Source organism: Streptomyces longhuiensis (assembly GCF_020616555.1).
In the GTDB taxonomy this organism is placed as follows: Bacteria; Actinomycetota; Actinomycetes; order Streptomycetales; family Streptomycetaceae; genus Streptomyces; species Streptomyces longhuiensis.
In genome coordinates this window covers 9,364,349-9,479,691 of the sequence record NZ_CP085173.1, presented here as the reverse complement: position 1 = coordinate 9,479,691, position 115,343 = coordinate 9,364,349, and the positions used below count along the sequence as shown (strand labels likewise).

The following is a 115,343-nucleotide window of genomic DNA, read 5'->3' as shown; positions in this document are numbered from 1 at the left end:
CCGCCTCGCCTCTCAGTGCGATGTCCGCGTCCCGCTCATCGCGACCCGGCAGCGGGGAGGTGAGCCAACGGCGAGCATCACCGGCCAGATCGCTGACGGCCGGGTGTACGTCGTGCGCCAGCCGTCCCTCACTCCCACGGACGCCGGTTGCCGGGTCCGCGCCGACCTCCTCATCCTCGACGCGGGCACCGGGCACCGGGCACCGGGCACCTGCTTCACACCCTGCGGCTGCCGGCCATGACCGCGCGCAAAGACGACGACGGCGAAATGACGCTGGACGTCCGCGACATCGCCGACGGGGCGGTGAGCACAGCTGGCGAGCCCAGGAGGGCGGAATGCTGATCGCCACGGACTGAACCCTCCCACGCAGCGGACACCCCGCCCACCGCGCTGTTCCTGCTTACCGAAATGCGCGGCCGAGTGGAAACGGAGCCGTGCATCTTCCGGCTCGCTCAGTCATGGGCGGGCCGGGTCCGGTCGTCACCAGCCCGTGTCGTCCCACTGATCCAGCAGAGCGTCGTCCGTGACGCCGTTCACGGGCAGTGCTTCGGCAACCAGCGACTGTTCGGTCCACACGATTTTGCCTCGGTCCAGGTAGCGCGTGCCCCAGCGTTGAGCGAAGCGGGAGACGAGGTAGAGCCCGCGGCCTCCTTCGTCAGTTGTCGCCGCCCGACGCAGGTGCGGGGCCGTGGTGCTGCCGTCCGCTACCTCGCAGATCAGGCTGCGGGTGCGCATCAGCCGGACCTGGATGGGGCCGGTGCTGTAGCGGATGGCGTTGGTGACCAGTTCACTGAGGATCAGTTCGGTGGCGTAGCCGAGTTCTTCCAGACCCCACGCGGCGAGCCGGCCGACCGCCTCGGTACGAATGTGCGCGACGGCGGCCGGGTCGCGGTCCACTGTCCACTCGGCGATGTGCTCCACATCCAGTCGGCGGGTCCGGGCGACGAGCAGGGCGATGTCGTCGCTCGGGTGCGGCGGCAGTACTGCGTCGAGGATGCCCTGGCAGCTCTCCTCCGGCGTGGCGTCCGGCAGCCCGGTCAGCGCCTGGCGCAGTTGCTCGATGCCGGTGTCGAAGTCCCGGTGCCGGTCGGCGACCAGACCGTTGGTGAACAGGACCAGCCGGCTCCCTTCGGGAAGGTCCAGTTCGGCTTTCTCGAACGGCTCGCCGCCGAGGCCGAGTGGCGGTGAGACGGGGATGTCGGGAAAGGACACCGTGCCGTCGGGCTGCACGAGCGCGGGCCCGGGGTGGCCGTTCGTCGCGATTGTGCAGTGTCCTGACGCCGGGTCGTAGATGACGTACAGACAGGTCGCGCCGGAGATCCGGTCAGCGTCCGGACCGACGTTGTCGTCGATCTTGGTGACCAGTTCGTCCAGGCAGCCGAGCAGTTCGTCGGGGGGCAGGTCCAGCGCGGAGAAGCTCTGTACCGCGGTTTGCAGGCGGCCCATCGTGGCGGCCGCGTGCAGGCTGTGGCCGACGACGTCTCCGACGACCAGCGCCACCCGCGCCCCGGGCAGGGGGATGACGTCGAACCAGTCGCCGCCCACCCCGGCCTGTTCGGCCTGGGCCGGCAGGTAGCGGTACGCCGCCTCCACCGCCTCCTGGTGCGGCAGCGCCCCGGGCAGCAGGCTGCGCTGCAGGGTCACCGCAGTGGTGTGCTCCCGCGTGAAGCGGCGGGCGTTGTCGATGCTGATGCCGGCCCGGCCGACGAGCTCCTCCGCCAAGGAGAGATCATCCTCGTCGAACGGACCGGACGCCTGGTGCCGCCAGAAGTTGGCCACGCCCAGCACCACGCCCCGGGCCATGACCGGCACGGTGATGAGCGAACCGAGCCCCGGCTCCCGGATCCGTCCGTCGTACCCGGACTCCTCCAGGCGTGCCTCGAGGCCGGCCAAGTCGGCTTCGAGCACCGCCTGATGAGTCGCCATCGCCTGCGCCTGCGGGGCCGGAAGGGAGTAGGAGACCGACTCATCCACGGGGAAAGGATGCACTGACGGGGCCGGGCCCTGGGGCACACGTCCGGTACGGTGCGCGCCGGGCGCCACCGCGGCCGAGTCCTCGCCGGCCGACCTGCCGGCGGCACTGGTCCCGCCTCCAGGTGACGGGCCCGCGCTGACCGCCATGCGACGCAGCAGGTCGCTCGGGAGCGACGGTTCGTCACCGCGCATGACTCGGTCCGCCAACTCGACGGTGACGAGATCGGCGAACCGAGGTACGGCCACATCTGCCATTTCCTGAACTGTGCGGCGCACGTCGAGTGTGGTCCCGACCCTGGCCCCTGCGTCGTGCAGCAGTCGCAGTCGCTCCCGGGCGGCTTCGGCACGGCCCGACAGCGCGCGGAGCTCCGTGGTGTCGCGCAGGGTCGCCACGCTGCCCGCCGGGCCGCCGGACGCGTCGGTGGGCCGGATGTTGATCGCCAGGAGCCGGTCGCCGGCCGGGCCGACGGCGTCCGAGACGACGTGGTCGGCGGTGAGCAGATCGACGGTCCGGCGGTCCATTCCCAGGTCCGTGATCCGCTCGCCCTCCCTGCCGGGTCCCAGGCCCAGCAGGCGCCGCGCCTCGTCGTTCGCCATCAGCAGACGGTGGTCGGCGTCCATGATGAGTACGCCTTCGCGGACCGCGTGCAGCACCGCGTCGTGATGCTCGTACATCCGGGTCAGCTCGACCGGGCCCAGACCGTGGGTCTGCCGGCGCAGCCGGCGGCCGACCAGCAGCGTTGCGCCCGCCGAGAGGAGGAAGGCGCCCGCGGCGCCGCCCAGCAGGACAGGCAGCTGGGCCGCCTCCGTGCTGTGCAGCCGCTTCACTGTGATGCCCACCGAGACGAATCCGGCCACCGAACCGTCGTTACGGGTGACCGACACGATGGAGACCACCGTGACGCCGGTGCTCACCTTGGCCGTGCGGGTGAACGCCCCGCGGGTGAGGGACGGCTTGTAGGGACCGACCACGTGTTTGCCGATCAGCTTCGGATCGGGGTGGGTGTAGCGGATTCCCTTCGGGCTGAAGACCACCACGGCGTCGACACCGGCCTTGCGGCGAACCCGCTCGGCCCAGGGCTGCAGGACCGCGCTGGGATCGGAGCTGTCCAGCGCCGGCACGATTCCCGGCGCCTGCGCGAAGGTTTCGGCCACCGCCCGTGAACGGTGCTCCGCCTCCCGCAAGATGGCCGTGCGCGACTGCAGCACCAGCGCCAGGACCGTGACGCCGACGAGGACCACCACGAGCCCCAGCTGTACCCACATCAGCTGGCCGGCGAGGCTGCTCAGGCCCAGCAGCCTGTGGCGGTGCCCTCGCCGCGGCGCAGAGTGTGCGGCCTGCTGCGCGTTCGTGTGCATTCGGCCTCCGTCGCCTGTCGCACTCCGCTCGTCTTACGGAACGGGCCGTATGCAGGACCCGCCGGCGATACCCGGCCTGGTCCCGCAGCCGTATGAACCTGGATCACTCTGCCCCTGAGACTGAATGAACCTGGAGTACTCAGAAATGTATCCGTTGCCCATTTCCGTGTGGTATCAGCTGCTCAGGACACCTCTACCGTATTTCATCCCACTCTCGAGAATTTCAACGAAATGTTGATGCTGATGGTCCCCCATCGCGTCGACCAGGACCTACCGTCTTCGGCTGCCCGGGTCCAGTGCATGGCCGATGAGTCCGCAAGATCCGGCCCGTGGCGAACGTGCGGACGGGCCAGTGAGAGCACCGGTGGACCTGACGCCAGTGGCTGAGTACCGGCGCGTGCACGGGTTCGCCTGGCAAAGACACGGGGATAGGGCTCAGGTGAGGAGCCGGATGGCGGGAGCGTCTTTGCTGGTGGCGAGCAGTTGGTCGCAGTGGTCGCACGAGTCTCGTACCGGACGAATCATGTTGGTCTGGATGCTGAACGTCCCGGACTGCCGGGCCTGCGGGCAGTAGTACCCGAGATACAGGCGGACCCACGGTGTGAGCGACAGCGCGGCGGCCGCCTGATTGCGCTTCGCGTCGTGGAAAGGCGCCCACCAGTAGTCGACGGCGACTTGCAGCGCCGTGCGCTCCTGCTCGTCGGTGACGTCGAAGGCGGCGATCCTGGCAGCCGTGGGGTGCTCGGGGTGCTCCGAATCGGCCGAGCACAGGGCGTACTCCTGGCCGTACTGGAAGGAGGTCGTACGCCCCGAGCGTTGGCAGACGAAGCAGTCCAGACTCAGCTCCAGCTTCTTCTGCCAGTGAAGGTTGTGGAAGCTCTCGCCTCGCAAGGAGTTGGCCAGTTCGGCAGTGATCTCAACGCTACGCAACACAGCGCGATCATCCCAGATCGGGGTGGAGACCTCACCCCCAAGGTCTTGAACGAGGGGCTGATCGGCCGCTGCTCGGTCGGCGGACCATGACGCCGGCCATCACACCCGGCGGTTCATGGCCGTCCCAGCAGCGGCGGGGCTGGTCTCGGAGTCGTGGGTCAGGCGGCGATGGGCCGCCGACCAAACGTAAGTCGGCTCTACCGCCCACCACTTGGGCTGGACTGAGAACCCGCATTACCCCGGCTTCTGGCGGGACGATCTCCAGCTTACGGCCGAGGGCTTGGGCGCCTTCCCACTTGAGCAGGCGGCTGGCAAAGCCCTGAGCGGCCCAGGTCTTCCGCACTGACGAGTAACCAAGACGCACCCTCAACAACGGGCGGTCAACTGGCTCAAGCAGTTGCGACCGGTGTCCGAGCGGCACGACAAGCGCAGTTGCGTCTTCCTTGGAACCGTCACCGCAGCGGCGGTTGCCAACTGGCTTCGGTCCGTCAAACACTCGGCAGTCCAGAACTCGTTGGGCAGGGTCGCGAGTGCCCCTCTATGGTTCCGGGATGAGCAACTCGCATGCGTCTGCCATCCTCACCACCGCCGACCTCCCCGAAGCGATACGTGCCGTGCGAACCTTGCTGGACATGGCAGACATCCGTCAGGGCGAGGTCGATTTCGAAGCCCTGATCAGGTCTCCGGATGTCCTGGAGCACGTTTGTCGCGTACTGCCCGACCTCGAATGGTCGGCGTCGGCCGGCAAAGAGCATGGTTCGTCGGAGGCCGGTGACAATCCCGCAGACTGCCTGCCGATCCGAGTGTTCGACTGGGGGCGTCCGCTAGATCGCGCCGAGCCCTTCATCGCCGCCCTGGGGCCAGATCCCGCTTCTGTTCGGTGGGATCTGGACGCATGGCTGGCGGTTCCCGAAGCGGGACTGGAGGAGATCTCACAGAAGTACGCCTACCTCACGCTGAGCGTGAATTCCCGGGACCTCTACCAGAGCGAACCCTCACAGGACCACACCGTCCACGTGCACGCGCGGAACCGCAACGGAGACCAGATCGCCCGCGTCCATTGGCTCGCGGATCAAGTGGGGGGCCGTTTTACGGGCAGGGTGGAGTCGGCTCCTCTGTGACCCCCTCAGTGAGCAGGCAAGACCACGGTTCCCAGCTACCTCTGTCACATGATCGAACGGACAAGTCCTAGCTAAGGGTTGGCCCGCAATGTGTCTCGTGAAGCTGTCCTGTAGGACGGTGCGTGGGAGAGGATCACGAGCAACCTGGTTCATCGAGTGTTCACGAGGCAACTGCTGTGGTCGACGAAGTGCAGGCGTTCGAACTCTTCCGTTTCGCAGATTCGGTTCAGAGTGTCACGGTTGAGGTGAGATGCGGTGAGCCTTTGCTGATGGAGGAAGAGCGGTACTACGCGGCCGAGATTGTTGTGGAGAGCGGCTTCATCACTGGACGGGTTGGGTTGCGGGTGTCGCTGGAGGACCTGGATGAGTGGGAACGGTGTCTCGATGCTCTTCAGGCCGATGAGGGGGCCGAGTGGCCAGCGGGTGGCCGTAGCGCCTGGTTGGAGGTGGCTCCGGATGATCCGCTGGAGGTCACGGTGCATGACTCGCCGTCGACGCAGATTGCAGTACGTGTGCCGATCGATGTCGGCTCGGAGTGGCTGCAGGAGAATCGGCTGCGGTTGGCCGACGCCCGCAAAGCCGTCACACGCTCCTCATAGGGCGCACCAGGTGTGATCGTCTTCGTGTGACTGGTGTGATCACGGCGTCACCGTCGTCGTGGATAGTTCCTGTTCACCGGGCTGAGCCCGCGGAGCTTCCGCAAACTCGTCACCGCGCTGCGGTGCGGTGGAGCGGCACCGGCCGGAGAAGGCCCTTGGGCTTGGCACTGGAGGAGCGCGTTCTGCCGGTCGCAGCGTACTGGCGAATGAACTTGACGATGCGGCAGCTCGGCCCGTAGTTCGGGACCTCGACGTCCGCCACGGACCGAGTCATCGACCACCTCGGACCCCCGAAAAGGCCGGTTCAGCACCTGTTGCCCGAACCGGACTTCCCACAGCCGTCCCGCCTGCGCCCGGCGGACATGGCATGCCCGTCATCAGCGCGAGCGCCTCTCCCTCAAGTGACAGGCAGACTGTCCGGGTGTGGGCGCGGCTCAGGTAGTGCTGTCTTCTGGCGGTTCGGGTTGGGTGTGGAGGATGTCGCGGGCCTGTTCCGCCGCGCGCGCGATGCTTTCGGAGACGAAGTCGAGGAAGCGGGCGATGTTCTCCAGACGGGTCGCGGCCGGAGTGCCCGACCCGAGGACGCCGACGCCCTGGCGCGCGATGTCGACCATGTGGGCCGTGGAGCGGGCGGACGCCATCATCGACTGGTACATGATGTCGTTGTCCACGACATAACGCTCACGGCGGCGTTCATCGCGTTCCCGGCGGACCATGCCCTGACTCTCCAAGAACGCGACCGCCTTCGAGACGGAAGCAGGACTGACCTGCAGGCGCTGGACGAGTTCGGCCGCGGTCAGACTGCCCGTGTCGGTGAGAGTGAGGCAGGACATGACCCGCGCCATCATCTTCGGCGTGCCCGACTGTATGAGGACGGTCGTGAACGTCTCTTCGTACGCGCGCACCGCTTCCGCGTCACGCCCATAAGCCTGCGTGGGCGCGCCCGGATCCCGGGGCGCCGACGGCTGCTTGCGGCGGGCCCGCTGTTCCGTAGCCCGGTGCGCGAGGTCCGCACGGTAGGCGGTCGGGCCACCGTTACGCATCACTTCACGCGTGATCGTCGACGTCGGGCGCTCCAGGTTCCTGGCGATCTCGGCATAGGCCAGGCCATCGGCCAACCCCAGCGCGATCTGCTGACGCTCCGGCTGAGTAAGTCTGCCTCCCGGCACTACGCACTCCCTTCTCTTCACACCCCTGCACCAACCCCGGCACCCAGCGGCGGCGAACGGCGTCACGTGCCGGTTTCCGTGTCTGGAGCCGGCGGGTCGACTATAGCGTTCACTCTCATTTCATTGCAACAACCAGGAGGCAGGCTGTTGCGTTAGAGTTCAAACCATTGCAATGAAATCCCTACAACTACCTGCAGTTATAGGGTTCTTGCGCAACAAGACTGTTGCTCGATCCTTGAATGCAACGTAGCGTTTCGCCCATCAGAAACAACGGATTCAAGGAGCACACCATGCAGAAGTTCGACACCCCCTCCCCCGTCACCGCCGTCCTGGACATCCCCGCAGGACGCATCCAGTTCATCGCCGCCGACCGCACCGACACATGCGTCGAGATCCTGCCCACCGACAAGTCCAAGACCCGCGACATCAAGGCCGCCGAACAGACCACCGTCGCCTACGCGGACGGAGTCCTGCGCATCGAGGCAGCCGCCGCGAAGAACCGCATCCTCGGCAACTCCGGATCCGTCGAAGTCACCGTCCAACTGCCCGCCGGCTCCCCCATCGAGGCGAAGACCGCCGCCACCGAACTGCGGGGTGTGGGGCGCCTCGGCGACGTCACCTTCGACGGCGCGCAGGGCACGGTCAAGCTCGACGAGACCGCGAGCGCCCACCTCACCCTCCAGGCCGGCGACATCCTCATCGGCCGCCTGACCGGCCCCGCGCAGATCAGCACCCAGAAGGGCGACCTGAACATCGCCGAGGCCACGAGCGGGACGGTCGAACTGCGCACCGAGTCCGGTGACATCACCATCGGCGCCGCCCGCGGCACCTCCGCCACCCTCGACGCCGGCACCACCTACGGCCGCATCCACAACACCCTGAAGAACACCGACGGCGCCAACGCCGCACTCACCATCCAGGCCACCACCTCCTACGGAGACATCACCGCTCGCAGCCTGTAAGAGGGGCAGGACCCCTCAAACGAGGCGAACCCGTCCGTGAGTTGAGTTTTCGTGACAGCTCTAGAGGAGCACACCCCAGAATGGTGCCGGCAGCTGCGTCCTCGCTGCCGCCTGCGCAATGACTTCTCGAGCGGCACAGGATCGGCACGGCGGGCTCCACGCCCGCCGGGCCGTCCTTCTCCTCTCACCAGCTCGGTCGGTCACATTCCGGCCGGGTCGTACTGCTCGGAGGGCCAGCACAAGGCCCGGCCCGGGCCAGGCGCCAGGTACCTTCCTCAACCGATGATGACGACGCGCGCCCAGGACGGCGGTGTGTCCGGGACATAGTCGGGGTCGTCCTCGTCCGTGGCGCGGGCGGGTCGCGGGAACAGACCGACGACAGTGCGGCAGGGCGGCTGCCCGGAGGGCCATGGCGTCTGCCCGTCGGTCAGGGCGACGATCACGTCGGGGCGGGGTCGGGAACGGAGCGCCCGGGCGAAACCGGAGCGCAGATCGGTTCCGCCGCCGCCGAGCAGTTCGAGGCTCTCGGCTCGGCACAGAGGGACGGCAACGCCGGCCGCAGCGTCACAGGAGATCACCGAGACCAGGTCGCGCCGTCCTCCGACGGCCCGCGAGATCGCCGCGACCTCGAGGAGCGCGCTGCCCAGCTCGGCGTCGCTCACCGACCCGGAGGTATCGATGACGACGCAGACACGGGGCGGGGTACGGCGGAGGCTCGGCAGCACCACTCCAGGGACGCTCGACGATCGGCGGGACGGACGCCGGTAGGTGTGGTTCTCCCCCACTCCGGGCGCACCCGCTGCCGAGCGGACCGCCGCGCCCAGCAACTGCCGCCACGGCTGCGGCGGTTGGAAGGCCTCGTCGGCCCACCGCCGCCATCCCTCCGGCGCGTGGCCAGGTCTGCCCTTGATGCCCTCCGCGACCCGGAAGCGGACGGCGTCCTGCTGCTGCCGGGTGAGTCCGTTCGCCCCGTCGGGCCCCAGCTCCCACGCCCGGTCGTGCCCGTCGGCACCACTGCCGCAGTCCAGCCAGGCCAGTTCCGCGGCGAGCCCGGACATCGACGCCGTCCGTAGGTATTCCTCCATCAGCAGGCCGTCGGGCAGTCGCAGCAGTGACGGCACGACCGCTCCGAAGGGCCGGGGCAGTCCGTCACCGTAGATGTCGTCGTTGATCTCGAAGTCGGCGGCGATGTTCCGTCGCAGCCGCTCGCCCGGTCCAGACTCCTCGTGCTCCCGTGCGTACCGCTCGCTTCGTCCGTGGTGGTCACGGAGCAGATGGGAGACCTCGTGCACCCAGATGCCCGCCAGTTCCTCCACCGGTGTGCGGGCCACGAACGCCGGCGACACGTAGCAGCGCCAGTGCGCGTCGACCGCCATCGTCGGCACCGCACGGTCCTCCACCACATGCAGCGCGAAGAGCGCGTCGGCCAGATAGGGGCGGACCTTCACCGCGTGCAGCCGTGCGGCCAGCAACTTCTCCCAGTCCAGCGGGAGTTTGATCCGGTCGTCGGCCCCTCCGTGGCGGTCCGGTCGCTGCGGCGGTGTCGCCCGCACCGGGCGCGGGGGCGCCGGCGGGGACATGGGGCGCGGCAGGGGGCGTGGTTCCGGGCGCTTCGCGGCAGCCGTCGCCGATCGTGGGAGAGGGGTTGGTCCGACGTGGTGCGCGGCCGTCATCGGCGCGCCCCCGTCGCGCGGCGGGCGTCGGCGGCTGCCGCGACCCGTTCCACCGACCGATCCGCGGTGCGGACGAGCCCGACAACGCCGGCCAGCCGTTCCACCACCTCTGGTACCTCCCAGTCGTCTCGTCGGAGCCCGGCCAGCGCCGTCGCCGGGGCGACCAGAAGGTCTGGGGCTCCGGTCTCCATGGCCCTGACCAGCACGGCCCAGCCCGCCTCCCACCGGTGCCGCTCCGGCCGTGCACCGACGGCAGCCACCACCGCCTCCAGCGCCGCCTGGCGCAGATCGCCCCGCTCCGGCAGCTCGGCGGCGGCCGGGTCGGCGAGCAGCGACTCCGGGTCCGGCAGGTCCATCCGGTCGTGGTGGGCGAGGAGTTCGAGCCCCGGCCCGTCCCCCACCGCGCCCCGCACCAGCAGCGCGAGGACGTCGCGGGAGACGGACGCCGCCGTGCCGAAGGCGAGCAGGGTCAGGGCGGCCTCCCAGCTCCGGGGCGACGGCCACGCACCGCCGCGCCGTGTCTCGGACCCCGGCAGTCGGTGGATGAGCGTCGGCCGGGCCTTCAGGAATCCGCAGACCGCATGCCGGGCGAATGCCACGGACTCCGACAGCCGCTCCGGTGCGAGCCTGGGCAGCTCCGCCCGGGGCCAGACCCCGCCGAGGCCGCGTACCACCACGTCCCGGTCGTGCACCCAGTTCAGGTGCACGAAGCGGTTGGCGAGCGGCGGGCTCAGCTCCCACCCGTCCGCTGCCGAGGCGCGCGGGTTCGCGGCGGCCACGATCCGTACGCCTGGCGGCAGTTGGAGCGTGCCGACCCGTCGTTCCAGGACTACGCGGAGCAGTGCGGCCTGGACGGCTGGGGTGGCGGTGGAGAGTTCGTCCAGGAAGAGCAGCCCCCGGCCGGCGCGTACGAGTTCGACGGCCCACTGCGGCGGCGCCATCGGCACACCCTGCACGGCCGGGTCGTCGCCCACGATGGGTAGCCCGGAGAAGTCGGACGGCTCGTGGACGCTGGCGATCACCGTCGTGAGCGGCAGGTCGAGCGAGGTGGCGAGCTGCGTCAGGGCAGCGGTCTTGCCGATGCCCGGCTCTCCCCAGAGCAGCACGGGGAGGTCGGCGGCGACGGCCAGGGTGAGCGCTTCGAGCTGCTCGTCGGGGCGCGGCTCGGTGGCCGTCGTCCGCAGGAGGGAGAGGAGTTGGCCAGCGAGGGCCAGGTTCGTATCAGTTTCGGAGGTTGAGGTGGCGGGAGCAAAGGCGGGCAGGAGCGTGCTGGAAGTCATGGGCATCACCTGAGTGTGAGAGGGGAACGGGCGTGCCGTTCCGGATGTCGCGCGCGCGTGCGGTGCGCAACGCGCCGTGCGGGAAGGGGATGTCGGCGAGTCGGCTGACGTGTGAGGGCGGTCAGATCAGACCGGTGCGAGGCCGGCCCCTGCTGCCGCGCTTGCGGCGCGACTCGAGGGGCGTAGCACGGCCGAGTCGGGGTCGGTGGCCCGCTTCCGTGTGCCGCGCGCCCGAGGCGTGCCCGCCCCGTGGTTCGCCTGGGCCGGCGGGTACGTCGGCCAGCCCCGCGCGGAAGAGCCCGTGGTCGATCCGGCGGACCGCGGCCGACTCCAGTTCGTCCCTGAGCGGCCCGTCGCGAAGCACCGCACCGGGACCGAGCAGCCTCTCGACCACCGCGAGCGCACCGGTGACGTCACCGTGGCGGAGCCGTTCGCGTACCGCGGGAAGCGCCTCAGGGCTGCGGTGCACCGCGTCGATCGCCCGCAGGCAGGGCAGCGCCGGACCACCGAGCGCCACCAGCAGCTCCTCGCGCCGGAGTTGGGCCGAGTCGTGATCGACCGCGGTCAGCACCCCGTCCCGCAGCGCGATGCGGTGGACCTCGCCCCGGCACTCCACCCGGTGCGGGTCGCCAGGCTCGGGGTCGCGGCCCGCCACGGACACCGGGGCAGATCCCCTTACCGCCGGGGCCACGAGCGGATGCAGCTGCCCGACCGCGACGAGCCCGGCCCGCAGCAGCTCCAGATCCGGAAGAACCCGGGCCGCCACCTCAGGCAACACGGGCAGCACCGCGACTTCCTGCGGGGGCAGTGTCTCCCGCAGCGGCCGGAGCGTGGTCGCGTGGCTGTCGTCGGGGGCGACGATTTCGAGCAGGGCACGGCTGCGCGCCCCGAGCCGTACGGTGAAGGCCCCGCGAGAGCGCCCCTCGGCCCGCAACAGCAACTCTGCTTCGGCGGCCCAACTGGCCACTGCCCACGGGGAGTCGTGCAGGACGGGCCGACCGGGTGGCGCCACGGACGGCGCACCTCCCCGCCGCGCCAGTTCGCCGCTTCGCGCCGAATCCCAGAGATGCCGGTGCAGATCGAGCCGGAAACGCCGGTCGGGATGCGGATGCGGATGGAGGTACGGACGGTTCGCGGGACGGTCGTTCGCCGAGCCCTCCCACACGTCCAGTGACATCCGCTGTCCGGCGTCCGCCTGGGCGGGCGGTGTCCGCACCACGAGATGCAGCGGCGTGCCGCCGCACCTTCCGTAACGGGCCAAGGAGATGGTGAGACCGGGCCGGAGCCGTCCGTCGGGGGCGACCCTGGGCATGTGCCAGCGCAGCAGATCGGGCGCGAGCCTGCGCAGGTCCGCACGGATGAGAGTGGCGATATCGGTGCCGTGGCGGTGGCGCACGGCGCGCAGATCGAGGTCGACGTCGACCCGGGCGGCGGCGCAGGCCCCCGCCCAGTCACCGGCTGTACGGCGCGCGGTCGCGGTCTCGATCATGGACGGTGGCACGGCGTACCTGCGTACGCGCTGCCACATCAGAAGGTGGGCCGGAATCTCCTGCGTGAAGTGATGTGCCATCAGCACTCACCTTGCGCGGACGATTCCTCCGATCCCAACGAGGAGAAGGTGTTCATCGCGGGCATCGTAACCACACCCAAGACCATCTGCCAGGTCTTTTTCGAACCGTCGTCCGCGGTGCGGCCACCCGACCGGCAATTGAGCAGCCAGCAAGCTCGTAACCTCCTCATGGCGTTGGACGACCGCGTTGACCAGATGAGGTTCCTGATCCGGGACAGAGATGCGGAGTTCACCGACGCCTTCGACGCCGTCTTCGCATGAGAGGCCGTCCTCTCTTGCGAGGGTTTCCCCGGCTTCGGCCGGGGCGGGAAACGCATCTCGGGGCCGCTCTGACGGGTCAAGTGCGCATGGATCTTCCGTCTGCGGCGGGGATGTCAACGGCCTCGGCCATGTCGCCCACAAGAGCCGAAGGGGGTGGACCGGGTGATGCGTGCGTACAAGCGCCTCATGCGGCCCACCGTTGGCCGGACGGCCGCGCTCGGCGAGATGCTGCGGGACCACTGCTCCCCCTGCAACGGAGCGTTGCAGGAACGCCGCGACGCCTACCGGCACGCCTCGAAAACGAGCATCAAGTACAAGCAGCAGTCCGCGCAGCTTCGCCGGCTCCGGGGCGCGCTCGTCGTCGATGGCTCGCGTAGGTGGGCGGCGGTGCCGGGGCTGGCTGTTGCCCCGGCACCGGTGCGTCACTCCTCGTCGCGCAGCCGGGCCGCCAGGGAGATCAGCGGCTCGGTCTCCTCGGTGTGGCCAAGGGCGGTCAGGTGGGAGATCGCCGCGTCGAGGCGGGTGAGGGCGGGGGCGGGGCGTTCCAGATAGAGGCCTTCCACGGCGCCGGCGAGCCGGACACACTCGGCCCACTCGCCGGCGCGGTCGTCGTTCCTTTCCGGTTCGCCGAGCAGGGCGAGGGCCTTCTCCAGGGCGGCCAGGGCGTCCTCGTACTCGCCGGCGTAGGCGTTGACCCGCCCGTGTTCGTAGGCCAGGGCGGTGTCCAGCGAACGGCCGTGGGCCTCGTATTCGGCGGCTCGCGCCTCGTCGGCGACCCGGCCGGCGTCGGAAAGGAAGGCGTGGGCGCCGGCGAGGCCGTCGGGGCCCTGCTGGTGAGCCTGGAGGCGGGCGAGTTCGCGCAGGGAGTTGCTGAGCTGGTCGAAGCGCGGGGCCCGGGCGTGGGCGGCGAGTGCCTGGTCGGCGGCTTCTCGGGCCCGGCCGAACTCACCGGACTCGCCGAGGAGTACGGCGGTCTCCGCGGCGATCATGGCGTGGCTCCCCGGGTCGTCGTCCCAGCGGGCCGACTCGGCCGCGAGGGTGACGAACTCGGCCGTGGCGGCCTTGAGGTCCTCGCCCGTGTGCAGTGCTCGCGCGCGGGTCAGGCGCAGTTGGGCGATGAGCCGGTCGTCCAGCTCTCCGGTGGTGACGTCGGGTTCGGCCAGCAGGGAGTCGAGCAGGGCGATGCAGTCCTCGACGCGGCCCAGGTCGAGGCTGAGCTGGGCCGCGTTGCTGTAGGTGCAGAACGCGTCTGTCCGGTTGCCGCGGCGAAGCTCCAGCCCCGCAGAGCGCGTCAGGTGCCGTAGTGCCTCGTCGGGGTGGCCCAGGTGCATGCAGGCTTCGGCCAGATCACTGTGGAGGCGGGCGGCGTCGATCGCGTCGGCCGGCCAGTCGGCGGCCAGTCGCAGGGCCTCGGTCAGGTCCGCGTGCGCGGCCTGCGCGTCCCGGAGGCCGAGCTGGAGCCGGCCGCGCAGTCCTAGCGTGCGGGGCAGGTGCCAGGCGGGGCCGTGCGCCTTCAGCCGGTCGAGGAGGGCGTCGATCTCCGTGACCGCGGCGGGCAGGTCGCCGGAGATGGCGTGCGTGCTGGCCCGTAGCAGCAGGGCGCCGGAGATCTGCCCGATGAGGTCGTGCCGGGTGGCGAAGGCGTGCAGCGCGTCTGTCTCGGCGAGGACCGGCGCGACGTGCTCGTCGCTACGTGAGGTCTGCAGACGCATACCCAGCGCGGACGCCTTCAGCCGCATCAGGCGGGCCTCCTGGAACGGGGCGAGGCCGGGCGTCTCCTCGTGCAGGCGGACCATGGACGCGTGGGCGCTGGTCAGCGCGGCCGTCTTCGCCTCGGCTCCGTCGGTGCCCTGCACAGGAATCTCGGCGGTGGCGAGCAGGGCGCAGGCTCGGGAGAGCGCCGCGTGACCCGGTTGTCCGGCGTCGTCGTACAGGGCCGCGGCCTCTTCGTGGAGGGCGGCGGCGTCGGCGAACTCGTCCTTCTCGCCCGCCCGGTTCGCTTCTTCTGCCAGCAGGTCCGCGCGCAGCTGTACGAGTGGGCCCAGGGCCGGATCGTCGGGGTGGGCGTAGTCCCGGGCGGCCGTGAGCGTGCGCAGCCGCGCCCAGCAGGCAGGTCCGTCCGGGTGCCCCTGCTGGTCCAAGGTCCTTGCCTGAAGGATGAGTTCGGGCAAGGAATCGGGGAGGGCGGTCGTACGGACGGTGGGCTCGGCTACCGGGGCAGCCGGGCCGGCGTCGTCGAGGGCGCGGGTGCGCAGGGTCAGTTCCAGCGTATCCAGGAGTGGGGTGCGGTCGAGACGAGCATTGCGGCGGTCGGTGTGGGCCGTGGTTCCGTTGCGGGCGTCGAAGCGGGCGGCGAGGTCGTCGGCGCGGCCGCGCACCTCGGCACGCAGGCCGGCCACGGTCCAGGTGCGGCCGGCGTATCCGGCGGCGGGAAGGCTGTCGTGCCCGAGGAGTTCGACCCGCCGCAGGAGGACCTCCAGCCCGGTGAGGAAGTCGAGCAGGTCGAGCGGGGACTCCACCTCCGCGAACAGGTTCCGGTTCTCGGCGAGCAGTTCCAGGCCACGTGCCTCGTTGCCGGTCAGCGCGCAGAACTCCAGGTGGCGGCCGACCTCCCCGGCCATCGAGGGGTTGCGGCGGCAGGCGCGGTAGCCGGCGAGGTGCAGTTCGCGGGCCCGGTCGGTGCGGCCCGTGCGCAGCAGGGGAAGCAGCGCGTACGAAACGGAACGCGCCGGCTCCTCCTGGCAGGAGTCCTTCCCGGCCAGGACCGGCTCCCACGTGCGCAGCGCCCGCTCGTCGTCGCCCGTCCCCAGGTGGTGCAGGGCGCGCTCGCAGACCTCGCAGGCCTCGCAGTCGCTGAGCCGGGTGCGGGTGCGGCCCGCCCACAACTCGTAGGCGAGGGAGGTGTCCTCGCCCAGGTGTGCGGCGAGCTGGTACGCCTGCCCGTAGTACGGCTGAAGGTCGAGGTCGGCCTTGACGTACCGGTCGCGCATCTCGGTCAGCCACTGGCGCAGGCCGGTCAGCGGCACCTCCGGCAGTGCGCGCAGGGCATTGGCGACCCACTTGAACCGCCAGAACAGCATGTGGCGCATGCGCTCGTCGAACACGTCGGGCTGCTCGTCGAAGAGGTTCAGCAGGCGCGCGAAGACGACAGGCGACTTACGGGGTTCGGAGCCGTAGGTGTAGGCCTCCTGGAGTTCGAAGAGGGCGTACGCGAGTGGGCCCGGGTCCGCGAACTGCTCGGCGGCGTCGACGAGTTCCTCGGCGGTGACGGTGCGAGTGCGGCCGTAGGGCAGCTGGTCGTTCTCCTGGAGCGCCTGGAAGAGCTCGTCGGTGTTCTGGGGATGGGGTGCGGTCGGCATCGTCAGCTGTCCTTGCGGAGGGCGTGGGCGAGGAGGTCGAGGAAGGAGCGGTTGATGAGGCTCGATTCGGCCGGCCTGAGCGGGCGGCGGGACAGCAGCGCGGCCTGTCCGTACAGCGCTTCTGCGCTGGTGCGTGCCAGCTCGGGCTCGTCGATGGCCACGGCGGTGCGCACCAGCGGGTTGAGCTGGTTCAGGATGAGCTGGGCGCGCGGGGCCTCCTGGCGCAGGGCTCCGAGGATGTCGCCCCACAGGCCGCCCTCCTGTTCACGGGCCAGCTGGGAGCGGGTGCGCTCGTGCCGGGCCTCGCGGCTGTCCATCAGGAGGGCGGGTGCGGAGGCGGGCTGGAAGGTGCGCAGCGCGACGTCGCAGTCGAAGACGGCGAGTGCGTCGCGGGCCAGGGCGAGGTAGGCCGCGGCGGCGAGTTCCGTCTCCCGGTCAACCGGGTCGAGGTGGGCGGTGAGGGTCGCCGGGTCGAGGTCGGCGACGCTGACGGCGGGCCTGATCTCGGGCAGCCGGTGAACCAGCTCACGGTCATAGGTGTAGCCGCCGTTGACGACGCCGAGCCCGGCGGCCGAGGCGATCGCCGCGACCTGCCGGAACTCCTCCACGCTGGACGTGACGAGCACGGTGCGGTGGGTGCGGGCGAACTCGTCGAGGGTGCAGTGCCCGTCCGTGGTCTCGAACGGCAGCCAGGGCAGCAGCATCCGCAGGATCTCGTCGTCGTGCACCGCGAGCGACTTCACGGCCAGGTGGTGGGCCTGCAGAAAGCGGGCGAGCAGGTCCGGGTCGCTGGCGGCGGCGCGGGCGATCCACGCACGCAACCGCTCGGCGAGAGCGTCACGCACGGCGGCAAGCGTGTCGTCCTCGTAGAGGGACTCGCGGGACGCCGTCGGGCGCAGGCTCTCGGCGTCGACGACGCAGCGGACGAAGAAGGCCCACTCGGGGAGGATCTCCTCGGCCTGCTCGGACAGCAGCATGCCCTTGACGTTCACACGGTGGCCGTGACGGCGTCCGGCCGGCACCGCCTCGGGCAGCACACACGCGATGCCCTTCAGGCCCACGGCCGGCAGGTCCAGCTCGATGGTGTCCAGCGGCGTGAACCCGAAGACCTCCTCTGCGTACGCGGACAGCGCCCGGGAGCGGGATCCCGGCGTGGGGTACGTACGCGTCCACGGCGCGGGCTCGGGATTGACGGGCGCACCCGGGCCGCCTGTGCCGTCGTCGAAGGTGACCGGGTGGCGCAGCAAAGAGCCGAAGTGGCGGGACAGCGCGTGCACCTGTGCCGGGCGGGTCCACTCACCCGCGTCGGTGCGCGGCGTGAGTGTGACGGTGGTGCCGGGACGTGAGCGGGCGGAAGCAGGCAGAGTACGGACGGTGTAGCTGCCGTCGCCACGTCCCCGCCATTCCACGGCGGGAGCGTCGGGAGTGCGGGCGGAGCGGCTCAGGACGTGGATCTCGTCCGCGACGAGGAAGCAGGAGAGCAGGCCGATGCCGAACTGGCCGATGAAGTCTGCGCGTTGTTCGGCGATCTTCTCGGCGCGCTTGCTGCTGCGGCCGATCGTGGCGAGAAAGGTGTGCACGTCGGCCTCGGTGAGACCGACGCCGTCATCCTCGACGCGTACCACCGAGCCGTCGGCGTACAGGCGGATACCGAAGGCGTCGGCGGGGGCGCTCGGTTCGAGGCCGTGCCGTGCGGTCAGCGCGTCGACCGCGTTCTGGAGGAGTTCGCGCAGGTAGACACGGGGGCTTGAGTAGAGGTGGTGGGAGAGGAGATCGACGAGGCCGCGCAGATCCACTTGGAAGGTGCGGTCGGTGCCGGCCGGGCTCAACGGGGCGTCGGGCAGAGTCATCAGGCAGTCCGGGGTGGGGTGTTCGAGGGGTGACAGGCTTGGTGGCGGGTTCAGGCGACGTGGCGGGTTCAGGCGTTGCGCCGGGCGCGGGCGTACATCTTTTCCGGCTGCGCCATGTACTTCCACGGCCATGAGGTATAGGCGCCTTGAAGCTCCTGGAAGACCCGCGGCAACGCGATGCTTTCGGAGGCCAGCGACAACGCCATGGCGAAGATGTTGAAGTCCTCCTGCCAGCCCGGGCGACGCACGTAGGCGGGGTGCAGGATGCTGCGCTCGGCCGCGTCCAACAACTCATCCTGGATCTCGGGGGTGACGAGGCAGTCCTCGCTGTCCGACTCCACCCAGTCCTCGATGTGAGCCATGGCGATCACACAGCCGAGGCGGTGGCCCTCGGGCGCGCCGGCGAACGCCTTGCGGGCGAACGCGAGAGCCTGGCCGGGCTCGCCGCCCCACCGGGGCTGCAACTGCGACACCCACTCGATGTGGGTCTCCAGATCCAGCGGCTCGCGGCGCAGGGCGGCATCGAGCCGCGTCTCGTTGACGGCCGGGCCCAGTGACATCCCTCGGCCGGAGGTGAGGAGGCGGCGCCACGGCGTGACCCATTCCGGCTGCAACTCGGCGGCCTCCAGCAGCTGTTCCTCGGCGATGCGAAGCCGCTCGTGGAAAACGCGCCACTGCTCCTGCGTGACGTTCACGGCACGGTCGGAGGTACGGGCCTCCCAGCCCCAGCTGATGTGGCGCGCCCCGGATATCAGCAGAGCCGTCGCCCGGTGCTCCTTGTCGTCCTCGACGGCCCGGGCGATCCAGTCCTGCACACCGTCCAGTTCGGCCAGTTCGGCCAAGACCTGGTGGTCGCGGCCGAGATCGAAGGGGGTCAGCGCAGACTTGACAGCCTCCCAGTCACCCGAGTCGGCCGCCTCCACCAGTGCGAGCACCCGCGTGTCCCCGAGCGCGCGCAGCTTGTACACCCCATTCTTCTGCCTGCGCGGGACAGGAAGGGCGTGCGGATCGACCACCGGTCTCTCTCCACTCCCACCGAACAGCTTGTTGAACATGCCGCGCCCTCCCCTGGTCCCGCGTGATCGTCTGGGGCAGCATAAACGGCACCACCGACACCACTTCCACAGGGTTTTCACCGGCCTTTCACGGGCCTGATCCGAAGCCTCCTGCGCTTCGCCCTCTCACCCTCCCGGGTCCACCGACACCTCTACGACTCCGGCTCATGACCGAGCTGTTGTGGCCCCTGGCTGCATTCTTCGCGCGAGCGACCAGGGCAAGGATGCAGAGATCCTGCTCTTGCGTCACCAGACCTGATGCCCGAGCGGCAACCGAGCGGGCAGCAGGCGCGATTCCATCCGGGCGACGGCGCCCTCCTCGCCACACTGCGCCAGGGCCTTTCGCACGCTCACCCCGCCACTCTCTGCCCGCGCCGATCGAAGACACCGACCGGATCTCCAATTTGGACATACGACGGCAAGCGCGACTTGGCGATAGCCTCCACGCCTACCAACGGTCGACCTGACCAGCATGGATGAGGTATGCGGCAAGCACACCGATGTGAGCCGGCCAGCATGGCTCACCAATCGTGGACGATTCCGTCCTGCAGGCGGTTGACGGGCAGACAGGCCGCCTCGTAGGGGTGAGCAGCGGCCAGTTCCTCGTCCAGTTCCACGCCGATGCCGGGGGCCTCGCCCGGGTGCAGGTGTCCGTCGGTGAAGGTGTAGGCGTGCCGGAACACCTCGTTGGTGAGTGCGGTGTGGCCCGAGTACTCCTGGATACCGAAGTTGTGGACCGCCAGGTCGAGGTGGACGGCCGCTGCCATGCCGACCGGTGAGATGCCCTCCGGGCCGTGGATGGCCTGCGCAAGCTCTTCGACTTCGTACTGGGTGCATCCGGACAACGCCCGTCGCGCAGGCCGCAACCCGCCGAAGGCCGAGACCATCACCACCCAGCTGCCATGCCACGGCTATGTCTGGCAGGGCGACGGCGCCGGCCGATGTATCAGGTATCACGCCCAGGTGGGCGACTCACGTGGTCGACAGCGGGAACAGCATGCAGGTGCTGGTCGCATGGGCGAGCACTCTGTCCGTCGCGTCCACCAACTGGGCTTGCGCGAGGGCAGTTTGGCGGCCACTGCTGACCACCGTACCGATGGCGCGGACGGTGCCGGTGTCCACCGTGATGCGCCGCAGGAACTTCACGGTCAGGTCGAGCGAGGTGTACGCCATGCCCGGCGGCAACGTCGACTGGACAGCGCAGCCGGCTGCCGAGTCGAGCAGAGTGGCGAAGACCCCGCCGTGCACACTGCCGATCGGGTTGTAGTGCTCCTCCCCCGGCACGAGCGAGAACACCACGCGCCCCTTCTCCACCTCGTCGAGCTCGAAGCCCACGGTTGCCCCCACGGGCGCCCCGGGCAGCCTGCCGGCCTGGAGCTCGCGCAGAAAGTCGAGGCCGGAGGACTGCCCCACTGCCGCTGCCGTGACGGCGGGGTCCTCCCACTCGTACGTGCGTGTTCGTCCCACAGCCCCGCTCCTCCCGATCTGACTTCGCCTGGCGAAGCTAGCCCGGTCTTCATCTGGCTGTCAATTACGCAGTCAGGGTCCTACGATGGCGGGATGGAGTGGCTTGAGACGAGCACGGAGAACTGCCCGGTCCAGCTGACGCTCGACCTTGTCGGCGAGAAGTGGACGTTGCTCATCCTGCGCGACGCGAGCAACGGAGTCCGCCGCTTCGACGAGTTCCGCCGCCACATCGGCATGTCGGAAGCCGTCCTCAGCGATCGGCTCCGGAAGCTGACCGAGGCCGGCATCCTGAGGACGGTGCCGTATCAGGAGCCCGGCAGCCGCTCCCGCAACGAGTACCGGCTGACCCGCAAGGGCTGGGACCTGTGGCCCGTCCTGGTGGCGCTGAAGCAGTGGGGCGAGACGTACACCGGGGACAACGCGGAAGGGCCGGTCCTCGACCTGCGGCACGGCACATGCGGAGCCCCTGTGCGGGTGACGGTCGAGTGCGAACAGGGGCACACCGCCTTGTCCCCCTCCGACGTCACCGCCAGTCCCGGCCCGGGAGCGCGGCCACGGTCATGACGCGTCCGCGCCGACCGCCGCATTCTTCACACTTGCCACGCTTGCCACGAAGAGAGGGCGCACAGTGCCCTCCCCGGTCGCCCTCCGGCCCGTCACAGCCAGTGCGCGAAGGCGAGGACCTCCCCGGACAGCGGAGGACCTTCGGCGGCTCGGCCCCGTACGAGTGCCCCGACCAGCGCGGGCTCTGGATTCCCTACGTTTCGCTCGGCGCCCCTTGGTGCTGCAGCGGCGTGCCCGCTCGGACCAGGGCCCGGGCCAGGTCGGCGCTGCCCGAAAGGGTGTCGAGCGGGAGCGGCTGCGTGGCGAGAGCACCCTCATGCAGGACGAGGAGCTGGGCTGCGATGGTGGCGGGGCTCGAGCAGCCTGCCGCGGTGGCGAGCTCCTTGAACAGGTTCAGCAACCAGAGCTTCTGGTTCTCGGCGACGCGGTGCGCGGGATGCGATGGGTCGGGCAGTTCCGCCAGCGCATTGATGAAGGCGCATCCGCGGGTGTTGGCCTCGCTCCACGTCTGTAGTGCGTCGAAGGGTGCCGTGACTGCCTCGACAGGACCGTCGCAGGCGGCAACGGTCGCACGGACCAGTGACCGCCAGCGCTGGTCACGTTCCGCGAGGTAGGTCGCCACCAGGTGGTCTTTCGACCCGAACTGGTTGTACAGCGTCCGCTTGGTTACGCCTGAGTGCTCGGCGATCAGATCCACGCCGACCGATGTGATACCGCGGTTGTAGAACAGCTCCTCGGCAGCCGCCACGATGCGGCGACCCGCCGGCGTCATGGGCTGCGCTTCCCGCATCGGGCACCCCTTCACTGATCGGTGTAGCGTGGTGGCTAGAGTTCACAGATCAGTGTACCCGCGAGGAGGTTCAGGCGATGGGTGTGCCCGAGACCATGCGTGCGGTGCGGATCGCAGAGCACGGAGGGCCGGAGGTTCTTGAGCTGACGGAGGTGGCCGTGCCCACCCCGCAGGCGGGAGAGGTACTGGTCCGGGTCCGCGCGGTAGCGCTGAACAACACCGACCTGTGGACCCGGGAGGGCGCCTACGGCCGCCCGGGAGACCCAGGTGCGCTGTCGGGCTGGCGGGGCCCGATCGACTTTCCGCGCATCCAGGGCGCCGACGTGGCCGGCCGAGTCGTGGCAGTTGGCGCCGCCGTGGACGAGAGTCTTGTCGGTCGCCGAGTGGTCGTCGACCCGGCGATCTACGACAGTGACGGGCCGGATGCGAATCCGGTGGGCCTCATGGGAAGCGAGCGCGACGGCGGTTACGCCGAGTACGTGACAGCGTCGGCCGAGCGCACACATGACGTGACGGAATCTCCGCTCACGGACGATCAACTCGCGGCGTTGCCGACCGCCTACGGCACTGCGCTGGGCATGATCGAGCGAGCCCGCCTACAACCGGGGGAGACCGCGCTGGTCTCGGGAGCGTCCGGCGGTGTCGGCCTTGCGCTGCTCCAGATCGCCCGTGCGCGCGGTGCGAGGGTAATCGCCATCAGCAGCGGATCCAAGGTCGATTCGGTGCGCGAGGCAGGTGCGCACGAAGTGATCGACCGCGCACGTGACGTCGCCGACGAGATCCGCGCGACCGCCCCGGAGGGCATCGACGTCGCACTCGACGTCGTAGCCGGAGACCTGGTGAGCGAGGGACTGCCGCTGCTGCGCGAAGGTGGACGGTGGGTCATCGCCGGTGCACTTGGCGGGTACGAGGTCACCTTTGATGTGCGCCGCCTCTACCTGCACAACGCGCAGGTGATCGGCTCCACGATGCATACACCCACGCACTTCGACCTCCTCATGGACCTGGCCCGCAAGGCCCAGATCCAACCCGTTGTCGCCGCGACGTTCCCACTGGACCAGGCCGCTGAGGCGCAGGAACTCCTCGCTCGAAGGCGCCACGTGGGAAAGATCGTCATGCACCCCTAGGTGTGCACCTGACGCATGCCATCGTGAAGTACGAGAGGTAAGTCGCTACGCGGTGCGCTGCCGCAGGTTCGGCCGGCGATCGGCCGAATTGGCGAGCGTCCAGCGCACGGCGCCGGCTGTCGACGCTCACCACACATGGGACGCATCTTCGTCGGCGTCGAGCGCGGCGGCGATCTCACGGTACGAAAGCTTGCTCTCGTTGCGCGGAGGCCGGCCAGGACGCGGCCGCCGACCCCGCATGCCGCTCGGTGCACACCGGCCATGAACTGTGCGTGTGGCGCCGTGCCTCACGTACCGGAGCAGTTGGTTCAGCGCCTCGGCCCGCATACCGCCCATGACGGCGACTCGTCTGTGATGCGTGGGTGAAGCTCCCCCCCACGCCGACACGCCAAGTGACGATCTGCACCATTTGCGGTAGCGGGCCAGACGCCTCGATTACGGCGCACCCACACAGAGGGAGGCCGCATCAAACGCGTCCCACATCCATGCTGCTTCCCGATCTCCCAGCTCTCGGCGGGGAATTCAGGCTGCGACGAGCAGTCGGCCAGCCACGACGCCCCGACACCACGCCGTTCAGCTCTGGCACCGACGCACCAGGCCAGAACAACGTCGCCAGGTAGACGTGCCCGGCGCCACGCTCCGCCCCTGGATGGGCAAGATGCCTGACGCCGGCAAGCCCTTCGGCCGCGTCAGTGGCCGAGGGCCTTTCGCAGTTGATGCTTGTTCATCGATGAACGGCCCTCGATGTTCTTCTTCTTGGCCTCGTCGTACAGCTGGTCCTTGGTCGGCCCCTGTGAGCCGGAGTGAGAACGTTCGCCGCCACGCTGTGACGCGGATTTCGGGTCCCGAGTGGACGTCCTGCTGGACGACTTGGCTTCGCCGGCGCGGGCGCGCTCTTTGTTGACTGTCCGGGAAGCGATTTCTTTTGCACGCTTCTCCGAGACGCCGCGCTCCTGCGCGCCTTCCTTGATGTGCTCGTACTGCCGCTCACGCTTTGCATTCGATCCTGCAGGCATGCCTGCCTCCTCTTCAAAGGGCCGCTCTTGTCTTGCCGGTCAAGCGAGACATTTGCGCGAGTCCCGCGTCGCGCACTCCATCCACGCATGAGGCGCGTGCGCTCGCTACCTCAATCTCCCCGGGCGCGGACCGGCTTTGCCCGGTCGCATTCAGCAAGGCCTTGAGTGGGGGCGGACGCAGCACCTGCATGTCCCCTGGCCCTTTCCTCCGCCGGCTTCCGCCGCACAAGGACGCCCGATTTAGCATGAAGCACGCAAGCCACTGCCGACCTGTACTCGGGACGGCGGGGGCGGCGCCGCCCCCGGTCACACCCGCACCCCACTGGACGGGGGGCGGGGTCACCGTGGGCCTTCTCTCCTCAGTCCTGGCGCTCACCCTCGCCTGGACGGCGGTGCACCGTCCCGCGACGGACGAACCGCCGCGCTGGGCCGCGCCCCTCCACCGTCTCCAGTCGGGCCACCTCGGCGACTACGTCACGTTCACCCCGGCGGGCATGACTCTCGTGACCGTGCTCCTCTGTTGATTCCGTTCTCCCTTAGTACGTCGTTTCCTTCAATACGTCGCTTCCTTGGTGTCGGAGAAGTGGTCATACGGCCGCAAGGGGATGTGGGCGTCGGCTGCTCGCGGCCCGCGAGTGCCTGGCTGCCATAATGTTCGTCGCCATCTCCGGCTGCCCCTGGCAGAAGTTGCCGCCGGTGCGCGGGCAGACCTGGCCTACTGTCGCTTCACCACGTCAGCATCGCCACCTGGGCGCAGGGGGTCGATCACGACACCGGGGTTGAGGATTCCGGTCGGGTCGAGCGTAGCCTTGCCGGCTTGAAGGGCCGAGGCGAACAGGGCGGGGCGCTGCTGGTCGTACCACGGCCGATGGTCGCGGCCCACGGCGTGGTGGTGTGTGATCGTGGATCCGGTGTCGATCAGTGCCTGGGAGACCGCTGCCTTGATCTCGTCCCACTGCTCCCCCGTCTTGCCCCACGCTCCGCTGGCGTAGATCCCGAAGTACGGTGCCGGGCCGTCCGGGTAGACGTGGGTGAACCGGCAGGTCACCACACCCGTCGCCCCGACCTGCCGCATGGCCTCCTGGGCAGCCTCGTTGACCGTCGCACGAAGAGCATCGAACCGGTCCCACGTGCACGCGGTCTCGAACGTCTCCACAATCATGCCCCTGGCCGCGAGCGCGTCCCGCTGATAGGGCATCCGGATGAACGATGAGCGCCAGGTGTCCGCGACTCCGCTACGTGCGCTCTGGTCGGCGGTATCGGTGTACCGGGGCGGCTCGGCCAGGGTGCCACCGTGGTCACGGCACAGCTCCAAGGCACGTTCCATCCAAGCGGTGACGGGGTGATCTGCGGATTCGAAGCCGAGCACCAGGACTGCTGTCGGGGAGCCTGCGTTGATGAACGCCTCCACGGGATCCAGCAGACGGCAGTTGGACGGGTGCAGCCCGGACTGGGACAGGGCCCGCACGGCGTGCACACCCGCGTCGTAGTCCGCGAACCCGACCGACGCCCCGGCCCGCCACCGGGGTTGGTCCTGGAGCCGCACCCAGGCTTCGGTGATGACGCCGAGCGCCCCCTCGGAGCCGAGGAAGAGCCGGTCGGGAGAGGGCCCTGCCCCAGAACCAGGCAGCCGGCGGGACTCGACGACACCGGCAGGGGTAACTACCCGCAGTGACTCGGTGAGATCGTCGATGTGGGTGAGCAGCGTCGCGAAGTGACCGCCCGCTCGGGTAGCCAGCCAGCCGCCGAGGGTGGAGAACTCAAAGGACTGCGGGAAGAACCGGAGGGTGTATCCCTCCGGCTTCAACTGCTCCTCCAGACGCGGCCCGTACACCCCGGCCTGAACGCGTGCGGCCCGGCTGGTGTGGTCTACCTCCAAAACCCGGTCCATCGCAGTGAGATCCAGGCTGACCACCCCGGAGTAGTCCCCCTCCACCCGCGGCTCGACACCGCCGACCACGGACGAACCGCCCCCGAAGGGGATGACCGCTACGTCGGCGTCACTGCACCAGTCCAGCACCTGGACGACCTCCGCCTCCGAGGTCGGACGCACGACAAGGTCGGGCACGTGCGGCAACCGTCCCAGCAACGCACGCACCACATCCCGGAACGCCTGCCCATGGCTGTGCGCCAGGCGGTCACGCACATCCGCAGAAACAATGGACGCCAGAGCCGGCGGCGCCTTCACCTTGCTCGCGCCCACTTCGAACGACTCGACCGGCGGGGCCGGATGATGGGTCAGGTCGGCACCCGGCAGTAGTTCCGAGACTTTCCGGGTCAGCTCATCAGATTCCATGCCAACCACGGCGTCCTCGACATTTCCCCATCCCCACCACGAACGCGTCTTCTGCCCCACCACACGCCACCACCGATCTGAACGATGAGTAAGTTACCGCTCGGTCAGCGTGGCATAAGGTGTGGTCATGAGCAAGCAGGACAGGGGCGCCCGCCCCGTGGGAACCAAGGGCATGCCGCGCATGGAGCGAGAACGCCTGATCCTGGATGCGGCGGCGCAGGAGTTCGCAGCCAAGGGGTACGCACGTGGGGCGACGGCCGTCGTGGCGAGCCGAGCGGGGATCACCAAGCCTCTGATCTACGAGTACTTCGGCTCCAGGGACGGCCTGTACATGGCCTGCCTGGACCGCGCGGGTTCGCGCCTCGTCGCCGCGGTCGAATCGTCACAGCGGGGGCCGGCGGACAGCGGGCGGGCCGAACGCACTCTGGTGGCCATCTTCCGGGCGCTGGAATCGCGCTTGGAGGACTGGGAACTCGTTTACGACTCGACGCTGACCGCGGACAGCGATCTCTACCCCGCTGCCAGTGCCTACCGGCGCGACCTCAACCGCATGGGAGCGGTCGGCGTAGCCGAGTTTCTCGCCGGCTCCCTGGCCGATGATCCGCTCGATATCGACCTCGTCACGCACTTCTGGTACGGGATCGTGAGCTCGTCGGTCGCCTGGTGGCGCCACCATCCCGAGCAGACCGCCCACGAGATGGCCCTTCGGTTCCAGCGAATCTTCTCAGCCCTCCACCCACGACAGTTGCAACAGCCCGACCGTCCTGCGTGACTGCAGGCGGTCCGCCAGGCGCCGCTCGCGTCTCCGACCAAACCGCACGTGGCCGCGTGGAGGCAAGTTTGTCACCGCCGGCCAGACAGCGATGTGGCCGAGCGCGCCCGGACCGGCTGGCCTCGTCCGGGCCCGGCGGGCTGCCCAGGGCTCGGCCTGTCACAGATCGAAGTGCGGGTTCAGCACGCCAGGGACCTGGGAGAGCCGGTCGGAGCGTTCCTCGCCTTCGCCGCCCTCCCACAGACGTCGTTCGACTTGGACGGCGTGGGCCTGTACATGCTCACCGGCGACATCGCCTACGAAGCCCGGGCCTCGCTCCTCATCGGTGCCCTGCTCGTCTTCGTCGCGTTCCAACTGGCAAGCCAGTCGCACGATCAGCTGATCGGCGAGGCCGCCGACCCTGTACTGCGCAGCGAGATCCACGAGTTCCTCGACGAGCAAGGGGGATACCGTCAGCACGCTGCTGACCATGCGCCTGGGTACCCGCTCCACACATCGCACGAGACATGACCATCAATGAGGAAGATCAACTTTCGCAACAGGTCCGAGTGCGCCAGCGCTGACCCACACATCTCCGTCAGTGTGCAGGGCGGCGAGCGGCCAGGAGATCGGCGCTGGGGGCCTGCACGACGTGCAGGCCCTGTGCCTCGAGTTCTGCGCCGATCTCCGAAGTGCTGGCCGGCCACAGCTCGAACGTCTCCTGCTGCTGGCGCAATACCCGTCCGTCTCGTTCGACGTGATAGGTGAAGACCATCCGCACGATCCCCGCGTCGGGTTCTCGGGTGATGTCGGCGCCGTACATGTCCGGGCCTACGCGGACCGGCCCGAGCCGTCCCACCTTCTCGCGACCGGTAGGCAGTTCGGTGGGCGGTGGGTCGAAGAGCAATAGCCCGCCAGGCAGGAGCGCGCGGCTGACGGCCTGCCAGGTGGCACGTCGGGTGGCGGGGTCGAGGCAGGCGATGATGTTGGAGGCGATGGCCAGGTCTGCGACCTCCTCGATTCCCGCTCTCTCGATGGGCTCGGGGTGAAGAGTGACGCGGGCACGCTGGTCAGCGCCCAGGCCGGCCAGGCGGGACAGCAGGGCCGCGCGCATCGGAGCCGCCGGCTCGACGGCGTGGATCGGCGCGGCGGAGGCGGTCAGCAGGGTCTCGGTGACGATCCCGGTACCCGCACCGATATCGAGGATCCCGTGCCGGGCGTGGCTGGCCGCCTCGGCGAAGCGTCGTTTTGCCGAGCGGCGGTCGGTTTCGGCCTGGAGCAGATCGTAGAACTCGACAGAGACCGTGTAGTCGGCGCCGAACATCTCACTCACGGCAGTGCGGCCCAACGAAGTCGGGCGCGTAGCGGGCAGGGTCCGCGTACGCACGGTCGTTGAAACAGGCGAGGGGTCCGGCGACACCGACGCGGCCTTCCAGGCGCCGGCCGCGCGCAGGGTCCGATCGCCGCGTCCGCGGGACGGGACCACGACAAACCGCACCTTGGCCCGGGCCGCAGCCTGCACGCCCTGTGGGCCTGTCGGCGGCGGCCACCGCTTGGGCCGGCCCCACGACCGCCTTGACCGTGGAGCAGCGCCTCCTCAGCGTCCGCGGCCGCCCGGACGCACCGCCGGGGGCCCGCATGTGGGGCCAGAGCCGGGCGAACAACCCCTGGTTCACCGTTCTGACCGTGGCCGCCCCGCCACGGCCCTCACCTGTGCAGAGCGGGTGGTCCAGCAGCTGGTCACCACACGTTCCGCTCACCTTGTGGATGCGCGCCATCGCCCAGCTGCGGCCACACTGGGCGAGCGTCTCGGTCCAGGTGATCGGGTGCCAGCGGCTGATGACGAGCAGAGGCTCATCGGCATGGAACAGCGTCATAGCGGCATCAGCTGCCTCCCTCGCTCGAACCATGTCTGCCTGTTCTCGACCCTACGATCAGCCCACCCCCACGGCACGGTCCCCACGGCCGTTTGCCAGCGCTGATCAGGGAAACCCGCACCGTATGACACATCACGCAGGCCTGCCGCACGGTGGTGGTCACCGGCACCAGGAGTGAGATCGGGAGCGCGTGCGCTGCTGCGTTCGGCGCCCGGGGCGACCGGCTCGCGCTGATCGCCCATGGCTGGGGCGGCCTGGAGAGAGCAGTGCGCGAGGCCGAGCGAGCCGGCGCCGCGAGAGTGATCGTCATTGAAACTCGAACACAGCCTCGGCCCGTAGGAGCCATGATCATGGGAACTGTGCCTGTACCAACCGACCCCGACGTCACCCCCGTGCCGCCGGCCGAACCCCCACCACGCCCAAAGCCCCCAGACCCCGGCGAACCGCCCGATGGACCGAAACCGGTCGAACCGCCAAGCCCGCCGGATCCGCCCACACCACCCGGCTCACCCGTGCCACCACCTGAGCCGCCCGCGCCCCCCGGCCCGGATGAGCCTGACCCCACGGAGCCGGAGCCTGGTCGGCCTCGCCCAACGGAGCCGCCGGACTGATGGCCCCTGCGAGTGACGTCGTGGGGCACCAGCCGGCCGACCGTCCGGCACGTCCACCGAGGATGCGCACCCTCACACGGCAACCGGTCCACAGAGTCATGCCCTTCTGGAAGGTTTCCCTTCGGTTCGGTGAGGATCGGCGGTGGCACTCAGATGATGCTGACCTGGGTGCCCTGCAGGCCTCTGGATCCAAAAAGACGGTCACTATTGACAGGTGGGTCTCTCACATCTCGGAGACCTGCATGACTGAACGCGACCTCAAAACACCCGCCGCGTAGAGGCTGGCTGTGCTGCGCAGTGTGGACGACCTGAGCGGCTGTGTGACCGCCTCCTGCCACTACTCAGGCACCATGTGGTGGGCGCGTGATCTGGCGCTCCCTCGCGAGGTCGCGGTCAAGCAGGTCAGCCTTCTCGCTCCGGAGCTCGCCCCAGGACACGGTGGCTTGCCGGGTACTGCACGAACGCGTACCGCATGAGGCCCGTGCGCTGGCCAGAATCGGCGATCCACATGTGGTGACGCTCCATCACCTCGACGAGAGTGAGGGGTTCTTCCGGACCATTAGCGGTCGCGGAGTCGCCTGGCGATTGAGCAGGCGTGCCGTCGCGCACTGCTTCACGACGCAGGCAGTCAGACATGTGTGTTGCAGTCTGAGACCGTCGAGAGATTCGCATCACTGTCCGAATACTTTTGGTCGGGCATGGCCGATCATGACCGGATGAACCCTCGTTTCATTGGCATAGCCGAGCTGGTCGAAACCCCGTCAGTGGCCGTCGTAGTCGACGTCATGCGTGCCTTTACAGTGGCCGCCTGGGCCTTTGGGCAGGGGGCCGAAAGGATTGTCCTTGCCGAGTCACTGGACGAAGCACTGGCACTCAAGGCTCGCCACCCGGAGTGGGTGGCCATCAAAGACGGTCCGCCCGCGCCCGGGTTCGACACGGTCAACTCGCCTGGCTTGCTGCGGTCCATTGACCTCGGCGGACGGACCGTCGTACAGAAGACCACGGCGGGGACGGTCGGCGCCCTTGCGGTCAAGGAGGCGTCGCTGGTGCTGTGTGCCAGCTTCGTGGTGGCGGAGGCAACGGCTCGCGTCTTGCGGACAGGCGAGCGTGACGATGTCACGTTCGTGGTCACTGGCGAGGATGGACAGGCCGATGAAGATCTGGCGTGCGCTCAATACATCGCTCGCAGGGCCACCGAGGCCGGGACGGATGCAGTTGGGTTCCTCCGCCGTGCCGGCGAGTCACGCGCCGCAGCTGAGCTGACGGAGGGTGTACGTCAAGGGGTCCATCCTGATGACGTCGCGCTCTGCCTTGAGCTCGACCGGTTCCCCTTTGCCATGGTGGCGAGCTTGCAAGACTCGCTCATGGTCCTCCGTCCGCGCGCCGTGCCTTCGCTGACCGACGAGGCACCGATCTGATCGCTGGCGAGGTCCAACTCCCGCCACCTGAGAGCAAGCATCCGTGGAAGGCGTCCATCGGCGCTGCCGCACACTGCGAGCCGTGCAGCAAGTCGGCCTGCACCCGCATGACCCACATGGTGACCGCGATGGCTGCCGCAACGAGTCCGCCAACGGGACCCGGACGAACTGGTCAGCCGACCACCGGCAGTTGTCGGCGGTCGGCTGCGGTCGGCTGCGGTCGAGTGTGTTGTTGCACTTCGTTGCTGTGTGGCAGTCGGCTCCGGATCCTCACAGATGCCGGTCGGCCGCACGCTGTGAACTGCCGTCACCTGGATGGGTGTCAGCAGTGGTCTCACACTGCATTGTCAGATGGTGCAGCCCGGTCCGGAGAGGGGGCGGACGCAGACGTTGCGGCCGGGGCCGCCGTTGTTGGTGTCGGTGCCGGATCCGCCGTCCTGGACGTCGTTGCCGTTGCCGCCGAAGAGAGCATCGTTGCCGTTGCCGCCGGTGAGGATATCGGCGCCGTCCTGGCCTTCGATGCGGTCGTTGCCGTCGCCGCCGATGACGCGGTCGTTGTCGGCACCGCCGCACAGGATGTCGTTGCCGCCGCGGCCGTCGATGTAGTCGCTGCCGCCGAGGCCGAAGATGACGTCGTCACCAGGGGTGCCGATGAGTACGTTGGCGCCGTTGGTGCCGGTGATGGTCGGGGTGGCGGTGGCACAGGTGGGGGCCTGGACGGTGATGGTGAACTGCCGTACGGCCGCCGGGACATCCGGGTCGGAGTCGGTGGCTGTGACGCTGAAGGTGAAGGTGCCGGTCGTGGTCGGGGTGCCGGTGACGGCGCCCGTGGTGGTGTTGAGGGTGAGGCCGGGAAGCAGAGCTCCGCTGGTGACGGCGAAGGTGGGGTTGCCGGTGCCGCCAGCGGTCTGCAGGGTGGTGGAGTAGGAGCTGTTCTGCGTCGCGCCGGGCAGTGGGCTGGTCGTGGTGAAGGCCAGGTCCGGGACTTCGTAGCTGATCGTCACCTGACCGTTCGTGTCGAATGTGCCCACGGGCGAGAGGCTGAAGGCGGTGCCGGTGCCTGTCGGGGTGGCGAAGCTGCTTCCGCCGCCCCCGCTGCCCCCGGTGGCGAAGTTGACGACGGCGGCCGCAGAGCCGCCCCCGCCTCCGCCGTAGTAGCCGCCTCCGCCGCCCCCGCCACCGCTGATGGCACCGCTGCAGCCGGTGGAACTGCTGCCCCCGGCACCTCCGCTGCCGACGGTCGTGCCGGAGAAGCTTCCTCCCCCGGTGCCGGCGGTCGCCACGCACGGCGGAACGGACCCGGGCGCACCGCCGGCGCCTCCTGTTCCGGTGGTGGTGCTGCCTCCGCCACCACCCTGCCCCTCGTTGGTGTTGGGGCCGTTGTTGCGACCGTTGGCTCCGACGGCGCCGTCAGGGGTTCCGCCATTGCCTCCGTCGCCGGTCACGGGCACGATCCCGGGGCGGCCCTGGGCTCCGCCGCCTCCGCCTGCCACCACCAGGAGGCTGCCGCCTGCCGCGATGCTGGAAGCCCCGCCGCCGCCTGCGGAGTTGGTATTGGCGCTGCCACCGTTGCCGCCGCCGTTGTAGCCTCCGGCGCCGGAGCCACCGCCGCATCCCTTGGCTCCGGCTCCGCCCACGTTGACTGTCAGGGTCGTCGGAGTCGCGGAGGCCGCAAGGGTGGTGACGACCCGTGCCCCCGTACCGCCGACCGCGTTGACGCCGAAGCCACATGTGAAAGCGCGGGAGCTGCCGCCGCCGGCGGCGTCCGCGGTGATCGTCGCCGTCGTGTTCGCCGGAAGGGTGAAGCTCTCCGGGACTCCACTGAAGGAGAACGTGTGCGTCAGGCTGACCGCACGAGGCGCCTTCGCCGCAGGCGCAGCTCCAGCCGTGGCCGCGGCCATCGGGACCAGCGCGAGCCCGGACAACGCCATGCACAGGACCATCGGGGTGCCCGAGTCCCACCACCGCCTCCCGCTGCCGACGACTGCCCGCCGCGCCTCCTGCCGTGCGGTCACGGGAAACTGCTGCGCCTGTCTTCTACTCACCGATGTCTCCGATTCCGTGTCCCGGGTACGCGTGTGACCGGCGGCAGGCCAGACGCCTCGCGCCGGACAGCAACACACGCAGGCGCACTATATGTAGTGAATAGTTCGAGAAACGATTAAGAGGCACAAATGTCGCAATAGGCGGCTTTCGTGAACCTCCCTGAACTCTGCGGCCGTCGGGCGGATAGTCGCTGCAGGCATTCAGGACCGGAAACCGTGCCACGTAGCGGCACAGCTTCCCGCACGGAACGGCCAGAATCCTCGGGCTTCAGCTCAAGGAGCATCTCAAAATGCCGCTCTGATCGCCGAAGTCGTAGGCCCAGGGAACGTCACCCCCGTCGACATCGACGCCGCCGTCACCGACCGCGCCACCCGCTTCCTCAGCGCCACCGGACATGACCGCGTCCGTGTCATCACCGCTGACGCAGAGCGCCGGCCGGCCGATGTTGTACCCGACAGTGGATTCGATGCCGTGATCGTCACCGTCGACACCTGGCATCTGCCCCGACTTCACATGATCGCTGAGGGCCGATGCCCCACCACCACGTGACCGGCCCGTCATTCTGGAGGCAGTTGGCACCAACCCGCCCATCGATCAAGGGAGTTAACATGACCGCTGAAGACGTCAACGCCGATGCCTGGACCGTCTACGGACGGCGTCAACTCGACCGTGCGTTCATGCCGCCCGTGCCGCAACAGCTGAACTGGACGCCCTGGGACCGGGTCGGTCCCGGTGTCGAGGTTCTCGGCGACATCTCCGGACGGCGCGTCCTGGACATCGGCTCAGGGGCCGGCCACCACGCCGTACACCTGGCACAGACCCACGGCGCGCGCGTGACCGGGATCGAGCTGTCGCCCACCCAGCACCAGCGCGCCATCAGTACCCACTCCGAGGTTCCCCACGTCGAGTTCGTGCAGGGCGACGTCGTCGACCACCTCAGGGCCGTCGAACCCTACGACGCCGCCTACGCCATCGGTTCCCTGGCCTTCGCCGATCCGCACCGCACCCTGCCCGCGCTGCGCGCAGGGCTGAACCCCGGGGCGCCGTTGGTCCTCTCGCTCCTGCACACCGACCTGCACGACCGGAGCCCGTCCACCACGGTCGCGCCCCGGGAACAGATGATCCGGCTGAGGGACGACCCGCCGCTGGCCACCCAGATGTGGGTCCTGGCACCACAGTTGTGGGAGGACCTGCTCACCGAGTACGGCTTCCGCGTCGAAGCCATCGACCTCCTGCGGCATCCCGACGAGAGCGTCCCCGTCGTACAGCAGCTCATCCGAGCCCGGCGACTCCCGAACCGGCCCGCACGCATCACCAGTCGGCCCCGCGGCACCCGGGCGCCCGCTGCTCACGCGGCCGTCGGTGTCGGCGCGATCATCGTCAGCGATCAGGGCCTGCTCCTGGGCCGTCACCGCCGCGGCACCCTCGAACTGCCCGGCGGCACCGTCGAAGCCGGAGAATCCTTCGAAGAGACGGTGATCCGCGAACTCGCCGAAGAAACCGGCCTGTCCGCCCGGCCGGACGACGTCACGCTCCTGGGCACGCTGGTCGACCACGTCGAGGACGTCGTACGCGTCACGGTCGGCGCCGTCGTCAGCGCGTGGCAGGGCCGGCCGGCAACGCAACCGGACGAGAGCGTCGGCGACTGGGCGTGGTACCCCCTGGACCAATTGCCCGACGGCCTGTTCGTATGCAGCGCCCAGATCCTCACCGCCTGGCGCCTCGACCTCCCCATCGACCACACCTCCGCGCACTTCACGCCCTACGCCCCCACGCCACACTCGGTCTGCTCGGCGCCGCCAGAGAGGTAGGAGTGTCAGCACCGCGATCCGCGAGCGGCAGCCCATGCCGATCAGGATGGCGCCGACCGTACGGCCGAGGTCGCCTGGCTCACCCCAGCCACGCCCGTGCACGGCGTTCGGGGGTCGGTGTTCGGTGGAGTCGTCGGCGACTCAGTGACCGATCTGGAACTTGGGCGGTTCGAGGCTCTTCAGGCACGCGGTCTTCGGTGCGGCCGGGGTGTTGAAGAAGGAGACGGCGATCTCCTGGGCGCACTTCGAGGTGGCGAACACCACGTGCGGCTCGTACGGGACCGTGACGACCTTGGCCTTGGTCAACGTGCTGGCGACGTACGGGCCGTTGTCCGCGCCTGTCTGGGAGTCGAAGCTGCCGGACAGGGCGAGGGTGGGGATGTCGCCGCGGGTCTTGTCCCGGATCGAGGGTGGTGCGGCGGGGACGTTCCAGACGTCGCAGTCCGGGCGGAGGAAGGTGAGTTGCGGAGCTTGGGCCTGGACCGAGCGGGGGAAGGACGGGAACGCTTCCTTTCCGGCTCGCAGCGCCTCTTCCTCGCTCTCGTACGGCGTCCACGCGCTGCAGAAGACGCCGTAGACGAGTCCGTGCGCAACCCTGCCGATGGCCTGGGGGCTGAGCTTGCCTCCGGCCCACTGCTGGGCGATCCGCTGGGGCTTGCCGTGCGCCAGCTCGTCGAGGGCGATGGGTACTTGGGGCGCGACGTGGGTGGCGGAGGTCATCCAGTTCACCAGGGCGCCGCCGTCCAGTACGACCTTCACCGGCTTGTCGCTGCCGGGGAGCTTGACCGTGGTGGTGACCGGCTTGGCTTCGAGGTCGCGGACGAGCCTGTCGAAGGTGGCCGACAGGTTCGGGTAGCGCTTGTTGCACGCGGGCTGGTCCGCGCAGGCCTTGAACAGACCGTCGAAGCCCTGCCGGGCGCTGCTCCAGGTGAGGGCCGACCCGCCTTTGGACGGCGGCAGTATGCCGTCGAGGCCCACCGAGCGGAGCCCGTGGGGGTGCAGGCGCATGTAGACGAGTGCCAGGTGAGTGCCGTAGGAGATGGCGTACAGGTTCCACTGCTTGATGGCGAGCGCGGTGCGCAGGTCGTCGTAGTCGGCGGCGCTCTCGGTGTCGTTGTAGGCACTGAGGTCGATGCCAGGGGCCGCCAGTTTGTCGTGGCAGGCTTTCGTGGCCTCGACGTGGAGGCGTTCGGTGGACGGCGCGTCGTAGACGAGGCCGACCGCTTGCGCGTTGAAGCGGTCGATGTTGGGGCACAGGAGGTTCGGCTCGGCCGAGTACGTACCGCGTTGGGACATGAGGATCACGTCTCGGTCGCGGTTGAGGCCGCCGTCGATCGCCATCTGTGCCTCCCCGACCGCGTCGTCCCCAGGTCCGCCCGCGAGCCACACGATGGGGTCGGGTTTCGGTGTGGCGGACTTGGCGGGCACGATCGCGACACCGAGTTTGATGGTTTTACCGTTCGGCTTGGCGCGGTTCTCGGGCACGGTGAGGGATCCGCAGCGGGCCTCTTTGAGCGCCTCGATCGGTTCCGGCGTCTTGGGGCAGGGGCCTGGTTCGTAGCGGGCGTCGCCCACTGTGCGGGCGGCCGTGCCGATGGGCGCCTCGGGGCCGGTGCTGGCGCCCGTGCGGGACTGTGTCTGAGCGGGCGCTGCGAGCAGGCCGGTGACGAGGAGACCGGTTGCTGTGCCGACCGACGTGGCCCGGAGTCGTCGTACGGTGTGCCGACGACGGGGCGCGTGGCGGAGAGTCATCTGCCCTCCCAGTCATTTCGGGGTGATCGTGAACGGTTCGGGCTCGAGATCGTCCACGCACGAGGTGTCGGGGGCGGTCGGGCGAGCGAGGAACGACGCCAGCACGCGCTGCGCGCAAGGTGATTGCGGGACAACCCAGTGGCCGATTCCGGGGACCCGTATGGCGGTCGAGCGGGACAGGTTGTGGGCTACGCCCTTCGCCCAACTCGCCCCGGTCTTCACGTCGAACGTGCCGGAGACGAGGAGTGCGGGCACTGAGCTGACCGTGGCCACCCGCTGTGTCTTCGCGCGGTCCGGAACATTCCAGATTCCGCACACCGGGTACTGGAAGGGCAGCTGTGGCACCTGGGCGAGGACCGTGTCCGGCCACCCGGGGAAGGCCTTGCGCCCCGCTTTCAGCACGTCGGATTCCGAGTAACCGGGAGCCCACTCGCTGCACGCTATCGAGTTCGTCAGGCCGTGCGCGAAGGCGCCGACGTTCTGGACGGAACCGGCCGCGCGGGCCTGCGCGAAGCGCTTCGGGTTTCCGCGGCTGAGTTCGTCGAGCGCCGCCGGCATGTCCTTGGGCCGGGGGGTGAAGGCGACGATCAGGTTCAGCAGCGCGCCTCCGTCGAGGACGACCTTGACGGGCTTTCCTCCGCTCGGCGGGGTGACGTTCAACGTCTGGGGGTGGGCCTCCAGCTTGCGCACCTGCTCCGTCAGCATGCGGGGGAGGTCGGGGTACCGGGTCTTGCAGGCGGGCTGCGCCGCGCACGCCTGGAAGATGTTGTGGATTCCCTCGGCGGCGCTGCCCCATCCCCACGGCAGGGTCGCAACCTGGGGAGGTGTGACCGAGTCGATCGCCACCGCGCGGACTCCCTCGGGGTGCAGGCGCAGGTAGGTGAGGGCCAGGTTGCTGCCGTAGGAGTAGCCGTAGACGTTCCACTTGGGGATGTCCAGCGCCTTGCGCAGGTCGGCGAAGTCGGCGGCGTTCTCGGTGGTGTTGTAGGCGCTCAGGTCGACGCCGGCGGCGGTCAGGCGGCCCCGGCAGTCCTTCACCGCCTTCAGCATGAGTCGTTCCGCCCGCTGCGAGTCATAGCCCAGGCCCACAGCCTGTTCGTTGAACCGGTCGACCTCAGGGCAGGCGAGGTTCGGCTGGTCGTAGAGGTTGCCGCGCTGGGCCATGACGATCAGGTCTCGGTGCTTGTTCAGGCCGGAGTCCATGAGGAAGGGAATGTCGTCGAACGTGTCGGCACCGGGGCCGCCCGCCATGAACACCACCGGGTCCGCGGAGGGCTTCTCCGCAGCCGCGGGAATGACCGCCACGGCCAGCTTGACGGTCCGGCCGCCGGGGCGGGATCGGTTCTCGGGGACCTCCAGGAAACCGCAACGTGCCTTGCTCAGCGCTTCGATGGGCTCGGGCGGCTTCGGACAGGCGCCGGGCACGAATCTGGGGGCTGCCGGGCTGGGCCCCGCGGCCTGGGCAGCTGCTGACGAGGCGCTGATCGGTGTGGTGACGAATGCTGCCAGGCAGGCCAGAGCGGCCGCGGCAGTCACCGCGTGGATGCTGCGCTTTGGCATGTGATCCCGTTCCTCTGCCGACATCGGCGGCCACGAAACGGGACCAGGCCGCAACGGTTTGGGCGGAACGCGCGTTTTCGACGGTACCGGGTGGCGCGTTCGGGTGCACGCGGAGCGGTCACAACCTGTAACCCCCGGCTCGTCCGGCACGATGGGACGCGCACCGCATCACACGTGGTCATCACCGGCGTCCGCACCGGCCTCCGCCCGGACGTCACCCAGCCCACCCCGCCACCCTGAGCACGCTCAAGCACGCCCGCCCTGAGCCCCGTCGCCGTTGCCGTCGGGCACCTCTCCCCCATGGAGCGGCCGGGCCGAACCCCTCGGAGACCTACGGAAGGGCATGTTCGGCCCAGATCACCTTGCCCTGGGACGTGTACCGGGTGCCCCAGCGCTCGGCGATCTGCGACACCAGGAACAGGCCGCGGCCACCCTCGTCCATCGTCGCGGCATACCGCAGGTGCGGGGAGGTGCTGCTGCCGTCGGCGACCTCGACGATGAGCGTCCGGTCGCGGATCAGCCGTACGTGGATCGGCTCGGAGCCGTAACGGATCGCGTTGGTGATCAGCTCGCTCAGCACGAGTTCCACACTGAAGGCCAGCTCGGACAGGCCCCACTCGTCGAGCTTGCCGGCCACCGTGTCGCGCATCCCCGCGACGGCGGCCGGGTCGAGCGGCACGTCCCAGTCGGCGATCCGGTCGCGCGGCAGCCCCCGCATGCGGGCGATCAGCAGGGCGACGTCGTCGGTGGGACGCCCGGGCAGCAACTCGTCGAGCACGGCCTGGCAGCTCTCGTCGGGCGACCTGTCGGGGTGGCCCGACAGCGCTTGGCGCAGCAGCTCCATGCCCACGTCCAGATCGCGCTTGCGGTCCTCGATGAGGCCATCGGTGTACAGGACGAGCTGAGCGCCGTCCGGAAGGTCCAGCTCGGCGGTCTGGAAGGGCAGCCCGCCCAGACCGAGGGGTGGCCCGGTCGGCAGATCCATGAAGGTGACGCTGCCGTCGGGGAGGATCAGAGCCGGCGCCAGGTGCCCGGCACGCGCCACGACACAGCGGCGCGTCACCGGGTCGTAGATCGCGTACAGACAGGTCGCACCCACGATGCCCGTGGCGCTCTCCGCATCCGACTCGTCCTGGTCGATGCCGCCGACGAGGTCGTCCACGTGGCTCAGCACCTCGTCGGGCGGCAGATCGAGCGAGGCGAAGTTGTGCACCGCGGTCCGCAGCCGGCCCATGGTGGCGGCGGCGTGCAGGCCGTGGCCGACCACGTCGCCGACGGTCAGCGCGACCCGGCTGCCCGACAGCGGAATCACGTCGAACCAGTCGCCGCTCACGCCCGACTGTGCGGGGAGATAGCGAAAGCCCACCTCGAGGGCGCTCTGTTCGGGCAGGGCTCGCGGCAGCAGGCTGCGCTGCAGGGTCACCGCGAGGGCGTGCTCGCGGGTGTAGCGGCGGGCGTTGTCGATGCTGACCGCTGCTCGGGCCACCAGTTCCTCGGCGAGCGAGAGATCCTCCTCGTCGAAGGGCCCGTGCTGCTGGGAGCGCCAGAAGTTGGCCATGCCCAGCACGACACCGCGGGCCTTGATCGGGGCGGCGATGAGGGTGTGAATGCCGTAGTCCATGATCTTCTTGGTGCGCTCCGGGTCCTGCGCGTGCCAGCCCGTGGCAGTCGACAGATCGGTCACCAGCTCGGCGTGGCCGCTCCCGTAGCCGCGGGCCTGGGGGGTGGATGGCAGGAAGTCGATCAGGCTGCCCGCCTCGTAGAGCGGGTGGTCGTCCCGGATGCCGTACACGGCCGTACGTCGTATGTCCGTCGCGGTGGGGGCCGGCTCCTGACCGTGCAGTACGGCGTCGGCCAGGTCCACGGTGACGAAGTCGGCGAAACGGGGGACGGCGACCTGCGCCAGCTCGTCGGCGGTGCGCAGGACGTCCAGGGTGGTGCCGATGCCAAGTCCGGCGTCGTACAGCAGCTTGAGCCGCTCCCGCGCGATCTCCGCCCTGCCGGTCACCGCCCGCAGCTCGGTGGAGTCGCGCAGCGTCACCACCGTCCCCATGGGGCCGCCGCCGCTCTCCGTGTGCCGCTGGTTGACCGCCAGCAGCCGGTCTCCGGCGAAGTGCACCTCGTCGGTGACCTCGCGCCCGGAGACGAGCAGCGCCGCCGTCTCGGGGTCGAGGCTCGACAGCTCCGACACGAGCCGCCCCTCGACATCGGGAGGCAGGTCCAGCAGCCGTCTGGCCTCGTCGTTCGCCAGCAGCAGCCGCCCGTCACCACCGACGATCAGCACCCCTTCGCGCACGGAGTGCAGCACCGTGTCGTGGTGGTCGTACATGCGGCTCATCTCGTCCGGGGCCAGGCTGTGGGTCTGTCGGCGCAGCCGCCGGCCCACCAGTGCCGTGCCCGCGGTGGCCACCACGAGTGCCCCGGCACCGGCGCCCAGGATGATCGGCAGTTGCCGGGCCACCTGACTGGACACGTTCTTGACCCTCAGTCCCGCGGAGACAAGCCCGATGACCTTGGCGTCGTCGTTCTTGATGGGGACGGTGGACTGGACCTCTCGGCCGAGTGGGCCCCTCACACTCTCCGTGTACACCTTCCCGGCGAGCGACGGCCCGATGGTGCCCACGAACTTTTTTCCGATGAGGTTCGGCAGGGGATGGGTGTAGCGGATGCCCTTGGTGTCCAGCACCACGATGAAGTCGACGCCCGCTGCCTTGCGCGCAGCTTCCGTCAGCGGCTGGAGGATCTTGCTCGGGTCGGGGCTCTCCAGTGCGGCCACGACGCCGGGAGAGTGCGCGAACGTCTGCGCAACGGCGACGGAGCGGCGCTTGGCCTCCGCGAAGGTGTCCCGGTCCGACTGGAGGACCAGGGCGAGGACGCCGCCGGCCACGAGCAGCACGACCAGCGCCACCTGGAGGACGAACACCTGCCCGGCTACGCTTCGCGGGCTTCTGCTGACCAGGGACCTGAACGAAAGGCTTCTCAAGTCGGCGAATCGATTCGCCATGTGACCTTTCTAGCACTGGCCATCCAGAGCGGCCACAGGCCGCACCTCCCAGGGCACCGGATCGCGGGACACGCGCGGCGGGGACGGACCCGGCCTCCCTCGGGCGCGGGGGCCGATCACACACGCGACGCTCCCCGCCGGGCCGAAGCGGCCAACCGGGCGGCGAGCGCCTCGACGAGGGCCCTCAGCTCTTCCAGTCCCTCGATGGCCAACGGCCGTTCGGGCGTCGCGAACACGGCGGGGCAGCCAGTCGAGGCGCTCCACCCGCGGCGAAGGGCGGACCCAGCGCTCGGGGCGTCCCCCACGCGTGTGAGAAGGGCAGCCCCGCCACGGCCGCGACGCCGGCGGGGAGCCGCGAGCGGATGCGCTCGGTCATCCCCGGAACAGGTCCCCCTCCGGGCCCGCGGCTCTGTGGGAGACCTGCGTGATCGGCGCGGCGAAAGGTGCGGCGGCCGCCCTCGCGGCGGTACGAAGCCGTCGCGAGACCCGACAGGACGCGCCACGCCCAGGCGAGATCGGCAGGCGGTCCGAACGAGCCGTGCAGGGTCTGAGCGTCGGTGATGCGGGTCCGGCCGGAACGTCCAGTCCCAGTCCTCGCCGATCGCGCGAAAGCGCCCATGAACGTCATGCCGCGCGGCTCGTTCCGCGGCCGGCGCGCACAAAACCACCCCGGATCCGCCGGAGCCTCAGCGGGAACCATTGCTGTGGCGGGCAGCGTGGACCCGCATCGGCCTCACCGCGCAGCAGGCGGTCCTGGTCGAAGGGCTCCACACCGGCCGATCACGGCACGGCGGTGTCGTGGAGCCTGGGGATCGTGGCGCCGCTGCCCTCCTTGATTCGTTCGATCACCGCTTGGTGCAGATTCCGGCTGTGCCGCTCTGTACGGCAGGGCACCGGACTGCCCGTGACGGTGAACCATTCCAAGGTGCCGGTGTACTGGACCGACACATCGGCCTCTTGACCGTCCCAGGTGGTGTGGACGGTCACGTTGCCCGTGACGACTCCCACCTCGTCGGTAGGAACGCCGCCCCGGCCGGTGTAAATCCCGGGGGTGGTCCATGATGCCCAGGCCATGACGTCAGCCTCCTCGCCTGAGTGCCGTGCGCGGCTCACAACTGGGCCGCCCTCCGCTGTGCTGCGGACTCCCGGAGTCCGCCCCCTCGGAGTGGGCCACGAAGACAATCGCGATTGCCGTACTCACGATCCGGCCCACCTCCCGGCGTGCTCGTTCGTCCATTGTGTTCCGCCCCTGTTGCGCATAGACAGAGGCATTCGTGCAGGTTATGGGCCTGCCCTCGCGGGCACCCCGCGACGGGAGAGGCCCCACGGATGCGCGCGCTTGAAGCCCTGCAGTCGCCGCACGCCATTGATCCCAAGACCCCAGAGGCATCGGAGAACATGCCCGAGGTAGAGCTCGAAGTCTGACTGTCGAACATCAAGATGCGGCTCGCCAACATCGCCGCCGACAAACTCGCCGCGTTCAGGCTGGAGTGTGCAGGGGTCTGACGGTGCGGCGCTAGCAGACCGTAGGTCCAGTTAACCACCGGCGGTGGAGTTGCGTCCGTTCGGCGGTGAGCTGATCGATGAGCTTCAGGTCTCCCGAACATGCAAGCCGACTGAGGCGGTGTGAGACATCACGGTGGAGACGCAGGGCAGGGCCGTCGTCGGCTGCGGCGAGGGCATCGACCACGAGGGCCGCGGGGTCCGTGTCGATGTCCACCTTGACGAGCAGTTCGACCTTGTCTTTGTGGGCGAGGCGGCCCAGCCAGCGCGGGCTGGGCCCGCCTCGCCCGTCGGGATGCTTGCCGGATCGTGCACACAGGGTTCGTGGAGCAGCATGGAAGAGAAGACCTCAACCGGCTCGCGTCCTGAGCGGGCTTGCGCTGAGGAGGGAGCTCTCCAGGATGGATGCACACGAGCCACCCCCGGAGCGGGAGGGGTACGGCGGGGCGGGGGCGGCCCCGCCGGGCGGGTTGCTCGACCTGCTCAACGTGGCTGCGGTCGTGCTGGACGCCGGTGGGAGGATCGTGTTCTGGAGCCCACAGGCCGATGAGGTGTTCGGCTACGCGGCCGAAGAGGCTCTGGGCCGGTACGCGGCTCGTCTGCTGGTCCACGAGGAGCAGCGCGACCTGGTGATCAGGCTGTTCGCCGAGGTGATGGAGACCGGTGAGAGCTGGGCGGGCGCGTTCCCGATCCGTCACAAGGACGGCAAGACTCGCCTGGTGGAGTTCCGCAACATGCGCCTGGTGGACGACCTCGGCGACATCTACGCCCTCGGCATCGCTGCCGATCGGAGCACACTGCAGCGGGTGGAGACCGACCTGGCCCTGTCACAGCGCCTGGTCTCGCAGGCCCCCATCGGCATCGCCCTGCTGGACACCGACCTGCGCTATGTGCTGGTCAACCCGGAGCTGGAGCGCATCAACGGCATCCCGGCCGCCGATCACCTCGGCCGGCACCCGCACGACATCCTCACAGCGCTCGACGTCGACTCGATCGAGTCCGCAATGCGCAAGGCGCTGCTCACCGGCATCCCCCTGATCGACCAGCACACCGTCGGCCGCACCCGCGCCGACCCGGACCACGATCACGCGTGGTCGGTGTCGCACTACCGGCTCGAAGACGCCAGCGGGCGCGTGATCGGTGTGGCGAACTCCGTCATCGATGTCAGCGAACGCCACCAGGCCGCCACCGAGGCGGACCGGGCCCGGCGCCGCCTGACCATGATCGCCGATGCGTCCGCCCGCGTCGGCACGACCCTGGAGGTGGAGCACACCGCCCAGGAACTCGTGGAGGTCGCGGTACCCGACCTTGCCGACGTCGCCTCGGTCGATGTCCTCGAGACCGCTCTGGCCCTGCGCCGCTCCGCTCCCTCCGAAGGCCCGGAGCTGTTTCGCCCGCTCGCCGTGGCCGCTGCTTACGCCACCCCAGCCGCAGTTGCCCTGCAGGCCGTCGACCACGCACCGCACGGCGCGGACCGACTGATCACCCAATGCGTTCACACCGGTCGGCCCGTCCTCGTCTCCCACACCGGACCGGAAGATCTGGAACGCATCGCCCTCAGCGCCGAGAGCGCAGCCGTCTTCACCCAGGCAGGCGTGCACTCCTACCTCGCGGTCCCACTGATCGCCCGCGACGAGGTCCTCGGCGCTTTTGGTCTCCTGCGGGCACGCAACCAACTCCCGTTCGACGAGGACGATGTGCTGCTCGCCGTAGAACTGGCTGCCCGCGCGGGCGTCGCCATCGACAACGCCGGCCTGTACCAGAGCGTCCGCAGTACGGCCGAAACCCTCCAGCGAAGCCTCCTGCCCGGCGAGCTCCCACAGCCCACCGGCCTGAACGTCGCCTCCTACTACCAGCCCGCCCAGGCATCAAGCGAGGTCGGCGGCGACTGGTACGACGTCATCCCCCTCGCCCGCGACAAGACCGCGCTGGTGATCGGTGACGTCATGGGCAACGGCATCGACGCCGCCGCCACCATGGGCCGCCTGCGCACCGCCACGTCCGCGTTCGCCGACCTCGACCTGGCTCCCGCCGAGGTCCTTCGACATCTCGACAAGATCACGTGCGGACTCGAGCACTACATCGCCACCTGCATCTACGCCACCTACGACCCTCACACCCACCGGTGTCACATCGCGAACGCCGGACACCTCCCGCCCGTCCTCGTGCCATCCGGACGACTCCCCGAACTCCTCGAACTGGCCCCTGGCGCACCCCTCGGCGTCGGCGGCGTCCCCTTCCACACCACCGCGTTCGACCTGAATCCCGGCGACCGGATCGTCCTCTACACCGACGGCCTCGTCGAAACCCGCCACCACCACATCGACGAGCGCCTCAACACCCTCCTGCGCACCCTGAAAGAACCCCGCAGACCGCTCGACGACACCTGCCGGTGGCTCGTCGACGTCCTTCGGGACACCGACGACCACGACGACGTCGCCCTCCTCATCGCACAGGCCACACTCGACGTCCCCGAGCGGCACCCGCGCTCCACTTGACCCAACGGCCTCGGGCCGACATGGCCGTTCACGATGCTGGAGCGGCGCGTTGCCCACGGCGGCGTGGATCGTTGAGCGCGGCATGGAGACGTGGGATGAGAACACGGACGCCGTGACCTTCGCCCGGCTGACCGGCGCCTACTGGCTGACCGGCGCCGATGTCGACGGCGAGCTTCCCGGTGGCGGCTGCGGCGTCACGAAGACCGGCCGCAGAGACCGAGCTGATCACCTGGGGCGAGCCAGGGATCTACTGGCCCGGATGGAACAGTCACGGATGGCCATAGTGGCTGTGTCAGCTGTCTGCGTGTTGGCCGCGCTGCTGGTGGCGTCTGGGTCTGGGTGATGTTCACAGGAAGTTGTTGGCCCAGCCCACTGCCGCGCCCGCTGCCCGCTGCCCGCTGCCCGCTGCCCGCTGCCCGCTGCAGAGCTCGGCCTCACCATCGACCTCAACCTCAACCTCAACCTCGACCTGAACCCGAGCCTGAACCTGGTGCCGGACGTCGCCGGCACAGCTTGCCCTCGTATGGCGACTTCGAACGGGCAGGCGGCACGATGTCGCCCTCTTCGCTCGTGCTCTGCTATCTGGTCGCGCCGGTACCCCGCACGCCCTTACGTTTCAGAACATCGCCGACGCAGGCGTGACGGTCCGATGGGTCACGGCTTTACTCCGTCGGTCGTCGCACTGTGTTTGCCGTCCACGGACTTCGAGCATTTCGGGTTCCGACAGGGGCCTGGTTTCCACTGAGGGAAGAAGACTCCCATCGACTTGTGCCGCGTGACCTCCGCTGTCACCGGCTGGTTGCAGGCAGGGCAGACCTGTCCGGCCTGCGGTGTCGTCGCATGCTCGTCTCTGCTCATACAACCAGAATAGGAAGTTTGCCAGGACATAGGCAAGATTTTACAAGAATGAGGAACTGCGAGGTCGCGGCCTGTCGGCGATGGGCACGGCCGAACGGCAGGCCCGGAGACCGCATCGGAGGGCGCGCAGGTCAACGACCCGGCGGCTTGCCCCTTGCGTCTTGTGACCCATGCGCCAGGGTACACTCCCCCACCGAGCCCCGAGCAACTCCGTTCTCAGCGTGCACACCTGGGCCAGACCCTTCACCGACAGCCGGGCGCGGATGCCGGATGCTCAGCATCACGGACAGGGCCAGGACCGTGACGATGACCGCCAGGCTGACCAGTGACGGGATCTCAGGAATGCTGCTGCTGAACAGCTCGTGGGACGCCTGCAGGATCAGCTTCACACCGATGAAGGAGAGGATCAGCGCCAGGCCCTTGCTGAGGTAGTGGAACCGGTCGAGCAGTCCGGACAGCAGGAAGTACAACGCCCGTAGGCCGAGAATCGCGAACGCGTTACTGGTATAGACGATGAAGGCGTCATTGCTCACCGCGAGTACGGCCGGCACGCTGTCCACGGCGAAGACGAGGTCGGCCGCCTCGATCGCCGCGACCACGGCGAGCAGTGGGGTGGCGATACGCTTGCCGGCCTCCCTGACGAAGAACTTCATCCCGGCGTACTCGTCCCGAACCGGCATGACCTTGCGGAGCAGCCGCACGGCGATGCTCCTGCCCGGATCGAAGCTCTCCTCTTCCTCCTTGAGGATTTTGTAGGTGCTGTAGAAGAGGACGGCAGCGAAGGCCAACAGCACCGCGGTGAACCGACTGACCACGGCCACTCCGGCAGCCAGGAAGACGCCCCGGAACACCAGCGCGCCCACGACACCGAAGAACAGCACACGGTGCTGGTATGCACGCGGCACCTTGAAGTAGGCGAAGATCAGCGCGAAGACGAACAGGTTATCGACCGACAAGCTCTTCTCGAGAAGCCATGCGGTTGTGTACTCCACGCCAGATGTCGCACCCAGAACCAGGAAGACGACGGCACCGAAGGCGAGGGCGAGACCGACCCACACCCCGCTCCAGGCGGCGGCTTCCTTGAACCCGATGACATGCGCCTCTCGGTGCGCCAGCAGGTCCACGGCGAGCGACACCACAACGGTGACGACGAACGCAGCCCACAACCAAAACGGCACATCGAGCACGGAAGACCCCCTCATACCGGCGGGGACGAAAGCCTATCTTTGTAAAAGTTTGACCCAATATTTCCCTTTTGTCGCCCGGAGTCGCATGGTCATGCCCTACACCGCGCCGTGCGCGCCAGATTGCCCCCTCCGACATCGCGCGCATGCGGCAGGCGTGAGACAGCCCCGACGCCGGGCTGGGGTCGGGGCTGTCTCACGGCCCGGCATTCGTTCAGAACTCCCCCGTCCTCACCCGCTTCGCCTCGGCCGCTGTCCGGGCGACGATCGCCACCGCCGGCAGAACCTCGCGGACCAACCCGGCGGACGATCCCGCCACAGAGCCATTGACTCCAGGTCGCCTGTCATCTCGCCAGCGGGACGGCGTCCCCGTAGCGCAAAGACCGGTAGCCGTCGCTGTCCACTGCGACGCTGTATCCCTCCCTGGCCGGGAGGGAGTCAGCGGAAAGTCGACCGCTCCCCAAGCTGCCAGCGTGCTGTTGCGCAGGGATCGGTGCGGTGCGGCGCGTTGGGCCATCCCCCGTCGAAGCGCCGGGCGTAGTGCGCCTCTTCGGCACAAGCGCCGATGCCGCGGCGGCGGTAACTGTCGCGTCTACGTGCCTCGGTGACGGTGAGGAACCGTGCTCCCAGGAACGTCGATCTCCAACCCCCCACGTTCCTTGAAGAGTTCATGTTCCATCGGCCAGCAACGGCCCACCCACGGCCTCCCTGCACAAGGGCACTGTGCACGAGCGATTGCCCCACACGTAGGCGCGGCGATCCTGGTAGAGGTCACGGCGGGCAGCGGGGTATGGGCGGTGTGAACGCGGACCATGGCTCGGCCCGCAAGGCGGGAACCAGGCGCGACACCAGCGAGAAATGCACTGCCGCTACCAATAATGCCGACGCCCACCCACCGCGTGACCAACCGCGCCGAGAATCCAGAGGATGCACCCGATGACCAGGAGGACGACACCGATGGTCCACAGGATGCCGATCCCCGTGACAAGTCCGACGACGAGCAGGATGATCCCCAAGACAATCATTTGGGCCTCCAGGACAGTGAACCCATGGCCCCCTGAACATCATGTACCCCTCCCGTGATGCCGCGACACAGTCATGAGCCGGGCGGGCGCCCCCGCCCGCTCGGGGGCGCGATTCGCTCTTCGTTCCGTCTGCGGGGTGCTTACGGGGAGAACTCATTCCCCTTGCAGGGGTGTAGCGGCTCGTACTGAACGCTACGGTGGCTGTATGGCATCGAAGAAGCAGATCAATGTGCGCGTCGATGCGGACGTGTACGAGGGCATCGAGCAGCGAGCGGCGGCCGTGGGGATGGAGGTCAACGAGTACGCCCGTCAGGTCCTGGCCGACGAGGCGAATGATCTACGCCACCGCTTCCTCGACGCGGGAGCGCACTTTGCCGGCCAGTGGGGTCCCCAATTCGCCGAGGAGTTCGGGCAGGGCACCTCGCCGCGCGGGCAGGCCGCGTGATCATCACGATCGACCGTGCCTGGCTCCTCGACCTCGCGCACCGGAGCATTCCTGGCGACCCGGACGTGACGGACTTCGGCTCACTGCAGGCAGCGACTGCGCGCCATGCAGACAAAGTCATGGAGCACTACGTCTACGCCGACCCGCACCACAGGGCCGCCGCACTCATGCATCAGCTCATCCGCGTGCCCGCTCTGGCGCACAGCAACGAGCTGTTCGGCGCGGTCGTCGCCGCCTCGTACCTGACGATCTCCGGCACCGTGGTGACGGCCGGCGCCAAGGAAGTCTCCCTCCTCGCCGGGCGCATCGCCCGGGACGCTCTCGACGTGCGGACGGTCGCCGAGGAGATCAAGGGCTGGTCCTCCCGGCCGAGAGGCTGACGAAGGAAACAGCTCCAGTCCAGATCGCTTTCCGCATCTCGGGCGGTGCTCCCCACGGATACCTTCTGATGGATCATCAGGCGCGAAGTCGATGTTCACGCGCCCCTACGTCACCGGGATGCCCATCAGCCGGTCGCAGGTGTCCAAGCGGCTTCGGCTGCCTGGGCGGTGGGACGGGTGGGGAAGACCTGGTCCAAGCCGACCATGCTGAGAGTCCTGCTGACCATGTCGGGGACAGCGGTCAAGACGATGGTGGAGTGGGCATCGAGGGCGACGTTGCGAGCGGCGATCAGAACGCTGATGCCGCTGGAGTCGCAGAGGGTGAGGCCGCCGAGGTCGACGACCAGCTGCTGGCCGTGCTTGATGGGCAAGCCCGGGAGGAGGTCGCGGATCTCGGGTGCGCTGTCGTGGTCGAGTTCGCCGGCCAGTTCGATGACGGGGCCGGACGGGGTGGTCCGTGTACGGATTCTCAGCTGACTCACTGCTGCTCTTCACGGTTGGAGCGGGGGCACGCTGACGGCGAGAACTGCCGTGTCGTCGTCCACCCCGGTGCCGAGGGTGTCGAGGAGTTCGCGGATGGCGGTGATGGTGTGCTGGGCGGTGGTGGGGGCCAGGGCGCGGCCGAAGTCGAGGAGGGCGTCGTCACCGTAGCGGTCGCCGCGGACCGCGGTGTGGGCCTCGGTGAGACCGTCGGTGTGCAGGAGCAGGGTGTCGCCGGGGTGGAGTCGGAATGTGATGGTGGCGATGCGGGCGTCGGGCAGGACGCCGATGAGCTGCCCGCCGGGAGTGGGTAGGTAGTCGGCGGTGCCATCAGCGCGTATCAGCAGCGCGGGCGGGTGTCCCCCGCTGGCCAGGGTGATGCGGAACCCGCCGTGATCACCGTCGGGGGCGAGCAAGCCGAAAAGGACAGTGCAGAAGCGAGGGTCGGTGCCGTTGTACTCGTGGTTGAGGACGGTGTTGAGGTTTCCCAGGACGACGGCCGGATCGGGGTCGTAGACCGCGGCGGCGCGCAGGGTGTAGCGGGCCAGTGAGGTGAGTGCAGCGGCGGCGGCACCCTTGCCGCACACGTCGCCCAGGAACAGTCCCCACGTGCCTGCGCCGAGGGAGAACAGGTCGTAGAAGTCGCCGCCGACCTCGTCGACAGAGGCGGTGTGGTAGTACGCGGCCACGTCCAGGCCCGGCACGTTGGCCAGGACCGGCGGCAGCAGCGTCTGCTGGAGTGTGGTGGCGAGCCGCCGCAGGCGTTCACGTTCGCGCTCGGACTCCTGGCGCGCGCGCAGCAGCTCTTCCTCGTAGGCGCGGCGGTCGCGGGCGTCGAAGACGGTGGTGCGGATCAGCAGCGGCTGCCCGTTGCTGCCGGTCTTGACCTTGGAGGTCACCAGCACGGGCAGGCGGCTACCGTCGGCCGCCTTCATCTCCAGTGCGATGCCGCTGATCTCTCCCTGCATGTGCAGTAGTGGGGCGAAGTGCGTTTCGTGGTACAGGCGTCCGCCGACGGTGAGGAGGTCGGAGAACGTCCTGCGGCTCACCAGGTCGGCGCGCTCGTAGCCCAGCCAGTTCAGCAGGGTGGTGTTGACCTTGGCGATCTGTCCGTCGAGCAGGGTGGAGAGGTATCCGCACGGGGCGTGCTCGTAGAGGTCCTCGGCGCTGTCTTCCAGGAGTGCGGAGAACGTCTGATCGTCGTCCACGCGCTCCTCCGGGTCGCGATCCTGGTCACCGTTGGTACGGCACATCACAGCACGGGCCCCACGAATGCGGTGATCGCCTCGGCGGTCTCCTCGGGGGCGCTGAGCTGGGGGCAGTGCCCGGTGGCGTTCAGGGTGACGAGGCGGCTGTCCTTGATCTGGTCCTGGATGAAGGCGCCGACCTCGGGCGGGGCGATGGCGTCGCTGGAGCACTGGACGACCAGGGTGGGCACCGTCACGTTGGCCAGGTCGGCGCGGTTGTCGGACAGGAACGTCACCCGTGCGAAGACCCGCTGGATGTCCGGGTCAGTGGCACAGAAGCTGTTGGTCAACTCCTCGCCCAGCTCGGGGCGGTCCGGGTTGCCCATGATGACCGGGGCCATGGCACCCGACCAGCCGAGGTAGTTCGCGTCCAGAGATTCGAGGAGTTCCTCGATGTCCTCGGCGCTGAAGCCGCCACGGTACCCGGTAGCGGGGTCGTCGATGAAGCAGGGGGACGGAGCGAGCAGCACCAAGCTCTCGAAGTACTCAGGACGCCGGGCGGCGGCCAGCACACCCATCATCGCGCTCACCGAGTGCCCCACGAACGTCACCGGCCCCAGATCCAGCTCGCGGCAGATCTCCAGCACGTCTTCCACGTACCCGTCCAGGCTGGAGTGCCGTTCCTTGCTCCAGGCCGACAGATCCGAACGGCCTGCTCCGACGTGGTCGAAGAGCACCACCCTGAAGTCGCGCTCCAGCGCGGGCACCACCAGACGCCACATGTTCTGGTCGCACCCGAACCCGTGCGCCAACATGACCACCGGCCCGCCCTCCCGGCCGGACACCCGCACCTGATGCCTGCTTCGCACGTCCATGCGGCCCATCCTCGCAGAGACATAGCAGGTCAGGAACGAGTCGGCGCTGATTGGCCCGCGCAACCGGCCGCCCACAGTGGTGCGGCGGCCCTGATCCGGGATGCCGCTTCTCTGCTTGGCGGACCTCGCCGGTATGCAGGGTGACGTGGTCGGCCAGGTGATGGCGGGCCAGGGTGTTGTAGGCGCGGTGGCTGCGGGTGACGTCGCGGTCGATGGTGTGGACGCGGGTGTCGAAAGGGCTCGGCCAGTCCCGGACCATCGCGTCCTTCGCCTGGCGGAACTCCTTGAGGCGGGCCAGATATGTCATTCGATGGTGGCACGCACAGCGGTGGGGCCGCAGCGACGCCAACTCCCCGCGTCACACACTCGGAACATACGCTCACCCCAGGAGTCCGCCCACTCTCGCTGCCGACTCCGAGCCCTTCTGTCTGTCATTCCGAAAGGTATCGCTGTGGCTGCTCCGACGAAGACCGTCGCCCAGAAGCTGCTCATCAAGCCCGGCACCACCGTCTGGGCCACCCCGGAGGAACATCTGCCGCTGATCGGGGCGCTGCCGGTGGATGTCGATGTGGCGGACGGCTTGAGCGCAGCGACGACCGGATTGATGTTCGCAGCGGACGAGGCCGTGCTGCGCAGGCTGCTCGACGAGGACCGAGACGGGCTGGCGGGCCCGGTCAACTTCTGGGTCGTCTACCCGAAGGGAAACAAGGCGGACATCAACCGGGACTCGCTCTGGCGGATCCTGGCCGAGTACGGCATGCGTCCGATCGCCCAGATCGCTGTGGACGAAACCTGGTCCGCTCTGCGCTTCCGGATGCTGCGCGAGGGCGAGGTCTTCAAGGCCGGATCGGCCGACTGACGCGCTTCTGGAGCCTGCCAGTGCTGGGACCCATCCGGTGCCGGGCCTGGCCGCATACGGCCGGCCCAGCCCGGACAGTACAACCCCGAACCGTGCGCGATGCGCACGAGCGGACCAGGCTGGGTTACGGGGATCAGTCGTCGGCGAGCATGCCGGTGCGCAGTTTGGCGAGTGTGCGGCTCAGGAGGCGGGAGACCTGCATCTGGGAGACGCCGAGCACCTCGCCGATCTGGCTCTGGGTCATCTCCTGCCCGAACCGCATCTCGATGATGTGGCGCTCCCGGTCGGTAAGACGGCCCAGAAGAGGATTCAGGCAGTGCAGGTCCTCGACGGTCTCCATGCCGGGGTCGGGCTCACCGATGAAGTCGGCCAGCGTTCGGCCCTGAACCTGAGCCGGTCCCGTCTCGCCGGCGTCGGCGGGCATGTCCAGGGAGCCGGCGGTATACCCGTTCGCGGCGACGACGCCCTCGATGACCTCGTCCTCGCTCAGTTCCATGTGCGCGGCGAGCTCCTTGACCGTGGGGTCACGGTCCAGGACGATGGCGAGCTCCTCCTTGGCCTTGGCGATGTCGACCCGCAGCTCCTGGAGCCGCCGGGGCACGTGGACCGCCCAGGTCGTGTCGCGGAAGTACCGCTTGATCTCACCGACAACATACGGAATCGCGAACGTGGAGAACTCGACCTCGCGGGACAGGTCGAACCGGTCGATCGCCTTGATCAGACCGATGGTTCCGACCTGGACGATGTCCTCCATGTCACCGTCGCCGCGGTTCATGAACCGGCGCCCGGCGAACCGTACGAGCGACAGGTTCATCTCGATGAGAGTGTTCCGGGCGTACTGATGCTCGCGGGTGCCCTCTTCCAGGAGCTGAAGCTGGTCGAAGAACAGCTTCGACAGATTCCGCGCGTCCTTCGGAGCGACCTTCCCCGCGTCCTCGATCCAGGGCAGCTCGCCAACGCCGGCGTGCGTCTCCGGCTGTGCCGACGCCAACGCCTCGACGTGTTTCGTGCCCTCCGCGTCCCTCGCCTGCACCTGAACAGTCATGATCACACTCCCGGATCGGTTCAAGATCACCGCCTGCCCAGACATGACGACACCATGCGTTCTTGCAGCAAGAGTTTTGACTCATGCACAAGTCGGCAAGCGCCTGGCTGTGATCAACCAGCAGTCATTCGGGGTCCGGGCCGGGCCGGAACGATCGAGCTCTGGATGCGGTATCCCCCCGGGTCCACCGTCGGGTCGGGCTCCAGCGTGACGGTCACCGGTCCGGCGAAGACATAGCTGTGCGAGGCGGCGTGATCTCGCACCTTCGCGGCCAACACCGGCCCCAACTGATGTGCATGCGAGCCGAGTTCACGATGACTCTTCTGAGGGAGCGCGACGGTGAAGGCGTTGGGTACGAGGGTGCGTCCTCGTCCCAGAATCATGATGTTGTCGTCGCATTCGCGCCGCAGTGTCGACACGACCTCCACGCTCTCCCGCTTCGGCCGGAAGACCCGGTCCACCAGGTCTGCGGCCCACTTCTCCATCACTTTTTCGACGTTGCCCATCTTTCCCATCGCCGACGGCTGCCCGACCTCATCCGGATCATGTGCGGCCAAACGGGTTGGGCTGAGGAGCGAGCCTGACTGAGGTCCAAGGCCCGTCAGCGATCGAGGACGGCGCTGATGACCTTGCCGCCACTGCGGGAGGGACGGACGGTGACGGTGCGCGCGAGCATCCGAATCAGGGGCCAGCCGAACCCGCCCTCGTGGCCGTCAAGATCGGGGGGACGTTCACGCGGGAACGCGGGGCTGGGGTCGCGTACGGCGATCTCCACGACGTCACGGTCCGCGGCCAGGTGAAGTCCGGTGACGCCGCCTGCATGCCGGAACGCATTCGCAACGAGTTCCGACACCACGACGATGGCGCTCTCGACCCTCTCCTGAGAGGGCGCGGGCACAAGGCCGCAGAAGAATTCGCGCGTAGCGTGACGCGCTTGAGTCGCTGTGATCTGACGTGGCATCTGCCGATGGTCTTCGTCGGACCGGCACTCGCCCACCTGCCATGATTCCTGACTCATGTCCGAACCCCCGTCAAAAAAGGCTGATCTGGCGGCAACGGGGCTTCTGCCCTCAATTGACGATCGCTAACGTCAGCGTTTCGAGCAAAGAGCTCTGCTCCCGCGCCCGTTCGGGGGACCCGCTCGACAAGTCGCTTCACCACGAGGGACCTACCGCTGCTGCTGGTCATTCCGGCCTGCCTAGCCTCGTGACTGAACTGGATTGAAGCCGAGTGTGCCGCCATCGGCGCCTACATCCGTTGGCGCAACTTCCGTGCCGAGCCCAAGACCAACTTCGCGCCAGAGTCAGCGATCCGCTAGGGGACCGATTACCTGGCCAAGGCTGTACGGCAGGCCACCAGGACTTGTCCCGTAGACGATCTCCGAGTCCAGTGGGGATGGTCGTCGGTCGCGGTTCGGGCTGCTCGGTCAAGCAGCGCGGGCGAGGTTGTGCAGGCGGGCCATGCCGCCCGTAGCGTGATGGACTCCGTCACCCTTGCTCCGAGCTGTCCAGGACGGCTGCGATGCCGTGATCACACACCGGGCACGGCGAGATCCTCACAGTTCCCGCCGGTGCTGGCGCGCTGATCACTTCCCGGACAGGCGCAGATCCCCGGACCAGGTCTCGCAGCGGACACTGCCGGAATCGAAGGTGATCTCAAGCGCGAGTCGGCCTGTGTCATGGTCCGCTTCTTCGCCTACCGCACGGACCGTCTCGCCGAGATGGTCCGCGAACGGGGTCTCGCCGTGAACCGGCGCCACCTCGACGCGGCCGGACTCCGCCATCTCGTACCCCTCAAAGGGGACCGATGGCTCCACGATCAGGCACCAGTCCGACCCGGTTGTCACATGGGTGGCGGCCTCCTCGCTGTCGATCAGCCACACATCCAGTGGGCCGGACCGTGGCTCCGTCCTGTACAGGTGCCACGCCGCAAGCACTTGTTCAAGACGCCGCCCGACCAGGTAATCAGGACGCACACCGGTCCCGTGCAACGAGCACCCGTTCAACAGCTTCGACTCCACCCAGCGACCGTATCCTCAGGCGAAGCCCCAGCTCACGCGCTCATACGGGACAAGCGACTAACCGGCCGCGAACGACCTTTGCCGTCGGCGTACCGATCGCGCCCGCCCCCTACTGCCCGCGGCCGAAGAAGCCGGACTTCAGGTCCCCGATGACGCCGTCGAGTGGATGCCCACTCACGATGAACGGTCCACTCCAGGGCGCGCTGAGTGCGAAGAGCAACGCCAGGCTCAGCCCGACCACACTCGCAACGCCCACGACGAGCAGTGACGTTCGCAGGCTGCTGCGGAAGACGAGCGCGCCGGAGTTCACGATCAAGGCCAGTCCGCTGACCACAAGCGTGACGACGTAGAGATCGGGAACGTCACGCGAGGCGGCCGCGACGCGGGCGCGACGACTACTGGTGACGCTGTCCAGGGACACCAGCAGCTCCGTGCTCGCCGGGGTTCCCACCTCGGGCCGGGCTGCCTCGGTGCGCACGCTCCGCTCCAGTCGTGCGATCGCGTGAGCGGTGGCCGGGTCGTCACCGGACGCCGCTGCCGCCCCCTTCCATTCCCTGACACGCGCGGTGTGCAGGTAGTCCAGCAGTGCCGCGTGGATCGGCTCAGACTGGACTCGAGGACTTGTCGCCGCCCACCCCAGGCGGGAGGCTGCGGCCGCCTCGTCGCTCACCAACCCCTCTGCTGCGCGCAGGTAACTGGCCTCGCTGGCCAGTGTGAGTGCCGCAAAGATCGCGAAAGCGGCGCCGAGTGTGGGCATCAGGGGGGTGGCGATCTGCGGCACTCGGTCCTGTTCCCTGGCCGGTACGAGCGCCCGGACGCCGATGCGTGCCAGGGCCGCGACCAGTAGGGCAAGGAAGAGCCAGCCCACAATCAGCACCACGGCCGGCAGGGAGGTCAACCAGTTCACAGCATCACCTACAGCGCGTTCCCATGAACGTCACACGGCGGCGAAACATCGGCCGGTGACCTGGAGCTCTTCGTTGATCATCTTCAACGAATGCTCCATCATCACAGGTCGAAGACCTCACGTGCTCGCGACGCCCGGCACCGCGCCTCGCTTCGTTGGCCAAACAGCCGAATACGGCCCAGGACCAGGACCACCAGGCGATTCGACCGCCCATGCGATGCACCGCACCGGCCTCCGCTCGTTTCGGCCAATGGTCGCGACGCGCCCCAGTAGGAGGTGAGCGTCCTGCTGAGGCGATCAGCCCTTATCTCTGAGGAAGTCAGTGACCCCGATGCCGGGAGGGGCCTGCAGTCGTGTTGCGGCGCCAGCACACGCTCGCGCCGCAGCGTGCGTTCACAGAAGCGCTGAGCGCTCCAACGTGGCGTAGTAGTTGCCCACTTCGGTGAGGTAGCCGGGCTCGGTGGTCTGGCTGTCGAGGGTGAAGCGGGGTGCGGCCTTGATCTCGTCCCTGGTGTGAGTGACCGTCACGGTCTCTGCGCCCGTGTCGATGGCGTCAACGATGCCGGCCGGGATCAGGACGCTTTTGCCGAACACCCACACGCCGGTGTCTACGACCAGGTGTTGCATGCCGGACTCATCCACCTGGCGTTCCACGTGGCCGACGATCCCGTCAGGCGCCGTGAGGATGAATCCCGTCAACGCCGCCTGCTCCTGTCCCTGATAGCCGATGCCTGCCGGGTAGGCCCAGACGCTCTGCATGGGGTGGTTCCTTTCTCTCGGCATTGCTCGCCATTGGCGGAGCCGTGGGGCCGACTGCGACTTTGACGTCGGCTGCCCGTTGCGGAATGGCCCCGCTCAGCACTTCCCGTACCCAGGTAACAGACCGTCATACAAGCGAGCACTTTCCGGTAGGCCGAGCGAGTTGCGCCTCGGCCCGGGCAGAGCACACCGTCATGAGTCTTCAGGAAACGCCTACCTGCGGATTCACCTCCACGTACGACCGCTGGCGACGGCTTTGAACCACCCAACGGGAGATGCATCATTTTCATCGCGCTCCCGCGGGGTAGATGCGCTGTGTAACGGCAGCCGCACTGAAGTCCTTCCGAGGGGTGAAGCCCATGCAGCACCCGCCAACGGTCGAAGACCACCAGGCCTACCCGGCCGAGGCCCTCAGCCGCCCGCAGAAAGCGACCGACGCCCGTGACGCGGCGAGCGGGTTCCTCGCCAGTCTCCACCCCGCCCCACCGACGCCGACCGCCCAGGATCTGCTCCTCCTGGTCTCGGAACTCGTCACCAACGCCAGGCGCCACGCAGGCACCGTAACGGCGCTTCATTTGAGCGCCGACCGGCGGCAGATCCACATCACCGTCGACGATCCCAGCCCCGCGCATCCCCAGGACCGCAGTCCCGACCTGTCCGGTGGTGCTGGGGGCATCGGCTGGCCCATGGTCCGCCGCCTGGCCCGAACGCTCACCATCCAACCCCAGCCCGGCGGCGGCAAATCTATCCATGCCACACTCCCCCGCTGAGCGGCGACCCCACGACCGCGGATCCTGCCTGCCGGGTCCCTGCCCCGTCCGGTACATGGCCATGGGGCACTTGGCGCCTGAGAACTGGCCCGGCACCCGTGTTCAGGGCATCGCCCGAGAGCGGGTCCGCTTCTACTGGTCGACGATCCACAACGTCGCGCCACCGTGCCCCATCGGCGGGGGACTCCTGGCACACGACCATCAACCTGCTGTGAGGAGAAAGCGTGACTTCCGAATCCCCTGCTCCGCTCCCCGATCCCCACGACGCCATGGCAGACGTCCTTGACCCGCGGCCCAAACTGCCGGGGCCTCAAACGGATCCGACCTCACAGGGTCACTTCACCCGCGCCCAGCTGACGCGCTCGCCAGGCGACGCAAGTTGGGAGATCGCTGTGGTTTTGTACGGGGTCCCAGCCGATGAGTGGCCCTCGATGAACCTGCCCGGCGCCGAAGCCCCCACCCTGCGCGCACGCGGACAGGCCCTCACGGACCTGGGCTACGTCCAGACGGGGCCCGGCTCCGATTGTCACTATTGGGAGTGGGCCGAGTGCCAAGACGGCGACCGCGCTACCGTACAACTGATGGCACACACCGAAGTTCAGCCCATCGGCATGCCGGAGATCGAATGAGGACTGTGGCCTTCGCGTCATGCTCCCCCTGTGACCAGGAAGCGCCGTGCAGCCCGTGGCGGCCGGTGCCTCAGGCGGCCCCATGGCCGCCGATGGCCGGGCTCACATCCAGCTGCAGCTCTCCTGGACGCTCGTGGCCGGTCTCCGTCAGGCGTGGGAGAAGACGAGTGAGTCACGCTGGCTCGCGCCGGCCCCAACTCGCCGGGTGTTCCGGCACGTAGCCATGATGGGGGCGACGGACCTGGTTCCCAGCCTCGTGAGGTGCGACGGGCTGGGAACCAGGTTGTCGCCAAGCGGGGCTCTTGACGCGTGTCAGGCGGGAAATTCGATCAGGCCGACAGGTGGCAGGGTGGGAGTCTTGGATCCGCCTGAGGGCTCGACGGTGATGCCCATGCCGGTGGCCTTGTCGATCGCCCCGTCCATCAGGGTGATCTGGTTGCTCCGGTCCCGGTCGAGGAGTCCCGCGGGCCGCATGGTGCCGTTGTCGTTGAACCAGAGTTCGTAGACCTTGCCGTCGGGCGGCGTGTCGAGGCCGGACGCGGTGAAGACCGCACGATTCTGGCTCGCCGACGTCACAACGACGCCGCGGGCGCCGCCGGGCAGGGTCGCGGTGTGGGTCTTTGCGTCGCCCGCGGACAGAATCGCGGCCACCTGATCGGCGCTGGTCCGGGCCTGATTCGCCTGCCGGCGAGCTTGCTCGGCTTCCTGATGCTGCCAGGTCGCCACGCCGCCGAGCGCCGCGGCCACGAGGCAGGCGGCCAGCACCATCCGGCGCAGCCAGACCGCACTGCGCGGGGAGGCCGCGACGTGCGTCTCACGCACGGTGCGCGGCGGCTCCTGCCGGACCTCGGCGATCTGGCTGAGGACGGACTGCTTGAGCTCGGGTGGCGGGGTGACGGCTGCGGCCAGTCCCAGTCGACCGGCGGTCGCCGCGAACTCGGCCACTTCCTGGCGGCAGTCCGGGCACGTGGACAGATGCTCGGTGAGTGTCGCGCGCTCGTCGGGGTCGAGGGCGTCGAGGACGTACGCTCCGGTGAGCATGTGCGGGTCGGTCGTGCTCATGTCGTCACCCCGAGGCAGTCACGCAGACGGATCAGCCCGTCGCGCATGCGCGTCTTCACCGTGCCGAGCGACGCGGACAGGCGCTCGGCCACTTCGCGGTAGGTGAGTCCCTGGTAGTAGGCGAGCGTGATCGATTCGCGCTGGAGTTCGGTCAGCGTCCGAAGGCAGCGCACTACGTCTTCGCGCTCCTGGCGGGCTTCGACCTCTGCTTGTGTCACGTCGAATTCGGGAAGGCGCTCGCGCGCGGCGACCCGCTCCTCACGTGCGGTGGACGCCACCACAGAACGGACACGGTCCACGGCTCGCCGATGGGCCAACGTGAGCACCCAGTTCATCACTGATCCCCGTTCCGGCCGGTAGTCCGCGGCATGACGCCACGCTTCCACCAGCACTTCCTGTGTCACTTCCTCGGACTGCGCCACGTCGCGCACCACGGCCCGCACGATTCCGAAGACCGGGCCGGCCACCGACTCGTACAACTGGCCGAAGGCACGTTCGTCGCCGTCGGCGATTTGCTTCATCAGCGCCCCCAGATCCGGTTCGTCTTCTGGGTTTCCGCCGATGAACACCGCTTGCCTCATGTCGACATCATCTCCGACTTGAGTCGTGCCGTGTCCGAGCGGGTGTGATTTCGGAGTGCCGCTCCTGTATTCGTTGCCGTCCACGGTTCGGATTGGTCATTCGGATTGTTCCTGAACAGTGCGCCGGTCGGCGTCCCGCAGGAGTTCCGCTCCCACTCCGAGCCGGGGCCCGGCTCGGAGTGGGAGCGGTTCACGGGTGATTCCTTCGAAGGAGCCCCCGGGGTGGGATCAGTTGACGCAGGTGTTGCCGAAGGCCGGGTTGAGGAGCCCGATCACGTTGACGGTGTTGCCGCAGGCGTTGACCGGTACGTCGACAGGCACCTGGATGACATTGCCCGACAGGACGCCGGGCGAGTAGGCGGCGACGGCTTCGGCACCGCTGTCGGCCGTCGCCGCTCCGGCACCGCCGAGGACGGCTGCACCGACGGCGACGAGCAGCGACACGTTTTTGATCACACGGGACATGGATCTACCTCGCACAGTTGAGAACTGGCGGACGGAGACGAGAGCCTGCGTCCGCGGGGGCGCTGGTGCACCCCTCGACCGGTTCTCCGTGGGCGTCGGCCCTGCGGATTGGCCGGAGCCGCGACTGTCACCCGTAAGGATCAACGATGCGTGGCTTCGATGCCGTGTTCAGTGGGCGCAGGCTCCGAACTCGGCGTGCCGCGCCCTCATGGCATAGATGCTGTCCCGCTTGTCCGGTGGAGGGGGCGGAGCAATGTGCTGTCGCTGGATCTCCCGACGGGCCTGAGCGATCAGGTCGTCGAACTCTTCGTCGGTCATCTCGCCATCACCTCCCGAGGCAGAGGTAATTCGTAGCCCACGGGATATCCGGATTGGTCTGCTTGTCCGCTCTTGGGGTGCTTCCTTCAGTCAGGGTGGACCACCCATTCGGATCCGCGGAGCCCTTGGATTGGTCGAAAAGAAAATTCCCCTCAAATGAGCGGAAGACCAATCCGCCAGGGCCATCGCCTCGAATGGCCGGTGTGAGCACAGAAGCGAAGACATCAAGGCGCCGCGAGGTGTGGCGACTTGCCGGGCTCGGCGCGTTGAGCGGCCTCCTGGCGGGTTACGCCGCGCTGGCGACGGCCGAACTCGTGTCTGCCGCGGTACGCCCCGAGTCGAGTCCTGTCGTCGCGGTGGGCGGGGCGGCGATCGACCGCACTCCGGCTGCGGTGAAGGACTGGGCGATCCGTCATTTCGGGACCAGCGACAAGCTCGTCCTGCAGCTGGGCATCCTGGGCGTCCTCACCCTTCTCGCTCTCGCCCTCGGGGCGTTGGCGGCGGCCGGGTACCGGCGTATCGGCGCTGCAGGAGTCCTGGTGTTCGGCTTGGTGGGGGGTCTTGCCGCGACGAGCCGGCCGGACTCCACGAGCGTCACCGACGCCCTGCCGTCGGTGGCGGGTGCGGTAGTGGGAGCTCTGCTCCTCTATCACCTCGTCGGGCGCCTGCAGTCCGGAAGGCCATCGGCTCCCGTCGAGGTGCCACCCGGCGAGGAGGGCGTGACGACTCCTGATGGCGGAGATCCGGGCCACTCCTATGGCGCCGGCTGGGACCGGCGGGGGTTCGTCGTCGCGGCGACGGCGGCAGCGGCCGCGTCGACGGGGATCGGGCTGCTGGGCCGCTCCCTGAACGGTTCGCAAGGCCAGAACGCCGTCGCCTCCCGCCGCCGGATCACGCTGCCCGCCCCGGCCTCGGCCGCCGCACCCATACCCAAGCGGGCCGCGCTGCGGATCAAGGACGTCAGCCCGTTCATGACGCCCAGTCAGGACTTCTACCGGGTCGACACCGCGCTGGTGGTGCCCAAGGTCGACGCGAACTCATGGCGGCTGCGGATCCATGGCAAGGGGGTCACCCGCGAGACGACTCTGTCGTTCGCGGACCTGCTGCGCATGCCGCTGATCGAACGGAACATCACGCTCGCGTGCGTCTCGAACGAGGTCGGCGGCCCGTACGTCGGCAATGCGCGGTGGATCGGTGTGCGCCTGGCCGACCTCCTGCGCCAGTGCGGCGTCAGGCCGCCGTCGAAGGGTGGGCCCGCCGACCAACTGGTCGCACGTTCCGTCGACGGAATGACCATCGGCAGCCCGGTCGAGGACATCATGGACGGCCGCGACGCGATGCTCGCCCTCGGGATGAACGGCGAGCCACTGCCCTTCGCCCACGGCTTCCCGGTGCGCATGGTGGTTCCCGGCCTGTACGGGTTCGTGTCCGCCTGCAAGTGGATCCAGGACATCGAACTCACCACCTTCGACGACTACGACCCGTACTGGGTGAAGCGGAACTGGGCGCGCAGGGCGCCGATCAAGACACAGTCCCGGATCGACACCCCCAAGCCGTTCGCACGTCCCGGGGCCGGCACGGTCATGGTCGCCGGAGTGGCCTGGGCCCAGCACCGCGGGATCGACAAGGTCGAGGTCCGCGTCGACGACGGGCCCTGGCGGCGGGCGGATCTGGCTTCCGAGGACACCACGGACACCTGGCGTCAGTGGTCCTTTCCCTGGAAGGCCACATCCGGCGGTCACACCCTGACCGTCCGGGCCACCGACCGCACGGGCCAGACCCAGACCGACAAGCGCACCCGCACCATCCCCGACGGGGCCAGTGGCTGGCATTCGGTGGTGGTCACCGTGGACTGACCGCCGCCCGACCTCGACCGCACGACTTGAACTCAGCACCCTCATCACATCTTTCAAGGAGCACAAATGAACGCCATTACTCGCCGTACCCGTCGTGGAGCCCTCGTTCTCGCCTCGGCGGCGATGCTGCCGCTGGCGCTCACCGCCTGCTCGAACGACGACGGCAAGGACAAGGCGGCCTCGGGCACGAAGTCGTCCGCCGCGTCCGACAAGGCCGACGACAGCGGTTCGGGCGACATGAACAAGGCGGACGAGCCGTTCGGCCCGGCCTGTGCCTCCGTGCCGAAGGACGGCGCCGGCTCCTTCGACGGCATGGCCAAGGACCCGGTCGCGACCGCCGCGTCCAACAACCCCGCCCTGTCCACCCTCGTGACCGCGGTCAAGAAGGCCGGCCTGGTCGACACCCTCAACAACGCCCAGAACATCACCGTGTTCGCACCGACCAACGACGCCTTCGCGAAGATCCCGAAGGCCGACCTGGACAAGGTCCTGAACGACAAGGCCACGCTCACCAAGATCCTCACGTACCACGTCGTGGGGCAGAAGCTCGCGCCCAAGGACCTGGAGAACGGCTCGTACACGACGCTGGAGAAGTCCAAGCTGACGACCGCGGGCTCCGGTGAGTCCTACAAGGTCAACGACTCCGCCAAGGTGGTCTGCGGCAACGTCAAGACGGCCAACGCCAACGTCGACATCATCGACACGGTTCTGATGCCGAAGTAGCAGCACACGTGGGGGCGAAGGGCCGACCGCAGATGGTCGGCCCTTCGCCGCCTCCCTGCGACCGTCGGGGTGTGGCGTGACCTCCCTGACTCCGCGTCTGCGCACGTCAGTGCTTACGCGGAGCCGGGTCGCCGCGTAGCGGGCCCTCACTCCCGAGTACGACGGCGGACCCGGCTCACTTGTGATCCGGAGCTGCCGCCGAAACAGATTGGTCCGCATGTCTACTTTTGTCGCCCCGGCGGTACTGGTGACCGCCGCCGCTGGGACAGCCGGGAACGGAGCTCACGAATGATCACGACAGCACAGCGGCTCGCCACACTCCTGGAAGACGTCATGGGCGCCCCCATGCCGGTGCGCCTGCGCGCGTGGGACGGGACCGAGAGCGGTCCGCCCGGAGCCCCGGTCGTCATCATCCGATCGCGCCGCACACTGCGCCGGCTGCTCTGGCAGCCGGGAGAGCTCGGCTTGGCCGAGGCCTACATCGCCGGTGATCTGGACATTGAGGGAGATCTCGGTGACGGCCTGCGCACTCTGTGGCAGAACCCGCAGGCCGACCCCAGGCCGGGAGCGGCACAACTCGCCACTGCCGCGCTCACCGCCGCCCGGCTCGGCGCCCTCGGCCCGCGGCCACCCGCCCCCGCGGGACGCGCGCGGCTGCGGGGTGCTCGCCACACCACCACCCGCGACCGCGCGGCCATCAGCCACCACTACGACTTGTCCAACGAGTTCTACGAGCTCCTGCTCGATCCGTCGATGGCGTACTCCTGCGCCTACTGGGCACGTGAGGACTCCGAGTACGGACTGGCCGAAGCGCAGCGCGACAAGCTGGAACTCATCTGCCGCAAGCTGCGGCTGCGGCCAGGGGCGCGGCTGCTCGACATCGGCTGTGGTTGGGGTGCGCTCGCCCTGTACGCGGCCGAACACCACAAGGTCCAGGTGACGGCCGTGACCCTCGCCCGCGAGCAGCGCGACGCCGTCCTCGCCCGTGTGCACGAGCGTGGCCTCGACGACCTGGTCGACGTCCAGTTGCGTCACTACCGCGATATCGAAGGCGGTCAGTACGAGGCTGTGACATCCATCGAGATGGGCGAGCATGTGGGCGACGAAGAGTACGCCGGCTTCGCAGAGCTGCTGCACCGCGTCCTCAGGCCGCAGGGCCGGGTGCTGGTGCAGCAGATGTCCCGAGGTGTGCGGGCGCCGGGTGGAGGCGCCTTAATCGAGACGTACATCGCGCCTGACATGCATATGCGCCCCCTCGGCCAGACCGTCGAACTGTTGGAGGGTGCGGGGCTTGAGGTGTGTTCCGTGGAGTCGATGCGTGAGCACTACGTGCGCACCATCGCCGCCTGGCACCACACTCTGGAGGAGCGTTGGAACGACTTCGTCGCCCTCGTCGGGGAACCGACTGCACGGGTCTGGCGGCTGTACCTCGTAGGCGGTGGTCTCGCGTTCGAGGGGCGCCGCATGGGAGTGGACCAGATTCTCGCGGTCCGGCCCGACGCTCGCGGCGGGACCGGGATGCCGCGCACTTTCGCTCACTGGTACGGGACGGAGACATCACAGCAGTTGTGAGCCGACGCGAAAGTACGATCCCGCGCCGGTGGCGCGCAGCGCCGCACGCCATGGCGCCCTATGAATCGAGATTCATAGGGCCCGGACGGTCCCTGTGATCCTGGCGCATGTCTCGGCGACGTGGCCGCGGGTTCCTCGTTGGCGAACTGAGCGCGGTTCAGGCCACGTCGGGGGCCTTTCGCGATGTCTACGCCGATGACGCCGGATCGTGTTCCTTCCGCTGTGTCTGAGTGACGACTCAGGGCCGCTCCGCACGGTCCGGCGGGCCGATGCCGGTCAGTCGCGCGCCCGTGGCCAGGCGGGCGCTTACCTTGATGCGCGGTGGCCCGTCAGCGGGGAGGGCGAGCGTTCGGCCGGCTCTGCTCGTTGTGATGCCTCCACTGATCGTGACTCTCGTAACGGCGCGGCTTCCAGCCACCAGCGCATACCAACGACCCTTGGGTGATCGCCAACCGGTGAAAGCCACGATGTGCTGACCGAACCGGCTGCAGGCCGCAGTCGACCGGGCGCGGGCCACAAGGCCGGCGGGTGCGTCTGTGGCCTCTTGGGCCGTGCGCATGGTGACAGTGACGTTGCCGGGGCCCTGCCAGGTGTCGGTGCGGGCACAGCTCCATAGGGCGTGGCCGCCCCCGTCGGGGAGGTCCTGTTCGGCGAAGTCCCAAGCGTTGACCGCGCGGGCGCCGGTGTTGCGGAGCGACCCGAGACTGCAAGCCTGATGCGCCCAGGCCAGGAGGGCCGTCGTGCCGGTGGCCTCCCGCGGCCGCCGGGCCGGTGGGCTGCCGTGGCCGGGCAACGGAGTGTAGGTGAGGTGGACCGGAGTCAGATCGCCCAGCCCCGCGACCAGGAACGCGTGGTGCTCGGCGATCCGGTCCGAGGAACGAAGTTGGAGCGCCGGACGGCTGCCGCAGTCGCTTGCCGAGGACCAGGTCGGCACGGCTTCCGTCACGCCGTCTTTTCCTACGCGCAGCGGATGCGCGAGGACCTCGGGGCGCAACAGGTCGCGGATCTGCACCTCGGTGATCCAGGGTGCGATCAGGTAGCGTGCGCCACCGTCCACCGTGCCGAGAGCCACCGCCCCAGCAGTCGTCACGTCCGCGTCGTCGACACGTGCCACGCTGAGCGCCGCGTGCCTGGCCGGGGAAAGGGATTCGCTGTAACGGGCCAGGCGCTGTCCGTCGTACAGCAACACCACGGCACGGTCCGACACGTTGCCCGCATACAGCAATTGCGGCGAGTCCGAGGGAGCTGCCGCGGAAGTGGCGGGGGCCAGGGAGACACGGGTGCCGCTCGGTGGCCGCGCCCACACGGACAGGGCGCGGCCGAGCAGGCTCTCGTCCTTCACCCGTGTGCCACGTGCGGGCCAGGCGGTGAAATCGATGCGTGAGGTGTTGTCCCACAGTTCGGCCGGAGCATGCGTGAGGTGTGCGGGACGCAGGGCCGGGTCGGCGGCCACCGTCGGCGGGACGGGCTGGGATGTTGCTTCATCGGGCAGGGCCGTCACCACCACTGTCCCGACGATCAGGCTCAACGCGACCGCGGCCACCCCCAGCCGTGTTCGCTGCCGGCGGCGCAACAGGTCTGTGGGGCTTGCCTGGAGAGCGCAGGCGTCGAATTCCTGGGAGGTCAGCAGCATGGCGGGCGCCTCGCCTGCGACGGACTTGAGCGCAGAGGCCGCCCGCAATGCGCTCGCCGCGTCGTCCACACCGGCTGACGTGAGCAGGTCGAGGGCGATGTCGTCGCTCAGGCAGTACACCGAACGAAGCACGAAAGCGGCACGGGCAGCCGCGGACATGTCTGACAGACCTCGTGCCAGAGCCAGGTCTTCGGCGCTGCCCGATCGCGGGAACAGCCGAAGCCCCAGGACAAGGGGGAATCGCGGCAGGAGGGTGCGTGGCGGAGCAAGCCGCGCGGGCCACAACGACGGGCGTCGACTGTGTGCGAGAGCTCCGCGCAGCACCTCCACGAGGAGTGACGGTGCGGGTATGTCGCCACGGTGGTTCTCGTCGCGCGGCGACGGAACGGTGTGCCCCGCGCGCACCGGACGCGCACTCGGCAGGGACCGCTGCACCACCGAATGCGCCACGAGGACCCTTCGGTGTCGGCCGAGGGAAGCGGGGAGCACGATGTGAGCCAGACGGACCAGATCGCCGTACTGCTCGACAAGCGTGCTCTCGGCCTCCAGCAAGGGCGTTCTGGCCCGCTCGACAGATCGTCGGAATGAGCGAAGTTGCATGGAGCGCCAGACTTTCCGAGGGGGAGATCAAGGTGCAGCGCTGTGTCAAACGAGTGAATGACGCGTCGGTTACCGATCGCCGAACCAGGCGGGCCTGAGAGGTCGTTCTCCTCATCAGGTCGTCGCTGCGAGGGGGATCTTGGCTTGGCCGCTGCGGGACTTCAGCGCGCATTCGCCGTGGCGTGAGGGCTGCCGGATGGGCGCTCGGAGCGGCGAAGAGGGTAGCGAGGCGTTGCGCACAAAGACATTCAGGAGGCCTGGCCGGGGACAGTCGAGGCGGCGACGAGGGCGTCCATGACCATCTCTACGGCTGCGGCAATGGGCAGTCCCGGGGGCAGCTGGGGTGGACGACCAGCGATCGCGCGGTTCGCGAAGCCGGTATTGATGTGCGGCAGGCGGAGATCGATGAGGGCGATGTGGCGCCTGCGTTGCTCCTTGCCGACGGCTTCCAGCCATGCGGCGAGGGCTGCTTTGGCGGCGGCGTAGTCGGCCATGTGGGCGGGTGGGTTTCCGGCGACCACGCCAGTGAGGGCCGCCAGTACTCCCCCGGGTTGAATGAGGGGCAGCGCGGCGCGCAGGAAGGCGATGGGTGCCTGTGCGTTCACGATCATGAGGTGTTCTGCGACGGCGTCACTGATGTGGTCGGCGGGGCCGAAGGCCGGTACTCCGATGCAGGTCACCACGGCGTCAAGGCCGCCCATCTGCTGGGCAGCCTGCCGGGTCAGGGCGGCGCAGGCGTCCAGTGCGTAGGCATCGAACGTGCTGGTCCACACGCCGGGTAGCTGGCTCTGGAGTGATCGCAGTGCTGTCTCGTCTCGTCCCGCAAGGTGCAAGACAGCGCCTCCGCTATGGAGACTGCGGGCCAGTGCCGAGCCCAGCTCGCCTGTGGCTCCGGGGACGAGGATGCGGGCTCCGTCGACTTCCATCACGGTGTTCCCTTCATCAGCTGCGTGACGACGCGGCCGGGCCGTTCGCCGGTTCGATGGGGTTTGCATCGCCCATCGGATCAAGCCGGTGATCGGTCTGCCGGTTGGCTGGGCGGAACCACCGCCCTGCGCGATCCCAGCGCGGCAGGTGGAGGTGAGCGGTCGTGATCAGCCCTCCTCGCCGGACTGGGCGGGCGCAGGCGCAGGGCCTCTCTCGATCGCTGCTTTGAGGCGGAGGCGCCGGCATCCAGCAGCTGCGCCGACTCGTCAGCTCGTCTGCACTTTTTTCGGCGTGGCCCCAGAGACGGATGCGCCAAATATGACGCATTTCTTGGTTACGGATAGTCGCGTCGCTCGCATCGACGGAGGGGGTCGCCCCCTGGCCATGCACCGGCTCTGACGCCCTATGCGGGGTGGGTGGTCTGCTCCTCTCCGCATCTACCACGGCCGCCGGCGCGACCCTCGGCAGCCGCACGACGGCTGTAAGTCATGAACCATGTGCGACAGGCACTCCCCTGGGCCTTCGATCAGCGCCACTCCGAGCCCGAACCCGTTCGACGTGCAATCCGGCGGAGTGCGAGGGACCGTTGAAGCATGACTCACCCACTCATCCCGCCGACAGAGACGCCGCCGGCGGAAGGGTCGATCGCTGAAGCACATCAAGAACGGGCCGACGGTGGCATCTGGGAACACCCCTATCTCTGGGTGTCCCTCATCGCGCTCGGATCAGTGCTGGTGGCCGGCTACTTCCTGGCGCGTATCTGGGGCTGGTGACCACGCTCGTCAGACTGCTCAGGCAGCCGGGCGCTCAGGCCTGCCCGCTCGCGACCGCCGCCTGAGGCGCAAGCAGCAAGAGTGGCGCCAAGACCGCCCCGTGGCCGCCGTCTCCGGAAACGAGGACCGACCCACCATTCGCGCCTCCAACGCCCGCCTCATGGTCGTCGGCGACCTGGTACGCATGAACCTCCCGGTGGCACCGACGGAACGTGTCGGGGCCACCGCACTGCTGGATCAATGGCAGCTGCAAGGGCACGAGATGTGGAGAAGGACCGACGGAGTCTGGGGCACAGGCTGCTACGCGGATCACTCCGAGGACTCCGGCACCAGGAGGGCGATGGCCTCGCGCAGCCCCTGGGGCTGCACCGCCCCCTCGGCCCTGGCCCCTCGCCAGCCCGGTCCCGCCAGCACGAGAGCAGCCTGTTGTCGTGCACCGTTGACTCCCCACCCCATTCCCAGGAGATGGAGAGCAAGCGGGGTGCTGGCCAGAGAACGGGTCTGCGACCAGAGCACTACAGCCGCCGGCCCCGTACGCAGGACCGCCGCGATCAGTGCCTCGGCGGGGACGGCGGCACCCAGCATGCGCACGGAACGGCCGCGCTGCAGCAGGGCGGCGTGGACGGCTTCGAGCGGCAAGGTGTGCTGCTCGCCGGGGACGCAGGCCAACAGCACTGGGGAACTGCCCTTGCGCGTCTCGCCGGGCCCCAGGAGCAGCTGTGCGTTGCGCAGGGCGGTGGACACGTGCCAGGACAAGAGGTGCTCGACCTCGACGTAGCGGTCACCGGAGGACTCCCATTTACGGCCGACGGCATGCAGGGTCGGCATCATGAGCTCTTCCCATGCCGCGACCACTCCGTGCTCCTGCACAAAGGCGTTCAACTGTTCCTGAATCGCGGCGGATTCGAGGCGGAGGGCGGCCCGGGCAAGGCCACGGCACTCGGCGCGCACCGCACCGAGCGGCAGGCCGGACGCGTCGCGGCTGGTGGTCTTGCCGGAGGTGCTTGCTGCCGCAGTGGACCTGGCGGACGCGGGCGGCGTTCCCTGTGCTTGGGGCGCTGTGTGTGCGCGCCTTTTGGCGCTGCGTGCCGCTTCTGCCGGGGAGACCCCGGCGGCCGTGAGGCTGCACATGTCTTCGACCATGGCGACGTCCTGCGGCGACCAGCGGCGGTGGTGGCCGCGCCGACGCTGGGCGGGCCCAAGGCTGTAGCGCTGGTCCCACGACCGCAGGGTCGTTGGCGAAATGCCCAGCCGACGGGCCAGCGCTCCTGACGTGATGGAGGCGTCAGGAGGCTCTGAGCCGCGGATGGGCGGTTTGGGACTGCCATCGGAAGCCATGACTCCAAGCATATCGACGCGTAATCGCTGCGTCTCGCCGGAAGCGCGACCAGAGGTGGTGAATGGTGGCGGCTGCATCCGACACACCCCGGAAACCTGAACGCTCGGTGACACACTCCCGTCCCGCAGATCCGCCGCGCTCTGCAACCCCTTGTCGCCAGAGGTGACCGATGTCAGCCACGCCTCAGATCCGTCACCCCTCCCTCAGGGACCTTGCGCTCATCGCCCTGGGCGATGAGACGCCCACATCGACAGAACGCCACCTGCGGGACTGCCAGGCGTGCCGCTCAGCCCTGGACTCGTTCCTGCGGGTCTTGGAGGCCGGCCGCGCAGCGGCACCAACGGAGGCGCTGCAGCCACCCGCCCGCGTCTGGGACACCATCCGCAGGCACCTGTAGACACATGCCTGCCCGGACATAATCGATGCGCTTTCGATGCGACTCGATAGATGCCTGCGAACTCGCCACAGTGAAGATCACTGGATCGGCGACGGAAGGGCCCGGCCCCATGCGCGCTCAGAGCACCCCGCAGACGCACGAGCACAATCTGTGGGCACCCATCGAAGAATCGCTGGCCGACGAGGAAGTAGCGGCAGGGCTGCAGCGCGGGGAGGAAGCGTTCCTCGAGGCTGCTTACCGTCGCTGGAGCACCCTTGTCCACACGCTGGCCTACCGGTCGCTGGGCGATTCGCGTGAGGCCGAGGACGTCACGCAGCAGGTCTTCCTGGCGGTGTGGCGCGGACGCGAGGGTTACAACCCCCAGCGCGGCGCCTTCGCCGGATGGGTCGTGGGTATCACGCGTCGCAAGATTGCGGATGCCCTGACCGCGCGGACCCGCCGGGCCACCCTGACCTCGGCGGCGAAGACATCGCTGAGTCTGGCGGCCCCGCCTTCCGACAACATGACACGACAGGTCCTTGACCAGGTCCTGGTCAGGCACGAACTGACACTGCTGCCCGCACCGCAGAGGCGCGTCCTGCAACTGGCCTTCTACAGCGACCTCACGCACACCCAGATCGCCGAGGTCACGGGATGGCCCCTGGGTACCGTCAAGAGCCACTCCAGGCGTGGTCTGCACCGGCTGCGTCAGCGGCTTGTCGCCACCGACGCGTACTGACCGGCACCGGCCTCCGGCCAGGCCAGGTCCCGGACCACTTCACGGGCCGCCCGCGCTCCCGAGGCCATCGCTCCTTGGACCGACCCGGTGGTGCGGTGATCGCCGCACACATAGCGGCCACTGCCGGCGCGTGAAGAACGACTCAGGGAGTGCGGTGGCGTCATCACCGGCAGAGCATGCGTGATGCTGCGTACGGCCACCAACTCCCAGGCACCTGTGTCGGTGCCGTACACGTCGGACAGCGCCTCGCGCACTGCCGCTTCGCGTCCGGGGCCTTCAGCGCCGAGCACCGAAGTGGCCACCAGGGCGCGATGCACCGGCGCGTAGGAAGGCACGACTTCGCTGATCACGCAGGTGTTCAAGAACCGGCGCTGTGTGTCCACCAGCAACACGGGCTCGTTCAGAGGTGAGGGCGTCATGGCGTGGTAGTACGTCGTCACGCTTCGATAGTCGGGCACATCCATGTGCGGCAGCAGTGCAGCCGCCGTTTGCGGCCCCGCCGCAACCACCACCGCCCTGGCGGAAACGGAGGTGCCCGCCGCCGTCATCACACCGCAGTCCGTCAGCTGCGCGACGGGGGTCTCGAGGCTCACCGTTGCGTCACTCAGGCCGTCCGCGAGCATGCGCGGCACCGCTTCGATGCCGTCGGTCGGCAGACACAATGTTCCGCGCAGCATGCTGCGCCACACCAGGTGGAAGACGCGGCTGGATGTCTCCAGCTCGTCCTCGAGGAAGATGCCGGACACGAACGGCCTGAGCACATCCTCGGTGAACGACTCGGAGACACCGGCCCGGCGCAGAGCGGAGCGCGTGGTTCGCTCTCCTCCGTGCTTGAGCATGGACGCGGGAAGCAGCATGTCGCGGACCGACATCGCTCCGAGCGCCAGGGCGTCGCGGGCAGACATCACCGACTGGCGGCGCAGTCCGCCCAGCGCATCGGGACGGCGCATCGGATCGTAGAGCGCGATCTTCCCGGTGTCGGTGTGGATCTGCATTCCGGGGGTGAAGGGCCTCAACCGCAGGTCGCGCAGCCGCAGTCGGCGCTGCACCTGGGGATAGGCCGTGTTGAAGACCTGAAAGCCGCGGTCGATCACGAATCCGTCGACGCGATCGGACCGCATCCGGCCGCCCACTCCATCCGAGGCCTCGAGCACCTTGACCTGGAGACCGGCTGCCTGAAGGTCAGCCGCGCATGCGAGCCCCGCAATCCCTGCTCCGACGACGACCACGTCGGTCTGTCCGTCCCTGCGGACCATGAGCCACCTCCACGGCTGAAGTTCCACCCGAGGGCGCCCTTTCAGGTCGCCCTGCTGTCACTGTCGGCTCGTTCCTGGCGGGTGCTCGTAGCGGATGCAGCATGCGCTCCGCAGCGTGGGCCACGCCGTGGCATGAGCCGACGGGGATCGCCCTGGGCGCGGGCCGCTGTCGAGGACGGCCCGCGCGCAAGGCTCTACTGAGAACCGGTGCCGAGGGCCTTGGAGGCCACGCTCTGCGCGACGGCAGGAGGGCTGCCGGCTTGCAGGGCCCGATCTGCGGCAGCCTCTGCCGCCGCTTCCCGCGGATGGCGCCTGCGCCAGTAGGGGTTGTCGTGCGGCAGCCGGCTGGACACGCGCCCGTACATGCCGAACGTCAGGATGACCAGCCCCATCACGAAACTGAAGATGACGTTGGTCATGCCGAAATCGAGCACGTTCGCGCCCTTGCCCACGATGAATACGTGAACGAACCCACTGATCAGGAACAGTGCGCCGACGGCCATATTGAGCGTCGAGGCGAAGTTGCCCCCGATGATGCCGCCCGCGACGAGGGCGAGTCCGACGACCACTGAAATGAGGCTGAGGACGCCGTTCGTGGTCATGCCGGCGATCTGGCCGCCGTCCGTGTTGAAGGGGCTCAGCTGGTCGGCGAGGCCGAGACAACCGAAGACCAGCAGAACCACGCCGCAGAAAGCGGCACCCCAGCGGTACACCTGCGCCAGCTTGTGGTCGAGGGGAAGTTCATCCTTGAGCTCCATGATGCGGGCACCTCTCTGCTCGCTCGGTCCGCCTTGTGCCCCCGACATCGCTTCTCTTCGACTGCACTCAACGGTTGCATTCAGCGCAAAAGATCACCCTCCGCCGGTCCGGCGCCGCGACAGGAGGGCGTTCATGCCAAGCATCGGCATGCACCCGAAGCGGGCATCGTGCCTGCCGACAAAGGCGGCCCCGTCGGCAGGCACGATCGGGTCAGTCCGCCCGGCGGCTCAGACGCCCGGGCCACCACGCCTTCGGTCCGATGTCCCGGACCAGAGCCGGAACCAGCAGCGATCTCACCACCAGCGTGTCAAGAAGGACACCGAAGGCGACGATGAAGGCGATCTGCACGAGGAAGGCCAGCGGGATGACGCCCAGAGCGGCGAACGTCGCGGCCAGCACGACACCAGCCGAGGTGATCACTCCGCCGGTGGCGACAAGGGCCTTGAGGATGCCCTCACGAACGCCGTGTTCCAGTGACTCTTCCCGGGCTCGGGACATCAGGAAGATGTTGTAGTCCACGCCCAGCGCGACGAGGAACACAAACCCGTACAGCGGCACGGAGGCATCGGTGCCCGAGAACCCGAAGACGTGCCGGAATACGAGCGAGGAGATGCCCAGTGTGGCCGCAAAGTTGAGGGCCACCGTGGCGACCAGGATCAGGGGCATCAGCACGGAGCGCAGCAGTGCGACGAGAATGACCAGGATGATGGCCAGGACAACGGGAACGATCAGCATGCGATCGTGTTCCGCGGTCTTCTGGGTGTCGTACTGCTGGGCGGTGTAACCGCCGACCAGAGCGTCGGCGCCGTCGACCTGGTGCAGCGCGGAGCGCATGCGGGAAACCGTGGCCTTGGCGGCATCGCTGTCGGCGGCGTCCTTCAAAGTGACGTCGACACGGATCTTGCCGTCCACGACCCGGGTCGGGCCGCTGCCCGGACGTCCCTGCTCGGTCAGGGGAGTTGCGTCGGCAACACCGTCGGTGGCCTTTGCCCGCTCGACGATCTGCTTCTCGTGCCGGGCGTCGGCGATCACCACAGCCGGATTTCCGGAGCCGCCGGGGAAATGTTCAGCAAGGGTGGCCTGCGCCTGGACCGACGGCGCGTCGTTGACGAAGATCTCGTCGAGCGGAACTCCCTCGGAACTCAGCGTGGGAGCGAAGGCAGCGCACACCAGGAGGCCGCCCAGTGCGATGGCCCAGATCCTGCGCGGAGCCTTCTCCACGACACGGGCGATGCGGCGCCACACTCCGTGTCCACCGCCGGCGGCCTCCGCCGGGCGCGGACGGGCGGGCCAGTAGGCGGCGTTACCCAGAAGCACCAGGGCGGCCGGCAGGAAGGTGAGGGTGCTCAGGACGGCGCAGGCGATGCCGATGGCGCCGACGGGACCGAGAGCCCGGTTGTTGGTGAGGTCGCTCAGCAGCAGGGCCAGCAGGCCGAGAGCGACCGTGGCGCCACTGGCGACGATGGCTCCGGTCGACTGACGCAGCGCGGAGCGCATCGCGGCGAACCGGCTGTGATCACCGGCGAGTTCTTCGCGATAGCGGGCGGTGAGGAGCAAGGCGTAGTCGGTGGCGGCGCCGATCACCAGGATCGACAGGATGCCCTGCACCTGGCCGTCGACTCGGACGACATCGTGGTCTGCGAGGACGTAGACGATGGCGCAGGCGACACCCAGGGCGAACACCGCGCTGACAATGATCACGAAGGGGAGCAGGACACTGCGGTAGACCAGCAGGAGAATCACCAGGACCGTGATCAGGGCGACTCCCAGGAGCAGCCCGTCGATCCCGGCGAAGGCGTCGGAGAGGTCCGCCTGGCTTGCGGCAGGTCCCGCAAGGACGGCGGTGGCGCCGGTGACAGCGGACGCCTGCCTGGAGATGCGGTCGAGCGTGGAGGACAGCTCGTCACCGAGGTCTGGACGCAGCTGGACGACGCCTTCCAACGCCTTCTCATCGTGTGAGGGGATCGCCGGCGACACCTGACCGACCACGCCGGGTGTGCCCTTCAACGCGGCCAGCGCACGGGTGGCCTGGTCCTGCTGCGCGGCATCGAGAGGCCTGTCGCCGTCGGCGGTCCAGACGATGATCGCCGGCAGGGTCTCGTCTTCCTTGAACGCGCGCTGTGCCTCGATCACGCGGGTCGACTCGGCGTTGCGGGGCAAGAACGCCGCCTGGTCATTGGTCGCGACCTCGCCGAGCCGTCCGGCGTACGGGCCCAGCGTGCCTCCCACCGCGAGCCAGACGATCAGCAGGACGAGGGGCACCAGCCACCGAGTGGCTCGTGGAGTGCGGGACATGGATCTCCCAGGGCAGAGGCGGTGAAAACAAACTCAATGACAAAGTATCTCAATGATTGAGCAATAAGTTCTCGGCCAGGTTGTCGCCTGCTGTTCGGCCCGGGGGTACCGATCGGATGCGGTCAGCGGCGCCTAGATCTGACGGCTGCTCCCGGTCTCGGCGAGCTCCTCGTTGAGGGCATTCAGAAAGGTCAGCACAAGGGCCAGGTCAGGTTCGCTGAAGCGCCGGCGGACCCGGTCAGTCGCTTCAGCCAGAGGAGCGAAGTGCTTTCTTGCCTTCACCTGCGCAGTGGGCAGGTAGTGCAGGTGCACCACCCTTCGATCCGCACTCTCGCGCACCCGCTTGACGTGTCCCGCACGCTCCAGCCGATCCACACACGCACTGACCGCGCCAGACGTGAGTCCCAGCCGCTGACGCAGCAGGCTCGGGGTGAGCGGAGTTTCAGAGTCCAAGATGGCTGCGAGTGCCTGCACGTCCGTGGGGTGCAGATCCTGGCCGACCGCGAAAGCATGCACGAGCCTGTTGAGTTCACCGTTGAGGCGGCGCAGCTCCACGGCGAGGGCCAGCAAGTCCGGGTGCGGAGTGGCTGTTCCGTAGTCCGCGCCTCCAGCAGAACTGCCGGATACGGATGCCTCTTCAGGTTCACGGTGGTCCACCTGCTCACCCTACCGACACCGCTCTCATTTCCGTTCCTGCCATGGCACCCCCGCCCCCCACCCACTCACCAACCAGTCTCGCCGGACAAGAAGGTCACCGGTTCCCCGAGGCCGAAGCCTCACGTACACAGGTCACATGCCCTGAGGCCGAGGCTTCAGGGCCGGGCGCGAAGCCGGATTCCCAACGACAGCGCTGCTCCCGGTCGGCAGGCGTCGAGGCGCTTCCGGCGTCCGCCGGCCGGTTCAGGGTCCGTCTGCCCGGCTGGGTGGGCTCTCACCCTCGCGAGGTGTAGTAGCGGTAGTAGGCGGCAACAAACGTTCCCGAGGCGACGATCAGCCCGAGCAGGAAGCAGAACGCCACACCCGCCCCCGAAGGCGCCAGACTCCGCAAGAACGCCACCGCGGCGCCGGCCAGGCCCGCCCACAAGGCGGCGCGCGGCCCCGCGCTCAGCGACGGACCAGCCCGGTGCAACAGCACGATCAGCACCGCCAGCACCACACCGGACACGACGCCGAGGGCCACCACCACGAACGTGATCGCCCCGGTGTTGTGCACAGCAGCCGCCCACACGCCGTAGGCCGCACCCGCCACCGCGGCAACCACTTCGGCGGTACGCGCCGGCCATATGTCCATGCTCTCCGGCGACTTTGTCGGCCTTCGGGTACGACCCGCGCCCAGGCCGGGCTTCACGGTCTCGGACATGGCTCAACTCCTCGCTCTCAAGGCCGCGACCGCATCTGCTGCGCCTCTTCTCACTCCCGGTCAACGGCACGCACATGTTTCTGCCAAGCGGCCAGCCGTGGATGCGCCCAATGCTGCCCGGCCTTCGGACGGGTGCGGCCCCGGTTCGCTCCCCCGCTCAGCTGGACGTCTTCGGCCTCGGTCACCGTCACGGGGGTGCGTCACCGCGTGCGCGTACGCTCCGGCGGACTTCCGCGATGTCCCCGAGCCGGTCCAGCTGCCATACGGCCCGTGCGGTCCGGTGAAGGCCGGCGAGCCTTGCCCGGTGCCGGTCGACGAAAGTCCAGTAGCCCGCCGTATAGGGGCACGCGTGCTCGCCCGTGCGCTCGCGCGGCCGGTAGACGCACTCCCCGCACAGGTCACTCATGCGGTCGATGTAGGCGCCGCCGGACGTGTACGGCTTGGTGGTCATCCGGCCTCCGTCCGCGTACTGCGACATCCCGATGACGTTGGGCACCATGACCCAGTCGTAGCCGTCCACGAAGCAGCGATGGAACCAGTCCGTGACATGCGCAGGGTCCCAGCCTCGTTGGAGGGCGAATCCGCCAAGGATCATGAGACGGGGGATGTGGTGTGTCCAGCCCGTGTCCCGTACTTGGGCAAGGACGGTCCGCAGACAGCGCGCCTCGACCGCAGTGGCGTCCAGGTCGTTCCACCAGTCGGGCAGCGGACGGGTGTGGCGCAGAACGTTGGAGCGCCGGTATTCCTCGCCGAAGTACCAGTACAGCTGCCACACGTACTCGCGCCACCCGGCGATCTGCCGGACGAAGCCCTCCACGCTGTTGAGCGGGGCACGCCCCGCGCGCCACTCCGCCTCACCGCGCTCCACGACCTCGGCGGGATCGAGCAGGCCGAGGTTGAGAGAGGACGACAGCAGGCTGTGACTCATCACCGGGCCGGCGGCGAGCATCGCGTCCTCGTAGGGGCCGAACGTGCCGAGCCGGCGGTCGACGAAGCGGTCCAACGCCGCACGCGCCTCGGTCCGCGTGACAGGGAACAGACGCGGGCCGTCACGTCCGACGAAGGACACGTCGCCGTCCTGCTCCCAGCGGTCGAGGTCGTGGCGGACCTCGTCGTCGATCGCGTCCTCGCGCGGCCGGTAGGGGCGGTCGATCCGCAGGGTCTCGGCATCGCGGGGCGGTGGCTGCCGGTTGTCGTGGTCGAGGTTCCACCGCCCGCCCGCCGGCCGGTCGCCGTCCTCCATGAGGAGATCATGTCCGCGCCGCACCCAGCGGTAGAAGTCCTCCTGGCGCAAGGACCGACCGCCCCGACCGTCCGCCCAGACGGCGAAGTCCGCCATCGGCACCAGGAAGCCCCGCGCCGGCCCCACGCTGACCTGAGGTATCGACCGCACCAGGCGCAGCGCGCCGTACGACGTGGGGTGATGCATGGTCACGGGACGGCCTCGCGCCGCGCGTTCCACTCCCTCCCGGTAGGTGGCGGCGCGTACGTAGGTCACGCGGTCGCCCAACTCGGCGGCCCGGTGCCGCATCGCGGACAGCACGAGGTGTGCCTTGGCCCGATGGAACCGACGCCGCTGGAACACCGAGCGCGCTTCGATCATGAGGAGAGGGTCGTTCCGGCCGGGGCCGTGCTGCCCAGGGGTGAGGAAGTGGGGCCCTAGCTGGTCTCCGAACAGCCAGTGCATGGGCGGTCCTCAGTCCCGGCCGCGGGCGTGCTTGAACCGCGCCAGCCCATCCGCCAGGTCGACGAGCGGCGCCGGGTAGTCGAGGGCGGCGCGCTGGTCCGGCAGCAACCGCCAGGGCTCGTGCACGGTGTCGGCCGCGACCCCTTCCAGCTCCGGAATCCACCGGTGTACGTAACCGCCGTCCGGGTCGTAGCGCTTGCCCTGACGCACGGGGTTGAGCACTCGGTGGGGACGTGTGTCGGTGCCGGTCCCGGCGACCCACTGCCAGTTGAGCTGGTTGTTGACGACGTCGCCGTCCACAAGGAGATCGAGGAAGTGCCGCGCTCCGATGCGCCAGTCCACGTACAGCGACTTGGTCAGGAAGCTCGCCGCCAGCAGCCGGGCCCGGTTGTGCATCCAGCCCTCGTGGCGCAGTTGGCGCATCGCCGCGTCGACCACCGGGTAGCCGGTGCGGCCGTCGCGCCAGGCGGCGATGTCCTGCGCCGCGTCCTTCTCGGTCCGCCAGGAGTCGTGACGCGTGCGGTAGTCGTGCCGGGCCGTGTCGGGGCGCGCGGCCAGCACCTGGTGGTGGAAGTCGCGCCAGCACACCTGACGCACGAACGCCTCGGCACCGGGCCCGCCGCGGCCCCGGGCCCGGTGGATCAGTTCGACCGGTGAGAGGCTCCCGAAGTGCAGGTGGGGCGAGAGCCTGGAGGTCGCGTCCCCGGCCAGGTCGTCGTGGACTTCCTCGTAGCGTGCCAGGTCGGCCGTGCACCAGCGCGCGAACCGGTCGCGTCCCGCCGTCTCGCCTCCGGCCGACAGCCCCGGCGAGACACCGGACATGTGCGAGCGGGACGGCAGTGCCTCGCCGCGCACCCCGTCGGGCACACGCAAGCCGCGTGGCGCGGGCAGGGGCGCGCGCAGGGGTTCGTTCGACCACTTACGGAAGTAGGGCGTGAAGACCGCGTAGTGATCGGAGCCGGCCGGGGTCACCGCACCGGGAGCGACCGCGGTGACCACGCCCTCGTAGACGCGCAGGGTCACGCCCTGGCGGCGGAGTGCGTCGCGCAGCCGTTGTTCGCGACGGTGGGCGTATCCGGTGACGCCGGCCGCCATGTAGACCTGTGTGGCCCCGGATTCCGCCGCTACGGCGCACACTTCGGTTGCAACGGGTCCCGATCGCAGGACGAGCCGGCCTCCCAGGCCTCGTAGTGAGGCGTCGAGGTCGGCGAGGCAGTCGGCCAGGAATGCGTCCCTGTTGGGCACGGCGAAGCCGGCCTCGCGGATACCGGGGTCACGCACGAACAACGGCACCACCTCGTCCGCCGCCGCGACCGCGGCGTGCAGGGGCGGGTGGTCGTGCGTCCGCAGGTCCGAGGTGAACAGGACGACCGCGACGGTCATGGGATCACTCCTGGTGCAGTGTTGCTGGTGCGGTGGGGAAGAGTTGTGGCTAGTGCTGCGAGGTTCTTCCCGTCGGGCGGCCGCTCCGGATGCGGATTGTGCGTGCCCCGTTCATGCGCGCCTGCGCACCCTTGACCGCGGCCTGGGTGATGTTGCGTGTCATGCCGCCGAACACGACGGCATGGAACGGGAGGACGAGCCACCAGTAGACGTGTCCCAGCAGTCCCCGCGGGTGAAACAGGGCGCGCTGCCGGTAGCGAGTGCCGCCCTGTGGATCCGTCTCGACCCACATCTCCAGCCAGGCGAGACCTGGCAGACGCATCTCCGCGCGCAGACGCAGCAGCCGTCCAGGTTCGATTTCCTCGACCCGCCAGAAGTCCAGTGAGTCGCCGACCCTCAGACGCTCGGTGTCGCGGCGGCCGCGCCGCAGGCCGACACCGCCGACGAACCGATCCAGCCAGCCCCGTACGGCCCAGGCGAGTGGGAAGGAGTACCACCCGTTCTCTCCGCCTATCCCCTCGATCACCCTCCACAGCGCTTCGCCTGAGGCATCCACGGGGCTGTCGCGTTCGTCCTGGTAGAGGCTGCCGCCCGCCCAGTCCGGGTCGGTGGGCAGCGGATCGCTGGGGGCGCCGGGAGCGGAAGCGGAGGACCAGCGGGTGACGACCTGGGCGTCCCGGACACGGCGCAGTGCCAGCGCGAGCGCCTCGTCGAACGGCAGTGGCCGACCCGGAGGGTCCGGCACGTACGTCGCGATGTCGTGTTCGCCGCAGACAACCTCGTACCGCAGCGACTCGGTGAGCGGCCGGGCCAGCGCGGCCGGCACCGGAGTGACCAGACCCACCCAGTGGCTCGACAGCCTCGGGGTGAGCATCGGAACCGGCACGATGAGCCTCCGCGGCAGTCCGGCCACGACCGCGTAGCGGCGCATCATCTCGCTGTAGGTCAGCACTTCGGGCCCGCCGATGTCGAAGGTCCGGTCGACCTCGGCGGTCATGGTGGCCGAGCCGACGAGGTAGCGCAGTACGTCGCGCACCCCGATGGGCTGGGTACGGGTCTGGACCCAACTGGGCGTGACCATCACCGGCAGACGTTCGGTCAGATAGCGCAGCATCTCGAAGGAGGCGGAGCCGGAGCCGATCACGACGGCGGCCCGCAGAACGGTCGCGGGGACCGGTCCGTCGAGGAAGACGTGCCCGACCTCGGCCCTGGAACGCAGGTGTGGGGAGATGGACCTTTCGGGGATGCCCCGGGGGGTGAGTCCGCCGAGGTAGACGATCCGCTGGACGCCGCAGGCATGGGCCTGCGCGGCGAAGATCTCGGCAGCGCGGCGGTCGGCGTCTTCGAAGTCGGCACCGGAGCGGAGCGAGTGCACCAGGTAGTAGGCGACATCGATGCCGCGCAGAGCCGCAGCGACCGACTCGGCGTCCTGAACGTCACCGCGCACCGTGTCGACGTCATGGGCCCAGGGATGATCACGCAGCTTGCCGGGCGAGCGAGCCATGCAGCGGACCCGGTGACCGGCCGCCAGCAGTTCCGGCACCAGCCTGCCTCCGATGTACCCGGAGGCCCCGGTCACGAGGCAGTGCAGCGGCTCCTCGGGCCGTCGTCGGTTCTCCACCATGACTTGTCCTCCCAGCGCTCGGCCAAGATCCGTTCCGGCGCTTCGCGCTTGCTCCGCGTGGCACGCCACGATCGACGCCCACCGACGTACATGTTTCGCAGCAGAGCACTGTGATGGATGCGGTGCTCGCAAAGAATCGGCCGGTACAAGCTCGGCAGGTCAGGCGACGGGACTCCTGAGTAGTTGCGTCCACGGCGGCGGATCGGCCGGCCGCACCGCGACCGCGCGCGGCCGTGGCTCTGGCTCTGGCTCTGGCTCTGGCTCTGGCATGGCATGCCGACGGTGGCCCCAGCGCCTTCGGGCGTCACTGTCCGTGTCATTGCCACACGCGGTGGCGGTACGTGCGAGGACAAGGGCGACAAGAGCCGACAGGTGGATTCTGCGCGTGGCGCCCCCTATCCGCCAGGCTCACCCAGTCCGGCGGGCTCCCCCAGCCCGCGGCGGGCACGTCGAAGCGCTGCCGATGCGTAGTACCGCGCCGGGCCACTCACGCGCCCCAGCGGCACAACGCATCGGCAGCGCCGCCCTATTCAGCCCTGAGGCCCTGCCAGGGCCTTGAACGCCGGGCGCAGCAGGGCGGCGATGCGGTCGGCTGGGACGTCACGAAGAGCGGCCAGGCCCAGGAACTGGTGGCCGATGGTGACGCCCAGCAAGGCGGTGACGAACAGTGCGGCGCGCAGCTCGGGATCCTCGGCGGCGGGCAGGGCAGCGCTCACGCTGTCGATCTGCCGATCAAGAGTGGCGCGGACGTGATCGGCTGCCACCGGGTCGGTGAGCATGGAGCGGATCATCACCAGCGTGCCCTCGGGGAGGCCGCCGAGCTTGAGGCCGAGCGTGGCCAGCAGCTGATCGACGAGCGCGTCGGTGTCAGCGATTGCCGGCACTGCGGGTAGCGCCTGCACGGCTTGGGTGAACAACTCGCGCTTCGAGCCGAAGTACTGCATGACCAGAGCCGGGTCGACGCTCGCCGCAGTCGCCACGGCGCGGATGGTGGTGCGATCGAAACCCTTCTCGGCGAACAGCTCCCGGGCGCTGTCGAGGATGCGCGCCTCGGTCGCTCGGCGGCGGTCGGCTCGGGACTGGCGAGGAGTGGACACCAATTCACTCTACAGCCGTTGACTGAGCTTCCAGCCGACTCTACGGTGAATGGGTCAACAAGTGTTGAGCGAATGGATGCCCCCATGTCGCATGCGGATACATCTGCTGTTCGCACCCCTCGCGAGGTGCTGAACCGCTACTACCAGGCCATGCTCGACAAGTCCCCGGACGATCTCGCCGATCTCTATGCCATGGACGCGGTGCACGAATTCCCGTTCACCTCCCCCGGTTTCCCTCCGCGCTACGAGGGACGCGAAGCAGTGCGCGCGGGATACCGGGCGGCCTGGAGAGCAAGCCCCGTCCATGTGCAGGAGGTCAGAAGGATCGCGGCCTACGAGACCGGCGATCCGGAAGTGATCATCGCCGAGCACGTCGTGGTGGGAACGCTGCCGACCAGACGCACCAGCTTCACCGTCCCCGGTCTCTTGGTGCTCCACATCCACAGCGGACTGATCACGCGGGCCCGCGACTACATGGACAGCTTGAGCGTCGCCAGCGCCAGAGGGTGAAGGGCGGACTGATTCACTTGAGACACGAGGGCGAATCGGACCAACGCTCCTGAGACGGGGCCGTTCCTTAGAGAGGGAACAGCGAGTACTGCCCCCGGGGCGACCTGAAGTGCTAAGTCCCAACTGCTGTGGCTGAGCGCCCTGTCTGGCGCCGTCCGACATGAGACGCGCAGCTCTCAGCTCTCAGCTCTCAGCGCTGGGCCTGCCGGCGCGGGCCGCAGCCCGGCGATAGCCGTGCTTCGTTTCCGCCTCTCACACCGCGGACCGGGACACCCCGGACGCACCGTGACCGTTCTGGAGCTCGATCGAGTCGGACCGTGCCCAGGGAGCCCGGTGGCCGTGGCCGACTCAGCGGACGATGCCGGCCGTCCAACCACCGCCGGCGGCGACGCCGCCGACCGGCTTGCGCGCAGGGAAGGGCGGCTTGTCCTGTCGACAGGTCGTTCCCGCCGGCGGGAGGGTGCCGTCTACGAGGTACCGGGCCTCGTATGTCTTCACGCAGCTGCTGGGGTTGATCAGCTCGGTGTGACCGTATCCCTCGTGGGTGAGCAGGCGGGCATCGGCCAATTCCCTGGCCATCGCCTGAGAGTCCGCGTAGGGAGTGGCGGGGTCGTACTTGGTGCCGACCACCAGGATCGGGTGTGCCGTGGGCCCGTTCCACGGTCCTCGGTAGCGGTCGGCCGCGACGGCCGGCCAGGAGATACACGGCACGGTGGCCCAGGTCCAGTAGCGTCCGGCGTCGCCCCCGCGTCGGGCGGCGGCCTCTTCCATGGCGGGGTAGACGGCGGGGTCACGCGGATTGGGGCTGTCGCCGCAGAGCACCGCACTTGCCTGTTCGTCGCCGACGTACGGATTCGGATGCGGGACCGGTGGTGCGGGCGGGGGCTGGGACGGCTTGGGGACGCGGCCCTGCCAGAGGTCCCACAGCCTGCCGGCGAGGTCCGTCCAGCCAGGGTGGAGGATGTAGAGGCTGCTCACGACGTCGGCGATCGTGCGGCCGTAGGTCCACTCACCCACGGGCTGCGCCCGCAGCCTCCGCATCAGCTGGTCGAACCTGTCCCGGGTCGCTGCCGGACTGCCGGCGGAGAAGGCGCAGCCCGCTGCGTCCGTGGATCCGCACAGGGTGAGGAACCGGTCCAGGACCGCTGCCGCGGCGCGGTCCAAGCCCATACGCAGGAACGTGGTCAGCCGAGGGTCCGCGTCGGAGGCGTGGTTCGTCCAGGCCTGCGGATCGATGTTGCTGTCGAGGACCATGGCACGGACCCTGTCGGGAAACATGTTGGCGTAGGTGGCGCCCAGGATCGTGCCGTAGGAGATTCCGAGGTAGGTGAGTTGCGCGTCGCCCACCGCCTTGCGCAGCCCTTCGAGATCGCGAGCGGTGTCGGCGGTCGACACATGACGCAGCAGTCCGGGGTCACGCCGCTCACAGCGCTGGGAAAGATCCTGGTACGCGGCGATCACGGCCGCTCGCTGCTGTGCGCCCACCGGGACGCCGGCCGGTTTGCCCGCTTCCCACGCGGCGGCCTCCCCGGTGGTCGCGAAGCAGTTCACCGCGGTGCTGTTGCCGATCCCGCGGGGGTCCCAGCTGACGATGTCGAACCGCTCCCGCACCTCGCGCGGAAAGAACTCGTAGTTCTGTGGCATCTGGACCGTTCCCGGCCCGCCGGGTCCGCCGGGGTTGAAGAGCAGGGTGCCGATGCGTCGGCCAGGGCCGGTCGCCTTCCGTTTGACGACTGCCAGTTCGATGGTGCGACGACCTGGGTTGTTGTAGTCCAGTGGCACCTTCGCGGTCGCGCAGTCGAACGGGCTGCCTTGAACGCAGGGGCTCCAGTCCAGCTTCGGGGCCGGCACCGAAGGTGTGGGTATTCGTCCGGCTGCGGCGAGGTTCTCCCCGGTCAGAACGGTCGAGTAGGTCACCAACGCGGCGATGACCGCGGCACAGACCCGACGGCCCACCGTCGGTCCAGATATGTGCATGCGCTGTCCTTCCACGGCTGAGGGCCGGACGCCCTTCCGTGCTGGACGTCGTCACTCATCTGTGTCAACGGCACCGTGTCCCAGCAGCGCGCGCGAGCCGGCCACGACCAAATGGCCGAACCACCGTCACTGTGCCGCCCGGCGAACGGGCCGGAACCCCGGGGGTCCGCCGATCTCACGAAGGACCAGCTCAGACCCATGCTTGGAAGGAGGACAGGCTCAGAGTCTTCCGTATCGGTGTTCCGCGAACCGTCCCGGTGAAGAAGGGCCATACCTACCATCCGATGCCCGGCCCAGACGTTGGTGGCCGAGCACCGCCCCGATCGCGGTGGTACCGCCGAGCCGGTACCACCGCGATCGGGGCGGCTGTCCATCTGCCGGACACCGCCACCAAGGTGCTTGAAAGAGCGCCACTGGCCGTAATCGACGCTGTGGCCGGAGTCCCGTGAAGGGCCAGGACGCCGGAGTGGAGGTGGTTGGGATCCGGCGGCCCACCTCGCAGGTCGCTACCCAGCAGCCACAACCGGGCCGGCCGTGACCTGAGGAGGGTTGGGGAGCAGCGACGAGAGGCTGTCCCGTACGAAGTCCGCCGCCTGGTTGATCGACTCTTCGGCCCCTGATTGGTCTTCAAAGACGCTGGTGGAGAGCATCACTCCGTCCCCGGCGTCCACCCAGTAGTAGGCCACGAAACCCGGGACTCGGCGGAGTAGCGGCACGAATCCCTCGTCCACTCGGCGTCCTGCCTCGGCGGAGTCAGTCACGCCTTCGTACCGCCGAACAACTGCGTACATAGCTGATCTCCTCACGGATCCCAGGGACACCTTGCGCGAAACGACCTACCCCGAACGAGCGTCTCTGGCTCGGGGGACGTCCGGACGTGACCCGGATAGGCGCACCGGTGATCCAAACCGGGCCTCTGCTGTGGCCAGAGCTGGGCGAACCGTGACTTCACGGAAGTCCGGTCAGAGCCGGGACTCAAAGATCGTCATCACGGTGGTGAGGATCGCCTCGATCCGCGTTCGGCGACGACGCCATCGCTGCCGCTCCCCCACCCGGCCTCGCACCGACCTCGGCGACCTCGGCGACCTCGGCGTCGTCGGTGGCGCTAGCGGTAGCGGTAGCGGTAGCGGTAGCGGTGACAGGCTGCCCGGATCGACCCGCGTCAAGTACGCGGCTGCCCACCACGTCACGCCGCACGTGGCGCGCAACCAGCCCGGTCGGGTTCTGAGCGAGCTGGAGGCCGAGTTGCTGCTGACGGACCGGAATGCGACGAGTGGCAACGGTGTACTGCTCGATCACCGCGGGCAGGTCCTCGCCTCTGGCCTGCTGCCCGCCTCCGTTCGAAGGCGCGACGCAGTCGGCTCGCGATGGACTTCATGAGCACGTCCACATGGTCGCCGATGCCCATCACGCAGCAGGTCGCAGGAGAGGTCTGTCGTGACTCGATCCCCGGCCAGGGCTGTGTCGGCGAAGATGGACCTGTCCACCGTCCACACCAGCGAGGAGTCCTTGCGCAGATGGCTACTTCCGCCCCCGGCCCGAGGCCGCCGACGATCGCCGATGTGGCACGCGTCGCCGGCGTGTCGCGCACGACCGTGTCGCACGCCCTGAACGGGCTCGGCAAGGTCGATCCCCGGACGCGGGAGCGCGTGAGGCAGGTGGCGGCGGAGCTGGGCTACCGCCCGAACCTACGGGCGCAGCGGCTGCGGCGTGGACAGGCGAAGGCCATTGCGCTGGCGTCCTCGATGCCGTTCGCGGTGGCGGGCGGGCCGTCACGGCTCGGCTTCTACATGGAGGTCGCGGCGGCGGCCGCGGAGAGCGCGCTGCTTCACGACTACGCACTCGTGCTCGTACCGCCCGTGCAGTCGGATTCCGCGCTGTACTCCGTCGACATCGACGGAGCCATCGTGGTCGAGCCGGAAGTGGATGATGCCGCGGTCGCGCAGCTGCGTGAGCGCGGGCTGCCGTACGTGACGCTCGGCAGGCCGGTGTCCGCCGAGGAGAACGCGCCGTACGTCGACCTGCGCGGTGATCTGGTGGTGGAGCTGCTGCTGGAGCACCTGCACGAGCAGGGTGCGGTGAAACCGGCGCTGATCGTGGGCTCCGGTTCGCGGCATTCATCCGTCGATGCGCTCACCGCGTACGAGCGCGTCGCCGAGCGGCACGGCTGGACGCCGATCGTGGCGAGGGTCCCGGAGTCGGGCGGAGAGGAAGCGGGGTACGAGCGGTGCGCCGAACTGCTCGCCGAGCACCCGGACGTCGACGCGGTCTGCGCGCTGGTCGATGCCTTCGCGGTGGGCGCGGTCCGGGCGGTCCGGGACAGCGGGCTGACCGTACCGGACGACGTCATGGTCGTCACCCGCTACGACGGCCTGCGTGCCCGCACCTGTGAACCGCCTCTGACGGCGGTCGACCTGCACCTGGACAAGGCGGCGTCCGACGCGGTGGAACTGTTGCTGGGGCGGCTTCTCGGGGACACCGCCACGCCATCGGTGGCGGTGTCCCCGAACCCGCAGGTGATCGTCCGGGCTTCGTCGATACGAGCCGGCCGGAACTGAATCCCCGGACTCGTTCCGGCTCGGCCCGGACGCGGTCGAGCCTGGACTCGATCAGGCCCGGAGTATCTCGATCAGGCCCGGAGTATGAGGACGAGCCCCGAGACCAATGCGAAGACCAGGACGAACAGACGCATCCTGCGTGCGTCCAGACGGTGATGCACCAGGCGGCTGAGCCATGCACCGGCCGCGATCGCGGGCAGGAGCGCGACTGCCTCGCCGAGCTCCGTGACCTCCGCTTTCCCTGTCGCGAACAGCAGTGCCAGGGAGGCGACTTCCCCGATGAGGAAGCACGCGGCGACCGTGGAGCGCAGTTCGGCGGGCGGGCGATGCTGATAGACCAGCGCGAGCGGAGGCCCGCCGACACCGGTCGCGGTCTCGGTCAGCCCGGTCACCGCGCCCGCGCCGACGTATGCGGCCCGTCCGGGCGTGAACGCGGGCACGGTCAGGCTCGCGACGGCCGCGAGCACAGTGGCGCCGCCCACGAACAGGCCGAGGCCGCGTTCCGGGATCAGCCAGAGCACCGCAAGGCCGGCCGGGGTGGCGGCGAGCCGCGCCCCGGTGATCCAGCCCGCGCCGCGCAGGTCGAGCGAGGACCGTTCGCGCCAGGCGACGTACAGGTTGAGCGGGATCATCGACGCGAGGACGAAGACCGGGACCAGGCCGGGATCGAGGATTCCGGCCACGGGCGCGACGATCAGCGCGAATCCCAGTCCGCTGCTGCCCTGGACGAAGGCGGCGACGGCCACCGTCACGGCGAGGACCGCCAGTATCTGCGTACTCACCGCGCCGTGCTCCGATCCTGTGCCCGGATCAGTGCCCGTGATGCCGTGGAGGTGGGGTGCACTCGGGTGACGTCCGCCCTGGCGACGGCAGCACGCGCCAGTTCCGCCGCCCGTCTCACCAGTTCGGGCCCGTCCCATTCGGTCGGCCGGCCGTGCCACATCCGCAGTCGCCCGGCGACGAAGACGGCGGTGATCTGGTCCCGGTTGCCGCGTCGTACGAGTTCCCACGGCAGGTCCCAGGAGAGCGCCAATTCCGGGGTGTCGACGTCGACGAGAAGGAAGTCGGCCGCCATGCCCTGGGCGACGGTGCCGGTGCGGGCGCCGAGCCCGACGGCATCCGCACCGCCCCGGTTGGCGCGCTCCAGCCACGTCCAGCCCGCACCGCACGACGAGTCACCGGTCGCCAGACCGTACGCGAGACGCTGCGCGAACTCGGCGGCCTCCGCGAGCCGGAAGCCGTCGCCGCGGGTGCCGTCGGTGCCGAGCCCGAAGCGGACGCCACGCTCGGCCATGGCGGTCGCGGGCGCGACCGCGTTGCCCTTCCATGCGCTGGCGACGGGGTTGTAGCTGATGGCGGTTCCTGTGTCGGCGAGCAGGGTCAGCTCGCCTGGCGTGAGCATCGTGGCGTGCGCGGCGAGCAGTTGGGGGCCGAGCGCGCCGACGCTGTGCAGGTGCTCGAGGGGCCGAAGCCCGTGTCGTACCAGGGAACGTTCCACGCCGGCGAGGTGCTCGTTGACATGAATCTGGACGACGGCCCCGGCCTCGGCGGCGAGGCGGGCGGTGGCGTGCAGGGTGCGTTCGGTTGCCGCCTCGGGGATGGAGACGGCCAGGGACGGATGGATGAGCGGCTCTCCGTCGTAGCGGGTGAGGTGCTTTTCGGCCTGGTCGAGAACGGCCGGGCGGTCCGTCGCGTCCTCATTCTCCGTGGCGTCCGCGTCGTTGCAGACGAGGCCCAGGACGCAGCGGATGCCGGCGTCACGCGCGGCGGACGCGATCACTTCGACGTCGACACCGGCGCGCGTGCCGGCGTCCGTGACGGTGGTGAATCCGCCACGCATCGCTTCGAGGGCGGCCAGCTTGGCCGCGGTGTAGGCCGATTCCTCGTCCAACGCTCCTTCCAGCGGTACCCACACCCGGCGGAAGATCTCGGAGGGCTCCCCGAAGGCGAGTGCGGAGCCGAAGCTCTGGGTGAGGTGGTGGTGGGCGTCGACGAATCCGGGCATCAGCAGGTGCCCGGGCAGTCGTACGGCCGGCAATTGCGGGTGCGCGCGCTCCAGTTCGTCCGCCGGTCCGACGGCTTCGAAGCGACCGTCGTCGATCGTGACGGCCCAGCCGTCGGCGGGGCCTTCGGGCAGCAGGACCGCGTCCGGTACGAGAAGGAGCGGGCTGGGGCCGGCGAGGGAGTCGCGGTCGGATTGGTTCATCGGTCGCCTTCTGTGCGTGCGGTGGTCAGACGGGCGGCGACGCCTGGCCTGACATGGTGGAAGAGGATGTTGAGAACGGCGGCGGCGAACGTGCCGACGGCGACGCCGCTTTCGAGGAGGATGCGGACGTTGGGAGGGAACGCGCCGTACACGCCGGGGACGAGGATGGGCAGGAGCCCGAGTGCGAGAGCGACGGCGCATATGAAGGTGCTGGTGTGCTTGTCGAGGTCGGAGCGGCCGAGCATCTGGATGCCGAGCACGGTGATGACGGCGAAGACGACCATGGCGGTGCCGCCGACGACAGCGGTCGGGATCACGCTGATGGCGCGGGTGACGGGTGCGAGGATCCCGATGACGATGAGCACGACTCCGGCTGCGGCGGTGACGAACCGGCTGCGGACGCCGGTGACGCGGACGATGCCGATGTTCTCTCCGCTGGTGACCATGAGCGGCAGGCCGAAGAATCCGCCGAAGAGCGAGGTGAGAGCGTCAGCGCGGACGGTCTTCGGCACGTCGGTCCGCTTGTCGACCGTCTTGCCGACGGCCTCGGCGTTGATGACGGTCTGGCCGGTGGCCTCGGCCATGGAGGCCAGGCTGTAGAGCATCAGGGGCAGGGCTGCTACGAGGTTGAACTCGGGTGAGCCGAAGGGCATCAGGTGCGGCAGGTTCACCAGTCCGCCGCCTATGGCACCTGCGTCGTCGATGGCGCCGAGGGCCGCGGCGAGCGCGGTGCCGGCGAACAGGCCGAGCATGACGGCCAGTTGGCGCAGGATGCCGGTGAAAAGCAGGTAGAAGACGATGGTGAACCCGATCGTCGCCATGCCGAGACCGAGGTTGGTGGGATTGGCGAAGCCGGGCGAGCCGGGCTGTCCCGTGACGAGGACCGCGCCGACCTTCACCAGGTTGACACCGACGATGACGATCATGGTGCCGATGACCAGGGCGGGAAAGTATGCGAGCAGCCGCGAGAAGACCGGCAGCACGACGAAGGTGAACACCGCGGTCAGGACCACCGCACCGGTGGCGATGCGTACGCCGTGCTGCTCGGCGATCGCGAGGAACAGGATGAGCGGAGCCCCGCCCGGCAGCATCACGAAGGGCAGCCGCGGCCCGAACTTCCAGGGTCCGAGCGACTGGATCAGCGATCCCACGCCGGAGAGCACGAAGGCCGCCGAGAGCAGATCGACGGTGAGACCGGCACGCAGGCCGAGGGTGGCGCTCATCAGGAAGATTGCCGAGATGGGGGTCGCGGCCATCACGAGGACGTGCTGGATCCCGAAGAGCAGGATGCGCCCCAGGGGACGCGACTCGTCCACGGGGTGCACGCCGGGCGGGGCACCTTCGTCGGCCGAGGACCCGGTGGTGTCGGGACGACCACCCTCGGGACGAGCACCGTCGGGGCGGTGACCCTCGGAATGGGGACGCTCATCCGGGTCGACTGTCTGCGTGAGCTGGGAGTTGACGGTCTCGCAGGTGTCGGAGAGTGCGGAGATCTCGGAGGGAAGTGCGGTGGGCTCGCCTGATGGGTGCTTGGCCGCAGGGCCACCGGCCGGCGGTTGGCCGGCCGGTGGCCTGCTCTGACGGGGACTGGACATGTTCGGGCTCCGTTCGGGCGTAAGGCACGCTCGGATATCAGCCGCGATCCGGCCCTGGACGGAGAGCCAAATCGATTTGGCCAAATCGATTTGGCCGTCAGTATGGGAGCCCCGGGACACACCGTCAAGAGAGGTCGCAACGTGCCCGTCGGGCGACCCGGCCATGGATCCCGAAATCTTCGTGGCGCGCAGGAGCGGCGCCGGCGACATGAGCTCAGTCGCCGGCGCGGCGGGCAACCGCGCGAATGCCGCCGGAAGGACCCAGCCCCCGCCAGCTCTCTGCCGCCAAGGCACGGCGCGACGCCCGACGAGAACCCTTGCGTATCGTCCCGACGAACGCGTCCGGCAGCGCGCGGTGACCTGACTGCCCCCTGCTCATCGCGCTTCCCTGTGCACAGCTGCGGTTCCTGCGCCGGCTGGTACGACATCCTCACCTGCCCCGAAACAGGGCGGGAATTCGCCAGGCAGGCACCAGCCCCCCTTGCTCCCGTGACGGCCAGGGCACTGCAAAGCGCCGGGCACGCTCCCGTCCGCCCTCGCGTCTGCCCCATGGTTCGTTGCCCTCAACCGGTTCGCAGGGCGGTGAAGTCGCAGACAGAATCAGTGATTTGACCCATCTCCGGACAGGCCGCACTGGGCGTGCGCCTGACGGAGGTTCATGTCAGTGAGGTCTGCGCCTTCTGTCGGATTCGCTCGCAGGGCGTCTGACCTGCGAGTCCCTCGGCGTCAACTGGCCGCTCAGCAGAGCGGAACGCCCGGTCCGGGTTTCCCTCTGGCCGGGCCGCGACATTCGGGCTCCCGCCGCCGCCCTGGTCACCCCGGCCACTCCATCAAAGAAAACTTAGATGGAGCCATTGAGCATTGTGCTGACAGCATTGCGCTGTTAGTTTTCCGGCCATGCCGAACGATCAACCCGGCTCGCCACAGGCGGGCATCGGCGCTCGCCTGCGCCGCCGCAGGCGAGCGCTGCATCTGACCCTCGCCGACGTCGCCGGACAGACCGGCCTCACCGAGGGCTACCTCTCCCAGGTGGAACGCGACCAGGCCAATGCGAGCGTGCGCACCTTGCAGCGCCTGTGCGAAGTCCTCAAGCTCGCCGTCGGCGACCTGTTCGACCAAGGCGCGGGCGCGGCGGGCTCGGTGCTGCGCTTCCGGGACAGCCACGGCATGTCGTTCGGCCAGGGCGCCACGAAGATCAAGCTCACGCCCGGGTCGTTCGACCACCTGGAGGTGCTGCTGGGGCACTTCACCCCGGGCGGCTCGACCGGCGTGGAGCCCTACACCCATGGCAGTTCGGAGGAACTGCTCCTGGTGCTGTCGGGCGAGGTGGATGTGTGGGTGCGCGATCAGCACCACCGGCTCGGCGCCCTGGACTCGATCCACTACCGCAGCAGCGATCCCCACCGGATCGTCGAGGCCACCGGCACCGACGAGGCCCGCGTGCTGTGGGCGATGGCACCCCCGACGTACTGAACGCCCGGTCGCCGGCACTCAACTACCGGGCGCCGCACCCCCAGTTGGAGCTAATGATGACCCCGTACGTGAACGGCGAGATATCGCATTGGATGAAGGCCTCCGGCTCCGTGGACCAGCAGGACGGCCCCCGCGCAGCGGGCCGTCGCGCCGGGGCCCTGCCCGACGAGGAACAAGACTTCGTGATCGTCGGCGGCGGGCTCACCGGCCTGTGGGCCGCCTACTACGCGGCTGCGGAGCAACCCGATGCGAAGATCACGGTACTGGAGGCCGAGGAGGTCGGCTACGGCGCCTCCGGCCGTAACGGCGGCTGGCTCTCCCCGCTCATCCCCGGCAACCGAGGCGTCTACGCCAAGGCCGCGCGTCGGCGCGGCCAGGACGGCGCTGCGGCCATCGCCTCGTTCCAGCGCGCGATGGAAACGGCCATCGACGACACCCTTCGCGTCCTTGAGGACGAGGGCATCAACGCGGATCAGCACCGCGGCGGGCATCTGCGCGTCGCCACCACCCCGGCCGCGATGAAGCGCCTCGAAGCCACCCACACCGCCGACCTCGCCCACGGCTACTACGCGCAGGACCTCGAACTCCTCGACGCCGACGCCGTCAGGAAGCGGATCAACATCAGCCCCGCCCTGGGCGGCCTGCTCACCCGCACCACCGCCCGCGTCGACCCGGCCAAGCTCGTCCACGGGCTCGCGGCCGCCGTGGAGAACAAGGGCGCACGCATCCTCGAAGGAACCCGCGCCACCCGCATCACACCGCACGCGGTAACCACCTCACGCGGAATTGTCCGCGGCAAGACGATCCTGACCTGCGTGGAAGCGTACTCGGGGCAGATCGACAGCGACGCCCGCGGACTCGACGCGCGGGACGTCATCCCCGTCAACTCCTCGATGATCGTGACCCAACAGCTCCCCGACAGCGCCTGGGAGCAGGTCGGCTGGCAGGGGTACGAGTGCCTCGGCGACGCCGCGCACACCTTCGTCTACGCCCAACGCACCGCCGACGGCCGCATCGCCATCGGCGGCCGCGGCACCCCTTACGCCTTCAACTCCGGTACCCCAGGCCTGGGCACCGTGGACGCCCGCACCGTGCGCACCCTGCACGAACGACTCCAACTCTTCTTCCCTGGCGTGCAGTTCGAGGTCGAGCACGCCTGGCGCGGCGCCATCGGAGTAACCCGTGACTGGTGCGCCGGGATCACCTTCGACCCAGCCACCAGGATCGGTGTCGTCCGCGGCTTCGCCGGCCATGGCGTGACCGCCACACACCTCGCCGCGCGCACCCTCATCGACCGGGCCGCCGGTCGCGAAACCCCCCTCACCCAACTGCCCTGGAACGACCACGACTCGGGGCGTTGGGAGCCCGAGCCGCTGCGCTGGATCGGCGTCCACGGCATGTACCGGCTCTTCGGCATCGCCGACCGCTGGGAGGAGAGCCGGCACTCCCAGAACACCTCTCTCATCGCCCGCTTCGGCTCCCGACTGGCAGGACTCGAATGAGCACGACATCGCAGCAGACCCCCGCCGCTCCCGACCGCACGCCCCACGGGAAAGCGGTCGGTGTACCCCAAGGCCCGTTCCGGCGAGGCCTGTTGAGCATGGCCTTCACCGAACTGTGGGAGCGTTACTCCTTCTACGGTCTGCAGGGCATCCTCTCCTTCTACCTCCTGTACAAAGTGACCGACGGTGGCCTGGCGTTGGACCCAGCACTCGCCTCGGGCATCGTCGGCGCGTATGGCGGCGCGGTCTACCTGTCCCAGATCCTCGGCGCCTGGCTCGGCGACCGCCTGGTCAGCCCGCAGAACATGGTCCTGTACGGCGCCGTCGTCATCACTGCCGGACATGTCGTGCTCGCCCTCGCACCCGGCCTGACCGGCCTCGGCGCCGGCCTGCTGTGCATCGTCCTGGGTACCGGCGCGCTGAAGACGAACATCACCTCGATCGTGGGCTTCGTCCTCGACCAGAACGACGACGAACGCTACCGGGACGCCGGATTCTCGTACTTCTACATGGCCATCAACATCGGCGCGGTGATCGGCCCGCTCACCACCGGCCTCGCCCAGAACGAACTCGGCTTCCACTACGGCTTCGGTCTCGCCGCCATCGGCATGGCAGCGGCGCTCGTCCAGTACGTCACCTCGATGAAGAAGCTCCCCGAGCGCGCCCGCATCGTCAACAATCCGCTACCCAAGAGGCGACTGCCCCTCGTCGCCCTTGCCGCCGTGCTCTGCGTCGCGCTCGTCGCCGGAGCTGTCGCGGGCGGCCTGCTGCGCGCGGAGAACCTGTCCACCGTCGTCACCATCACGGCGCTGGTGGCCGCCGCCACGTACTTCCTGACCATGACCACATCGAGGTCGGTCACTCACGTCGAACGCCGACGCATACTCGGCTATCTGCCACTCTTCCTGGCGTCCGGCGTCTACTTCGGATTCCTGTTCCAGAAGTTCACGGCGATCTCCATCCTGATCACCGAACGCATCGACCTGGACATCGGCGGCTGGACGTTCCCCGTCGCCTGGATCACCACCGCCAGCCCTCTGGCCGCTGTCCTGATCACGCCTCTCATCGCCCGCCTGTGGAAGAAGCTGGGGCATCGCCAGCCCAGCGCGGTGACCAAGATCGCCATCGGCCTGACGCAGATCGGCTGCGCCTACCTGTTCCTGCTCGTCATCTCCGAGGCCACCGGCACCGCGGACATTCCGCTGATCCTCATCCTCCTGTTCATGATGGCCGCCGGCTCCTCCGAGGTCTTCGTCGGCCCCATCGGCCTCTCCCTGGCCACCCGGATCGGACCCGGGAAATTCCGCTCCCAGATGGTCGGCCTCAACTTCCTCACACTGGCCCTGGGTTCGTCGCTCGCGGGCCTGCTCGGCCAGCTCTTCACAGCGATCGACAACGCCTCCTACTTCACCGTCACCGCGGTGTGTGGCATCGGCATCGGCCTGGCGCTCCTCGCCACCCGCAAGCCCGTGGGGCGGCTCTTGGAGGCAGGGCTGCAGGGCTGACTCAGGGTCGGCGATCTGGTTGCCGCGGCGCGCTTTGAGCCGGTGTGAACTTCGGCCTCAGGCCCGCCGCGGGCGGCCCTCCTGACCCACGTCCTGCCCACCCTCGACGGCACCCGCGAGAGTGTGTGACACAGGCCGAGGTGCCTGTCGGCGGTCCGAAGCGACGGCAGCCGTTCCGGTCGGGATCGTCAGACGATGACGGGGACGGTCTCGGCGCGGTTGGTGGACCAGTTGGTGACGATGGGCTTGTCGACGTTGGCGGTGTCGGGGAGCTTGAGCTCGGCGGGGTTGGGGTCGTCGTCGGTGAGGGCGATGATGACGTTCTCGAATTCCTTGCCGGCATTGCTCTTGGTGGTCTTGGGACTGATACCCGTGTACGCGACGGCGGAGCCGGTGAGCTTGATCGGGTCTTCGCCACCCTGGCCCACCGGGGAGGCGACACCATCAGCGCCGGAGCCGAAGGACACGCTGGGCGTGTTCACATCCAGGTAGCAGGTGATGCCGGACTTGGCCTTGGCGGTGACGAGGTAGTAGCCGCCCGCCTGGGACTGAGAGGTGACCGTGAAGTCCAGGTCGTTGGTCCCGCAGGACTGCCCGTAACCACTCTTGCCGCCGTCTCCGGAGCCGGTCTTGCTGTCGTCGCCGGAACCGGTCTTGTCCGTGGAGCCACCGGAGTTGGAGCCACCGGTGGACGAGGCACCAGTCGAGGGGCTGTCGCTGGAGGAGCTGTCGCTCCCGCCCTTGCCTGCTGAGGCGGCGGCGGAGGGCGTCGCGGAGCTGCCCGCATCCGCGACGTCGTCGTTGTTGCAGGCGGTGGTGGTGGCGGCGAGGGCCGTCACGGCCGCGGCGGCCATAACGAGACGGGCGGAACGGGCGGCGAGACGCGAACGCATCATGATCTCCAGCGACTGTCGGTCATAGGTATTTCCTGCTGACACCGATGACACTAGGGCCGAGTCGATCCTCAAATGATCCTGTGAATGTCCGGGTTTCGTCTCAGCAACTCCGGTTCCGGCAAACGGCGTTGAATTTACGCCAACCCCAGCTCAAGGGGCATGTTCAGCCACCATGCGACAGAATCGCGCCATCGCACCCTTACGCCGAACACCGAACCCCAGGGAGCGGCCCCGGAGCTCACCCGGGGCCGCGCAAAACTTCACCCATTCACCGGTACACGGTGGCCAGCCACCGAAGTTCGACAGGCTGGCTTTCGCGAGCGTCATGCCGTCGAGTGCGGGATCAGCCGGCCCCACCGCTACGGTGCTGCGCGCAGCCGACCGCCCCACCCTTCTCACCCGGTCCGGCAGGACGAACTGCGGCCGACGGAACCAGCGTGCAGTTCGAGTGGAGCTTCACCAGTGTCGACTGCCGACCTTCGGGCATCGCATGTTCATCCGCTCAGGTCTGACACTGCGCCGTGCCGGCGGTAGACCAACCGCTCCAAACACCCCCGTCGGCCCGCGCGTGTACGCGAATTTCGACCTTCACACCGGGCGCGCACACCCGGGTCGAGGCTCCCACCTCCGTGGGCTCGACGGACCCACCCGCCGGGAGATACGTGCGTCCGCTGCCCAACTTCACCCAGTGGCCACCGTCGACGACACGAAAGAACGCCTCGTAGGCGACGTTCACCGCCCTCGGCCCCGTGTTGCGCGCCTTGATGTACGCCGTGATCTCGCGCGTGTAGACCCTGCCTTCCTTTCCGCGCTGGGCGCTGATGCAGCCGTTGACGGCCACCCGGCCGGTCGACACACCGCCGCCGCAGGCCACTGCTGCGGCGTGAGCGTTGGCCGGAATGGTCAGCACGGTGAGCGCGGCAGCGCCCAGGATTGTTCCGATACGCCTCATATGCAAAATCTTGCTCCCTTCGATCACTATTGCCTCAGAACAACCATTACGCGTCGAGACGTAGAGGGACAGCGGCTCATCGAGTTCTTCACTCCAACGGAAGCAGACGGTGCTCAGTACGCGATCTCCTGCCCGAGCGGGAGGTGGGTCTTGAGGGAGACACGTAGGCGCCGTTGATGCCGCGCGCGGTCACCTCGTGCCGGTCGGGCGGCAGTTCGTGGCGGATCCACTTGGGCGGGCCGGGCCTCTCAGATCTGCTCCGGCCGACCACAGCACACAGAACCTCAGTGTCCGAGTACGGCTGTAGGGCACCCGCCGGCGGGTGCCCTACAGATGCCCTACGAGTTCAGCTCCTGTCCGCTCCTCTTGGCTGGGGACAGGCGGCAAACCCCTACCCGTCCGTTGCCCAGGTGCCCAGCGCGATCTCGGCGGTGATGCCGGGACCGAAACCGGCTATCAGGCCCTGGTGGCCCTCGAGTGCCGACTGCTCGTCAAACATGCGGTCGAGGGCGTCGAGGACGACTGCGCTCGCGATGTTGCCGTACTCGGTGAGTGTGGCCCGACTGAAGCGGAACGCCTCGGGCGGTATGTCGAGGCAGCGGCTCAGGTCGTCCAGGATGCGTGGCCCGCCGGCGTGGACGATGTAGAAGTCCAGTTTGCCGACGTTCCATTGGTGCTCCTCCGCCAGGGCGCGCAGCGCGGGGCTGAGGGGCTCCATCGTTTTCGGTACCCGCTTGTCCAGCTGGAAGTGGAAACCGGTGGAGCGGACCGCGTAGGAGATCCAGTCCTCGGTGTGGGGTATGAGGTACGAGCCGTTGCGCTCCAGGCGCATTCCGGTACCGCCGTTCCCCCGGACGACAACCGCGGCGATGCCGTCACCGAACAGACCGTTGGAGAGCAGCGATCCCACACCGATGTCGCCCGGCTGATAGCACAGTGAGCAGAACTCACAGGCCACGATCAGGACATTGGCGTCGGGGTAGGCCCTGCAGAAGTCGTGCGCCCGGTTCACAGCGGCTCCGCCCGCAGCGCAACCCAGTTGCGCAATGGGCAGCTGTCGTGTCTGCGACTTGAAGCCCATGGTGTTGATGAGCCACGCGGTCAGCGAGGGCATCATGAAGCCCGTGCAGGACACATAGATGATCAAGTCGATGTCGGGGGGCTCGAGTTGAGCCTGGTCGAGTGCACGCTGAACCACCTTCGGAACGCGGGCCTTGGACTCCGCTTCGTAGATGGCGCTGCGGGCATCGAGTCCCGGATGCTGGAGGACCACATCGATGGGCTGGATCAGGTGCCGCTTCTGCACCCCGGTGTTCTCGATCAGGCTCAGTGCCAGGTCGAGTTGTGGATGGTCGTGGTGCAGCCTCCGCGCGAGTTCGAGGGTCTCCTCGTTGGTGATGACGTGCTCGGGTATCGCGATTGCCGGCTTGCACAGCACTGCCATGGGAGTGACTCCTCGCAGTTGGTGGCCCCGGGCGCGGCCGGGGCCGCTCCTGAGGGTTCAGCGCCTGGAAGGGAGCCCCTGCTGCCCTGGGCGCTCGAAGACGGCGCGCACATGGACTACCTGAGAGGAACACGGTCGACCCGACCGTCGCGCAATGCCTCCCGGCCGGGGCAAGGCCCGCCAGGGACGCCGCCGCTGGGATTGGCCAGCGCAATCCAACGTACGCCAGATGGATCACCGCCGCACGTCGGACCGTTGCCCCCGCAGCCATCGTGAGCAGGAAGTGCGTGCGCCAGGCGGATCACCCCCCGCACACCCGGGCCACTGTGGCCCTGCAGTCGGCGTGAGCAGGGGCAAGGCGCCGTCCTCATCGGCAGCTCACAGCCGCACGAGTCGCAGCCCAGGTGCCGCTCATCTTCGCCGTCGCGCCGAGCGGGGCGCGCGGTGTTACGCGCGCGAGGTGTCCCCGCCCGGCCCTGCCGTCATGTGCCGGCCTGTCACCAGGTGACGGGCAACGCGAGGGGGTAGCGCCAGATCGATGTCGCGTTCCATCGGAGTTCTTCGGCGGGCTTTGCCAGCGCGAGGCGCGGGAAACGCTCGAGGAGCGTTCCGAGGGCGATCTCGATTTCCGCGGCGGCCAGCGGTGCGCCCAGGCAGTGATGGGCGCCCCAGCCGAAGGTCATGTGAGGCGGGCCGGAACGTTCCAGGTCCACCTCGTCGGGGCGGTCGAACTTACGCGCGTCCCGGTTTGCGGTCAGGTAGGAGACGTGCACGATGTCCCCCGCCTGAATGGTCACCCCACTCAGGGACACGTCTTCCATGGCCACCCGAGGGATACCGACCCCCTTGCGGAAGGGAATGAAGCGCAGCAGTTCGTTGATCGCTCCCGGCAGCAACTCGGGGCGCTCGCGCACGGTCGCGAGCAGATCGGGCCGGGTGAGCAACAGGTAGGTCAGGTTGCCGATCTCGTACGTCGTCGTATCCTGCCCTGTGATCAGCAGGACCATGGCCATGACGGCCAACTCCTCGTCATTGAGGATCTCGTCGCCGTCGCGGGCCGTCGCCAGCACGCTGATCAGGTCGTCACCGGGATTCTCGCGGCGTTGCGCGGTCAGTGTCGCAAAGTAGGCGCGCAGCTCGGCCTTCGCCCGTACCGCGGCCTCCCGGTTCGCGGCCCCGACATCCATCATCGTGCGGGCGTGGGCGCGCAGCTGTGCATGGTCCCCCTCGGGGATCTCCAGCACCTCACAGATCGTGATCAGAGGCAGTGGTCCGGCGAGGTGTTCCATGATGTCGGCGGGGGTACCGTGTCCCGCCATCTGCTCGAGCAGATCGTCGACGACATTCTGAGTGCGCAGCCTCATGCGTTCGATGTGAGCCGGGGCGAAGCCCTTCGACACAAGGCTGCGCAGGCGGCTGCCGGCCGGGGGGTCCATGAGGTTGATCGCCTCGGACTGGACGATCGGCTCGGGTGTCATGCGCGGGAAGTCACGGCCGGCGACAGCGTGACGGCTGAAGCGCCGGTCCGTGGTCACCGTCCGCACGTCGTCATAGCCGGTGACGAGCCACGCCGTGCCCTCGCCGAAGGGCAGCCGGATGCGGGAGACAGGTCCCTCGTTCATGAGCTGTCTGAGCGTCGGGTCGAACTCCAGGGCCTCGGCAAAGTCGAATGGACATTCACGCGCTTCGGAGCCGGCGGTCATTCGGATCTCCAGATGAGTGGCATCTACTGCTGCTTTGGACCCGACAGCCGTACCCGGCTCGCCGCCAGGCCATACCCGATTCGCCCGCATGCGCTCAACAGTTCATCCGTGCCGCTCAGGGCAGATCGCGGCGACCTAAAATTGAGCGATATGCACGTTCTCCGCCAAGGTCAGGCCGGCGGCGAAGATGCTGGTGACGAAGAGGACAGCTCGGCTTGCCTGCCCGGGATCTCCCACCGCGGCCAACGCCCCCGCGCGCCCGCCCCGGAAGAGGACCAGGGCTCGGCGTGCCGCCCGCACGCGGCTCCGCGAACCATGCAGCCCCCTTCGCACTCGCCCCCGCTCCGGCCCTCGGACTGCCGGTCACATGCCGGGGCGATACCTCCGCTCCACGTGCCCCTTGAGGTCCTCGGGATAGAAGTAGACGGGCCGCAGGGCGCCCCGCGCATAGCGCTCGGCCTGATCGCCGAAGTGCGGCGAGTCGGGGTGTCCGCTCACACCACCCGCCGTCACCGCCCAGGCGCGCAGTCGCGGCCCGAACTCCACAACCGCCACGAAACTATTGCCACTGGTGCCGTAGTAACGCTTGGTTCCCGGGTAGGCCGTCGCGCCGAACGAGGCGAGCGAGCCCCATCGCGAGGAGGTGAAGGGCACCGGGATGCTGGGCTTGTCGTCGCTGAACTCCTGAACGATCGCACCGTCGTTGCGCTGATACCGATTGATGTCACCCCACGGCACCTGCCAGCTGCCGAAGTCCCGCTCCAGCCGCTGTACCGCCGTCTCGAGCGCTCCGAGCCTCTGCGCGTCCGTGGCACGGTCGGCGATGTAGTCCCATACCGACAATCCGGCGTCCGCCGCCGCCTGGGTGGTGAGTGCCCACATGTCCTCGCCCCAGAACACGGCTGCTGATGTCGCGGTCGAGTCCGCGGACCACCGGAAGTCCCAGTCGCGCAGCAGGCCGATCGGGCCCGCCAGCTTCTTCTTCTGCCCGTTCCCCTTGGGCAGTTGGTCCCACGCCGCCACGAGCCCCGGCAGCAGCCGCGCGAAGGCGGTGAGATACGGGTCGAACGCGGCCTCGATCAACGTCTTCGGAGTGAAGTCGTCACGCGCGGTCAGCACCCGGATGGCATGCGGCCCACGCGGGTTCTCACCGAACCGGTCGAAGTAACGCGGATAGTCGGCCTTGTGAGGGCTGTCCGCGCCGGCAGCGGTCCAGGGCCAGTTGTTGGTGTTGAACGCCCAGCCGTTCTTCGGGTCCACGGCCTGCGGCATGCTGTCCAAGGTGTGCAGGCCGTACCAGTCGGTCGCCGGGTCACTGCCGTCGACAGCCTTGAGATAGTCGAAACGGTCGTTCCTCACCGGCATGAACTGCGGCATCAGGAAGGCGATCTCACCCTTCGAGTCCGCGAAGAGCGTGTTGTTCGAGCTGTTCGCCTTCAGGCCGGCGACCTTGAGATAGTCGGCATAGTCCCGCGTCGTGGTACGCAGGAAGCTCTGCTGGAGCGCCTCGACGGGCTTGTTCATCAGCGCACACGCGATCCACTTGCCGTCACTCTCGCGCACGATCGGGCCATGGTGCGTTGCGTACGTCGTGAAGGTGCGCTCCTTCTGCCCGCCCTCATCGGTACGGAAGGAGAGCGTGACGTTCTTCGTCGTGACGGGGCGCACTTCCTCGCCATAACGGTAGGAACGGGCACCGTCGGCCCCTGTCACGATCGTCTCGGCGAACTCGTCGATGTTGTCGACACCGCTCGTCGTGTGCATCCAGCCCGTGTCAGCGTTGAAGCCCTGGTAGATGAAGAACTGCCCCCAGGTGGCGGCACCGTAGACGTTCAGTCCCTCGCGGCTCGTCACATGTTGTTCCGCGCGGAAGAAGAAGCTGGTGTGCGGGTTGATCAGCAGCAGAGCGTGGCCGTCCCGCGTGTGGCTGGGTGCGATCGCGAAACCGTTGGACCCCGTGGGTTCGCGCTGCACGAGGCCGCGCTCCTCGTCGGTCATCGGTACGTCAGTCTTGTCGTAGAACGCTTCGAGCTGAGTGAGGAGCACCGATTCGATGTCGCCGCCGATGCTGCCTTCGGAGAAGCTGAGCGGCATCCACGGCTCGAAGCGGTCGAGCACCCGCGGGCGCACCTCGGGGTGTGTCGCGAGGTAGTGGTTGAGTCCGTCCGCCCAGGCTCGCATCAACGCGCGCAGCCACGCCGGGCACTTCGCGTAGTCCTTCTTCAGCTCCTCCGGGTCGAGGAACAGCCGCTGGCGCAGGTCCTGCCATATCGCGCTCTCGCCCTCGGCCTCGGCGAGACGGCCCAAGGCGACGAGGTAGTTCTGCTCGATCCGGTTGAAGTCGTCCTCTGCCTGGGCGTACATCATCCCGAACACCGCGTCGGCATCGGTCTCGCCATCGACGTGGGGAACACCCCAGTCGTCCCGGGTGATCGTGACCCGTTCGGCATGTCGGCGCCGGCGGGCCTCGTCCGGCAGCGCCTGCGCCGGCAGCCCGAACGCGGCGCCGGTCTGCAGCCCCACCGCGGCAACGGCCAGCCCGGCCGCTCCACCCAGAACGCGGCGCCGGCTCATCCCGGAGTTCTGCGCATGACTCATGAGTCGCTCCACTCTCCTTCGAAGATCAGGGGATCGTTCGGTTGCACCCGGTGCGGTGAGCGCTGGTCCACGGGCCGGCCCTTTGGCGCTCTCTCCGCCCGGTACGGCGCTCTCGTCACCCTTCGCCCGTGCGACCCCACCGGGATGACGCCCTCGGCCATCACCCTGATCGTCACCCCCACCGCGCAGCCGGCAACCACGACCGAGGTGACCACCCGGACGGCACACGCACGTTCCGGTGATCACCTACGCGCACAGTCCTATCCAGGAAGCAGCGCCCTGACAAGGCCTCATCCCACCGCAATCGGAAGGACTTAGTCCGGTGAAAGCGGGGTGTCCCACCTGCCCGGCTACCTACTGATCTCCCTTGTGACGGCCTGTCACCAGGAGCGGATCAACATCCGCGCGCGGGCAGGTCTTCGGGCAGTTCCTCGGCCTCACCCTCAGCGACGTCGGCAGAGACCAAGAGGCCGTCAGGCGTCCGCGCCGTGCCCGCCCGTCTTCGGCCAGCCACCGCCAGCAGCATGCAACTCGACCCGGAATGCACTCATCCGTTCACTGACTGCTCTCAGCGCAGATCGAGCAGCATCACGTCATGCAGATCCACGCTCTCCCCCCACAGCCGCGCCTCGCCGATCTTGCGGTACCCCCACGCCCGGTAAGCGGCCGACGCCGCCTTGCTGCCTGGGTGGACGTTCAACAGCACCCGCTCGGGCCCGATGCCGTCGAGCAGCATCGCGTGCAGCCGACGCGCGATGCCCTGTCCACGCCACGGTCCGCGCACGGCGAGTTCCATGAGCCCGAAAGTGCGGTGCCCGTCCTCGCGCCGCATGTCCTCGGCCACCGGCTCGGTCAGTTCGTCCCACCAGACCGTGTCGGGACCGAGCAGGAACCCGTACGCCATGCCGACCGGCTCACCGTCCTCGCAACGGGCCAAGGTGGCGCGGAAGGTGCGGTGGCGAGCCTGCACGGGGAAGCGGCGGAAGGCAGCAGCGACGTCGTCCTCGGTCTCGTTGTAGGGAGGCTCGGCGAACGCTTCGGCGTAGATCAGCCTGAACGCGTCCACAGCGAGCGCCGCTGCCGAGCCGTCCATCCGCTCCACCGCGATGGTCCCCTGCTGCGCCATGAAGTGCCCCCCTCGGACGGTCGCGCAATAACACTCGCACACTCCCGGACAGTGGACCCCAGGCGCCAGTCCGCCGGCCCCGTTGGCGGTCCCTTCAACATCGTGCACCTCGCCCCACCAGTTGCCGCCGTCCCGTCACCTGCAGCCCGGCACGTCCACTTCCGCGGTGGCCGGGGCGAACCGGCCCGAAAGGCGGAGGACACGGGTCCGGTCGAGCGTCCACGGGGCATGAGCGGCCGTGCCGGCCTCCATCGGCGGGGCATATTCGTACCTGGTCGAATGCCATGCCGACCTTCCATTCAATCGCCGGAGCGGACCTGCTGCAACGCGTGGGTGACATGGTGCGGGCGCCGCGGCCCCGTAACACCATAGAGAGGCGGCAGCGTGCCGCGCGCTATCACCATGGCCAGGCGGCACCATGCCGCTTCGGGCCAGACACCGGAGGTGCACGGTGGAGTCAGCGAATTCCGGACGGCGGACCGGGAACCTGCTCTTCGCGTTCGCCCCGTGGATCATCTTCGACGTCGTCGCGTCTCCCAGTACCTGGGAGTACGCCGCTCTGGCGGCCCTCGTAGCCGCAGTGGTGCTGAACCTGCCGGATCTGCGCCGGGGTTCCTTCAAGGTACTGGAGGTCACCGGCATCCTGTTCTTCGGCGTCATGGCTCTGCTGGCACTCTTTCTCGACCGCCAGGACATGCTCTGGCTGGAGACGTACGCCCAGGTGCTGTCGAGTTCGGTCATCGGGGTGGTGGCCCTGGGATCGCTGGCATTCGTACCGTTCACCGAGCAGTACGCGCGGGAGACCACGCCCCAGGAGGTCTGGGGCACTCCCCTCTTCCGGCACGTGAACCGGGTGCTCACGCTGGTGTGGGGCGGCGTCTTCGTCGCCACGGCCGTACTCGGACTGGTTGCGCTGCACACGACGTCCGGTGTCGACTGGTTCAACTGGATCATCCCGGTGGTCCTGTTGATCCTGGCGGTCCGCTTCACGGAGAGTTATCCAGACCAGGTGCGTGAGCGAGCGAAGGCCGCGCACACCGCTCCGTAGCCCCGACTGCACCGGCCACGGAAGCGATCAGCGGCGTTGGCGGCGGCGCCTGCGGCGAAGAACGGCGCCCTGTCCCGGCACGAGCGGATCAGCCCTGAACCGACAGAAATTCCTCGACAGCGGCGGCGAACTGGGCCGGAGCATCGTGGTGCACGACATGACCGGCAGGCAGCTCGGCGAGGAAGGCCTTGCCGGCACGACGGGCGATCATGTCCGCGGCATGGGTGGACGCCAGCTCATCGCTTCGTGTTCCACGGATCAGCAGAGTGGGGCAGGCCACCGCCGTCCAGTCCTGCCAGTGGTCACCGTTGAGTGCCTTCTGGGACGCCACCGTGTGCTCGAGGTCGAACGAGAATCCCCAGCCGCCCTCCGACCGACGGAAGGAACACTCCAGATAGGCAGCCGCCGAACCCAGTGCGGCCACCAGTTCCTGACGCGAAGACGCATGGCGGGGCAGGCGCAAGGTGAATGACCAGTCGCAGTCCACCACCGCGCCGATGTCCTCAACTATCAGCGCACGGACCTGATCCGGCTGCCGGGCAGCGTACTGGTAGGCGTTCACTCCGCCCAGCGAGTGGCCCAGCACCGCCACCGGCCCGATGCCCAGATGTCGATGGAAGGCAGCCACATCAGCGACGTAATCGTCCCGCTCGTAACGCTGGGCGCGATCGGACTCACCGTGCCCGCGTTGATCGAGCGCGATCACCCTCCACCGCGGCGCCAACGCCTCAGCCATGGGCGCGAACACCGACGCCTCGTTGTAGTGCCCGTGCAGGGCCAAAATCGGAGTACCCGGACCACCGAAGTCCAGGTACGACAGTTTCCGCCCGTCGACCACGAAGAATTCACGCATGATGCGGATGCTAGGCGGCACCACTGACACCTGATGGCTGACCAGCAGCCGCCAGAAGAGAGAACCACCATCCTCTCAGTCAGAACGAGCCACATCCAACGGACATCGCCTCACGAAGCGTCTTCCAACTGATCGCTCAGAGTGGGATTCACTCGCAGCCTCTGAAACCTCCTGCTCGAAGAGTGTCAGCGGGACCACTGGCCGTTCCAGTACAACCCTCGCTATGAGTTGGGTGGCGAACGTGATGATCTCGGTCGACATGGCCGACAGCGCGAGTGTCGAGGCGTCCGAGGTCGGAATGCGGGCCAGGGGGGCGGACCGTGACCGGGAGGCGGTGTCGGAACGGTTGCGCATGGCCGCGGGGAAGGGCGGATCGATCTCGCCGAGTTGGAGGAGCGGCTGGAGCGGGCGTACGCGTCCAAGACGTACGCGAAATGGGAGGCTCTGGTTGCGGATCTACCGGCGGTCCGGGGGCCAGGGGCTGACACGTTGGTGTTGAAGACGCACATGTCGGCGATCAAGCAGGCCGGGCCGTGGGTGGTGCCGCCGCGCATCGTCGCCGAGTCCAAGATGCTCAACATCCTGATCGACTTCACCAAAGCGACCTGTCTGCACCGTGAGGTGACACTGGAGGCGTCGTGCGGGATGGGGACAGTACAGGTCGTGGTTCCGGCAGGGTGGGCGGTACGGATCGACCCTGCGAGCACGAACACCGCGCACATCGCGAACGAGGCGAACGGGCCCGTGGACCCGTCAGATCCGGTGCTGACGGTGGTCGGGCATCCACGGTCCGGGCACATCAAGATCAAGCAGGCCCGTAGGCAGGCCAAAGGTCGCCTCACCTCACCGAGGCCCACCCGTGAGGGGAAACAACGGGTGGGCCTCAAGGCAGCCGGTGAATGGCGGGAGCCATTCGGTCAGGCCCTGGCTCGCAATGAGCCTTCCTCCCAGATCTACAGGCGCGGGATGGCGCGGGGCACCGGGCGCCCCTTCACTGGGAGGCCCGCCCTGCTCTAAGGGGCGTTCGCAGGTGTCACTGGAGCACCTCGGCGCTTCGGCCGGCCGCGACCACCGTGCGGAGGGGGAACGCGACGAGCAGCGCGACAGCGATCAGGAGCCCGCTCACCCACAGCGGTCCGAGGTCCCCGGCCCCGGTACTGAGGCTGGTCGCGGCGACGAGGGGGCCGGCGGCGGCACCGATGTTGAGTGCTGCGGTCGCGTACGAGCCCGCCATCGTGGGGGCTTCCGATGCCTCGTAGAGGACCCGCGTGATCAGTGTGCTGCCCAGTGCGAATGACAGCGCGCCTTGTACGGACACGAGGGCGCAAAGCGCGACCGGGTTGTCGGCCAGTACCGCCAGGGCGGGCCAGCCGACGAGCAGCAGCGGACCGCCCACTGCGATGACCAGACCTGGTCGCCGGTCGGACAGCCGGCCGGCGACGGTGACGCCGACGAAGGAACCGGCACCGAAGAGCACCAGAACGACAGAGACCCACAGCTCGCTCAGCCCGGCGGTGTCGGTCACAACGGGGGCGAGGAAGGTGAAGCTACCGAAGGTTGCCGCGTTCACCAGCGCGCCGAGCAGCATCACCAGGATCAACCGCGGCCTTGTGAGCGGGGCTAGCTCCGTTCGCAAGGCCGGCCGGCCAGTCGCCTCTTCCTTCCCCTGTCGCGCCGGGATGCCCTTCAGAATGCCGATGGCTGCGGGCAGGCAGAGAGCGGCGACTGCCCAGAAGGTGGCCCGCCAGCCGAGCACCGTGCCGAGTACCGATCCGCCGGGGACACCGGCGACGGTCGCCACCGTCGTACCCGACAGCAGGACGGCCAGCGCACGTCCTTTCTTGTCGGCCGGGACCAGCGTGGCGGCAGCCGTCAGAGCGACGGCAATGAACCCTGCGTTCGCGAGCGCGGCGACCACCCGGGTGGCTACCAGGACGGGGAAGCTCGTGGTGATGGCGCCCACAGCGTGAGCCGCCGCGAAAGTAAGGACGAACCCGAGAAGGCTGGAGCGGCTGGGCCAGTTGCGGGCAAGCGCGGCCACAAGAGGGGCGCCGACCATCATGCCGATCGCGAAGGCTGAGGTGAGCACGCTCGCTGTCCCGACTGTGACGTCGAAATCTGAGGCGATGCCCGGCAACAGCCCAGCGAGCATGAACTCCGAGGTGCCCATGGCGAAGACCGCCATGGCAAGCAGGTACAGCGGGAGAGGCATTGAAGGCTCCGAGGTGAGGAGAAGCACGAGAAGGTCATCTCGTCACCGCGGCCAGCCCCACGGGCACACTCGTCCCACCACAGAATGCGGCGCAACGAGAGGGCTACGAGTTCAGGGCTTCAGGGGGCTGACGGCGTGACCGAAAGCCCCCACCTTGTCTGACTCAGGACTCGACATAGCTCGCACGCTACCCGACCTATGCCCGCCGAAGCATCTGGGTTTCACCGACATCGGCCTGCGTCACCAACGTCCTGTCTCGCACCAAACAGGGCGCTTCTTTTGGATCATTCGCGGGAGCGGAAGGATGTCAGGGCCTGAAGAGCGCCAACAGAAGTGGTTGATCACCCGCACCCGCACCCGCTGAGAACGCCGCGACGACATGCAGTGTCGCGCCGTCGAATGCGGCTCCTGCTGATCCCTGACCCGTTGCCCCGATCAGCCGTCAGTTCTTCTTCAGCTCCTCGGCGAGCATCACAAGGATGCCGCTGGGACCACGGACGTACGTGAGCTTGTAGATGTCCTCATAGGTCGCCACACCGCGAAGCGGAAGGCATCCGTGCTTTGCGGCTGTCTCGAGGGCTTTGTCGATGTCGTCGACTGAGAAGGCGACGCGATGCATGCCGATCTCGTTGGGACGAGTGGGGTCGGACTCGATCGCTTCGGGGTGGATGTACTCGAAGAGCTCAAGGCGACCGTGACCGTCTGGCGTCTGGAGCATCGCAATGTTGGCATGATTTCCATCAAGGCCGACGGCGGTGTCGGTCCACTCACCACTGACCGTGTCGCGGCCGACGACCGTGAGGCCGAGGTCGGTGAAAAAGGCGATCGTTGCTTCGAGGTCGCGAACAGCGATGCCGACGTTCTCAAGTTTGATGGCCATGCGTTGCATGCTACCGAGCCGGGCCGATCGGATCCTTCCGGCAAGGCCGCAGCCATGTACCAGGGCACCGTCGGGGGCGACCGCGCTCTGTCCACCGGCGTCCGGAGCGTGTTGCCCGCCGGCGACCAGCCCCGGTCACGCACCTCGGACCGCGCCGACCGTGCGGACCGGATGGATTGCAGGGCCTTCTCACGGCGGCGGTACGGACGTCGATCAGGCGGAAGACCATCGGGTCCGTCGGGTCGGAGGCGACCGGGCCGAAGACGGCCGGCTCGCACCGCAGCATCGCGACGACATCCGCGAATGCGAGGAGATCCGGCCAGCCCTGGCAGGCGTCCGATGCCGGCAACAGAGCGGAAGGGCCCGAGTCTTCCGCCTCGGGCCCTTCCGCAAGCTCCAGCCCCTGAGATTTCACCGGGCCGCTCGTTCGTTCCTGCCGTGGGTCAACTACGGGCGAACTCAAGGAGGTCGGCGTTGAAGATCTCGGCGAACTTGGGGACCATCGCCAGGCCGTGCGGGGCGCCGGGGTAGACCTTGTAGATCGAGTCCTTGACGAGCTTGGAGGACTTGTCGCCGGCGGCCACCTTGGGAACGATCTGATCGTCGTCGCCGTGCACGATCAGCGTGGGCACGTCGACCTTTTTGAGGTCCTCGGTGGTGTCCGTCTCGGAGAACGCCTTGACGCAGTCGTAGGCGCCCTTGATGCCGACCGTCATGCTCCAGAGCCAGAACTCGTCACGGGTTCCTTGCGTGACCGTCGAGTCGTCGCGATTGGCGCCGTAGAACGGGGCACTGAGGTCCTGGTAGAACTGCGAGCGGTCCGTCTCGACGCCCTTGCGGATCTCGTCGAATACATCGATCGGCAGGCCTTCGGGGTTCGCGTCCGTCTTGAGCATCAGAGGGGGGATCGCGCCGAGCAGGACCAGTTTGGCGACCCGGCCGGAGCCGTGACGGCCGATGTAACGGGTGACCTCGCCTCCGCCGGTGGAGTGGCCGACCAGGATGACGTCGTGGAGGTCCTCTGCCTCGATGACCGCCGCGAGGTCGTCGGCGTACGTGTCGAGGTCGTTGCCCTCCCAGGACTGCCCGGAGCGTCCGCCACCGCGCCGGTCGTGGGCGATGGCACGAAATCCGTTGTCCGCCATCACCTTCATCTGGGGGTCCCAGGCGTCCGCGTTCAGCGGCCAACCGTGGGAAAAGACAACGGGCTGTCCCGAACCCCAGTCCTTGTAGAAGATCTGCGTGCCGTCCTTGGCGGTGGCGAAAGGCATGGTGTTTCCTCTCGAAACTATCTCAGTAACTCATGCGAACGCGCGGGTGCATCGCATGAGTAATTCACCCGAGCCGGATTCACACACCACGCTATAGACCAGCTTCGGGCCAGAAGGAGACTCGACGGCGAGGTCAGCAGTGAAAGAGCGACCGGAATGAGCACGTCGTCGCCATCACCCTAACCGAACAGGAAAGCTTCAGCACGCTGGACGGTCACCGCCCGAACACATACCGGCCAGGACCAACTGGCAGCCCCTCCCTGCGACATACATCCCGCAGCCGCCACATGGGCCACCGAATTCCTGGTGGTCAAAATTGACACTTAAATCCGGGTAGACGCGCGACTGCACAAAGGCAGGGAAAATTGAAGATGAGAGTTATCCATGATTATGGGGAAACGTCGGTCCGGCCACTCTCAGCGGCGGCCGACCCGATAACGCAGCGCGCCTCAGTTTCCCCATGCTCACTTTCCGTTCGCACCCCCTTCACGAGCGCCGATAGCGCAGATCTGGGCCTGATTGCAGGATGCGAGCTGGTGACTGCTGCTTCTGCAGCACGAGGGACTACCTCAGCGTCAGCAGCCCGCCCGAACCTTACGTATCTACTTGCCGACTCTTCGTGACCTACGCCCTTCGACGGCACCTCCCCGTGCGGTGGCCGACCGAAGTGAGCGGCGCGACTCTGCGCATCAGTATGGAAGTGGCACGTGTGCGCGTGCCGGAGCGGAGGTGTGCCATGTCGACCGGTGCGGTCCTCGTGCGTATCGCTGATGATGGGCGAATTCTCGAGTGGTCTGCCCAGGCCGGAGAACTGCTGGGCTGGTCCCAGGGGGATGCCGAGGGGCGCACTGTGGCTGCCCTGTCGCGACAGGGCGCCACTGTCTCCGGGGCAGTGGGCGCCCTGGCCGCTCTGGGGGAGGTGTCGGTAAGACCCGTGTTCTCCGGTCGTTCGCTGACCTGGGAGGTACGCGCAGCAGAAGGCTCTGGTTCAACCGAGCGGGACTTCGCCGCCTTGCAGGCTTTGTTCGCAGACGCGCCCATGGACTTGTACGTTCTGGACTGCGACCTACGCATCGTCAGGTCCCGGGCCGGTACACCCGAGGCACGGCCGGCCGGGAAGGAGACGCCGGCCGACATGGATTTTGCTTCAGCCCTCGGGCTTGAGGATCCGGCGAATGAGCGTGCGGTGGCGCGACTGGTTCTTGCCGGCGGCGAGCCGGCGCTCCAGCGTGTCGTGCGGTCCGCAGGAGCGGAAGGCACGGGTCGTCCCGTGGTCTACTCCCTGTCGTACGTCCGCGTCGAAGGACACGACGGCCAGATCCAAGGCCTGGTCGCCTCGGCGATGGATGTGACGGACCGCGAGCGGACGTCGCGACGGTTGAATGTCTTGGAGCGGGTCCGCACAACCGTCGGGGACCGACTCGACGTCATGTCCGTGTGCCAGGAGTTGGCCGAGGCCGTCGTACCGGCATTCTCAGGCATTGTGGTGGTCGAGGTCATCGAGGACGTGTTCCGGGGGCAGGAGCCGCCATTGGCTCCGGTGGCCTATGACGTGCCCTTGCGGCGCGCTGCATTCAAAGGGCTGGTGTCGGCACACGCGGTGGGCGACGTGCGTCGGCTCCCGCACGGCACTCCGTTCTCGCGAGTCCTCAACGACCTGCGTCCGCGGCTCGTCAGCGTGGCCGAAGACAGCCCCTGGCTATCGGCAGATCCGGCGCGGGCGAACTCCATCGTGCGGTCAGATGCTCACTCCCTGATCGTCGCCCCTCTCACCGTACGCGGCGCAGCTCTGGGCGTGGTCAGCTTCTATCGGCACGGAGACGAGGAGCCCTTCGACGAGCACGACATCACGCTGACGACGGATGTCTGCGCGCACGCGGCTCTCTGTATCGACAACGCACGGCGTTACACGCGGGAACGGACGATCGCAGCGACCGTGAAGCGTCGGCTCCTGCCGCAGAAGTCGCCGGTTCCGTCCACCGTGGACGTGGCTACGATGCACATCCCGGGTCCGGGCGGCGGGGGCGCATGGTTCGACACCATCGAACTGGCGGGCGGCCGCGTCGCGTTGGTGCTCGGAGACGTGGCCGGACGAGGCGTGGCGACTGCCACCACCATGGGACAGCTCAGGACCGTCATCCACACACTGGCCGCACTCGACCTGGAGCCGCAGGAACTGATGGCCCGGCTGAGCGACACCGCCGAGCAACTGGCCGCGGAACGGGCAGCGCTGCCGGCGGGAGACCCTCTGAACCGTGAACCGCTCACGGCTGCGTGCCTGATCGCGATCTACGACTCGGTCGACCACACGTGCACGCTCGTTCGCGCGGGACTCTCGGAGCCGTATCTTGTCCTTCCTGACGGCGAGTCGGCGACTGTGGCGGCTCCGGGCGGTCCGGTGCTCGCCGGCACCGATCACGCCCCTTTCCCTGCCACCCGGATCACGATGCCAACAGGCAGCACGCTTGCGGTCGGCAATGAGGACCTGTTGGAGAGCTCGCCGACGCTGCGTGTACTGCTGCAGGAGGGAGCGACGCTGCCCCTGACCGAAGTCTGTGACACGCTCTCTTACGCGCTGCGAGACCGCCACGACACGGAGAAGTTGCTGCTGCTGGCACGTGCTCGAGGTCTGCCCCCGGACAGAGTGCTGACGGTTGCGCTGGCCGAGGATCTGTCGGCCGTCCCTGCAGCCCGTAAGGCCGCACGCAGAAAACTCGCCGCTTGGAAGATCGGCGAAGAGACAGCCTTCACCACCGAACTCATCGTCAGTGAACTGGTTGCCAACGCAGTCCGGTACGGTGCTCCGCCCTACCGCCTGCGGCTCATCTTCGACGACCGTCTGACCTGCGAGATCCGTGACGCAGGGGCAAGCGTCCCGCGCCTCAAGCATGCCCGCGCGATCGATGAAGGGGGCCGCGGCCTCTTCATCGTCGCAAGCATCGCCGACACTTGGGGCGTCCGGTACCACGAGCAGGGTAAGACCGTGTGGGCGCAACAGGGCCGGGTTGTTGCAGAGCCGGTGTAGTGGCCCGCTCCGCGGACTTCCATGGTGGCGGCTGCCGTAGAGACTGAGAAGTCCTGTCGAAATGAGCGGTGGCTCGGGAGTCGGTCTCCCAGTGGAGAGCGCCTGCTTCGGCGGGGGTTTCCAGCGCCGCGGCGAGGGGTGCCGGGTCGATGCCTGAGGCGAGGCTCACGGCGAGGTACGTGCCCTGGAGCCATTCGTGGAGCAGGCCGGTCTCGGCGCAGTGACAGACCGCAGCACGGATTTCGTGAAACCCTTGCGCCTTCCGGGATTTGAGGGGTGCCATGGTCCTGGGATCGCCTCGTCCTTCACTCGAACCACCCCAAGTCTCGAATGAAGGGGACCAGTTGGTGACACACGGCTCGCCTGGCCGTGAATTCGCCCGGCTGCCGTCCACCCCGGCTCGGGGCGCCGCACTACGCTCGCCCGGGCGGCCGGCAAGGCCGTCGTGGTCACCTCACGGCAGGAGAAGCCATGAGAAGCAGGAGCACCACCCGCTCACCCCGTCGCGCGGCCCTGACCGTGGCGCTCGCCGCGGCTGCCGCCGCCCTCGGCCTCGCCCTGCCCTATACCGGCGGCGTCCCCACCGCCCAGGCCGCCGTTCGCAAGCACGTCGACAGCGACTACACACTGTTGCGCCGCTCCCCCGCCTCGTACGTCATCGGCACCGCCTACCGCGGCTGGACCGTCGACATCCAGGGCGACCCGCAGGGCGGCTATCGCTGGGGCCACATCTACGGCGACCTCAACTCCTGTCTGTGGATCTACGACGGCGCGGCCTCCGGCGACGAGGCGCACGCCAACGAGTGCGGCGACCCGGTGACCATGCCGACGTCGGAGTTCACCAACGGCCAGATCGGAGGTGGAGCGTCGGACGGTGCCACCGTGACCACGGTCGCCGGATCGGG

95 protein-coding genes and 4 pseudogenes (1 of these 99 cut by a window edge) are annotated in these 115,343 nt (G+C 68.5%); 34 read left to right on the top strand and 65 right to left on the bottom strand.

All coding sequences use genetic code 11. From position 1 onward, the window contains the following. Positions 1-480: 480 nt before the first annotated feature. Together LGI35_RS43160 and LGI35_RS43155 are read right to left on the bottom strand one after the other, a co-directional pair. Positions 481-3,333, bottom strand: a complete 2,853-nt coding sequence (locus LGI35_RS43160) for a SpoIIE family protein phosphatase (protein WP_227299887.1) — start codon at positions 3,331-3,333, stop codon at positions 481-483. A 435-nt stretch (positions 3,334-3,768) separates the two neighbouring features. Beyond that, positions 3,769-4,266 (bottom strand): hypothetical protein, encoded by a 498-nt coding sequence (locus LGI35_RS43155; RefSeq protein ID WP_227299886.1) that lies wholly within the window; start codon positions 4,264-4,266, stop codon positions 3,769-3,771. 551 nt (positions 4,267-4,817) lie between these two features. Here LGI35_RS43155 and LGI35_RS43150 point away from each other — a divergent pair. The 3 genes and pseudogenes from LGI35_RS43150 to LGI35_RS43140 all read left to right on the top strand — a co-directional run. Beyond that, positions 4,818-5,387, top strand: a complete 570-nt coding sequence (locus tag LGI35_RS43150; protein ID WP_227299885.1) for a hypothetical protein — start codon at positions 4,818-4,820, stop codon at positions 5,385-5,387. A gap of 176 nt (positions 5,388-5,563) precedes the next feature. After that, a complete protein-coding gene (locus tag LGI35_RS43145) occupies positions 5,564-5,986 on the top strand; it encodes a DUF5959 family protein (protein WP_227299884.1) in 423 nt (140 codons plus the stop codon). A gap of 26 nt (positions 5,987-6,012) precedes the next feature. Continuing rightward, positions 6,013-6,222, top strand: a pseudogene (locus tag LGI35_RS43140) (helix-turn-helix domain-containing protein); the annotation flags it as partial. A 198-nt stretch (positions 6,223-6,420) separates the two neighbouring features. Here LGI35_RS43140 and LGI35_RS43135 read toward each other — a convergent pair. Next, a complete protein-coding gene (locus LGI35_RS43135; protein ID WP_227300755.1) occupies positions 6,421-7,155 on the bottom strand; it encodes a MarR family transcriptional regulator in 735 nt (244 codons plus the stop codon). Between the two features lie 290 nt (positions 7,156-7,445). Between LGI35_RS43135 and LGI35_RS43130 the strand changes: the two genes are divergently transcribed. Continuing rightward, positions 7,446-8,117 carry a DUF4097 family beta strand repeat-containing protein gene (locus tag LGI35_RS43130; protein ID WP_227299883.1) on the top strand — a complete coding sequence of 224 codons (672 nt, stop codon included), beginning with the start codon at positions 7,446-7,448 and terminating at the stop codon, positions 8,115-8,117. A 275-nt stretch (positions 8,118-8,392) separates the two neighbouring features. Here the strand turns inward: LGI35_RS43130 and LGI35_RS43125 are convergent, their stop codons facing one another. The 3 genes from LGI35_RS43125 to LGI35_RS43115 all read right to left on the bottom strand — a co-directional run bounded on the left by LGI35_RS43125 (position 8,393) and on the right by LGI35_RS43115 (position 12,640). Then, positions 8,393-9,697: a vWA domain-containing protein gene (locus tag LGI35_RS43125; protein ID WP_227299882.1), complete on the bottom strand. Its 1,305-nt coding sequence runs from the start codon at positions 9,695-9,697 to the stop codon at positions 8,393-8,395. An 89-nt stretch (positions 9,698-9,786) separates the two neighbouring features. After that, positions 9,787-11,070 carry an AAA family ATPase gene (locus LGI35_RS43120; protein ID WP_227299881.1) on the bottom strand — a complete coding sequence of 428 codons (1,284 nt, stop codon included), beginning with the start codon at positions 11,068-11,070 and terminating at the stop codon, positions 9,787-9,789. 121 nt (positions 11,071-11,191) lie between these two features. After that, positions 11,192-12,640: a hypothetical protein gene (locus LGI35_RS43115; protein ID WP_227299880.1), complete on the bottom strand. Its 1,449-nt coding sequence runs from the start codon at positions 12,638-12,640 to the stop codon at positions 11,192-11,194. A 48-nt stretch (positions 12,641-12,688) separates the two neighbouring features. Here LGI35_RS43115 and LGI35_RS46440 point away from each other — a divergent pair, with 48 nt between their 5' ends. Both LGI35_RS46440 and LGI35_RS43105 read left to right on the top strand, forming a co-directional pair. Beyond that, positions 12,689-12,901 carry a hypothetical protein gene (locus tag LGI35_RS46440; RefSeq protein WP_341483484.1) on the top strand — a complete coding sequence of 71 codons (213 nt, stop codon included), beginning with the start codon at positions 12,689-12,691 and terminating at the stop codon, positions 12,899-12,901. 162 nt (positions 12,902-13,063) lie between these two features. Beyond that, positions 13,064-13,285: pseudogene (locus LGI35_RS43105) on the top strand (RNA-guided endonuclease TnpB family protein); the annotation flags it as partial. Between the two features lie 38 nt (positions 13,286-13,323). Here LGI35_RS43105 and LGI35_RS43100 read toward each other — a convergent pair. The 5 genes and pseudogenes from LGI35_RS43100 to LGI35_RS43080 all read right to left on the bottom strand — a co-directional run bounded on the left by LGI35_RS43100 (position 13,324) and on the right by LGI35_RS43080 (position 20,632). Further along, positions 13,324-16,260 carry a hypothetical protein gene (locus LGI35_RS43100; protein WP_227299879.1) on the bottom strand — a complete coding sequence of 979 codons (2,937 nt, stop codon included), beginning with the start codon at positions 16,258-16,260 and terminating at the stop codon, positions 13,324-13,326. Between the two features lie 2 nt (positions 16,261-16,262). Further along, positions 16,263-18,110, bottom strand: coding sequence for an HSP90 family protein (locus LGI35_RS43095; protein ID WP_227299878.1), 1,848 nt, complete (start codon positions 18,108-18,110; stop codon positions 16,263-16,265). Between the two features lie 68 nt (positions 18,111-18,178). Beyond that, the gene (locus LGI35_RS43090) at positions 18,179-19,165 is read right to left on the bottom strand and encodes a hypothetical protein (RefSeq protein ID WP_227299877.1); all 987 of its coding nucleotides are present in this window, start codon (positions 19,163-19,165) and stop codon (positions 18,179-18,181) included. A gap of 521 nt (positions 19,166-19,686) precedes the next feature. Continuing rightward, positions 19,687-20,049: pseudogene (locus LGI35_RS43085) on the bottom strand (enolase C-terminal domain-like protein); the annotation flags it as partial. Between the two features lie 88 nt (positions 20,050-20,137). Then, a complete protein-coding gene (locus tag LGI35_RS43080; protein ID WP_227299876.1) occupies positions 20,138-20,632 on the bottom strand; it encodes a PaaI family thioesterase in 495 nt (164 codons plus the stop codon). Positions 20,633-20,725: 93 nt separating this feature from the next. Here LGI35_RS43080 and LGI35_RS43075 point away from each other — a divergent pair, with 93 nt between their 5' ends. After that, entirely contained in the window at positions 20,726-21,196 is a 471-nt protein-coding gene (locus LGI35_RS43075) for a winged helix-turn-helix transcriptional regulator (RefSeq protein WP_227299875.1), read from the top strand. A gap of 193 nt (positions 21,197-21,389) precedes the next feature. Here the strand turns inward: LGI35_RS43075 and LGI35_RS43070 are convergent, their stop codons facing one another. Beyond that, positions 21,390-21,986, bottom strand: coding sequence for a TetR/AcrR family transcriptional regulator (locus tag LGI35_RS43070; RefSeq protein WP_227299874.1), 597 nt, complete (start codon positions 21,984-21,986; stop codon positions 21,390-21,392). 77 nt (positions 21,987-22,063) lie between these two features. Here LGI35_RS43070 and LGI35_RS43065 point away from each other — a divergent pair, with 77 nt between their 5' ends. Further along, on the top strand, positions 22,064-23,113 hold the full coding sequence (locus LGI35_RS43065; RefSeq protein WP_227299873.1) for a zinc-binding dehydrogenase: 1,050 nt from the start codon (positions 22,064-22,066) through the stop codon (positions 23,111-23,113). Positions 23,114-23,802: 689 nt separating this feature from the next. On the opposite strand, the gene LGI35_RS43060 is transcribed toward LGI35_RS43065, so the two are convergent. Further along, positions 23,803-24,129, bottom strand: coding sequence for a plasmid stabilization protein (locus LGI35_RS43060; protein ID WP_227299872.1), 327 nt, complete (start codon positions 24,127-24,129; stop codon positions 23,803-23,805). Between the two features lie 245 nt (positions 24,130-24,374). Here LGI35_RS43060 and LGI35_RS43055 point away from each other — a divergent pair, with 245 nt between their 5' ends. Then, positions 24,375-24,653: a hypothetical protein gene (locus LGI35_RS43055; protein ID WP_227299871.1), complete on the top strand. Its 279-nt coding sequence runs from the start codon at positions 24,375-24,377 to the stop codon at positions 24,651-24,653. Positions 24,654-24,844: 191 nt separating this feature from the next. Here the strand turns inward: LGI35_RS43055 and LGI35_RS43050 are convergent, their stop codons facing one another. Continuing rightward, positions 24,845-26,425, bottom strand: coding sequence for an FAD-binding oxidoreductase (locus tag LGI35_RS43050; protein WP_227299870.1), 1,581 nt, complete (start codon positions 26,423-26,425; stop codon positions 24,845-24,847). A 127-nt stretch (positions 26,426-26,552) separates the two neighbouring features. Here LGI35_RS43050 and LGI35_RS43045 point away from each other — a divergent pair, with 127 nt between their 5' ends. Next, complete coding sequence (locus tag LGI35_RS43045) at positions 26,553-27,197, top strand: TetR/AcrR family transcriptional regulator (protein WP_227299869.1); 645 nt, start codon at positions 26,553-26,555, stop codon at positions 27,195-27,197. 159 nt (positions 27,198-27,356) lie between these two features. On the opposite strand, the gene LGI35_RS46435 is transcribed toward LGI35_RS43045, so the two are convergent. Both LGI35_RS46435 and LGI35_RS43035 read right to left on the bottom strand, forming a co-directional pair. Continuing rightward, a complete protein-coding gene (locus LGI35_RS46435) occupies positions 27,357-27,656 on the bottom strand; it encodes a hypothetical protein (protein WP_341483483.1) in 300 nt (99 codons plus the stop codon). Between the two features lie 118 nt (positions 27,657-27,774). Then, complete coding sequence (locus tag LGI35_RS43035) at positions 27,775-28,500, bottom strand: class I SAM-dependent methyltransferase (protein ID WP_227299868.1); 726 nt, start codon at positions 28,498-28,500, stop codon at positions 27,775-27,777. A 1,880-nt stretch (positions 28,501-30,380) separates the two neighbouring features. Here LGI35_RS43035 and LGI35_RS43030 point away from each other — a divergent pair. Next, positions 30,381-31,082 (top strand): 2-phosphosulfolactate phosphatase, encoded by a 702-nt coding sequence (locus LGI35_RS43030; RefSeq protein ID WP_227300754.1) that lies wholly within the window; start codon positions 30,381-30,383, stop codon positions 31,080-31,082. Between the two features lie 347 nt (positions 31,083-31,429). Here the strand turns inward: LGI35_RS43030 and LGI35_RS46245 are convergent, their stop codons facing one another. After that, positions 31,430-33,097: a calcium-binding protein gene (locus tag LGI35_RS46245; RefSeq protein ID WP_264484709.1), complete on the bottom strand. Its 1,668-nt coding sequence runs from the start codon at positions 33,095-33,097 to the stop codon at positions 31,430-31,432. A gap of 190 nt (positions 33,098-33,287) precedes the next feature. Between LGI35_RS46245 and LGI35_RS46720 the strand changes: the two genes are divergently transcribed. Both LGI35_RS46720 and LGI35_RS43005 read left to right on the top strand, forming a co-directional pair. After that, positions 33,288-33,677 (top strand): methyltransferase domain-containing protein, encoded by a 390-nt coding sequence (locus LGI35_RS46720; RefSeq protein WP_423835783.1) that lies wholly within the window; start codon positions 33,288-33,290, stop codon positions 33,675-33,677. 59 nt (positions 33,678-33,736) lie between these two features. Further along, positions 33,737-34,939, top strand: a complete 1,203-nt coding sequence (locus LGI35_RS43005) for a bifunctional class I SAM-dependent methyltransferase/NUDIX hydrolase (RefSeq protein WP_227299866.1) — start codon at positions 33,737-33,739, stop codon at positions 34,937-34,939. A gap of 141 nt (positions 34,940-35,080) precedes the next feature. Here the strand turns inward: LGI35_RS43005 and LGI35_RS43000 are convergent, their stop codons facing one another. From LGI35_RS43000 to LGI35_RS42980, 4 genes are all read right to left on the bottom strand, one after another. Further along, positions 35,081-36,691, bottom strand: a complete 1,611-nt coding sequence (locus tag LGI35_RS43000; protein WP_227299865.1) for an alpha/beta fold hydrolase — start codon at positions 36,689-36,691, stop codon at positions 35,081-35,083. A 12-nt stretch (positions 36,692-36,703) separates the two neighbouring features. Further along, complete coding sequence (locus LGI35_RS42995) at positions 36,704-38,251, bottom strand: alpha/beta fold hydrolase (RefSeq protein ID WP_227299864.1); 1,548 nt, start codon at positions 38,249-38,251, stop codon at positions 36,704-36,706. Positions 38,252-38,582: 331 nt separating this feature from the next. Continuing rightward, complete coding sequence (locus LGI35_RS42990; protein ID WP_227299863.1) at positions 38,583-41,255, bottom strand: SpoIIE family protein phosphatase; 2,673 nt, start codon at positions 41,253-41,255, stop codon at positions 38,583-38,585. A gap of 780 nt (positions 41,256-42,035) precedes the next feature. Beyond that, complete coding sequence (locus tag LGI35_RS42980; RefSeq protein WP_227299862.1) at positions 42,036-42,329, bottom strand: hypothetical protein; 294 nt, start codon at positions 42,327-42,329, stop codon at positions 42,036-42,038. Positions 42,330-43,159: 830 nt separating this feature from the next. On the opposite strand from LGI35_RS42980, the gene LGI35_RS42975 reads away from it, so the two are divergent. Next, the gene (locus LGI35_RS42975) at positions 43,160-45,256 is read left to right on the top strand and encodes a SpoIIE family protein phosphatase (protein WP_227299861.1); all 2,097 of its coding nucleotides are present in this window, start codon (positions 43,160-43,162) and stop codon (positions 45,254-45,256) included. Between the two features lie 49 nt (positions 45,257-45,305). Continuing rightward, a complete protein-coding gene (locus LGI35_RS42970; RefSeq protein ID WP_227299860.1) occupies positions 45,306-45,599 on the top strand; it encodes a hypothetical protein in 294 nt (97 codons plus the stop codon). Positions 45,600-46,245: 646 nt separating this feature from the next. Here the strand turns inward: LGI35_RS42970 and LGI35_RS42965 are convergent. After that, entirely contained in the window at positions 46,246-47,301 is a 1,056-nt protein-coding gene (locus LGI35_RS42965; RefSeq protein ID WP_227299859.1) for a TerC family protein, read from the bottom strand. A gap of 866 nt (positions 47,302-48,167) precedes the next feature. Continuing rightward, complete coding sequence (locus tag LGI35_RS42960) at positions 48,168-48,323, bottom strand: DUF6131 family protein (RefSeq protein ID WP_227299858.1); 156 nt, start codon at positions 48,321-48,323, stop codon at positions 48,168-48,170. Between the two features lie 205 nt (positions 48,324-48,528). On the opposite strand from LGI35_RS42960, the gene LGI35_RS42955 reads away from it, so the two are divergent. Next, positions 48,529-48,768 carry a plasmid mobilization protein gene (locus LGI35_RS42955; RefSeq protein WP_227299857.1) on the top strand — a complete coding sequence of 80 codons (240 nt, stop codon included), beginning with the start codon at positions 48,529-48,531 and terminating at the stop codon, positions 48,766-48,768. After that, positions 48,765-49,148, top strand: coding sequence for a fic family toxin-antitoxin system, toxin component (locus LGI35_RS42950; protein WP_227299856.1), 384 nt, complete (start codon positions 48,765-48,767; stop codon positions 49,146-49,148). Before LGI35_RS42955 ends, LGI35_RS42950 begins: the two co-directional genes overlap by 4 nt. A 125-nt stretch (positions 49,149-49,273) precedes the next feature. On the opposite strand, the gene LGI35_RS42945 is transcribed toward LGI35_RS42950, so the two are convergent. The 3 genes from LGI35_RS42945 to LGI35_RS42935 are packed head-to-tail and all read right to left on the bottom strand — an operon-like array spanning position 49,274 to position 51,690. Then, the gene (locus tag LGI35_RS42945; RefSeq protein WP_227299855.1) at positions 49,274-49,630 is read right to left on the bottom strand and encodes an STAS domain-containing protein; all 357 of its coding nucleotides are present in this window, start codon (positions 49,628-49,630) and stop codon (positions 49,274-49,276) included. Positions 49,631-49,639: 9 nt separating this feature from the next. After that, entirely contained in the window at positions 49,640-50,881 is a 1,242-nt protein-coding gene (locus LGI35_RS42940; protein WP_227299854.1) for a SpoIIE family protein phosphatase, read from the bottom strand. Then, positions 50,881-51,690, bottom strand: coding sequence for an alpha/beta fold hydrolase (locus LGI35_RS42935; protein ID WP_227299853.1), 810 nt, complete (start codon positions 51,688-51,690; stop codon positions 50,881-50,883). Before LGI35_RS42935 ends, LGI35_RS42940 begins: the two co-directional genes overlap by 1 nt. A gap of 451 nt (positions 51,691-52,141) precedes the next feature. On the opposite strand from LGI35_RS42935, the gene LGI35_RS42930 reads away from it, so the two are divergent. Next, entirely contained in the window at positions 52,142-52,549 is a 408-nt protein-coding gene (locus LGI35_RS42930) for a hypothetical protein (protein WP_227299852.1), read from the top strand. 133 nt (positions 52,550-52,682) lie between these two features. Here the strand turns inward: LGI35_RS42930 and LGI35_RS42925 are convergent, their stop codons facing one another. The 6 genes from LGI35_RS42925 to LGI35_RS42900 form a co-directional block, all read right to left on the bottom strand. Beyond that, positions 52,683-53,594: an RNA polymerase sigma factor SigF gene (locus tag LGI35_RS42925; protein ID WP_227299851.1), complete on the bottom strand. Its 912-nt coding sequence runs from the start codon at positions 53,592-53,594 to the stop codon at positions 52,683-52,685. A 113-nt stretch (positions 53,595-53,707) separates the two neighbouring features. After that, positions 53,708-54,151 carry a DUF3662 domain-containing protein gene (locus LGI35_RS42920; protein WP_227299850.1) on the bottom strand — a complete coding sequence of 148 codons (444 nt, stop codon included), beginning with the start codon at positions 54,149-54,151 and terminating at the stop codon, positions 53,708-53,710. Between the two features lie 44 nt (positions 54,152-54,195). Continuing rightward, positions 54,196-54,612, bottom strand: coding sequence for an ATP-binding protein (locus tag LGI35_RS42915; RefSeq protein WP_227299849.1), 417 nt, complete (start codon positions 54,610-54,612; stop codon positions 54,196-54,198). Between the two features lie 567 nt (positions 54,613-55,179). Next, positions 55,180-55,614: a hypothetical protein gene (locus LGI35_RS42910; RefSeq protein ID WP_227299848.1), complete on the bottom strand. Its 435-nt coding sequence runs from the start codon at positions 55,612-55,614 to the stop codon at positions 55,180-55,182. A 109-nt stretch (positions 55,615-55,723) separates the two neighbouring features. Then, positions 55,724-56,521 (bottom strand): bestrophin-like domain, encoded by a 798-nt coding sequence (locus tag LGI35_RS42905; protein ID WP_227299847.1) that lies wholly within the window; start codon positions 56,519-56,521, stop codon positions 55,724-55,726. Between the two features lie 393 nt (positions 56,522-56,914). Next, the gene (locus LGI35_RS42900; protein ID WP_227299846.1) at positions 56,915-57,280 is read right to left on the bottom strand and encodes a PRC-barrel domain containing protein; all 366 of its coding nucleotides are present in this window, start codon (positions 57,278-57,280) and stop codon (positions 56,915-56,917) included. A gap of 359 nt (positions 57,281-57,639) precedes the next feature. On the opposite strand from LGI35_RS42900, the gene LGI35_RS42895 reads away from it, so the two are divergent. Together LGI35_RS42895 and LGI35_RS42890 are read left to right on the top strand one after the other, a co-directional pair. Continuing rightward, on the top strand, positions 57,640-58,050 hold the full coding sequence (locus LGI35_RS42895) for an ATP-binding protein (protein WP_227299845.1): 411 nt from the start codon (positions 57,640-57,642) through the stop codon (positions 58,048-58,050). 224 nt (positions 58,051-58,274) lie between these two features. Continuing rightward, positions 58,275-58,679, top strand: coding sequence for a DUF6303 family protein (locus tag LGI35_RS42890; RefSeq protein WP_227299844.1), 405 nt, complete (start codon positions 58,275-58,277; stop codon positions 58,677-58,679). A gap of 312 nt (positions 58,680-58,991) precedes the next feature. On the opposite strand, the gene LGI35_RS42885 is transcribed toward LGI35_RS42890, so the two are convergent. From LGI35_RS42885 to LGI35_RS42870, 4 genes are all read right to left on the bottom strand, one after another. Further along, positions 58,992-59,741: an anti-sigma factor gene (locus LGI35_RS42885; protein ID WP_227299843.1), complete on the bottom strand. Its 750-nt coding sequence runs from the start codon at positions 59,739-59,741 to the stop codon at positions 58,992-58,994. Continuing rightward, positions 59,738-60,322, bottom strand: coding sequence for an ECF RNA polymerase sigma factor SigK (sigK, locus tag LGI35_RS42880; RefSeq protein ID WP_227300751.1), 585 nt, complete (start codon positions 60,320-60,322; stop codon positions 59,738-59,740). Before sigK ends, LGI35_RS42885 begins: the two co-directional genes overlap by 4 nt. Positions 60,323-60,550: 228 nt before the next feature. After that, complete coding sequence (locus LGI35_RS42875) at positions 60,551-60,787, bottom strand: chaplin (protein WP_227299842.1); 237 nt, start codon at positions 60,785-60,787, stop codon at positions 60,551-60,553. A gap of 168 nt (positions 60,788-60,955) precedes the next feature. Then, on the bottom strand, positions 60,956-61,105 hold the full coding sequence (locus LGI35_RS42870; protein ID WP_227299841.1) for a hypothetical protein: 150 nt from the start codon (positions 61,103-61,105) through the stop codon (positions 60,956-60,958). A 194-nt stretch (positions 61,106-61,299) separates the two neighbouring features. Between LGI35_RS42870 and LGI35_RS42865 the strand changes: the two genes are divergently transcribed. From LGI35_RS42865 to LGI35_RS42855, 3 genes are all read left to right on the top strand, one after another. Next, entirely contained in the window at positions 61,300-62,961 is a 1,662-nt protein-coding gene (locus LGI35_RS42865; protein ID WP_227299840.1) for a molybdopterin-dependent oxidoreductase, read from the top strand. Positions 62,962-63,036: 75 nt separating this feature from the next. Beyond that, positions 63,037-63,684, top strand: a complete 648-nt coding sequence (locus LGI35_RS42860) for a fasciclin domain-containing protein (protein WP_376225752.1) — start codon at positions 63,037-63,039, stop codon at positions 63,682-63,684. 288 nt (positions 63,685-63,972) lie between these two features. Further along, positions 63,973-65,256, top strand: a complete 1,284-nt coding sequence (locus LGI35_RS42855) for an SAM-dependent methyltransferase (RefSeq protein ID WP_227299838.1) — start codon at positions 63,973-63,975, stop codon at positions 65,254-65,256. Between the two features lie 238 nt (positions 65,257-65,494). On the opposite strand, the gene LGI35_RS42850 is transcribed toward LGI35_RS42855, so the two are convergent. Beyond that, positions 65,495-67,219, bottom strand: coding sequence for a hypothetical protein (locus tag LGI35_RS42850; RefSeq protein ID WP_227299837.1), 1,725 nt, complete (start codon positions 67,217-67,219; stop codon positions 65,495-65,497). A gap of 518 nt (positions 67,220-67,737) precedes the next feature. After that, complete coding sequence (locus LGI35_RS42845; RefSeq protein WP_227299836.1) at positions 67,738-68,415, bottom strand: SDR family NAD(P)-dependent oxidoreductase; 678 nt, start codon at positions 68,413-68,415, stop codon at positions 67,738-67,740. 594 nt (positions 68,416-69,009) lie between these two features. Here LGI35_RS42845 and LGI35_RS42840 point away from each other — a divergent pair. After that, positions 69,010-69,189 (top strand): DUF6480 family protein, encoded by a 180-nt coding sequence (locus LGI35_RS42840; RefSeq protein ID WP_227299835.1) that lies wholly within the window; start codon positions 69,010-69,012, stop codon positions 69,187-69,189. A 309-nt stretch (positions 69,190-69,498) separates the two neighbouring features. Here the strand turns inward: LGI35_RS42840 and LGI35_RS42835 are convergent, their stop codons facing one another. Further along, entirely contained in the window at positions 69,499-70,527 is a 1,029-nt protein-coding gene (locus tag LGI35_RS42835) for a MerR family transcriptional regulator (RefSeq protein ID WP_227299834.1), read from the bottom strand. 507 nt (positions 70,528-71,034) lie between these two features. On the opposite strand from LGI35_RS42835, the gene LGI35_RS42830 reads away from it, so the two are divergent. Further along, positions 71,035-71,643, top strand: coding sequence for a sigma-70 family RNA polymerase sigma factor (locus LGI35_RS42830; protein WP_227299833.1), 609 nt, complete (start codon positions 71,035-71,037; stop codon positions 71,641-71,643). On the opposite strand, the gene LGI35_RS42825 is transcribed toward LGI35_RS42830, so the two are convergent. The 9 genes from LGI35_RS42825 to LGI35_RS42785 form a co-directional block, all read right to left on the bottom strand. After that, positions 71,613-72,899, bottom strand: a complete 1,287-nt coding sequence (locus LGI35_RS42825; RefSeq protein WP_227299832.1) for an NAD(P)/FAD-dependent oxidoreductase — start codon at positions 72,897-72,899, stop codon at positions 71,613-71,615. The genes LGI35_RS42830 and LGI35_RS42825 overlap by 31 nt on opposite strands. A 194-nt stretch (positions 72,900-73,093) precedes the next feature. Continuing rightward, the gene (locus tag LGI35_RS42820) at positions 73,094-73,657 is read right to left on the bottom strand and encodes a DUF4383 domain-containing protein (protein ID WP_227299831.1); all 564 of its coding nucleotides are present in this window, start codon (positions 73,655-73,657) and stop codon (positions 73,094-73,096) included. Positions 73,658-73,868: 211 nt separating this feature from the next. Beyond that, on the bottom strand, positions 73,869-75,953 hold the full coding sequence (locus LGI35_RS42815; RefSeq protein WP_227299830.1) for an MMPL family transporter: 2,085 nt from the start codon (positions 75,951-75,953) through the stop codon (positions 73,869-73,871). A 132-nt stretch (positions 75,954-76,085) separates the two neighbouring features. Next, complete coding sequence (locus LGI35_RS42810) at positions 76,086-76,610, bottom strand: MarR family winged helix-turn-helix transcriptional regulator (protein WP_227299829.1); 525 nt, start codon at positions 76,608-76,610, stop codon at positions 76,086-76,088. A gap of 274 nt (positions 76,611-76,884) precedes the next feature. Beyond that, the gene (locus LGI35_RS42805) at positions 76,885-77,313 is read right to left on the bottom strand and encodes a hypothetical protein (RefSeq protein WP_227299828.1); all 429 of its coding nucleotides are present in this window, start codon (positions 77,311-77,313) and stop codon (positions 76,885-76,887) included. Positions 77,314-77,500: 187 nt separating this feature from the next. Further along, positions 77,501-79,000, bottom strand: coding sequence for a cryptochrome/photolyase family protein (locus LGI35_RS42800; protein WP_227299827.1), 1,500 nt, complete (start codon positions 78,998-79,000; stop codon positions 77,501-77,503). 9 nt (positions 79,001-79,009) lie between these two features. After that, positions 79,010-80,383 (bottom strand): cryptochrome/photolyase family protein, encoded by a 1,374-nt coding sequence (locus LGI35_RS42795; RefSeq protein ID WP_227299826.1) that lies wholly within the window; start codon positions 80,381-80,383, stop codon positions 79,010-79,012. A gap of 49 nt (positions 80,384-80,432) precedes the next feature. Further along, positions 80,433-82,007 (bottom strand): SDR family oxidoreductase, encoded by a 1,575-nt coding sequence (locus LGI35_RS42790; RefSeq protein WP_227299825.1) that lies wholly within the window; start codon positions 82,005-82,007, stop codon positions 80,433-80,435. A 530-nt stretch (positions 82,008-82,537) separates the two neighbouring features. Further along, entirely contained in the window at positions 82,538-83,104 is a 567-nt protein-coding gene (locus tag LGI35_RS42785; RefSeq protein ID WP_227299824.1) for a TetR/AcrR family transcriptional regulator, read from the bottom strand. 126 nt (positions 83,105-83,230) lie between these two features. Between LGI35_RS42785 and LGI35_RS42780 the strand changes: the two genes are divergently transcribed. Continuing rightward, positions 83,231-83,614, top strand: a complete 384-nt coding sequence (locus tag LGI35_RS42780) for a nuclear transport factor 2 family protein (protein ID WP_227299823.1) — start codon at positions 83,231-83,233, stop codon at positions 83,612-83,614. A 348-nt stretch (positions 83,615-83,962) separates the two neighbouring features. Here the strand turns inward: LGI35_RS42780 and LGI35_RS42775 are convergent, their stop codons facing one another. From LGI35_RS42775 to LGI35_RS42765, 3 genes are all read right to left on the bottom strand, one after another. Next, on the bottom strand, positions 83,963-85,591 hold the full coding sequence (locus LGI35_RS42775; RefSeq protein WP_227299822.1) for an alpha/beta hydrolase: 1,629 nt from the start codon (positions 85,589-85,591) through the stop codon (positions 83,963-83,965). Between the two features lie 506 nt (positions 85,592-86,097). Further along, complete coding sequence (locus LGI35_RS42770; protein ID WP_227299821.1) at positions 86,098-86,382, bottom strand: antibiotic biosynthesis monooxygenase family protein; 285 nt, start codon at positions 86,380-86,382, stop codon at positions 86,098-86,100. A gap of 184 nt (positions 86,383-86,566) precedes the next feature. Further along, a complete protein-coding gene (locus LGI35_RS42765) occupies positions 86,567-86,890 on the bottom strand; it encodes a hypothetical protein (protein WP_227299820.1) in 324 nt (107 codons plus the stop codon). A 218-nt stretch (positions 86,891-87,108) separates the two neighbouring features. Here LGI35_RS42765 and LGI35_RS42760 point away from each other — a divergent pair, with 218 nt between their 5' ends. Continuing rightward, positions 87,109-88,149, top strand: a complete 1,041-nt coding sequence (locus LGI35_RS42760) for a LacI family DNA-binding transcriptional regulator (RefSeq protein WP_227299819.1) — start codon at positions 87,109-87,111, stop codon at positions 88,147-88,149. A 71-nt stretch (positions 88,150-88,220) separates the two neighbouring features. Here the strand turns inward: LGI35_RS42760 and LGI35_RS42755 are convergent, their stop codons facing one another. From LGI35_RS42755 to LGI35_RS42745, 3 genes are read right to left on the bottom strand one after another with little or no spacing between them, the layout of a single operon-like run. After that, positions 88,221-88,931: a sulfite exporter TauE/SafE family protein gene (locus LGI35_RS42755; protein ID WP_227299818.1), complete on the bottom strand. Its 711-nt coding sequence runs from the start codon at positions 88,929-88,931 to the stop codon at positions 88,221-88,223. Further along, positions 88,928-90,355: an amidohydrolase family protein gene (locus LGI35_RS42750; RefSeq protein WP_227299817.1), complete on the bottom strand. Its 1,428-nt coding sequence runs from the start codon at positions 90,353-90,355 to the stop codon at positions 88,928-88,930. The genes LGI35_RS42755 and LGI35_RS42750 overlap by 4 nt, the downstream gene beginning before the upstream one ends. After that, the gene (locus LGI35_RS42745) at positions 90,352-91,950 is read right to left on the bottom strand and encodes a uracil-xanthine permease family protein (protein WP_227299816.1); all 1,599 of its coding nucleotides are present in this window, start codon (positions 91,948-91,950) and stop codon (positions 90,352-90,354) included. Before LGI35_RS42745 ends, LGI35_RS42750 begins: the two co-directional genes overlap by 4 nt. Positions 91,951-92,847: 897 nt before the next feature. Between LGI35_RS42745 and LGI35_RS42740 the strand changes: the two genes are divergently transcribed. From LGI35_RS42740 to LGI35_RS42730, 3 genes are read left to right on the top strand one after another with little or no spacing between them, the layout of a single operon-like run. Next, entirely contained in the window at positions 92,848-93,423 is a 576-nt protein-coding gene (locus tag LGI35_RS42740; protein WP_227299815.1) for a helix-turn-helix domain-containing protein, read from the top strand. Further along, the gene (locus LGI35_RS42735) at positions 93,396-94,925 is read left to right on the top strand and encodes an NAD(P)/FAD-dependent oxidoreductase (protein WP_227299814.1); all 1,530 of its coding nucleotides are present in this window, start codon (positions 93,396-93,398) and stop codon (positions 94,923-94,925) included. Before LGI35_RS42740 ends, LGI35_RS42735 begins: the two co-directional genes overlap by 28 nt. After that, on the top strand, positions 94,922-96,430 hold the full coding sequence (locus LGI35_RS42730) for a peptide MFS transporter (RefSeq protein ID WP_227299813.1): 1,509 nt from the start codon (positions 94,922-94,924) through the stop codon (positions 96,428-96,430). Before LGI35_RS42735 ends, LGI35_RS42730 begins: the two co-directional genes overlap by 4 nt. A 188-nt stretch (positions 96,431-96,618) precedes the next feature. Here the strand turns inward: LGI35_RS42730 and LGI35_RS42725 are convergent, their stop codons facing one another. The 6 genes from LGI35_RS42725 to LGI35_RS42700 all read right to left on the bottom strand — a co-directional run bounded on the left by LGI35_RS42725 (position 96,619) and on the right by LGI35_RS42700 (position 105,149). Continuing rightward, a complete protein-coding gene (locus LGI35_RS42725; RefSeq protein WP_227300750.1) occupies positions 96,619-97,323 on the bottom strand; it encodes a DUF4232 domain-containing protein in 705 nt (234 codons plus the stop codon). Between the two features lie 505 nt (positions 97,324-97,828). Continuing rightward, positions 97,829-98,278 carry a hypothetical protein gene (locus tag LGI35_RS42720; RefSeq protein ID WP_227299812.1) on the bottom strand — a complete coding sequence of 150 codons (450 nt, stop codon included), beginning with the start codon at positions 98,276-98,278 and terminating at the stop codon, positions 97,829-97,831. A gap of 391 nt (positions 98,279-98,669) precedes the next feature. Further along, the gene (locus LGI35_RS42715) at positions 98,670-99,722 is read right to left on the bottom strand and encodes a type III polyketide synthase (RefSeq protein WP_227299811.1); all 1,053 of its coding nucleotides are present in this window, start codon (positions 99,720-99,722) and stop codon (positions 98,670-98,672) included. 497 nt (positions 99,723-100,219) lie between these two features. Further along, positions 100,220-101,425 carry a cytochrome P450 gene (locus LGI35_RS42710; protein WP_227299810.1) on the bottom strand — a complete coding sequence of 402 codons (1,206 nt, stop codon included), beginning with the start codon at positions 101,423-101,425 and terminating at the stop codon, positions 100,220-100,222. A 363-nt stretch (positions 101,426-101,788) separates the two neighbouring features. Then, positions 101,789-104,023 carry a penicillin acylase family protein gene (locus tag LGI35_RS42705; protein WP_227299809.1) on the bottom strand — a complete coding sequence of 745 codons (2,235 nt, stop codon included), beginning with the start codon at positions 104,021-104,023 and terminating at the stop codon, positions 101,789-101,791. 568 nt (positions 104,024-104,591) lie between these two features. Beyond that, positions 104,592-105,149 carry a GNAT family N-acetyltransferase gene (locus LGI35_RS42700; RefSeq protein ID WP_227299808.1) on the bottom strand — a complete coding sequence of 186 codons (558 nt, stop codon included), beginning with the start codon at positions 105,147-105,149 and terminating at the stop codon, positions 104,592-104,594. A 451-nt stretch (positions 105,150-105,600) separates the two neighbouring features. Between LGI35_RS42700 and LGI35_RS42695 the strand changes: the two genes are divergently transcribed. Then, positions 105,601-106,197, top strand: a complete 597-nt coding sequence (locus LGI35_RS42695) for a DUF3159 domain-containing protein (protein ID WP_227299807.1) — start codon at positions 105,601-105,603, stop codon at positions 106,195-106,197. Positions 106,198-106,285: 88 nt separating this feature from the next. Here the strand turns inward: LGI35_RS42695 and LGI35_RS42690 are convergent, their stop codons facing one another. Then, positions 106,286-107,050, bottom strand: coding sequence for an alpha/beta fold hydrolase (locus tag LGI35_RS42690; protein ID WP_227299806.1), 765 nt, complete (start codon positions 107,048-107,050; stop codon positions 106,286-106,288). Positions 107,051-107,557: 507 nt separating this feature from the next. Between LGI35_RS42690 and LGI35_RS42680 the strand changes: the two genes are divergently transcribed. Beyond that, entirely contained in the window at positions 107,558-108,067 is a 510-nt protein-coding gene (locus LGI35_RS42680; protein ID WP_227299805.1) for a hypothetical protein, read from the top strand. 16 nt (positions 108,068-108,083) lie between these two features. On the opposite strand, the gene LGI35_RS42675 is transcribed toward LGI35_RS42680, so the two are convergent. From LGI35_RS42675 to LGI35_RS42660, 4 genes and pseudogenes are all read right to left on the bottom strand, one after another. Beyond that, entirely contained in the window at positions 108,084-109,262 is a 1,179-nt protein-coding gene (locus LGI35_RS42675) for a Cmx/CmrA family chloramphenicol efflux MFS transporter (protein ID WP_227299804.1), read from the bottom strand. 442 nt (positions 109,263-109,704) lie between these two features. After that, positions 109,705-110,142 carry a VOC family protein gene (locus LGI35_RS42670; RefSeq protein WP_227300749.1) on the bottom strand — a complete coding sequence of 146 codons (438 nt, stop codon included), beginning with the start codon at positions 110,140-110,142 and terminating at the stop codon, positions 109,705-109,707. Between the two features lie 57 nt (positions 110,143-110,199). Then, positions 110,200-110,434, bottom strand: a pseudogene (locus LGI35_RS42665) (IS1380 family transposase); the annotation flags it as partial. A 151-nt stretch (positions 110,435-110,585) separates the two neighbouring features. Further along, the gene (locus LGI35_RS42660) at positions 110,586-111,413 is read right to left on the bottom strand and encodes an alpha/beta fold hydrolase (RefSeq protein ID WP_227299803.1); all 828 of its coding nucleotides are present in this window, start codon (positions 111,411-111,413) and stop codon (positions 110,586-110,588) included. A gap of 736 nt (positions 111,414-112,149) precedes the next feature. Between LGI35_RS42660 and LGI35_RS42655 the strand changes: the two genes are divergently transcribed. Both LGI35_RS42655 and LGI35_RS42650 read left to right on the top strand, forming a co-directional pair. Beyond that, positions 112,150-114,438, top strand: coding sequence for a SpoIIE family protein phosphatase (locus tag LGI35_RS42655; protein WP_227299802.1), 2,289 nt, complete (start codon positions 112,150-112,152; stop codon positions 114,436-114,438). Positions 114,439-114,909: 471 nt separating this feature from the next. After that, a protein-coding gene (locus LGI35_RS42650) for a hypothetical protein (RefSeq protein WP_227299801.1) crosses the window boundary here: on the top strand, positions 114,910-115,343 show its 5' portion. Its footprint extends 247 nt past the window's final position; only the first 434 of its 681 coding nucleotides appear in the window; it begins with the start codon at positions 114,910-114,912; its stop codon lies beyond the right edge, outside the window.

Bases quoted from the DNA above. Each gene is read 5' to 3' on its own strand.
- LGI35_RS43160 (WP_227299887.1), bottom strand. From the start codon at position 3,333: ATGCACACGAACGCGCAGCAGGCCGCACACTCTGCGCCGCGGCGAGGG.
- LGI35_RS43150 (WP_227299885.1), top strand. From the start codon at position 4,818: ATGAGCAACTCGCATGCGTCTGCCATCCTCACCACCGCCGACCTCCCC.
- LGI35_RS43130 (WP_227299883.1), top strand. From the start codon at position 7,446: ATGCAGAAGTTCGACACCCCCTCCCCCGTCACCGCCGTCCTGGACATC.
- LGI35_RS43125 (WP_227299882.1), bottom strand. From the start codon at position 9,697: ATGTCCCCGCCGGCGCCCCCGCGCCCGGTGCGGGCGACACCGCCGCAG.
- LGI35_RS43120 (WP_227299881.1), bottom strand. From the start codon at position 11,070: ATGACTTCCAGCACGCTCCTGCCCGCCTTTGCTCCCGCCACCTCAACC.
- LGI35_RS43115 (WP_227299880.1), bottom strand. From the start codon at position 12,640: ATGGCACATCACTTCACGCAGGAGATTCCGGCCCACCTTCTGATGTGG.
- LGI35_RS43100 (WP_227299879.1), bottom strand. From the start codon at position 16,260: ATGCCGACCGCACCCCATCCCCAGAACACCGACGAGCTCTTCCAGGCG.
- LGI35_RS43095 (WP_227299878.1), bottom strand. From the start codon at position 18,110: ATGACTCTGCCCGACGCCCCGTTGAGCCCGGCCGGCACCGACCGCACC.
- LGI35_RS43090 (WP_227299877.1), bottom strand. From the start codon at position 19,165: ATGTTCAACAAGCTGTTCGGTGGGAGTGGAGAGAGACCGGTGGTCGAT.
- LGI35_RS43075 (WP_227299875.1), top strand. From the start codon at position 20,726: ATGGAGTGGCTTGAGACGAGCACGGAGAACTGCCCGGTCCAGCTGACG.
- LGI35_RS43070 (WP_227299874.1), bottom strand. From the start codon at position 21,986: ATGCGGGAAGCGCAGCCCATGACGCCGGCGGGTCGCCGCATCGTGGCG.
- LGI35_RS43065 (WP_227299873.1), top strand. From the start codon at position 22,064: ATGGGTGTGCCCGAGACCATGCGTGCGGTGCGGATCGCAGAGCACGGA.
- LGI35_RS43060 (WP_227299872.1), bottom strand. From the start codon at position 24,129: ATGCCTGCAGGATCGAATGCAAAGCGTGAGCGGCAGTACGAGCACATC.
- LGI35_RS43055 (WP_227299871.1), top strand. From the start codon at position 24,375: ATGAAGCACGCAAGCCACTGCCGACCTGTACTCGGGACGGCGGGGGCG.
- LGI35_RS43050 (WP_227299870.1), bottom strand. From the start codon at position 26,425: ATGGAATCTGATGAGCTGACCCGGAAAGTCTCGGAACTACTGCCGGGT.
- LGI35_RS43045 (WP_227299869.1), top strand. From the start codon at position 26,553: ATGAGCAAGCAGGACAGGGGCGCCCGCCCCGTGGGAACCAAGGGCATG.
- LGI35_RS43035 (WP_227299868.1), bottom strand. From the start codon at position 28,500: ATGTTCGGCGCCGACTACACGGTCTCTGTCGAGTTCTACGATCTGCTC.
- LGI35_RS43030 (WP_227300754.1), top strand. From the start codon at position 30,381: ATGAACCCTCGTTTCATTGGCATAGCCGAGCTGGTCGAAACCCCGTCA.
- LGI35_RS43005 (WP_227299866.1), top strand. From the start codon at position 33,737: ATGACCGCTGAAGACGTCAACGCCGATGCCTGGACCGTCTACGGACGG.
- LGI35_RS43000 (WP_227299865.1), bottom strand. From the start codon at position 36,691: ATGACTCTCCGCCACGCGCCCCGTCGTCGGCACACCGTACGACGACTC.
- LGI35_RS42995 (WP_227299864.1), bottom strand. From the start codon at position 38,251: ATGCCAAAGCGCAGCATCCACGCGGTGACTGCCGCGGCCGCTCTGGCC.
- LGI35_RS42990 (WP_227299863.1), bottom strand. From the start codon at position 41,255: ATGGCGAATCGATTCGCCGACTTGAGAAGCCTTTCGTTCAGGTCCCTG.
- LGI35_RS42980 (WP_227299862.1), bottom strand. From the start codon at position 42,329: ATGGCCTGGGCATCATGGACCACCCCCGGGATTTACACCGGCCGGGGC.
- LGI35_RS42975 (WP_227299861.1), top strand. From the start codon at position 43,160: ATGGATGCACACGAGCCACCCCCGGAGCGGGAGGGGTACGGCGGGGCG.
- LGI35_RS42960 (WP_227299858.1), bottom strand. From the start codon at position 48,323: ATGATTGTCTTGGGGATCATCCTGCTCGTCGTCGGACTTGTCACGGGG.
- LGI35_RS42955 (WP_227299857.1), top strand. From the start codon at position 48,529: ATGGCATCGAAGAAGCAGATCAATGTGCGCGTCGATGCGGACGTGTAC.
- LGI35_RS42940 (WP_227299854.1), bottom strand. From the start codon at position 50,881: ATGTGCCGTACCAACGGTGACCAGGATCGCGACCCGGAGGAGCGCGTG.
- LGI35_RS42935 (WP_227299853.1), bottom strand. From the start codon at position 51,690: ATGGACGTGCGAAGCAGGCATCAGGTGCGGGTGTCCGGCCGGGAGGGC.
- LGI35_RS42925 (WP_227299851.1), bottom strand. From the start codon at position 53,594: ATGACTGTTCAGGTGCAGGCGAGGGACGCGGAGGGCACGAAACACGTC.
- LGI35_RS42915 (WP_227299849.1), bottom strand. From the start codon at position 54,612: ATGAGTCAGGAATCATGGCAGGTGGGCGAGTGCCGGTCCGACGAAGAC.
- LGI35_RS42900 (WP_227299846.1), bottom strand. From the start codon at position 57,280: ATGCAGAGCGTCTGGGCCTACCCGGCAGGCATCGGCTATCAGGGACAG.
- LGI35_RS42895 (WP_227299845.1), top strand. From the start codon at position 57,640: ATGCAGCACCCGCCAACGGTCGAAGACCACCAGGCCTACCCGGCCGAG.
- LGI35_RS42885 (WP_227299843.1), bottom strand. From the start codon at position 59,741: ATGAGCACGACCGACCCGCACATGCTCACCGGAGCGTACGTCCTCGAC.
- sigK (WP_227300751.1), bottom strand. From the start codon at position 60,322: ATGAGGCAAGCGGTGTTCATCGGCGGAAACCCAGAAGACGAACCGGAT.
- LGI35_RS42875 (WP_227299842.1), bottom strand. From the start codon at position 60,787: ATGTCCCGTGTGATCAAAAACGTGTCGCTGCTCGTCGCCGTCGGTGCA.
- LGI35_RS42870 (WP_227299841.1), bottom strand. From the start codon at position 61,105: ATGACCGACGAAGAGTTCGACGACCTGATCGCTCAGGCCCGTCGGGAG.
- LGI35_RS42865 (WP_227299840.1), top strand. From the start codon at position 61,300: ATGGCCGGTGTGAGCACAGAAGCGAAGACATCAAGGCGCCGCGAGGTG.
- LGI35_RS42855 (WP_227299838.1), top strand. From the start codon at position 63,973: ATGATCACGACAGCACAGCGGCTCGCCACACTCCTGGAAGACGTCATG.
- LGI35_RS42845 (WP_227299836.1), bottom strand. From the start codon at position 68,415: ATGGAAGTCGACGGAGCCCGCATCCTCGTCCCCGGAGCCACAGGCGAG.
- LGI35_RS42840 (WP_227299835.1), top strand. From the start codon at position 69,010: ATGACTCACCCACTCATCCCGCCGACAGAGACGCCGCCGGCGGAAGGG.
- LGI35_RS42835 (WP_227299834.1), bottom strand. From the start codon at position 70,527: ATGGCTTCCGATGGCAGTCCCAAACCGCCCATCCGCGGCTCAGAGCCT.
- LGI35_RS42830 (WP_227299833.1), top strand. From the start codon at position 71,035: ATGCGCGCTCAGAGCACCCCGCAGACGCACGAGCACAATCTGTGGGCA.
- LGI35_RS42825 (WP_227299832.1), bottom strand. From the start codon at position 72,899: ATGGTCCGCAGGGACGGACAGACCGACGTGGTCGTCGTCGGAGCAGGG.
- LGI35_RS42820 (WP_227299831.1), bottom strand. From the start codon at position 73,657: ATGGAGCTCAAGGATGAACTTCCCCTCGACCACAAGCTGGCGCAGGTG.
- LGI35_RS42815 (WP_227299830.1), bottom strand. From the start codon at position 75,953: ATGTCCCGCACTCCACGAGCCACTCGGTGGCTGGTGCCCCTCGTCCTG.
- LGI35_RS42805 (WP_227299828.1), bottom strand. From the start codon at position 77,313: ATGTCCGAGACCGTGAAGCCCGGCCTGGGCGCGGGTCGTACCCGAAGG.
- LGI35_RS42800 (WP_227299827.1), bottom strand. From the start codon at position 79,000: ATGCACTGGCTGTTCGGAGACCAGCTAGGGCCCCACTTCCTCACCCCT.
- LGI35_RS42795 (WP_227299826.1), bottom strand. From the start codon at position 80,383: ATGACCGTCGCGGTCGTCCTGTTCACCTCGGACCTGCGGACGCACGAC.
- LGI35_RS42790 (WP_227299825.1), bottom strand. From the start codon at position 82,007: ATGGTGGAGAACCGACGACGGCCCGAGGAGCCGCTGCACTGCCTCGTG.
- LGI35_RS42775 (WP_227299822.1), bottom strand. From the start codon at position 85,591: ATGCACATATCTGGACCGACGGTGGGCCGTCGGGTCTGTGCCGCGGTC.
- LGI35_RS42770 (WP_227299821.1), bottom strand. From the start codon at position 86,382: ATGTACGCAGTTGTTCGGCGGTACGAAGGCGTGACTGACTCCGCCGAG.
- LGI35_RS42760 (WP_227299819.1), top strand. From the start codon at position 87,109: ATGGCTACTTCCGCCCCCGGCCCGAGGCCGCCGACGATCGCCGATGTG.
- LGI35_RS42750 (WP_227299817.1), bottom strand. From the start codon at position 90,355: ATGAACCAATCCGACCGCGACTCCCTCGCCGGCCCCAGCCCGCTCCTT.
- LGI35_RS42745 (WP_227299816.1), bottom strand. From the start codon at position 91,950: ATGTCCAGTCCCCGTCAGAGCAGGCCACCGGCCGGCCAACCGCCGGCC.
- LGI35_RS42740 (WP_227299815.1), top strand. From the start codon at position 92,848: ATGCCGAACGATCAACCCGGCTCGCCACAGGCGGGCATCGGCGCTCGC.
- LGI35_RS42730 (WP_227299813.1), top strand. From the start codon at position 94,922: ATGAGCACGACATCGCAGCAGACCCCCGCCGCTCCCGACCGCACGCCC.
- LGI35_RS42725 (WP_227300750.1), bottom strand. From the start codon at position 97,323: ATGCGTTCGCGTCTCGCCGCCCGTTCCGCCCGTCTCGTTATGGCCGCC.
- LGI35_RS42720 (WP_227299812.1), bottom strand. From the start codon at position 98,278: ATGAGGCGTATCGGAACAATCCTGGGCGCTGCCGCGCTCACCGTGCTG.
- LGI35_RS42715 (WP_227299811.1), bottom strand. From the start codon at position 99,722: ATGGCAGTGCTGTGCAAGCCGGCAATCGCGATACCCGAGCACGTCATC.
- LGI35_RS42710 (WP_227299810.1), bottom strand. From the start codon at position 101,425: ATGACCGCCGGCTCCGAAGCGCGTGAATGTCCATTCGACTTTGCCGAG.
- LGI35_RS42705 (WP_227299809.1), bottom strand. From the start codon at position 104,023: ATGAGTCATGCGCAGAACTCCGGGATGAGCCGGCGCCGCGTTCTGGGT.
- LGI35_RS42700 (WP_227299808.1), bottom strand. From the start codon at position 105,149: ATGGCGCAGCAGGGGACCATCGCGGTGGAGCGGATGGACGGCTCGGCA.
- LGI35_RS42690 (WP_227299806.1), bottom strand. From the start codon at position 107,050: ATGCGTGAATTCTTCGTGGTCGACGGGCGGAAACTGTCGTACCTGGAC.
- LGI35_RS42680 (WP_227299805.1), top strand. From the start codon at position 107,558: ATGTCGGCGATCAAGCAGGCCGGGCCGTGGGTGGTGCCGCCGCGCATC.
- LGI35_RS42675 (WP_227299804.1), bottom strand. From the start codon at position 109,262: ATGCCTCTCCCGCTGTACCTGCTTGCCATGGCGGTCTTCGCCATGGGC.
- LGI35_RS42670 (WP_227300749.1), bottom strand. From the start codon at position 110,142: ATGGCCATCAAACTTGAGAACGTCGGCATCGCTGTTCGCGACCTCGAA.
- LGI35_RS42660 (WP_227299803.1), bottom strand. From the start codon at position 111,413: ATGCCTTTCGCCACCGCCAAGGACGGCACGCAGATCTTCTACAAGGAC.
- LGI35_RS42655 (WP_227299802.1), top strand. From the start codon at position 112,150: ATGTCGACCGGTGCGGTCCTCGTGCGTATCGCTGATGATGGGCGAATT.